The sequence below is a fragment of the Pseudomonas putida genome (assembly GCF_016406145.1).
Classification (GTDB): Bacteria; Pseudomonadota; Gammaproteobacteria; order Pseudomonadales; family Pseudomonadaceae; genus Aquipseudomonas; species Aquipseudomonas putida_E.
This window is the reverse complement of record NZ_CP066306.1, coordinates 2285109-2400451: the sequence shown is the minus strand read 5'-3', so window position 1 is coordinate 2400451 and position 115343 is coordinate 2285109. Positions and strand designations below refer to the sequence as shown.

103 protein-coding genes and 1 pseudogene (2 of these 104 cut by a window edge) are annotated in these 115343 nt (G+C 63.2%); 56 read left to right on the top strand and 48 right to left on the bottom strand.

Features of this window, described 5'->3' with window-relative positions:
• On the bottom strand, window positions 1-605 hold the 5' portion of the coding sequence (locus JET17_RS10980) for an IclR family transcriptional regulator domain-containing protein (protein WP_012314043.1). 166 nt of this gene lie to the left of the window's left edge; 605 of the gene's 771 nt are visible here — the first part of the coding sequence; its start codon is at window positions 603-605; its stop codon lies beyond the left edge, outside the window.
• A gap of 176 nt (window positions 606-781) precedes the next feature.
• Between JET17_RS10980 and JET17_RS10975 the strand changes: the two genes are divergently transcribed.
• The 4 genes from JET17_RS10975 to JET17_RS10960 are packed head-to-tail and all read left to right on the top strand — an operon-like array spanning window position 782 to window position 5347.
• Window positions 782-1591, top strand: coding sequence for a shikimate dehydrogenase family protein (locus JET17_RS10975; protein WP_012314042.1), 810 nt, complete (start codon window positions 782-784; stop codon window positions 1589-1591).
• 4 nt (window positions 1592-1595) lie between these two features.
• Window positions 1596-3329, top strand: coding sequence for an FAD-dependent oxidoreductase (locus JET17_RS10970; protein ID WP_012314041.1), 1734 nt, complete (start codon window positions 1596-1598; stop codon window positions 3327-3329).
• Window positions 3314-3634, top strand: a complete 321-nt coding sequence (locus tag JET17_RS10965) for an NIPSNAP family protein (RefSeq protein ID WP_042111369.1) — start codon at window positions 3314-3316, stop codon at window positions 3632-3634. The genes JET17_RS10970 and JET17_RS10965 overlap by 16 nt, the downstream gene beginning before the upstream one ends.
• Before the next feature lie 21 nt (window positions 3635-3655).
• A complete protein-coding gene (locus JET17_RS10960; RefSeq protein ID WP_012314039.1) occupies window positions 3656-5347 on the top strand; it encodes an FAD-dependent oxidoreductase in 1692 nt (563 codons plus the stop codon).
• Between the two features lie 93 nt (window positions 5348-5440).
• Here the strand turns inward: JET17_RS10960 and JET17_RS10955 are convergent, their stop codons facing one another.
• The 3 genes from JET17_RS10955 to JET17_RS10945 form a co-directional block, all read right to left on the bottom strand.
• Window positions 5441-6256 carry a sugar phosphate isomerase/epimerase family protein gene (locus tag JET17_RS10955; RefSeq protein WP_012314038.1) on the bottom strand — a complete coding sequence of 272 codons (816 nt, stop codon included), beginning with the start codon at window positions 6254-6256 and terminating at the stop codon, window positions 5441-5443.
• 51 nt (window positions 6257-6307) lie between these two features.
• The gene (locus tag JET17_RS10950; protein ID WP_012314037.1) at window positions 6308-7360 is read right to left on the bottom strand and encodes a Gfo/Idh/MocA family protein; all 1053 of its coding nucleotides are present in this window, start codon (window positions 7358-7360) and stop codon (window positions 6308-6310) included.
• Window positions 7361-7525: 165 nt separating this feature from the next.
• On the bottom strand, window positions 7526-8302 hold the full coding sequence (locus JET17_RS10945) for an IclR family transcriptional regulator (RefSeq protein ID WP_012314036.1): 777 nt from the start codon (window positions 8300-8302) through the stop codon (window positions 7526-7528).
• Window positions 8303-8487: 185 nt separating this feature from the next.
• Between JET17_RS10945 and JET17_RS10940 the strand changes: the two genes are divergently transcribed.
• Complete coding sequence (locus JET17_RS10940; RefSeq protein ID WP_012314035.1) at window positions 8488-10200, top strand: FAD-dependent oxidoreductase; 1713 nt, start codon at window positions 8488-8490, stop codon at window positions 10198-10200.
• A 12-nt stretch (window positions 10201-10212) separates the two neighbouring features.
• Here JET17_RS10940 and JET17_RS10935 read toward each other — a convergent pair whose 3' ends face one another.
• The 6 genes from JET17_RS10935 to JET17_RS10910 form a co-directional block, all read right to left on the bottom strand.
• Window positions 10213-11508 carry an OprD family porin gene (locus tag JET17_RS10935; RefSeq protein ID WP_012314034.1) on the bottom strand — a complete coding sequence of 432 codons (1296 nt, stop codon included), beginning with the start codon at window positions 11506-11508 and terminating at the stop codon, window positions 10213-10215.
• 137 nt (window positions 11509-11645) lie between these two features.
• Complete coding sequence (locus tag JET17_RS10930) at window positions 11646-12959, bottom strand: MFS transporter (RefSeq protein ID WP_012314033.1); 1314 nt, start codon at window positions 12957-12959, stop codon at window positions 11646-11648.
• A gap of 209 nt (window positions 12960-13168) precedes the next feature.
• A complete protein-coding gene (locus JET17_RS10925; RefSeq protein ID WP_012314032.1) occupies window positions 13169-13810 on the bottom strand; it encodes an N-carbamoylsarcosine amidohydrolase in 642 nt (213 codons plus the stop codon).
• Between the two features lie 14 nt (window positions 13811-13824).
• Complete coding sequence (locus tag JET17_RS10920) at window positions 13825-14577, bottom strand: Asp/Glu racemase (RefSeq protein WP_012314031.1); 753 nt, start codon at window positions 14575-14577, stop codon at window positions 13825-13827.
• A 13-nt stretch (window positions 14578-14590) separates the two neighbouring features.
• The gene (nicD, locus tag JET17_RS10915) at window positions 14591-15397 is read right to left on the bottom strand and encodes an N-formylmaleamate deformylase (RefSeq protein ID WP_012314030.1); all 807 of its coding nucleotides are present in this window, start codon (window positions 15395-15397) and stop codon (window positions 14591-14593) included.
• Window positions 15394-16542, bottom strand: a complete 1149-nt coding sequence (locus tag JET17_RS10910) for an FAD-dependent monooxygenase (protein WP_012314029.1) — start codon at window positions 16540-16542, stop codon at window positions 15394-15396. Before JET17_RS10910 ends, nicD begins: the two co-directional genes overlap by 4 nt.
• A 327-nt stretch (window positions 16543-16869) precedes the next feature.
• Between JET17_RS10910 and JET17_RS10905 the strand changes: the two genes are divergently transcribed.
• From JET17_RS10905 to JET17_RS10890, 4 genes are all read left to right on the top strand, one after another.
• Window positions 16870-17922, top strand: a complete 1053-nt coding sequence (locus tag JET17_RS10905) for a 2,5-dihydroxypyridine 5,6-dioxygenase (RefSeq protein ID WP_012314027.1) — start codon at window positions 16870-16872, stop codon at window positions 17920-17922.
• A gap of 68 nt (window positions 17923-17990) precedes the next feature.
• The gene (locus JET17_RS10900) at window positions 17991-18467 is read left to right on the top strand and encodes a MarR family winged helix-turn-helix transcriptional regulator (protein WP_012314026.1); all 477 of its coding nucleotides are present in this window, start codon (window positions 17991-17993) and stop codon (window positions 18465-18467) included.
• 168 nt (window positions 18468-18635) lie between these two features.
• Window positions 18636-19103, top strand: coding sequence for a (2Fe-2S)-binding protein (locus tag JET17_RS10895; RefSeq protein WP_012314025.1), 468 nt, complete (start codon window positions 18636-18638; stop codon window positions 19101-19103).
• A gap of 15 nt (window positions 19104-19118) precedes the next feature.
• Window positions 19119-22682, top strand: a complete 3564-nt coding sequence (locus JET17_RS10890; protein ID WP_012314024.1) for a molybdopterin cofactor-binding domain-containing protein — start codon at window positions 19119-19121, stop codon at window positions 22680-22682.
• A 16-nt stretch (window positions 22683-22698) separates the two neighbouring features.
• Here the strand turns inward: JET17_RS10890 and JET17_RS10885 are convergent, their stop codons facing one another.
• The gene (locus JET17_RS10885; protein WP_012314023.1) at window positions 22699-23337 is read right to left on the bottom strand and encodes a TetR family transcriptional regulator; all 639 of its coding nucleotides are present in this window, start codon (window positions 23335-23337) and stop codon (window positions 22699-22701) included.
• Window positions 23338-23544: 207 nt separating this feature from the next.
• Between JET17_RS10885 and JET17_RS10880 the strand changes: the two genes are divergently transcribed.
• The 3 genes from JET17_RS10880 to JET17_RS10870 all read left to right on the top strand — a co-directional run bounded on the left by JET17_RS10880 (window position 23545) and on the right by JET17_RS10870 (window position 33385).
• A complete protein-coding gene (locus JET17_RS10880) occupies window positions 23545-32190 on the top strand; it encodes a GH36-type glycosyl hydrolase domain-containing protein (protein WP_012314022.1) in 8646 nt (2881 codons plus the stop codon).
• A 55-nt stretch (window positions 32191-32245) separates the two neighbouring features.
• Window positions 32246-32977 (top strand): Crp/Fnr family transcriptional regulator, encoded by a 732-nt coding sequence (locus tag JET17_RS10875; RefSeq protein WP_042111365.1) that lies wholly within the window; start codon window positions 32246-32248, stop codon window positions 32975-32977.
• A 141-nt stretch (window positions 32978-33118) separates the two neighbouring features.
• Entirely contained in the window at window positions 33119-33385 is a 267-nt protein-coding gene (locus JET17_RS10870; RefSeq protein WP_012314020.1) for a hypothetical protein, read from the top strand.
• A gap of 109 nt (window positions 33386-33494) precedes the next feature.
• On the opposite strand, the gene JET17_RS10865 is transcribed toward JET17_RS10870, so the two are convergent.
• Entirely contained in the window at window positions 33495-33746 is a 252-nt protein-coding gene (locus tag JET17_RS10865; protein ID WP_012314019.1) for a hypothetical protein, read from the bottom strand.
• 329 nt (window positions 33747-34075) lie between these two features.
• Between JET17_RS10865 and JET17_RS10860 the strand changes: the two genes are divergently transcribed.
• Complete coding sequence (locus JET17_RS10860) at window positions 34076-35302, top strand: MFS transporter (RefSeq protein WP_012314018.1); 1227 nt, start codon at window positions 34076-34078, stop codon at window positions 35300-35302.
• A gap of 89 nt (window positions 35303-35391) precedes the next feature.
• On the top strand, window positions 35392-36309 hold the full coding sequence (locus JET17_RS10855; protein ID WP_012314017.1) for a pyridoxal-phosphate dependent enzyme: 918 nt from the start codon (window positions 35392-35394) through the stop codon (window positions 36307-36309).
• Window positions 36310-36360: 51 nt separating this feature from the next.
• Here the strand turns inward: JET17_RS10855 and JET17_RS10850 are convergent, their stop codons facing one another.
• Window positions 36361-36819 (bottom strand): metallophosphoesterase family protein, encoded by a 459-nt coding sequence (locus tag JET17_RS10850; RefSeq protein ID WP_012314016.1) that lies wholly within the window; start codon window positions 36817-36819, stop codon window positions 36361-36363.
• A gap of 236 nt (window positions 36820-37055) precedes the next feature.
• Here JET17_RS10850 and JET17_RS10845 point away from each other — a divergent pair, with 236 nt between their 5' ends.
• On the top strand, window positions 37056-38153 hold the full coding sequence (locus JET17_RS10845) for a carboxynorspermidine decarboxylase (protein ID WP_012314015.1): 1098 nt from the start codon (window positions 37056-37058) through the stop codon (window positions 38151-38153).
• Between the two features lie 32 nt (window positions 38154-38185).
• Window positions 38186-39430, top strand: a complete 1245-nt coding sequence (locus tag JET17_RS10840) for a saccharopine dehydrogenase family protein (RefSeq protein WP_039602482.1) — start codon at window positions 38186-38188, stop codon at window positions 39428-39430.
• A gap of 219 nt (window positions 39431-39649) precedes the next feature.
• Here the strand turns inward: JET17_RS10840 and JET17_RS10835 are convergent, their stop codons facing one another.
• Window positions 39650-40696: a class I SAM-dependent methyltransferase gene (locus JET17_RS10835; RefSeq protein ID WP_012314013.1), complete on the bottom strand. Its 1047-nt coding sequence runs from the start codon at window positions 40694-40696 to the stop codon at window positions 39650-39652.
• Between the two features lie 231 nt (window positions 40697-40927).
• Between JET17_RS10835 and JET17_RS10830 the strand changes: the two genes are divergently transcribed.
• From JET17_RS10830 to JET17_RS10820, 3 genes are all read left to right on the top strand, one after another.
• Window positions 40928-42148, top strand: a complete 1221-nt coding sequence (locus tag JET17_RS10830) for a putative DNA modification/repair radical SAM protein (protein ID WP_012314012.1) — start codon at window positions 40928-40930, stop codon at window positions 42146-42148.
• Window positions 42139-42981, top strand: coding sequence for a TIGR03915 family putative DNA repair protein (locus JET17_RS10825; RefSeq protein WP_042111363.1), 843 nt, complete (start codon window positions 42139-42141; stop codon window positions 42979-42981). Before JET17_RS10830 ends, JET17_RS10825 begins: the two co-directional genes overlap by 10 nt.
• A 165-nt stretch (window positions 42982-43146) precedes the next feature.
• Window positions 43147-45315, top strand: coding sequence for a TonB-dependent siderophore receptor (locus tag JET17_RS10820; protein ID WP_012314010.1), 2169 nt, complete (start codon window positions 43147-43149; stop codon window positions 45313-45315).
• A 74-nt stretch (window positions 45316-45389) separates the two neighbouring features.
• On the opposite strand, the gene JET17_RS10815 is transcribed toward JET17_RS10820, so the two are convergent.
• The 3 genes from JET17_RS10815 to JET17_RS10805 form a co-directional block, all read right to left on the bottom strand.
• Window positions 45390-46361 carry a biotin-dependent carboxyltransferase family protein gene (locus tag JET17_RS10815; protein WP_012314009.1) on the bottom strand — a complete coding sequence of 324 codons (972 nt, stop codon included), beginning with the start codon at window positions 46359-46361 and terminating at the stop codon, window positions 45390-45392.
• Window positions 46358-47245: a 5-oxoprolinase subunit B family protein gene (locus JET17_RS10810; RefSeq protein ID WP_012314008.1), complete on the bottom strand. Its 888-nt coding sequence runs from the start codon at window positions 47243-47245 to the stop codon at window positions 46358-46360. The genes JET17_RS10815 and JET17_RS10810 overlap by 4 nt, the downstream gene beginning before the upstream one ends.
• Before the next feature lie 91 nt (window positions 47246-47336).
• Window positions 47337-48095: a 5-oxoprolinase subunit PxpA gene (locus JET17_RS10805; RefSeq protein WP_012314007.1), complete on the bottom strand. Its 759-nt coding sequence runs from the start codon at window positions 48093-48095 to the stop codon at window positions 47337-47339.
• 119 nt (window positions 48096-48214) lie between these two features.
• Here JET17_RS10805 and JET17_RS10800 point away from each other — a divergent pair, with 119 nt between their 5' ends.
• From JET17_RS10800 to JET17_RS10790, 3 genes are all read left to right on the top strand, one after another.
• Window positions 48215-49132 carry a LysR family transcriptional regulator gene (locus JET17_RS10800; RefSeq protein ID WP_012314006.1) on the top strand — a complete coding sequence of 306 codons (918 nt, stop codon included), beginning with the start codon at window positions 48215-48217 and terminating at the stop codon, window positions 49130-49132.
• A gap of 88 nt (window positions 49133-49220) precedes the next feature.
• Window positions 49221-51287, top strand: a complete 2067-nt coding sequence (treS, locus tag JET17_RS10795) for a maltose alpha-D-glucosyltransferase (protein ID WP_012314005.1) — start codon at window positions 49221-49223, stop codon at window positions 51285-51287.
• A gap of 120 nt (window positions 51288-51407) precedes the next feature.
• Window positions 51408-52025, top strand: a complete 618-nt coding sequence (locus JET17_RS10790; RefSeq protein ID WP_012314004.1) for a riboflavin synthase — start codon at window positions 51408-51410, stop codon at window positions 52023-52025.
• On the opposite strand, the gene JET17_RS10785 is transcribed toward JET17_RS10790, so the two are convergent.
• The 9 genes from JET17_RS10785 to JET17_RS10745 form a co-directional block, all read right to left on the bottom strand.
• Window positions 52026-52730 carry an SDR family oxidoreductase gene (locus JET17_RS10785; RefSeq protein ID WP_012314003.1) on the bottom strand — a complete coding sequence of 235 codons (705 nt, stop codon included), beginning with the start codon at window positions 52728-52730 and terminating at the stop codon, window positions 52026-52028. It abuts the gene before it with no gap.
• A 114-nt stretch (window positions 52731-52844) separates the two neighbouring features.
• Entirely contained in the window at window positions 52845-53735 is an 891-nt protein-coding gene (locus JET17_RS10780) for a LysR substrate-binding domain-containing protein (RefSeq protein ID WP_012314002.1), read from the bottom strand.
• Between the two features lie 33 nt (window positions 53736-53768).
• Window positions 53769-55271 carry a glycine betaine/L-proline transporter ProP gene (proP, locus tag JET17_RS10775; protein WP_012314001.1) on the bottom strand — a complete coding sequence of 501 codons (1503 nt, stop codon included), beginning with the start codon at window positions 55269-55271 and terminating at the stop codon, window positions 53769-53771.
• Between the two features lie 91 nt (window positions 55272-55362).
• Window positions 55363-56337, bottom strand: a complete 975-nt coding sequence (gene hemB, locus JET17_RS10770) for a porphobilinogen synthase (RefSeq protein WP_012314000.1) — start codon at window positions 56335-56337, stop codon at window positions 55363-55365.
• Between the two features lie 126 nt (window positions 56338-56463).
• Complete coding sequence (locus JET17_RS10765; protein ID WP_012313999.1) at window positions 56464-56841, bottom strand: response regulator; 378 nt, start codon at window positions 56839-56841, stop codon at window positions 56464-56466.
• 47 nt (window positions 56842-56888) lie between these two features.
• Complete coding sequence (locus tag JET17_RS10760; RefSeq protein WP_012313998.1) at window positions 56889-58115, bottom strand: hybrid sensor histidine kinase/response regulator; 1227 nt, start codon at window positions 58113-58115, stop codon at window positions 56889-56891.
• Window positions 58109-58684 (bottom strand): chemotaxis protein CheB, encoded by a 576-nt coding sequence (locus JET17_RS10755; RefSeq protein WP_012313997.1) that lies wholly within the window; start codon window positions 58682-58684, stop codon window positions 58109-58111. Before JET17_RS10755 ends, JET17_RS10760 begins: the two co-directional genes overlap by 7 nt.
• Complete coding sequence (locus JET17_RS10750; RefSeq protein WP_012313996.1) at window positions 58681-59502, bottom strand: CheR family methyltransferase; 822 nt, start codon at window positions 59500-59502, stop codon at window positions 58681-58683. The genes JET17_RS10755 and JET17_RS10750 overlap by 4 nt, the downstream gene beginning before the upstream one ends.
• Entirely contained in the window at window positions 59499-62966 is a 3468-nt protein-coding gene (locus tag JET17_RS10745) for a response regulator (protein ID WP_012313995.1), read from the bottom strand. The genes JET17_RS10750 and JET17_RS10745 overlap by 4 nt, the downstream gene beginning before the upstream one ends.
• Before the next feature lie 249 nt (window positions 62967-63215).
• Here JET17_RS10745 and JET17_RS10740 point away from each other — a divergent pair, with 249 nt between their 5' ends.
• On the top strand, window positions 63216-63566 hold the full coding sequence (locus JET17_RS10740; RefSeq protein WP_012313994.1) for a response regulator: 351 nt from the start codon (window positions 63216-63218) through the stop codon (window positions 63564-63566).
• Between the two features lie 44 nt (window positions 63567-63610).
• On the opposite strand, the gene cobF is transcribed toward JET17_RS10740, so the two are convergent.
• Window positions 63611-64366 carry a precorrin-6A synthase (deacetylating) gene (gene cobF, locus JET17_RS10735; protein ID WP_012313993.1) on the bottom strand — a complete coding sequence of 252 codons (756 nt, stop codon included), beginning with the start codon at window positions 64364-64366 and terminating at the stop codon, window positions 63611-63613.
• A gap of 65 nt (window positions 64367-64431) precedes the next feature.
• Window positions 64432-65721 carry an OprD family porin gene (locus JET17_RS10730; RefSeq protein WP_042111357.1) on the bottom strand — a complete coding sequence of 430 codons (1290 nt, stop codon included), beginning with the start codon at window positions 65719-65721 and terminating at the stop codon, window positions 64432-64434.
• A 355-nt stretch (window positions 65722-66076) separates the two neighbouring features.
• On the opposite strand from JET17_RS10730, the gene JET17_RS10725 reads away from it, so the two are divergent.
• From JET17_RS10725 to JET17_RS10715, 3 genes are all read left to right on the top strand, one after another.
• The gene (locus JET17_RS10725) at window positions 66077-66436 is read left to right on the top strand and encodes a histone-like nucleoid-structuring protein, MvaT/MvaU family (protein WP_012313991.1); all 360 of its coding nucleotides are present in this window, start codon (window positions 66077-66079) and stop codon (window positions 66434-66436) included.
• A gap of 224 nt (window positions 66437-66660) precedes the next feature.
• On the top strand, window positions 66661-67188 hold the full coding sequence (gene gloA, locus JET17_RS10720; RefSeq protein WP_012313990.1) for a lactoylglutathione lyase: 528 nt from the start codon (window positions 66661-66663) through the stop codon (window positions 67186-67188).
• A 109-nt stretch (window positions 67189-67297) separates the two neighbouring features.
• Entirely contained in the window at window positions 67298-67540 is a 243-nt protein-coding gene (locus JET17_RS10715; protein ID WP_012313989.1) for a hypothetical protein, read from the top strand.
• 58 nt (window positions 67541-67598) lie between these two features.
• Here JET17_RS10715 and JET17_RS10710 read toward each other — a convergent pair whose 3' ends face one another.
• A complete protein-coding gene (locus JET17_RS10710; protein ID WP_012313988.1) occupies window positions 67599-68420 on the bottom strand; it encodes a shikimate 5-dehydrogenase in 822 nt (273 codons plus the stop codon).
• A 220-nt stretch (window positions 68421-68640) separates the two neighbouring features.
• Between JET17_RS10710 and JET17_RS10705 the strand changes: the two genes are divergently transcribed.
• Together JET17_RS10705 and pbpG are read left to right on the top strand one after the other, a co-directional pair.
• Complete coding sequence (locus JET17_RS10705) at window positions 68641-68823, top strand: hypothetical protein (RefSeq protein ID WP_012313987.1); 183 nt, start codon at window positions 68641-68643, stop codon at window positions 68821-68823.
• A gap of 243 nt (window positions 68824-69066) precedes the next feature.
• Window positions 69067-69993 (top strand): D-alanyl-D-alanine endopeptidase, encoded by a 927-nt coding sequence (pbpG, locus tag JET17_RS10700; RefSeq protein WP_042111355.1) that lies wholly within the window; start codon window positions 69067-69069, stop codon window positions 69991-69993.
• Between the two features lie 59 nt (window positions 69994-70052).
• On the opposite strand, the gene JET17_RS10695 is transcribed toward pbpG, so the two are convergent.
• Window positions 70053-70484 carry a hypothetical protein gene (locus JET17_RS10695; protein ID WP_012313985.1) on the bottom strand — a complete coding sequence of 144 codons (432 nt, stop codon included), beginning with the start codon at window positions 70482-70484 and terminating at the stop codon, window positions 70053-70055.
• A 200-nt stretch (window positions 70485-70684) separates the two neighbouring features.
• Between JET17_RS10695 and JET17_RS10690 the strand changes: the two genes are divergently transcribed.
• The 9 genes from JET17_RS10690 to JET17_RS10650 all read left to right on the top strand — a co-directional run bounded on the left by JET17_RS10690 (window position 70685) and on the right by JET17_RS10650 (window position 78244).
• The gene (locus tag JET17_RS10690; protein WP_012313984.1) at window positions 70685-72019 is read left to right on the top strand and encodes a lysine N(6)-hydroxylase/L-ornithine N(5)-oxygenase family protein; all 1335 of its coding nucleotides are present in this window, start codon (window positions 70685-70687) and stop codon (window positions 72017-72019) included.
• A 169-nt stretch (window positions 72020-72188) separates the two neighbouring features.
• Window positions 72189-73382 (top strand): PepSY-associated TM helix domain-containing protein, encoded by a 1194-nt coding sequence (locus JET17_RS10685; protein ID WP_012313983.1) that lies wholly within the window; start codon window positions 72189-72191, stop codon window positions 73380-73382.
• Window positions 73379-73918, top strand: coding sequence for a hypothetical protein (locus JET17_RS10680; RefSeq protein WP_012313982.1), 540 nt, complete (start codon window positions 73379-73381; stop codon window positions 73916-73918). The genes JET17_RS10685 and JET17_RS10680 overlap by 4 nt, the downstream gene beginning before the upstream one ends.
• Window positions 73915-74235, top strand: coding sequence for a hypothetical protein (locus JET17_RS10675; protein ID WP_012313981.1), 321 nt, complete (start codon window positions 73915-73917; stop codon window positions 74233-74235). Before JET17_RS10680 ends, JET17_RS10675 begins: the two co-directional genes overlap by 4 nt.
• A gap of 11 nt (window positions 74236-74246) precedes the next feature.
• Window positions 74247-74816, top strand: coding sequence for a DUF6162 family protein (locus JET17_RS10670; RefSeq protein WP_080516511.1), 570 nt, complete (start codon window positions 74247-74249; stop codon window positions 74814-74816).
• Window positions 74817-74833: 17 nt separating this feature from the next.
• Window positions 74834-75736, top strand: coding sequence for a metal ABC transporter substrate-binding protein (locus tag JET17_RS10665; protein ID WP_012313979.1), 903 nt, complete (start codon window positions 74834-74836; stop codon window positions 75734-75736).
• Window positions 75733-76479, top strand: a complete 747-nt coding sequence (locus JET17_RS10660; protein WP_012313978.1) for a metal ABC transporter ATP-binding protein — start codon at window positions 75733-75735, stop codon at window positions 76477-76479. The genes JET17_RS10665 and JET17_RS10660 overlap by 4 nt, the downstream gene beginning before the upstream one ends.
• Window positions 76479-77378 carry a metal ABC transporter permease gene (locus tag JET17_RS10655; protein WP_012313977.1) on the top strand — a complete coding sequence of 300 codons (900 nt, stop codon included), beginning with the start codon at window positions 76479-76481 and terminating at the stop codon, window positions 77376-77378. Before JET17_RS10660 ends, JET17_RS10655 begins: the two co-directional genes overlap by 1 nt.
• Window positions 77375-78244, top strand: a complete 870-nt coding sequence (locus JET17_RS10650; RefSeq protein ID WP_012313976.1) for a metal ABC transporter substrate-binding protein — start codon at window positions 77375-77377, stop codon at window positions 78242-78244. Before JET17_RS10655 ends, JET17_RS10650 begins: the two co-directional genes overlap by 4 nt.
• A 58-nt stretch (window positions 78245-78302) precedes the next feature.
• On the opposite strand, the gene JET17_RS10645 is transcribed toward JET17_RS10650, so the two are convergent.
• From JET17_RS10645 to JET17_RS10620, 6 genes are all read right to left on the bottom strand, one after another.
• Window positions 78303-79355 (bottom strand): DUF1615 domain-containing protein, encoded by a 1053-nt coding sequence (locus tag JET17_RS10645; RefSeq protein WP_012313975.1) that lies wholly within the window; start codon window positions 79353-79355, stop codon window positions 78303-78305.
• 26 nt (window positions 79356-79381) lie between these two features.
• A complete protein-coding gene (locus tag JET17_RS10640) occupies window positions 79382-79933 on the bottom strand; it encodes a hydrolase (RefSeq protein ID WP_012313974.1) in 552 nt (183 codons plus the stop codon).
• A gap of 57 nt (window positions 79934-79990) precedes the next feature.
• Window positions 79991-80710: a thioesterase II family protein gene (locus JET17_RS10635; protein WP_012313973.1), complete on the bottom strand. Its 720-nt coding sequence runs from the start codon at window positions 80708-80710 to the stop codon at window positions 79991-79993.
• The gene (locus tag JET17_RS10630; RefSeq protein ID WP_012313972.1) at window positions 80707-80928 is read right to left on the bottom strand and encodes an MbtH family protein; all 222 of its coding nucleotides are present in this window, start codon (window positions 80926-80928) and stop codon (window positions 80707-80709) included. Before JET17_RS10630 ends, JET17_RS10635 begins: the two co-directional genes overlap by 4 nt.
• A gap of 112 nt (window positions 80929-81040) precedes the next feature.
• Window positions 81041-81442, bottom strand: coding sequence for a hypothetical protein (locus tag JET17_RS10625; protein WP_012313971.1), 402 nt, complete (start codon window positions 81440-81442; stop codon window positions 81041-81043).
• A gap of 66 nt (window positions 81443-81508) precedes the next feature.
• Complete coding sequence (locus JET17_RS10620; RefSeq protein ID WP_012313970.1) at window positions 81509-82393, bottom strand: LysR family transcriptional regulator; 885 nt, start codon at window positions 82391-82393, stop codon at window positions 81509-81511.
• Between the two features lie 146 nt (window positions 82394-82539).
• On the opposite strand from JET17_RS10620, the gene JET17_RS10615 reads away from it, so the two are divergent.
• Window positions 82540-83559: an alpha/beta hydrolase gene (locus JET17_RS10615; protein ID WP_012313969.1), complete on the top strand. Its 1020-nt coding sequence runs from the start codon at window positions 82540-82542 to the stop codon at window positions 83557-83559.
• Window positions 83560-83654: 95 nt separating this feature from the next.
• On the opposite strand, the gene JET17_RS10610 is transcribed toward JET17_RS10615, so the two are convergent.
• From JET17_RS10610 to JET17_RS10600, 3 genes are read right to left on the bottom strand one after another with little or no spacing between them, the layout of a single operon-like run.
• Window positions 83655-85190 (bottom strand): DHA2 family efflux MFS transporter permease subunit, encoded by a 1536-nt coding sequence (locus JET17_RS10610; RefSeq protein WP_012313968.1) that lies wholly within the window; start codon window positions 85188-85190, stop codon window positions 83655-83657.
• Window positions 85187-86380 carry an HlyD family efflux transporter periplasmic adaptor subunit gene (locus JET17_RS10605; RefSeq protein WP_012313967.1) on the bottom strand — a complete coding sequence of 398 codons (1194 nt, stop codon included), beginning with the start codon at window positions 86378-86380 and terminating at the stop codon, window positions 85187-85189. The genes JET17_RS10610 and JET17_RS10605 overlap by 4 nt, the downstream gene beginning before the upstream one ends.
• A gap of 28 nt (window positions 86381-86408) precedes the next feature.
• Window positions 86409-86882: a MarR family winged helix-turn-helix transcriptional regulator gene (locus JET17_RS10600; protein WP_012313966.1), complete on the bottom strand. Its 474-nt coding sequence runs from the start codon at window positions 86880-86882 to the stop codon at window positions 86409-86411.
• 243 nt (window positions 86883-87125) lie between these two features.
• Here JET17_RS10600 and JET17_RS10595 point away from each other — a divergent pair, with 243 nt between their 5' ends.
• Complete coding sequence (locus JET17_RS10595) at window positions 87126-88136, top strand: FecR family protein (RefSeq protein WP_012313965.1); 1011 nt, start codon at window positions 87126-87128, stop codon at window positions 88134-88136.
• A gap of 4 nt (window positions 88137-88140) precedes the next feature.
• Here JET17_RS10595 and JET17_RS10590 read toward each other — a convergent pair whose 3' ends face one another.
• Window positions 88141-89460: a Na+/H+ antiporter family protein gene (locus JET17_RS10590; protein ID WP_012313964.1), complete on the bottom strand. Its 1320-nt coding sequence runs from the start codon at window positions 89458-89460 to the stop codon at window positions 88141-88143.
• A gap of 216 nt (window positions 89461-89676) precedes the next feature.
• On the opposite strand from JET17_RS10590, the pseudogene JET17_RS27760 reads away from it, so the two are divergent.
• The 5 genes and pseudogenes from JET17_RS27760 to JET17_RS10570 form a co-directional block, all read left to right on the top strand.
• Window positions 89677-90963 (top strand): annotated as a pseudogene (locus tag JET17_RS27760) (HAMP domain-containing protein); the annotation flags it as partial.
• Between the two features lie 102 nt (window positions 90964-91065).
• A complete protein-coding gene (locus JET17_RS27755; RefSeq protein WP_371316831.1) occupies window positions 91066-91821 on the top strand; it encodes a methyl-accepting chemotaxis protein in 756 nt (251 codons plus the stop codon).
• A 128-nt stretch (window positions 91822-91949) separates the two neighbouring features.
• Entirely contained in the window at window positions 91950-92117 is a 168-nt protein-coding gene (locus tag JET17_RS27750) for a hypothetical protein (RefSeq protein WP_012313962.1), read from the top strand.
• Between the two features lie 6 nt (window positions 92118-92123).
• Entirely contained in the window at window positions 92124-92519 is a 396-nt protein-coding gene (locus JET17_RS27745; RefSeq protein ID WP_052293011.1) for a hypothetical protein, read from the top strand.
• A 340-nt stretch (window positions 92520-92859) separates the two neighbouring features.
• Window positions 92860-93483 carry a glutathione S-transferase family protein gene (locus JET17_RS10570; protein WP_012313961.1) on the top strand — a complete coding sequence of 208 codons (624 nt, stop codon included), beginning with the start codon at window positions 92860-92862 and terminating at the stop codon, window positions 93481-93483.
• 9 nt (window positions 93484-93492) lie between these two features.
• Here the strand turns inward: JET17_RS10570 and JET17_RS10565 are convergent, their stop codons facing one another.
• Window positions 93493-94113, bottom strand: coding sequence for a TetR/AcrR family transcriptional regulator (locus JET17_RS10565; RefSeq protein WP_012313960.1), 621 nt, complete (start codon window positions 94111-94113; stop codon window positions 93493-93495).
• 132 nt (window positions 94114-94245) lie between these two features.
• Between JET17_RS10565 and JET17_RS10560 the strand changes: the two genes are divergently transcribed.
• The 4 genes from JET17_RS10560 to JET17_RS10545 all read left to right on the top strand — a co-directional run bounded on the left by JET17_RS10560 (window position 94246) and on the right by JET17_RS10545 (window position 98826).
• On the top strand, window positions 94246-95928 hold the full coding sequence (locus JET17_RS10560; RefSeq protein WP_012313959.1) for an amidohydrolase: 1683 nt from the start codon (window positions 94246-94248) through the stop codon (window positions 95926-95928).
• Between the two features lie 54 nt (window positions 95929-95982).
• The gene (locus tag JET17_RS10555) at window positions 95983-97134 is read left to right on the top strand and encodes an MFS transporter (RefSeq protein ID WP_012313958.1); all 1152 of its coding nucleotides are present in this window, start codon (window positions 95983-95985) and stop codon (window positions 97132-97134) included.
• Window positions 97135-97380: 246 nt separating this feature from the next.
• On the top strand, window positions 97381-98067 hold the full coding sequence (locus JET17_RS10550; RefSeq protein WP_012313957.1) for a type 1 glutamine amidotransferase domain-containing protein: 687 nt from the start codon (window positions 97381-97383) through the stop codon (window positions 98065-98067).
• 12 nt (window positions 98068-98079) lie between these two features.
• Window positions 98080-98826: an SDR family NAD(P)-dependent oxidoreductase gene (locus JET17_RS10545; protein ID WP_012313956.1), complete on the top strand. Its 747-nt coding sequence runs from the start codon at window positions 98080-98082 to the stop codon at window positions 98824-98826.
• Window positions 98827-98930: 104 nt separating this feature from the next.
• Here JET17_RS10545 and adhP read toward each other — a convergent pair whose 3' ends face one another.
• Window positions 98931-99941 carry an alcohol dehydrogenase AdhP gene (gene adhP, locus JET17_RS10540; protein ID WP_012313955.1) on the bottom strand — a complete coding sequence of 337 codons (1011 nt, stop codon included), beginning with the start codon at window positions 99939-99941 and terminating at the stop codon, window positions 98931-98933.
• Between the two features lie 173 nt (window positions 99942-100114).
• Here adhP and JET17_RS10535 point away from each other — a divergent pair, with 173 nt between their 5' ends.
• On the top strand, window positions 100115-101104 hold the full coding sequence (locus tag JET17_RS10535) for a 5'-nucleotidase (protein WP_012313954.1): 990 nt from the start codon (window positions 100115-100117) through the stop codon (window positions 101102-101104).
• Window positions 101105-101113: 9 nt separating this feature from the next.
• On the opposite strand, the gene JET17_RS10530 is transcribed toward JET17_RS10535, so the two are convergent.
• Window positions 101114-101371 carry a hypothetical protein gene (locus JET17_RS10530; RefSeq protein WP_012313953.1) on the bottom strand — a complete coding sequence of 86 codons (258 nt, stop codon included), beginning with the start codon at window positions 101369-101371 and terminating at the stop codon, window positions 101114-101116.
• 119 nt (window positions 101372-101490) lie between these two features.
• Between JET17_RS10530 and JET17_RS10525 the strand changes: the two genes are divergently transcribed.
• From JET17_RS10525 to JET17_RS10510, 3 genes are all read left to right on the top strand, one after another.
• Window positions 101491-102363, top strand: a complete 873-nt coding sequence (locus JET17_RS10525; protein ID WP_012313952.1) for a helix-turn-helix transcriptional regulator — start codon at window positions 101491-101493, stop codon at window positions 102361-102363.
• A gap of 29 nt (window positions 102364-102392) precedes the next feature.
• Window positions 102393-104210 carry a hypothetical protein gene (locus tag JET17_RS10520; protein WP_150105121.1) on the top strand — a complete coding sequence of 606 codons (1818 nt, stop codon included), beginning with the start codon at window positions 102393-102395 and terminating at the stop codon, window positions 104208-104210.
• A 304-nt stretch (window positions 104211-104514) separates the two neighbouring features.
• Entirely contained in the window at window positions 104515-105519 is a 1005-nt protein-coding gene (locus JET17_RS10510) for a hypothetical protein (protein ID WP_012313949.1), read from the top strand.
• A gap of 226 nt (window positions 105520-105745) precedes the next feature.
• Here JET17_RS10510 and JET17_RS10505 read toward each other — a convergent pair whose 3' ends face one another.
• Window positions 105746-106219 carry an anti-virulence regulator CigR family protein gene (locus JET17_RS10505; RefSeq protein WP_012313948.1) on the bottom strand — a complete coding sequence of 158 codons (474 nt, stop codon included), beginning with the start codon at window positions 106217-106219 and terminating at the stop codon, window positions 105746-105748.
• A 98-nt stretch (window positions 106220-106317) separates the two neighbouring features.
• Window positions 106318-107232: a LysR family transcriptional regulator gene (locus tag JET17_RS10500; RefSeq protein WP_012313947.1), complete on the bottom strand. Its 915-nt coding sequence runs from the start codon at window positions 107230-107232 to the stop codon at window positions 106318-106320.
• Between the two features lie 186 nt (window positions 107233-107418).
• On the opposite strand from JET17_RS10500, the gene JET17_RS10495 reads away from it, so the two are divergent.
• Both JET17_RS10495 and JET17_RS10490 read left to right on the top strand, forming a co-directional pair.
• Window positions 107419-108753, top strand: coding sequence for a nucleobase:cation symporter-2 family protein (locus tag JET17_RS10495; protein ID WP_012313946.1), 1335 nt, complete (start codon window positions 107419-107421; stop codon window positions 108751-108753).
• Window positions 108754-108787: 34 nt separating this feature from the next.
• Window positions 108788-109297: a nucleoside deaminase gene (locus JET17_RS10490; protein WP_012313945.1), complete on the top strand. Its 510-nt coding sequence runs from the start codon at window positions 108788-108790 to the stop codon at window positions 109295-109297.
• A gap of 80 nt (window positions 109298-109377) precedes the next feature.
• Here the strand turns inward: JET17_RS10490 and mhpT are convergent, their stop codons facing one another.
• Window positions 109378-110583 (bottom strand): 3-(3-hydroxy-phenyl)propionate transporter MhpT, encoded by a 1206-nt coding sequence (mhpT, locus tag JET17_RS10485; protein WP_012313944.1) that lies wholly within the window; start codon window positions 110581-110583, stop codon window positions 109378-109380.
• 36 nt (window positions 110584-110619) lie between these two features.
• Window positions 110620-112011 carry an alginate export family protein gene (locus JET17_RS10480; RefSeq protein ID WP_012313943.1) on the bottom strand — a complete coding sequence of 464 codons (1392 nt, stop codon included), beginning with the start codon at window positions 112009-112011 and terminating at the stop codon, window positions 110620-110622.
• Between the two features lie 248 nt (window positions 112012-112259).
• Between JET17_RS10480 and JET17_RS10475 the strand changes: the two genes are divergently transcribed.
• Window positions 112260-113930, top strand: a complete 1671-nt coding sequence (locus JET17_RS10475) for an arylsulfatase (protein WP_012313942.1) — start codon at window positions 112260-112262, stop codon at window positions 113928-113930.
• Window positions 113927-114937, top strand: a complete 1011-nt coding sequence (locus tag JET17_RS10470; protein ID WP_012313941.1) for a formylglycine-generating enzyme family protein — start codon at window positions 113927-113929, stop codon at window positions 114935-114937. Before JET17_RS10475 ends, JET17_RS10470 begins: the two co-directional genes overlap by 4 nt.
• Here JET17_RS10470 and JET17_RS10465 read toward each other — a convergent pair.
• Window positions 114918-115343 carry the final stretch of an acyl-CoA dehydrogenase gene (locus JET17_RS10465; protein WP_012313940.1) on the bottom strand. 1323 nt of this gene lie beyond the right edge of the window, so 426 of the gene's 1749 nt are visible here — the last part of the coding sequence; the start codon falls outside the window, past its right edge — the gene reads right to left on this strand; the stop codon is at window positions 114918-114920. The genes JET17_RS10470 and JET17_RS10465 overlap by 20 nt on opposite strands.

The following is a 115343-nucleotide window of genomic DNA, read 5'->3' as shown; positions in this document are numbered from 1 at the left end:
ACTTCGAACTCCTGATCGACGATGCAGTAGCCCTGCTCGCTCACCTGCTGCAACGTCGCGTCCAGCAGCGCCCTGTCGGTCTGGGTGTAGGGCGTCAGAGGGTGTAGCGGGTTGCGGGCGAAGTAGTCATCGCGCTGCGCTTGGTCCAGGGCCGCCAGCCAGACCCGCCCCCCGGCAGTGCAATACATCGGTACCCGCGAGCCGGGCCGTATCGACAGTGATGCGATGTGGCTGTAGCGGCTGCGCACCAAGTGGATGATTTCATCATCGTCGCGTGTGCCCACCGAGACATGCTCCTGGGTCTGGCGCGCCACTTGCTCGACGATCGGGCGCAGCATGCGTGGCAACTGCGCCGAGTCCACATAGGCCTGGCCGATACGCAGGGCCTTGGGGGTCAGCCAGTAGTGGCGGTTGTCGGTTTCGGCGAAGCCTTCATGCACCAGGGTCAGCAGAAATCGGCGCGCTGCGCTGGGCGTAAGGCCAGCTTGCCTGGCCGCCTGGGGCACTGTCAGGCGTGGCTGCTCGGCGTTGAACAGCTGCATGAGCGCCAGGCCTTTTTGTAAACCGGCAATCAGGTCGCGGGGGTGAGTCTGGGGTTTGTCCATTCGCTGCACTCGTGAGTGGGGAGAATCGTGCCGCTGAGCAGTGCTAAACAGCGCGTATGCTGCGAATATCGCTTCATCAATGCGATTATCGCATCAAACCGTTGGCAAGTGCATTGTGACAACGCCGCCGCCGCATCACCCTGACTTCCATAACAACACCCATAACGGAAGTCACCATGATCAAAGGTTCGACAGCGCTGGTCGCCATCGTCGGTTCGCCCATCGCCCAGGTGAAATCGCCTGAAAACTTCAACACCTGGTTCAGCAACAATGGCCTTGACCTGGCCATGCTGCCCATCGACTTGCAGCACGCCGCGCTGGACGCTTTTATCGACACCCTGCGCGGCTGGCGCAACCTGTGCGGTTGCGTGGTTACCGTGCCTTACAAGCAGGCATTTGCCAGCCGCCTGGACGGCCTGAGCGAACGTGCAGCAGCCCTGGGCTCGGTGAACGTGGTACGGCGCGAAAACGATGGCCGCCTGTATGGCGACAACGTAGACGGCGCAGGTTTTTTGGGCGCAGCACGCAAGCACGGCTTCGACCCTGCGGGCAAGCGAGTGCTGGTCATTGGTTGCGGCGGCGTCGGCAGTGCCATTGCCTACGCACTGGGTGAGGCCGGGGTCGCCCAGGTCACCCTCAGCGACCCCGAAACGTCGCGCGCTGCAGCACTTGCCGAGCTGCTGGGCAAGGCCTTCCCTGGCGTCGGCATCACCACTGCATACAGCGCGCTGGACGCCTTCGACCTGGTGGTCAACGCTTCGCCCGTGGGCATGGGCGGCACGGGCGAGCTGCCACTGCCCGCTGCCCTGCTGGGCACGCTCAACGCCGCCACGCTGGTGGCCGATGTTGTCACCTCACCGGAGATCACCCCACTGCTGGAGCAGGCGCGCGAACGCGGCTGCGCAGTCCAGACTGGCGCGCAAATGGCCTTTGCGCAGCTTGGCCACCTGGGCGCCTTCATGGGCGTCACGCCACTGGAGATCTGAGACCATGCCCCCTATCGAAAACGCGCAACCGGTGTACGACCTGGTCGTGCTCGGCAGCGGCGCCGGTGGCCTGGCTGCCGCCGCCACGGCATCACGCCTGGGCCTGAAGGTCCTGGTGGTGGAAAAGGCCGAACACTTTGGCGGTACCTCGGCGATCTCCGGCGGAGCAGCATGGTTGTATGGCTCCGATCAGGCGCGCGCCGCCGGTGCCCAGGATTCGCCCGAGGCCGTCAGGACCTACCTGAAAACCATCATCGGTACCGGCTACAACGCCGAACTGGTGGACGCCTTCATCGCGCGCGGGCACCAGGCGCTGCGCTGGCTGGAGCACAACACCGAACTGCGCTACGCACTGCGCCCGCACTCCCCGGACTATTACCCGGACGCACCCGGCGCCACGGCGTTCGGCCGGGCGCTGGAAATGGTCGAGTATGACGGCCGCCGCCTCGGCGCGCGCTTCAAGGACTTGAAGATGCCACCATCGGGCATGCTGTTGTTCGGCGCAATGATGGTCAACCGCGAGGACATTCAGCACTTCCTGAGCCTGCGCCGCTCACCCCGGTCACTGTGGCATTGCCTGAAACTGATGGCGCGCTACGCACTGGACCGTGTTCGCCACCACCGTGGCACGCGCCTGACCACGGGGAACGCGCTGGTCGCCCGCCTGGCCAGCACAGCCTTTGCCCACGGCGCGCACCTGTGGTTGCGCAGCGAAGCGCAGGCACTGATCGTCGAGCACGGCAAGGTCACCGGCGTGGAAGTACAGCATGAGGGCCGCCGCACCCAGGTCCATGCCCGCGGCGGTGTGGTCTGCGCCATGGGCGGGTTTGCTGCGGGTGCGCTGGCTGCGGCCTACCGGCCGGCCCCTGACGCGCCGCACCTCAGCATGTCCCCGCCCAGCAACGACGGTGCTGCGCTGCGCCTTGCCCAGGCGGTGGATGCAGCCCAGGGCGAGGGCCTGGCCGCCAACTTCTTCTGGGCGCCGGTTTCCGAGCGGCGCCATGCCAGTGGTGAGCGAGAACGCTTCCCGCACCTGGTCACCGACCGCGCCAAGCCTGGGGTCATTGCGCTCGACCCAGCCGGGCGGCGCTTCGTCAACGAATCCAACTCCTATCACCACTTCGTCCAGGCCATGTTCGCCAACGGCATCAGCACCTGCTGGCTGGTCTGTGATGCCGAGGCCATGAACCGTTACGGCCTGGGCCTGGCACGGCCCAGACCGGTGGACAACACGGCCCTGATCGAAGCCGGCTACCTGCACCGCGCCGGCTCAGTGCAAGGGCTGGCCCAGGCCATCGGCGTGCCCGCCCAAGTACTGCAGGAAACACTGCAGCGCTTCAACGCTGACGCCCGCAGCGGCATCGACCGGCAATTCGACAAGGGCGGCAACAGCTACAACCGCTACATGGGCGACCCGCAGCACAAGCCCAACCCGTGCCTGGCGCCACTGGCCAAGGCCCCGTTCTACGCCATCCGTATGCACACCGGCGACCTTGGCTCGGCGCGCGGCCTGGTCACCGATGCCAACGCCAACGTGCTCAACCGCGCCGGTGCGCCGGTCGTTGGCTTGTATGCCGCCGGCAACGACATGAACGCGTTGATGAATGGCACCTATCCAGGCCCAGGGATCACCCTCGGCCCTGCCCTCACCTTCGGCTGGATCGCTGCCAGCCATATCGCTGAACGCCTGCAAGCCCACAGCCCTGTAAAGGAGACGCTCCCATGTACTACGAAATGAGAACCTACACCCTCGACCCACTGAAAATGGCTGACTGGCTGGCCCTCTACCAAAGCCAAGCACTGGCGGTGCAGTGCGAACACCTGGGCAACCTGGTCGGCTTCTTCACCAGCGAATTCGGTGAGGTGAACCAGGTGGTGCACATCTGGGGTTATACCAGCCTGGACCAACGCAGCGAACGCCGTGCGGCGATGGCAGCGGACCCGCGCTGGGCGGAGTTTTCGCGGCGCAACCGTGAACTGGGCGCCGTACTACGGCTGCAATCACGCCTGCTGCGGCCTACAGGCTTCTCGCCGCTGCAGTGAAAACGGAACCGGAGTGCACCCATGCAACCCCTTGAGTGTGACGTACTTGTCATCGGCTCCGGTGCCAGCGGCCTGGCTGCGGCGGTTACCGCCGCGCACCACGGCCTGAAGGTGATCGTGGCGGAAAAAGCCCCCCGGCTAGGCGGCACCAGCGCCTGGTCGGGCGGTTGGTTGTGGATACCGCGCAACCCACTGGCCGTGGCCGAAGGCCTGGTCGAAACCGACGATGCACCAGAGCGCTACCTGCGTGCCCAGACCAGCGTCGCTGAACTGGACGCACGCCAACGTGCGTTCCTGCGCCATGGCCCGGCAATGGTGGCGTTCTTCCAGCAGCACACCCGCGTGAAGTTCCAGTGCGGTACGAAGCTCCCCGACATGCGTGAAGGCGACGGCAGCGCCCTAGGCGGGCGAGCACTGTGTGCACTGCCCTATGACGGCCGCCTGCTCGGGCCCTGGATACACAGGCTGCGGCCACCGCTGGACATCGTCAGCCTGGCCGGCATGGGCATCGCCGGTGGCACGGACATGGCAGCTTTCTTTAATGCTCGCCAATCGCCCAGGGCGGCTTGGCATGTGGCCAAACGCCTGTTGCGTCACGGGCGCGACCTGTTGCTGCACCGGCGCGGTCTGCAACTGGTCAACGGCAACGCGCTGGTGGCCCGCCTGCTGCGCAGTGCCCTGGACCTGGGCGTCACGCTACTGACCGACAAAGCGGCCATTGCCTTGCTGGGAGGGGCGCGCATCACCGGCGCGCAGTGTGCCGATGGCCAGCTGATCCAGGCGCGTCGTGGCGTGGTGCTGGCCTGTGGCGGCTTTGCCCATGACCGCCAGCGCATCGCGCAACTGATGCCGCACGCGCCCGATGGGGTTGGCCATTATTCTGCCGCACCGCCGGAAAACAGCGGCGATGGCCTGCGCCTGGGAGAGCAGGTTGGCGCCCAGGTCGCCACCACCCTGGCCCATGCCGGTGCCTGGGCGCCGATATCGCATGTGCCGCGCGGCGATGGCCGCGCTGGGCATTTCCCGCACCTGATCGACCGCGCCAAGCCTGGTTTCATTGCAGTGCGCAGTGACGGTCGACGCTTTGTCAACGAGGCCGACTGCTACCACGACTTCATGAATGCGCTGTTCGCCGCTACGCCAGAGGGCGAGCCATATGAGGCCTGGTTGATCTGCGACCACGCCGCGCAGCGTCGCTATGGCATCGGCTGGGCCAAACCGTTTCCCTTCCCTGCCCGCTTCTATGAACGGCGTGGCTACCTGTTGCGCGGCAACGACCTGGCGCAACTGGCCGCGCGTTGTGGCATAGATGGCCAGCAATTGCAGGGCACCGTGGCGCGTTTCAATCAGCATGCGGCGCAGGGCGTGGACCCTGACTTTGGGCGCGGCGCCTCGGCGTACAACCGGGCGCAGGGTGAGCCTGAACAGGCGCCGAACCCTTCGCTGCGGCCCCTGCTGCGCGGCCCTTTTTATGCAGTGAAGTTGCTGCCGGGCAGCCTCGGCACCTTTGCCGGGCTGGGCACAGATGCTTCGGCGAGGGTGCTCGATGGTGCAGGGCACGCCATACCGGGGCTATTTGCCGTGGGCAATGACATGCACAGCATCATGGGCGGGCACTACCCCAGTGGCGGTATAACGCTGGGGCCCGGGATGACCTTTGGGTACCTCGCGGGCCTGGCGCTGTGCGGGTTGCCGCCGCCCGAACAGGCCTGAGCAGCTCCTACCGGGACCGCGCAGTTCTTGAGGTCTGCGCTTTACCTGTGGAAGCCTGCTTGCCGGCGATGGGCCGCAAAGCGGCCCCTTGGCTCAAATCAATGCCAACACCGCCCGGGCCTTTTCCAGTGCCATACGTGCACGCTGTTCGCCACTGACGCCTTGCTCCAGCAGTTGCCGCGTGGGGATCTCCAGGCTTAACGGAACACTCGCTGGCAACCCGCGCAACAGGCCCGTCAGGTCGGCATCTCCCTCCCCCGGAAAACGCCGCTCGTTACGGGCCTGGCGCAAGATTTCATCCATGTCTGCCGGCACCGGCCCAGCCACGTCACACAACTGGGCGTAGCGCATACGCTGCGGGGCCAGGCGCTCCAGGTCGTCGAGCGACGACCTGGAGCGGTTGAAATGGAAGGCATCCACCAATACGCAAGCGTTCGGGCGGTCTGCCTTGGCAACGATGCGCATGGCCTGTTGCAGGTCACGGACGTCGGTCCAGGGCATGAACTCCAGATGCGGGTGAATACCGTAGCCGGCAGCCAGGTCGCACAATTGAGCGAAGCGCTCGGTGAGGCGCGCCTCGCTCGGGTCGTTGCCGGCAACCAGCAGTTCGCTGCCGCCCAGCTCGGCACCGACTGCCAGCATCGGCTCGAAATCGGCCACGCAGGTGTCGGGTTTGAGACGCAGGATTTCCAGGTCCAGGACTTTGATGCCGGTGTCGCGCAAGCGCGCCTGGGTCTGGCGGCGCAGTTCGGCGTCGGTAACCAGCGGGAAGTGCTGCTCTTCGCTGGTCGCTGGCAGCAAGCGCAGCCCAACGTGGCTGTAGCCGGCACGGGCGGCGGCTTCGACCATTGCCGGGGGTGACAGCTCCAGCACCGTCAGCGCGGCCAGGGAAAAGATTCGATCAGTCATGCGGGTTACCTGCAGGCAAATGGGTACGGGGCAAAAGAACGCTCACGCGGTTCACACGATGATCTCTGGCGCGCAAGCCCGGCCGCTGGCGGCCGCCTGGCGGATCGCCTCGATCAACGCCAAGGTGCGGCCACCGTCAGCGGCATCGGTCAATGGCGCTTCCTGCCCACGGGCAACACGGACAAAGTGCTGCAACTGCAGGGTCAATGCCGCCCCCGCCGGGATACCTGCCTCGCTCTGCAGCAACGGTGTATGCCAACCCGAGTTTGCCTCGGCGTACTGCCAGTGCTTGAGCTGCGGGATGCTCAGCGCTCCCCGGGTGCCGGCCAGCAGGTAGCAGGGTTGGTCCGCCTGGCGCGGATAGACAGGGCTTTCTCCCGAGCTCAGCTCCCAGCTCCACGGCGCTGCCACCGCGTCGGAGCCGGTCAGGCTGCCCAGCGCACCGTTGGCGAACTCCAGCAGCACTGCCGCGCTGTCCTCGTTGGCAAAACCGCGCACCTGGTTACGGGTGAACGCCTGCACCTGTACCACCTCGCCGCACAGGTAGCGCAGCAGGTCGAGGTCGTGGATCAGGTTGGTCAGCAGAAAACCGGCGCCGGGCTCGCGGCGCCATGGGGTGTCGAAATAGCTGTCGGGCTTTTGCAACTGCCACAGCGCGGTGACGTTGACCAACCGGCCCAAGGCCCCTTCGGCGATCACGCCCCGCGCGCTGGCAATCAGCGGGTTATGCCGCCGGTGGTGGCCGACCAGCACCGGCACGCGACAGCGGCGCGACGCCTCCACCAGCGCCCGCACTTCATCCAGGTGCACTCCTATTGGCTTTTCTACCAATACCGGCACACCGGCTTCGACACAATCGAGGGCGGTGGCCACGTGCAGGTTGTTCGGATTGGCCACGATCACGGCCTCGGGGCGCACAGTTTGCAGCATCTGCCGGTGATCGGCGAAATATGCCACCCCGCACTCGGCGGCGAAGGCTTCAGCCTGGGGGCCGGGGTCGGCCACCGCGCACAACTGCGCTTGCGGCACCTGGCTCAGATGCTGGTAATGCTGGCGGCCCATGATACCGGCGCCAATCAGGGCGATGCGAAGGGGGGCGTTCAACGGGCAGTCCTCTTTTCGTTGTTGTTTTGGCAAATTCTGAACACAGTTCCAAAATCGACTATCGATAATTTAGAACTACGGTCTGCTTTGCAAAAGGACGCCGTGCATAGAGTGTGCGGTAATCGACCGGAAAGCTTCAGAGGCAGGCCAATGCTGCGGTGCATATCAAGCAAACAACTCACTCGCCTGGCTGGCTGCCGACAACTCCTCCACAGCCGCCAACAATAAAGGCGCAAGCTCCGGCAGGCGTGCTTGCGAAAGGCGCGCACTGGGCCCGGCAATGCTTAGCACGCCAATGACCTCATTACCTTGCGGCCGGCGCACCACCGCAGCCAGGGCCGAGGTACCGACTGCCGAGGTTTGCTCGACCCAGGCATAACCCCGCTCACGGGCGCCCGCCAGGTAACTCAGCAGCTGTTCGGTGGAGCGCGGCGCGTTGGGGCCGAACTGCTCGGGGTCGGCAATGCCCTGGCGCAGGACCATTTGCAGCGCCTCGTCATCGCTCAGGCTGGCCAGCCAGGCATGCCCGGAGGCGGTATAGAACAGGGGCGCATCGCGGCCCATGTCCGGGTCGTAACGCAAACCGGACCGCGCGCCCTGGGATTTGGCGATCCAGGTCTGGCGGGCGCCGTCGATCACGCCCAGGCGCACCAGCTCGCCGCTTTCCTGGGCCAGGCGGTCGAGTATCGGCTGGATGATGTCGGCGCCGCTGCTGGACAGATAGCGAAAGCCCAGCGCCACCAGCTTGGCGGACAACTGATAGCGGCTGTTGTCACGGTTCTGGCGTACGTAGCCCAGACGCGCGAGTTCAGCGAGCATGCGATGGGCTGCGCTCTTGGGGATCTGAAGCTGGTCAGCGAGGGTTTGCAGGCCCAGGCCCTGGGGCTCGGCGGCAAGGCTTTCTACAAGACTGAAGGCGCGTTCGATCTGACTACCGGCCATGACAGGGTTTCCTGATAAAGAAGGCAAATTCTGGAAGATGATTCCATATCCTCATGGGCCACCGCAGCTGACCAGCTCTGAAGTGTCCGTTTATCGACCACTACTTACTGGCGTCACTTGCATCCCGGCGGGTCAACCAAGAAGAATATGGAACCTTGTTCCAATAATAATACCGGAGACCCGCAATGCCCACCGACACCTTGCAAGCCGAATGCGATGTACTGGTCATTGGCTCCGGCGCCGCCGGGCTGGCTGCTGCGGTCACGGCTGCCTGGCATGGGCAGCGGGTTACCCTTGTGGAAAAAGACCCGGTGTTCGGCGGCGCCACAGCCTGGTCCGGCGGCTGGGCCTGGGTGCCGCGCAACCCGCTGGCGCGCCGCGCCGGTATCGAAGAAGACATCGAGCAGCCACGCACTTACCTGCGCAACGAACTGGGCGCACATTACGATGCGCAGCGCATCGACGCCTTTCTCGAAGCCTGCCCGCACATGGTCGCCTTTTTCGAGAAACACACGGCCCTGCAGTTCGCCGATGGCAACGCCATCCCCGACATGCACGGCGACACTCCTGGCGCCGCCACCGGTGGGCACCAGGTCATCGCCGCCCCTTATGACGCCCGCGAACTCGGTGCGCTGTTGCCACGCTTGCGCAGGACACTGCGCGAAACCTCGTTCATGGGCATGCCGATCATGGCTGGCGCCGACCTTGCGGCCTTTCTCAACATGACCCGCTCGCCCCGCGCCTTCTGGCATGTGTGCAAGCGTTTCGGGCGCCACCTTTACCACCTCGCCCGCCATGGCCGGGCCATGCACCTGGTCAACGGCGTGGCACTGGTGGCGCGCCTGGCCAAGTCGGCCGAAGACCTGGGCGTGCGCCTGCTTGAGTCTGCGCCAGCCAAACGCCTGCTGATGGAGGACGGCCAGGTGCGTGGCGCGGTGATCGGCACGGCGCAGGGCGACCTCACGCTTCGCGCCAAAGCCGTGGTGCTGGCAGCCGGTGGTTTTCCTCATGACCCGGTGCGGCGCCGGCAATTGTTCCCGCGCGATGCCACTGGCCATGACAACCTCGCCCTGCCGCCGCCGTCGTGCTCCGGCGACGGCCTGCGCCTGGGCGAATCAGCCGGCGGCGTGGTAGCCACCGGCCTGAAGTCGGCAGTCGCCTGGGCCCCGGTGTCCAAGGTAGCGCACCGTGATGGCAGCGTCGGCCACTTCCCGCACATCATCGAACGCGGCAAACCGGGCATCATCGGTGTACTGGCCAACGGCAAGCGCTTCGTCAACGAGGCGCACGGCTACTACGACTATGTCGCCGCCATGCTCGACGCCGTACCGCAAGACGAGGAAGCTTGCTCGTGGCTGATCTGTGACCACCGTTTCCTGCGCCGTTACGGCCTTGGCCACGCCCGCCCCGCCCCGCTGCCGGTGGGGCCGCACCTGCGCAGTGGCTACCTCAAGCGCGGTGCCAGCCTGGAACTGCTGGCCCGCGCCTGCGGCATCGACCCTGCGGGCTTGAGCGCCACAGTCGCTGAATACAACCGCCACGCACGCCAAGGCCAGGACCCTGAGTTCGGGCGCGGTAGCACGCCGTTCAACCGCAAACAGGGCGATCCCCAACACAAGGGGCCCAACCCCTGCGTCGCGCCGATCGAGCAAGGCCCGTTCTACGCGGTCAAGGTGCAGCCCGGCTGCTTCGGCACCTTCGCCGGCCTGCGCACCGACGGCCACGCACGTGTGCTGGATGAACACGGCCAGCCCATCGGCGGCCTGTATGCAGCGGGCACCGACATGGCCAGCGTGTTCGGCGGCTGGTACCCGTCCGGGGGCATCAACCTGGGCCCGGCGCTGACGTTCGGTTATGTGGCCGGTCGGCATATCGCCGGGGCCCAGGCGCGGGAGTAAGCCAGCCCGGGGTCAGAACAGCTTTACCGTATAACTGAGGATCAACCGGTTCTCGTCAATGTCCGTGCGATAGTTCGAGCGGGCCATCACGTTGCGAATCCGTACCCCCAGCCCGGCCAGGGGGCCGCTCTGCACCACATAGGCAAGGTCCAGATCGCGCTCCCGGTCACGCCCCTCGAAGCCCAGGCCGGTCTCCACGTCGCGCCCCTTCACATAGCGCAGCGTCGAGGTCAGCCCGGGTATCCCCAGCGCAACGAAGTTGTAATCGTGACGAGCCTGCCACGAGCGCTCACCGGGCGCTGCGAACTCATAGGTGGGCAGGGTATTGCCCATCGGGTTGGTGTTGGCGCCAACCTGGATGAACCCGTCGTCCCCGCCGATCTGCTGGTACCCCACATAGAAGGTATGCCCACCCGTTTTGGCCGAGAACAGGCTGAACAGTGCATGGTTGTCGTAACGGCCTGCGATCTGCCGGCCATCCTCCTGGGCATCGAAGTAGCCGGCATTCACCCCCAGGGTCCAGTCACCCAAAGGTTCAGCGTGTTTGAGGCTGTAAAAACGCTGCTGGTAGATGTCTTCCAGCTGCGCTTGCCACACGCCGACCTGGGTACGGTTGTCGTTGAACGCATAGTCCGCGCCGACATAATTGAAACGATCACTGGTGAATCGCGCCAACCGTGAAGGGTTGATCGGGTCATTGACCAGGGCATACATCTTCTGGCTGTTGGAGGAGTCGCGCAGGCTGGTGGAGCGAAACTGCCCGGCGCTCAAGGTCAACCCGGCAAACTCGCGGGACTCGAGCATGGCGCCCTGGTAGGTCGGCGGTAGCAGGCGCAGGTCGCTGAAAAGCAGCACCGGCAGGTTGGGCATCAATTCGCCCACCTTCAGTTCGGTGCGCGACACCTTGAATTTCACCGCCGCACCCAGGCGGCTGTAGTCGTCTGCCGACTGGCCGCTGTCAAGGCTGGGCAACAGCCCTGACCTGGCATGCGCGGGGCTGCTGTCGAGCTTGAAACCCAGCAGGCCGGTGACATCGATACCAACGCCGATGGGGCCTTGGGTGTAGCCAGAGGTGGCATTGAGGATGAAACCCTGGGCCCACTCCTGGGTGCGCGACTGCGTGCTCGCCCCTTTGATATCGGCATAATCGCGGCTGAAGAAATAATTGCGCGCTTGCAGCGTAGCACTGGCGCCCTCGATGAAACCGGCCTCTACTTCGGCCGTTGCTTCAGCACAGAGGGCTGCGGCGATGCAGCCGCCAGCCAGGCGCGCGGTCGGGGAATGACGCTGTGACGTGTTGACGGGCATTTGAAACGACTCCTGGATTCGGGCAACAGCTCCCCGCCGCAGTGGCCTTGAGGCCACCCGCGCGGAGTGTTTTTGGAAGGGTCTTCAAGCGGGCTGGCTGGCCCGCTTGCACTGCCGTGGCGCGAAGGGTCAGGCCGTTATCGGTTGACCAGCTTTGCCGGCAAGGCGATGACCAGGAAGCAGCTGAGCAGCAAGCAGAGGGCGAACACCCACAGCGCGGCATGGGAGGTACCGGTCAGGTCGGTGACCATCCCCATCAACGAGTTGCTCACTAGCCCCGCGATGTTGGCCAGCGAACACGCCAGGGCGAAACCGGTCGCCGCAGCGGTGCCTTTGAGGAAGGTCGCCGGCAGGCTGAAGAACACCGGCACCGCTCCGATGATGGCTGCCGAGGCGATGGCGAACAGCAGCACGGTCATCACCAGGTTCTGGCTGAACAGGGTGCTGCTGGCCATGGCAATTGCACCGATGATGAAGGGCACGATGATGTGCCAGCGGCGCTCGCGATGACGGTCGGAACTGGCACCGATCATCAACATGCCAAGCAATGCCGCCAGGCTCGGGATCGCCGTGAGCAGGCCGATATGGAAGGTATCGCTGACACCCGCGTCGCGGATGAAGGTGGGCATCCAGAAGCCCATGGCGTAGGCGCTCAGCAGGATCGAGAAATCGATGCCACCGAGCATCCACACTTTCAGGTTGAAGAAACCGTCGCGGAAGCTGTGCTTGCTGCCCTTGCCTTCGGCATCGTCGGCGGCAAGGTCGGCGGCCAGTTGTGCCTTGTCGTCTGCGGACAGCCACTTGGCCTGCTGGAAGTTGTTCGGCAATGCCCAGAACGTCAGGATACCCAGCAGCACACTGGGGATCGCCTCCAGCAGGAACAGCCATTGCCAGCCCTGCAGGCCATGCACCTGGTCGAAGTGGCCCATGATCCAGCCCGAGATCGGCCCGCCGATCACACTCGACAGCGGCAGCCCGATCATGAACAGCGCGATGATGCGCCCGCGCCGATAGGTCGGGTACCACATGGTCAGGTAGAACAGCACGCCCGGCAGGAAGCCCGCCTCGGCCGCCCCGAGCAGAAAGCGCAGGACGTAGAACTGCGTAGTGGTGGTGACGAACATGGTGCAGGCCGAGAGCAGGCCCCAGGTGATCATGATGCGGGCGATCCACAGCTTGGCGCCGACGCGCTGCAGGACCAGGTTGCTTGGCACCTCGAAGATGATGTAGCCGACGAAGAACAGGCCCGCCCCCAAGCCATAGGCTGCGGTGCTGAACTGCAGGTCTTCGAGCATCTGCAGCTTGGCGAAGCCGACGTTGATGCGGTCCAGGTAGGCCGCAAGGTAGCAGAAGCACAGGAAAGGTATGAGCCTCCAGGTGATCCTGCGGTAAAGCGCTTGAGTCGATTGGTCGATGTCGCTGTGGACCGCTGTTGCATTCGCAATTGGCATTTCCTGTCTCCTGGCGGGTGACTTTGTGGTTTTGTTTTCAGGCCAGCAGTTTTCGACGCTCCGGGCGCGCCGCGCACTATACGCGGCGTTTCAGGACGGCGTCACAATACCCCGGGTGCTCCTGCGGGGTGGCCGCCCGCACAGCGGACGGTCATGCAACGGGCTTCCCGCGCCGTTACTTGATTGTTATGGGTGCAAGGTGTGCGGTTTCAGTTGGCCAGGCGCTGGAGTTGCGCCATGGCTTCCTGCAGGCTGACGACATCGCCGTACTTGCTGTCGATGTCGAACAGGTTTGCTTCGTGCGGCGCGGGGTGGCGATCACCGACGCACTCGCGCACCACGATGGTTCGCAAGCCGTGCTGCAGCGCATCCACCGCACTGGCGCGGATGCAGCCACTGGTGGAGCAGCCGGCCAGCACCACGGTATCGATCCCTTGTGCATGCAGCAGCGGTGCCAGGCTGGTGCCGAAGAACGCGCTGGCGTACTGCTTGGTGAGCACCGGCTCATCAGCCCATGGCACGACGGCCTCGCAGAATGCCGCCAGCGGGTTGCCTTCGACCATGTCCTTCATTACCGGCGCCTTGCGTACCCACACGCCGCCATCGGCAAAATGCGGGGCCTGGTAGCGGATATTGGTATGAACCACCAGCGTACCGCAGTCCCGGGCCAATGCCAGCAGCACGGCAGCCTGCTCGACCGCCGTCACCACGCCGGGGGCGTAGAGCGGCGCACCGGGGGTGGTGTAGCCCTGCATGAAGTCGATCATCAGCAGGGCTGCCTTGCGCCCGAAGCCGATACGCTGACCCCATACGCCCTGGTAGTTGTCGCTGGCGCTTTGTGCGTCGCTCATGTTCGTCTCCCGATTCAGTAGGCGCCCGACAGCAAGGCGCCAGCGCCCGGAACCACCGGTTCCAGGTCCAGCGCCTTGAGCATGGCGTAGGTGGTGGCGATGGCAGCGGTGACCACCGGTTTGCCGGTTTGCGCCTCGACCTTGGCGACTGCCGGCAGCGACTGCATCTGCACGCAGGCCGAAAGCACCACCACATCGACGCCCTCAAGGTTCATGCCGGCCACGATGCCCGGCAGGTTGGCCGGGTCGTGACGTGCCACGGCGAGGTTGTCGGGGATTTCCAGCGCGCGCCAGTCCTGCACCTCGAAGCCTTCCTCGCTGATGTAGTTGACCACCAGTTCGGTCAACGGCTTCATGTAGGGCGCGACGATGGCGATGCGCTTGGCCTTCATCACGTGCAGGGCCTCCACCAGCGCACCGGCACTGGTGATGACCGGCGCCAGTGCGTCGTTGTCGGCAGTGGCTTTTTGCAACCGCTTCTCTGACTGGCGGTGATACCCCAGCCCCATGGCCATGATCGCCACCAGGCAGGCATAGCCGAGCACGTCCACCTTGGCGTCTGACAGTTCCACTGCGCAGCGGTCGGACTCGCCGTCCATCGCCGCCAGTTCTTCCTTCTTCACCTGCTTCATGCGCATGCGGCTGGAGTGGAAGGTGAAGCGCTCCGGGCGGATCGCCTGGCGGGCCAGGAGCATCGCCGGGATCTCGGTTTCCATGGTGGTGTTCGAACTCGGCACGATCTGGCCGATACGGTAGGGCTTGGTCATGTCGCGTGCTCCTTCAGACAAGGGGGTGGCCCAGGAAATCACCAAAGGCGGCAAAGAAGCCTTCGAGGTCATCCCAGGGAATCATGTGGCCGGCGTTGTCGACGTGAGCGACCTGGATGTCCGGCTTGAGCTCACGGATCTCGGCGATGTCCTGGGGCTGGATCACCCCGCCTCGCCCCGCCACCATCAGCAATGCCGGTTGGCGCACATGGGGCAAGTCTTGGTGGATGTCCACCTGGTGGAAATCGTTGAAGGCACGCACGATCGCAGGCTCGTGGCAGGTGTGCAGCCACTCGGCGCGCAGCGCCAACTGCTCGTCGGTCCAGGTTGCACAGAAGGCGCGCATGTCGTCACCGCTCATGCCACTGCAGGCCTGCCGGATAGAGTCGACGTACCACGGCAGCTTGCTCGGGTATTCGCGCCGACCAGGCCCGGATACCGGCGGGTCGACCAGCACCAGGCGCTGCAGCCCGGGCGCCCCTTGCGCGGCGGCGCGGATGGCGAAACGCGCCCCCATCGAATGGCCGACCAGGTGGTAGCTGCCCAGGCCCAGCGCCGCCGCAAAGGCCGGAATGTCCGCAGCGCAGGCATCGGTGCCATAGTCCAGTTCAGGCCCGCTCGCGGACAGGCCGCGGCCGCGTACATCCAGCACATAGGTGTCGAACTGCTGCCCAAGGCGCTCGGCGACAAAGCCCCAGGTGATCGCCGGGCTGGTGATGCCCGGCACCAGGATCAGCGCAGGGCCTTTGCCGCCGTAACGCAGGTAATGCTGACGGATGCCGTTGGCGTTGACGTTGCCGCCGGCGACGAAGGTGCTCATGCTGCCTCCCCGCTCTTCAGTGCCTGGCCGTAGAGGTCGTAACCATAGACCCATGCCGGGTCTTCCTGGGTGTAGAGAAAGGTGTTGGCGTTGGAGACCGCCTGCACCCGCGAAGCGCGTTCCTTGCGGTTAGCCTCGTACAGAGCGAAGGCGGTGCGGTGGTCGGACAGCCCGGTCTCTTCCAGGCAACGGGTGAGCATCGCAGCGTCCTCGATGGCCATGCACGCGCCTTGCGCCATGTGCGGCTTCATCGGGTGGCAGGCATCCCCCAGCAGCACCAGGCGGCCACGGCTCCACAGCGGCAGCGGGTTGCGGTTGCGCAACGGCCACTTGGTGATCGATTCGGTGGCGTCGATCAGCTTTTGCACCGTGGGGTGGTAACCCTGGAAAGCAGCACGCATTTCTTCCTGGCTGCTGTCCACGAACGGGCCCTGGAAGTCCCACGCTTCGTGCGGTACGCCGGTGACGAAGTAGTACTCGTCGCGCTTGCCGGTGGTGTAGTAGACCATCATGTGGCGGTCTTCGGTCCACCATTTCACGCAGTCCTCGAACACGTCGGCATGTTGCGCCAGATGCTCGCCGCGGATCAGTGCGCGGTGAGCCACCCAGCCGCTGTAGATCGGTGCCTCGACACCCAGCAGCGCTTCGCGGATGCGCGAATGGATGCCGTCGGCACCGATGACGATGTCGGCCACGGTGTGGGTGCCGTCGGCAAAGTCCAGGCGTACCTGATCGCCGTCGTCGAGGATCTTCTCCAGGCGCTTGCCGAAGTGCACGGTGCCCGGCTTGATCGCATCGATCTGCAGGGCGTGCAGGTCGCCACGGTGAATGGTGATGTACGAGGCGCCGTATTCACGGCGGGCGTAATCACCCAGCGGGATGCGCGCCAGGTAGTCACCCGTATTGCCGTCGCGGCTGAACCAGAAATCCGGGTGCGACCCCATCAGCTCCAGCTTCTGCTCCAGCCCCATGCGGCGGAATATCTTCATCACGTTAGGGCCGATGTGAATACCCGCGCCAAGGCGGGTGAACTCCGGTGCCTGCTCGTACACGTCGACTTCAAAGCCGGCCTGCTGCAACAAAGTGGCGGCGGCTGCACCGCCCAATCCTGCACCGACGATTGCGATTTTCTGCCTGCCCCGCATAGGTATGTCCCCTCTTGTTCTGTGATGTAGCCAGCCGAACCGCCTGACGATTTAGAGTGTATACGCTGTATTTTTTTAATGTGAAGGAGAATATTAAAAAAATTCAAACGGCTGATCGAAATTGGCTTTCCGGACAAATGCAACCGTATTATCTGGGCTATGTGTGGAATAGTAACATTCAAACGCACCACTTGCGCTTGTAGGCCGGATACGCTTTCATCAAGGCATATAGGGTGTACACACTATTAATTTGCACCGAGATAAAGCGCTCCGCACCACTGCGGTGCAGCATTTTCGGTTTCATCGAGGCCTGCCAGGAGAAAGCTGATGCCGGTTAGCAACGCAGAACTGACCCAGATGTTCGAACACGTACTCAAACTGTCCCGGGTGGACGAAACGCAGAGCGTCGCCGTGCTCAAGAGCCACTACTCCGACCCGCGTACGGTCAGCGCCGCGATGGAAGCGGCGCAGCGGCTCAAGGCGAAGGTCTACGCGGTGGAATTGCCCTCGTTCAACCACCCCACCGCCATGGGCAACGACATGACCGCCTACTGCGGCGACACCGCCCTGACCGGCAACCTGGCCGCCCAGCGGGCGCTGGAAGCGGCCGACCTGATCGTCGACACCATGATGCTGCTGCACTCACCGGAGCAGGAGCAGATCCTTAAGACCGGAACGCGCATACTGCTGGCGGTCGAACCCCCGGAAGTCCTGGCGCGCATGCTGCCGTGCGAAGACGACAAGCGGCGCGTGCTGGCCGCCGAAACGCAGCTCAAGCAAGCCCGCACGATGCAGGTGCGCTCCAGGGCCGGCAGTGATTTCCACGCCCCACTGGGCCAATACCCGGCTGTTACCGAATACGGCTATGCCGACGAGCCCGGCCGCTGGGACCACTGGCCAAGCGGCTTCCTGTTCACCTGGCCGAACGAGGACAGCGCTGAAGGCACGCTGGTACTGGATGTGGGCGACATCATCCTGCCGTTCAAGAACTACTGCCGCGAGCGCATCACCCTGGAGATCGAGAAAGGCTTCATTACCGGCATCCATGGCGGCTTCGAGGCCGAGTACCTGCGCGACTACATGAAGTACTTCAACGACCCCGAGGTCTACGGCATCTCCCATATCGGCTGGGGCCTGCAGCCGCGTGCCCAGTGGACCGCCATGGGGCTGCACGACCGCAACGACGGCATGTGCATGGATGCCCGCGCGTTCTATGGCAACTTCCTGTTCTCCACCGGCCCCAACACCGAGGTCGGGGGCAAGCGCAAGACCCCTTGCCATCTGGATATTCCGCTGCGCAACTGCGATATCTACCTGGATGACCAGGCCGTGGTGCTGGCCGGTGATGTGGTCGCGCCTGAGGAGTCCAAGGCGCGATAGTGGTTATACTGGCCCGGCGCCCCGCTCCGGGGGGCCGGCCAGCCAACCCACACAGCCCAAGCCAACCCATGTCGAATAAAAACACCCCCGCTCCCGCTGCACCCGACACTGCCCCCTACGACGTGACCGAACAGGTCGGCCACCTTTTACGCAAGGCCTACCAACGGCACACCGCGATTTTTCAGCAACAGGCGTGCGACCCGCAGTTGACCTCGATCCAGTTCGTCACCCTGTGCGCCCTGCGCGACCACGGCCCCAGCTCCCAAGCCGAACTGATCAAGGCCACCGCCGTCGATCAGGCGACCATCCGCGGCATTGTCGAACGCCTGAAGGCGCGCGGGCTGATCGAGCTGTCACCAGACCCGGATGACCGGCGCAAGGTCATTGTCGGGCTCACCGACAGTGGCGCAGCCTTGCTCGATGCGATGATCCCCTGCGCCCGGCAAATCAGTGAACTGAGCATGGGCTGCCTGAACGCCGCAGAGCGGGTGGCGATCCTGTTTCTTCTGCGCAAGATGATCGACGGGGACGATCAGGCAGGCTGATCACGCCCAATACCTCGAACAACCTCTTGCGCAATCATCGCTGGCCTGCTTCTTGCCTGATCATTTCATGTAGTGAGTACTTACCTAAACAAGCGCACCACTTGAGTGGTTTGGTAGCGCAGGTACTCGCTTTTGAACGGCATGCAAACTTCCAGAGATGAGCCAACCATGCAAATCACCCTCCCCCTGCGGGTCAACGGCCAGGCTGTCGAAGTCAGCGCCATGGCCGACACGCCCTTGCTCCTGATCCTGCGCAACGACCTGCGCCTGAACGGCCCCAAGTACGGCTGCGGCCTGGGCGAGTGCGGGGCGTGCACGGTGATCATCGACGGCGTGGCCGCACGCGCCTGCGTGATCCCGCTGTCCGGCGCCGCCAACCGCGACATCACCACTCTCGAAGGCCTGGGCAGCAAGGCCGCGCCACACCCGGTGCAACAGGCGTTCATCGATGAGCAGGCCGCCCAGTGCGGCTACTGCATGAACGGCATGATCATGACCGCCAAGGCCCTGCTCGACCGCATCCCCGACGCCAGTGACGAACAGATCCGCAACGAACTGTCAGGCAACCTGTGCCGCTGTGGCACCCATGTCGAAATCCTGCGCGCGGTGCGCCGCGCTGCCGGCCGCCAGGCCTGAGACCCGGAGCAGAGCATGAACCACTCCCAACACGTTCCCACCCGCGACCAGTTAATGGGCAAAACCGGCGTACTGCTGATCGTCGACCAGATCACGCCGCCCTCGGGCCCTGTGGCCAAGGGTGTGACACCCACAGTCAAGGCGCGTGAGCTGGCGCTGTTTCTTGCCGTAAGCGATGACGGCATGGTCTACGCCTTCAATGGCCACGTTGACCTGGGCACCGGCATCCGCACGTCGCTGGCTCAGATCGTTGCCGAAGAACTCGACCTGCGCATGGACCAGGTGCACATGGTGCTGGGTGACACCGAGCGGGCGCCGAACCAGGGCGCCACCATCGCCAGCGCGACCCTGCAGATTTCCGCCGTGCCGCTGCGCAAGGCCGCAGCGACGGCGCGGCGCTTCTTGCTGGAACAGGCCAGCCTGCGCCTGGGCTGCCCGGTGCAGGCGTTGCGCATGGAGGCCGGCATGCTGATTACCGAGGACGGCCGCACCCTGAGCTTTGCCGACCTGGTCGGCGGGCAGCGCCATCAACTGCACATTGCCGACGATGCGCCGCTCAAGGCCATCGAGGATTACCGCCTGGTGGGTCGCAGCGCGGCACGGGTGGACATCCCTGGCAAGGCGACCGGCGAGCTGACCTACGTCCACGACATGCGCCTGCCCGACATGCTGCATGGCCGGGTGATCCGCCCGCCCTATGCAGGCCATGACAGCGGCGAATTCGTCGGCAACAGCCTGCTGGCAGTGGACGAATCCTCTATTGCCCATGTGCCGGGGGTGATCGCGGTGGTGGTCATCCGTGACTTCGTCGGTGTGGTTGCCGAGCGCGAGGAACAGGCGATCCGCGCTGCCCACGATTTGAAGCTCAGCTGGAAACCGCTCACCGGCAAATTGCCCGACCTCAGCGATGTCGCCCAGGCAATCCGCGACAACCCCCGCGTGCAGCGCACCGTGCTGGACCAGGGCGATGTCGACGCAGGCATCGCCAACGCCAGCCAGCGCCTGAGCCGCAGCTATCTCTGGCCCTACCAGTTGCATGGCTCGATTGGCCCCTCCTGCGCGCTGGCCGACTACACCGACGGGCAGATCCGCGTCTGGTCGGGCACCCAGAACCCGCACCTGCTGCGTGCAGACCTGGCCTGGCTGCTGGACTGTGCCGAACAACGCATCGAGATCATCCGCATGGAAGCGGCCGGCTGCTATGGCCGAAACTGCGCGGACGACGTCTGCGCCGATGCAGTACTGCTGTCGCGTGCAGTCGGCCGCCCGGTGCGGGTGCAACTGACCCGCGAGCAGGAGCATGCCTGGGAACCCAAGGGTACGGCGCAGCTGATGGAAATCGATGGCGGCCTGAATGCCGACGGCACGGTCGCCGCCTACGACTTCCAGACCAGCTACCCCTCCAACGGTGCACCCACGCTCGCCCTGCTGCTCACAGGCGCGGTGGAGCCGGTACCGGCACTGTTTGAAATGGGCGACCGCACCTCCATTCCACCCTATGACTACGAACACATGCGCGTCACCATCAATGACATGACGCCCCTGGTACGCGCCTCGTGGATGCGCGGTGTGTCGGCCATGCCCAACAGCTTCGCCCATGAGTCCTACATCGACGAACTGGCCTTTGCAGCCGGCGTCGACCCGGTCGAGTACCGCCTCAAGCATCTCAGCGATCCGCGCGCCATCGACCTGGTCAGAGCCACGGCCGAGCGCGCCGGCTGGCAGCCGCGCACCGAGCCCATGCAGACACCCGCCGAAGGTGATGTGTTGCGCGGACGCGGTTTCGCCTATGCACGCTACATCCACAGCAAGTTCCCGGGCTTCGGGGCCGCGTGGGCGGCCTGGGTCGCCGATGTTGCAGTGGACCGACGCACCGGCGAGGTCGCCGTGACGCGTGTAGTCATCGGCCATGACGCCGGCATGATGGTCAACCCCGACGGGGTGCGGCACCAGATACACGGCAATGTGATCCAGTCCACCAGCCGTGTGCTCAAGGAGCAGGTGAGCTTCGAAGAATCGACGGTGGCCAGCAAGGAATGGGGCGGATACCCGATCCTGACCTTCCCCGAAGTGCCGGCCATCGATGTAATGATGCTCCCGCGCCAACACGAGCCTCCGATGGGCAGCGGTGAATCAGCCTCGGTACCCAGTGCAGCAGCCATCGCCAACGCCGTGTTCGATGCCACCGGCATTCGCTTCCGCGAGCTGCCGATCACAGCTGAGCGGGTGCGCGAGGCACTGAGCGGCGATGGTCAGGGCTGCAGCGGGCCGGCGTCAGCGCAGCCCGCGCCGAAGCGCTCGAAATGGTGGTTCGGCTCAATCGCCGGAGTGTTCGGTGCCGCGTTGGGCATGGCCGCTACCGCCCTGCCCTGGCGCGCTGAAATCGCCCCTGTGACACCACCTGCTGCCGGCAGCTGGTCAGCCTCGATGCTCGAGCGCGGGCGCCAAGTGGCTGCTGCCGGGGACTGTGCTGTCTGCCATACGGTACAAGGCGGTAAGGTCAATGTCGGCGGCCTGGCGATGGAGACTCCGTTCGGTACGCTCTACAGCACCAATATCACTCCCGATCCGGATACCGGCATCGGCCGGTGGTCGTTCGCCGCCTTCGAACGGGCGATGCGCCAAGGCATCAGCCGCGACGGCCGGCACCTGTACCCGGCCTTTCCCTACACGTCATTTCGCAACATCACTGACGCCGACATGCAGGCCCTGTACGCCTACCTGATGTCGCAAACGCCTGTATACCAGGCGCCCTCGGCCAATCAGATGCGCTTCCCGTTCAACCAGCGCCCACTGATGGCCGGCTGGAACGCGCTGTTTCTCAAGCGCGGCGAATACCAGCCCGACCCGCAGCGCAGCGAGCAATGGAACCGTGGCGCCTACCTGGTCGACGGCCTCGGCCACTGCGCGGCGTGCCACTCGCCACGCAACCTGATGGGCGCGGAGAAAAGCGGTAACAGCTACCTTGCCGGCGGCATGGTCGATGGCTGGGAAGCGCCCGCGCTCAACGCCCTGGGCAAATCATCGACACCCTGGAGCGAGAATGAGCTGTTCACCTACCTGAGCACCGGTTTTTCCGACAAGCATGGCGTGGCTGCTGGCCCTATGGGGCCAGTGGTCAGCGAACTGGCAACTTTGCCGCAAAGCGATGTACGCGCTATTGCCCATTACCTGGCCTCACTGGACGGCATACCGCAGGCGGTCGCAGCCAAAGCGCCAGCGCAAGTCGACACCCAGGTGTCATTGAGTAATGGCGAACGAGTGTTCAAAGGCGCGTGCATGGCCTGCCACAGCGACGGGCTGGGGCCGAAGCTGTTCGGGGTCAGCCCGTCCATGGCTGTGAACAGCAATGTTCACAGCGACCTGCCGGACAACCTGCTGCGCGTGATACTGCACGGCATACCGGCGCCGGCAACACGTGAGCTGGGCTACATGCCGGGGTTCAAGGACAGTTTGTCGAACCGCCAGGTGGCGGACCTTGCCGCTTACCTGCGCCAGCGCTTTGCGGCCCAAAAGCCGGCCTGGGAGGGGCTGGTGGCCAAGAGCGCCCAGGTGCGCGCCAACCCCGGCAGCCATTGACTCGTGCGTTTGCCCCTCAGCAGCGCAGCCCGCGCAAGGCCAGGTCGCTGATGAACGCCAGCCAGTCGGACTTGGCCTGTTTATCGGCCAGGTCCACGGCAAGAAACGAACTGAGCGTGTAGCGGTTGGAGTTATAGAAATAGCACAGCGAGGCAATCATCAGGTAGGTGTGCCTGATGTCGATATCCTTGCGGAACACGCCCTTGGCCTGGCCCGCCTCGACGATCGGCCGCAGTACGCCGACAGCCTCGCCGGACAGCGCTTTCAGGTTTTGCGACTGCCTGACGTGCTTGCCCTGATGGAGGTTCTCTGTGGCCAGGAGGGTGACGAATTCGGGATGGCGCACGTAGTAGTCCCAGATGAACGCCACCAGCTTACGCAGTGCCGCCTCGGGGTCGGTGAGGTCCAGTCGAAGCTTGGCTTCGGCTTGATTGAAACTTGCGTAGATGTGCTCCAGCACGCTGATGAACAGCTTTTCCTTGTTGCCGAAGTAGTAGTAGATCATCCGGTCATTGGAGTTTGCCAGCGAGGATATCTGCTCGATGCGCCCGCCAGTGAAGCCTTCCTTGCTGAAGACCTTCACCGCCGCCTGAAGAATGTTGTGCCTGGTGCGGTCTGCCTGCTGGGCGCGAACACCGGTTTTGCGAGTTTGCATGTGGAACCACTGTAGGGCTGGCCTGAAGGCTAACACTGCCACAGCCGTTCGGTCTTTGCGCGGCTTTTTGGCACTGCACGATGTGCGCGCTCGATGCCTGACAGGGTCTCCCCTCGCGGCCCGGTCTGTTCGCTACCGTACAGACCTGCCGTGTGCCAGCCAGCCAGACTGAGGGCCTGACCGGCCAGCTCACGGCAACTCGCGACCATGGACAACCCTTGGCTCCACCCGCTCGCCTTCCTTCGTCGCCTGGCCCGTCACGCCCGGCGCTGGGGGTCGCCACGGCACAGGTTCACCTATGAAAGCCTGCTGCGCTCGGAGCTCTACAGCGCCCAGCAGTTGGCAGACCATGGGGGCTGGCTCGCCAGCCAGCATCGGCTGAGCCTGCTGCCCGCCGACGATGCGCTGCTCGACCGCCTGGCCGACAACGAACACATGCTCTACACCAGCTGTTCGGCCCTGGCCGCCAGCCTGCCCGGCTCACGCCCGGCGTTGCCGGCCGCGCAATGGTTGCTCGACAACTTCTACCTGGTCGAAACCCATATCCGCATTGCCAAACGCCACCTGCCGACCGACTACAGCCTGCAGTTGCCAAGGCTGGACAACGGCCCTTCGAGTGGCCTGCCACGGGTGTATGACCTGGCACTGGAGACCATTTGCCATGGTGACGGCCGGGTCGACGCCGAAAGCCTCAGTGGCTTCATCGAGGCCTACCAGCAGCGCAACACGCTGAGCCTGGGCGAACTCTGGGCGATTCCGATCATGCTGCGCCTGGCGCTGATCGAAAACCTGCGCCGGGTAGCCGCCCGGGTCATGGCCAACCTAGCGGACCGTGATCTGGCCAATGGCTGGGCTGACACGCTGTGCGAAACCGCCGAGCGCGATGCCAAGAGCGTGATCCTGGTGGTCGCCGACATGGCCCGCTCAGCACCACCGCTGACCGCCGCCTTCGTCGCCGAACTGGCAAGGCGGCTACAGGGCCACAGCAGCACACTCACCCAGCCGCTGACCTGGATCGAACAGATGCTCAGCGAATCGGCGCTGAGCATCGAACGCAATGTGCAACTCGATGCGCAACAGCAGGCCATCGACCAGCTGTCCATCAGCAACAGCATCGGTAGCCTGCGGCTGCTGTCGACCATCGACTGGCGGCTGTTCGTCGAGCGCCTGAGCCATGTCGAGCAGGTGCTGTGCCAGGACCCGGCCGCGGTCTACACGACCATGGATTTCACCAGCCGCGACCACTACCGACACATCGTCGAGCGGCTGGCGCGGCACAGTGCATTCACCGAAGACCAGGTGGCGCGCACGGCCATCGAGCTTGCGCGGGCCGCAGGGGTCGGGGTGGATGAGCCGGCCGGGCACGTCGGTTTTTACCTGGCAGGCGACGGCTTGCCGTTGCTTGAACGTAAGCTCGCTGCACGGGTTGGCCTTGCCGAGCGCTGGCAGCGTTTGTTGCATCGGGCACCGCTGACGTTCTACCTGGTACCGACGGTGTTGCTGTCGTGCATGCTGGGCTGGGGCTTGATCGGCACAATCGTGGCCGAGGGCTGGCCGTTTTGGGTGACAACGCTCATGGCCCTACCGATACTGCTGGCCACCAGCCGCCTGGCCATCGGCCTGGTGAACTGGCTGGTCACCCTGACCGTGAAACCGTCGTTCCTGCCACGCCTGGACTACACCGCAGGCATTCCCGCCGATGCCCGCACGCTCGTGGTGGTACCCAGCCTGCTAAGTAGTGCCAGCGATGTGGAGGCGCTCGTCGAAGGCCTTGAAGTGCGCTTTCTGGCCAACCGCGATGAACACCTGCATTTCGCCCTGTTGAGTGATTTCGTCGATGCGCGGCAACAGACTTGCCCAGAGGACCTGGGCCTGCTCGACCTTGCCAGCGAGGGTGTCGAGGCCCTGAACCACAAATACCCCACCCTGGGCTGTGAGCGGTTCTTTCTGCTGCATCGGCCCCGGGTATGGAACGCTACCGAGCACTGCTGGATGGGCCGTGAGCGCAAGCGCGGCAAGCTCGCCGAGCTCAATGCCCTGCTGCGTGGGCATGGGGCCGAGTGTTTCATGCGCATCGTCGGCGATGTGCTGAAGCTCGGCAGCGTGCGTTATGTCATCACACTGGACACCGACACTCTGCTGCCACGCGATGTGGCGCAGCAGTTTGTCGGTGCCATGCAGCACCCGCTGAACCACCCGCGGTTCGATGCCCGAACCGGTCGTATCATTTCCGGCTACGCCATCTTGCAACCGCGGGTTGGCATCAGCCTGCCGGCAGTATCACGTTCGGCCTACGCCCGCCTGTTCGCCACCGATGCCGGTATCGACCCCTATACACAGGCCGTCTCGGACGTTTACCAGGACCTGTTCCTGAGCGGTTCGTTCATCGGCAAGGGCATTTACGCCGTGGATGCCTTCGAGCAGGCGCTGGACGGGCGCTTTGCCGACAACCGCGTGCTTAGCCATGACCTGATAGAGGGCTGCTATGCCCACTCCGGCCTGCTCAGCGACGTGCAGCTGTTCGAGGGCTACCCGGCGCGCTACAGCGCCGATGCCAAGCGGCGCCACCGCTGGATCCGCGGCGACTGGCAACTGCTGCCGTGGCTTTTATCACGCAGGCGCAATGGCACCAAGGGCAATGCGCAAAGCCCGCTGAGCGCGCTGTCGCGGTGGAAAATCTTCGACAACCTGCGCCGCAGCCTGGAGCCGGCAGCCCTGCTGACAGTACTGATGTGGGGCTGGCTCGCCAGCGCCTCGCCACTGTGGTGGACACTCACAGTGCTGGGGTTGCTGCTGGTGCGACCGCTGCTGGATACGTTGCTTGAACTGCTGCACAAAACTGCCGAGGTAGCGTTTACCGAACACCTTGTCGCAGCCCTGAGAACGTCGGGCACCTACTTCGTGCGCGCCTTGCTATCGTTGGCATGGCTACCTTTCGAGGCCGGCTACAGCCTGGATGCCATCGCCCGCACCGTGTGGCGCCTTGCGGTGAGCAAGCGCCGCTTGCTGCAATGGAACCCCTCGCAAGCAGAGGAACGCAGCAGCGCCGATACCCTGCAGGCGGTCTATCGCGAGCAATGGCTGCAACCGGCCTTGGCGCTGACGCTGGCGGGTTTGTTGGCGTTGCAGCCCGCGACCCTGCTGTTGGCCTCACCAGTTCTCGCACTTTGGCTGCTCGGCCCGGCGCTGGCCTGGTGGCTCAGCCGCGCGCAGGTTCGCAGCGTGTTCACACCATCGGCCGGGGACCTGTGTTTTCTGCACCGCCTGGCCCGGCGCAACTGGGCGTTCTTCGAGCAGCACGTAAGCCCTGCCGACAACTGGCTGCCACCCGACAACCTGCAGGAACCGCCCTATGCCAGTGTGGCGCACCGCACCTCCCCCACCAACATGGGCATGGCATTACTGTCGCACCTGGCGGCACACGACTTCGGCTATCTGTCTGCCGGCCGTCTGTTCGAGCGCCTGACGTGCATGTTCGACAGCATGGATGGCCTGGAGCGCTACAAGGGGCATTTCTACAACTGGTACGACACCCAAGCCCTCAAACCGCTGCCGCCGTTGTATGTGTCATCGGTGGACAGCGGCAACCTGGCTGCGCTGCTGCTGACGCTCAGGCCCGGCCTGTTGGCGATGGCAGAGGCCCCGGCGCCGGGCCGCCAGGTCACCCGCGGGCTGCTCGATACTCTCGATATCCTGCACGAAGCATTCACCCAAGCCGGCCGTGACACTGCCGAAATACAGGCGCTGCGCCAGGAAGCATGGCAAGCCCTGGAGCGAGAACAAGCGCCGACGGCTGCGCTGATGGCGCTGCTTTGCGGGCAATTGCAGGGCCTGATCGGTAAATACGCAGCACCGCAGGCTGAAGAGGGGGCGACCGATGAGTGCGCGTTCTGGCTGCAAGCGCTGTTGCGCCAGTGCCTGGACCTGGCCGATGAGCTAGAGGCTCTGCAACTGCCTGCTGGCGATGAGCAGGCTCCGGAGCACAGCTTGAACTGGCGGCAAATGACGGAGCTGGACCCCGCCACGTGGCCGGCAGCTGACCGCCCCGCAGTGGTCAAGGTCCGCACCCTCGCCCGCCAGCGCATCGACCAGGCGCAACACTTGGCATTGCGCATCACCCGGCTGGTCAACATGGACTTCAGTTTCCTCTACGACAGCCAGCGCGACCTGTTCGCCATCGGCTACAACGCCGATGAGCACCGCCTCGATACGGCGTTCTACGACCTGCTGGCATCAGAGATGCGCCTGACCAATTTCGTGCTCATTGCCCAAGGCCAGGCGCCTCAGGACAGTTGGTTCGCGCTGGGGCGGTTGCTGACCAGCAATGCCGGTGTGCCTGTACTGCTGTCCTGGTCCGGCTCCATGTTCGAGTACCTGATGCCGCTATTGGTCATGCCCAACTATGAAGGGACTTTGCTCGACCAGACCTGCCAGGCAGCAGTCAAACGACAAATCGAACATGGCCACCTGCTGGGCATCCCGTGGGGTGTTTCAGAATCTGCCTACAATGCGCTGGACGCTCAATTCAACTACCAGTACCGGGCGTTCGGCGTACCGGGCCTGGGCCTCAAGCGCGGCCTGGGCGAGGAGCGCGTGATTGCACCCTACGCCAGCGCGCTGGCGCTGATGGTAGCGCCAGCCGCGGCCTGCAAAAACCTGCAGCGGCTGTGCGCATTGGGCGTCGCAGGCCGGTTTGGACTGTACGAAGCGGTAGACTACAGCGAGGCGCGTCTGCCCCCCGGGCAGGACGCTGTGGTCATCCGCTCGTTCATGGCGCACCACCAGGGCATGAGTTTCCTTGCCCTGACTGCAGTACTGCTGAACCTGCCCATGCAACGTCGCTTCGCCTGCGACCCACAGTTTCAAGCGAGCATGCTGCTGCTTCAGGAGCGCGTGCCGAAAACCGCTGCGCCGTATTTGCATACCCTCCAGGCACCGGCGCAAGACAGCGCAGACCCAAGCTGCGAAACCCGGCTGCGGGTATTCAGTGAACCGAACCGCCGGCACCCGGCAGTGCAGTTGCTCTCCAACGGCCACTACCACGTCATGATCAACCATGTCGGCAGTGGTTACAGTCACCATGACAACCTGGCTGTCACCCGTTGGCGCGAAGACGCCACCGGCGATGCCCTGGGCAGCTTCTGCTACCTGCGCGATGTCGCCAGCGGCGCATATTGGTCCACGACTTATCAACCGACACAGCGCCGCACCTATAACCAGGAAGCGATATTCAGCGATGGCCGGGCGGAGTTTCGCGTGCGCGAACGCGATTTCGACTGCCACACTGAAATTGCCGTATCCCCTGAAGACGACATCGAACTGCGCCGGCTGCACCTGACCAACCACGGCGAAGCGCCCCGCACCCTGGAGCTGACCAGCTACGCCGAGGTGGTACTGGCGCCAGCCCTGAGCGATGCGCTGCATCCGGCCTTCAGCAAGCTGTTCGTGCAGACCGAGCTGGTCCGCCCGCTGCAGGCCATTCTCTGCACCCGACGACCGCGCGCGATGCTGGAGGCCGCGCCCTGGATGTGCCATGTGCTGGCGGTGCATGGGGTTGATATCGACGCCATTTCCTATGAGACCGACCGCGCCCGTTTCATCGGCCGGGGCCGCAGCCTGAGGGCTCCGGCGGCACTGGACCGGCAAGCCGAAGCGCTGTCTGGCAGTGCCGGTCCGGTGCTTGACCCGATCATCGCGATCCGCTGCCGCATCACCCTGGCGCCAGGCCAGACAGCAACGGTCGACCTGGCCACCGGTGTGGCCGACAGCCGTGATGCGTGCCTGCAGCAGATTGCCAAGTACCGCGACCGCCATTTGGCCGACCGGGTGTTCGAACTGGCCTGGCCACACAGCCAGGTGCTGTTGCGCCAGCTTAACGGCTCGCTGGCAGATGCACGGCTGTTCGAGCACATGGCCGCATCGGTCATCTACCCCAATGCAATGCTGCGCGCCGGCAGCGCCCTGCTGGCGAGCAACCGCCGCAGCCAGTCCGGGCTGTGGGGCCAGGGGCTGTCGGGGGACCTGCCGATCGTGCTGGTGCAGATCGGCGATCTGGCCAACATCCAGTTGGTCAGGCAAATGGTCCTTGCCCATGCCTACTGGCGGCAGAAAGGCCTGGTACTGGACCTGGTGATCTGGAACGAAGACCAGGCCGGCTACCGCCAGCAGTTGCAGGAACTGATCATCGGCATCGTCACCTCCGGCAGCGAAGCCGCGCTGCTCGACCGCCCGGGCGGCATCTTCGTGCGGCCTGCGCAACAGTTGTCCGAGGAAGATCGGGTACTGACACTGTCGGTGGCCAGGCTGGTGCTCAGCGACAGCCGTGGCACCCTGGCCGAACAACTGCATCACCGGCGCCATGCGCCTGCGCCTGCCGCCTTCGAGCCGGTGCTCGCCGCCCTCCGGCCCAAGGCCAGCAGTGATGCGCTGGCAGACGCCCCCGCCCTGCTGCTTGCCAATCCCTATGGCGGCTTCAGTGCCGACGGCCGCGAGTATGTCATTACGCACATCGCCGGCCGACCTACGCCCGCACCATGGGTCAATGTCCTGGCCAACCCGCGGTTCGGCAGCGTGGTGTCAGAAGCGGGCAGTGCCTACACCTGGAGCGAAAACGCCCACGAATACCGGCTGACACCCTGGTACAACGACCCGGTCGCCGACCCGAGCGGCGAAGCCTTCTACCTGCGTGACGAAGACAGCGGCCACTACTGGTCGCCCACCCCGCAACCCTGCCCCGGCCCTGGCCGCTACCGTACCCGCCACGGCTTTGGCTACAGCGTATTCGAGTACGCCGATGACCAGCTGGACAGTGAGTTGTGGATGCATGTCGCGCAAGAGGCACCGGTCAAGTTCTGCAGGCTCAAACTGCACAACCGCTCGGAGCGGGAGCGGAGGTTGACCGTGACCTGCTTCGTGGAGTGGGTTCTGGGTGACCTACGCAGTAAATCGGCGATGCACGTGGTCAGCGAGATCGACCCGGTCAGCGGCGCCTTGTTTGCCCGCAACGCCTATAACATCGAGTTCTGCGGGCACGTGGCGTTTCTCGATTGCGACCTGCCAGCGCACGGCGTCACCTGTGACCGCAGCGAATTCCTCGGCCGCAACGGCGACAGCCAGCACCCGGCGGGCCTGCGTCAGGCAAGGCTGTCGGGGCGCACCGGTGGTGGGCTGGACCCGTGCGCAGCACTGCAGGCCAGCCTGCTGCTGGCGGCGGGCGAAAGCCGTGAAGTGGTGTTTCGCCTGGGCGCCGAACACGATGCCAAGGCCGCCAGCCGCTGTGTACAGCAATATCGGGGTTTGCGTGCGGCCATGAACGAGTTCGACAAAGTGCAGGCTTATTGGCGCGAGACCTTGGGCACCGTGCAGCTCGAAACCCCGGAACCTGCGCTGGATGTCCTGGCCAATGGCTGGTTGATGTACCAAGTGATTGCCTGCCGCTTCTGGGCGCGCAGCGGCTTCTACCAGTCAGGGGGGGCGTTCGGTTTTCGCGACCAGTTGCAGGACAGTATGGCCATGCTCCACGCGGCGCCAGCGGCGGCACGCCTACACCTGCTTGCCTGCGCCGCTCACCAGTATGTAGAAGGCGATGTGCAGCACTGGTGGCATCCGCCCCTGCAGCGTGGGGTGCGCACCCGCTGTTCGGACGACCTGCTGTGGCTACCGCTTGCGACCTGCCGCTACGTCACGGTGACCGGTGACCACACGGTGCTGGACGAACCGGTCGGCTACCTGGAGGGGCGTGCGCTCAATGCCGGTGAAGAGTCGTATTACGACCTGCCAACCCACTCGAGCCTGGTCGAGAACCTGTACCAACACTGCCAGCGCGCCCTTGGGCACGCTCTGCAGTGCGGGGTTCACGGCCTGCCGCTGATGGGCAGTGGCGACTGGAACGACGGCATGAATCGCGTCGGCGAACAGGGGCGGGGCGAAAGCGTGTGGCTGGGCTTCTTCGGGCATAAAGTGCTGCGCGCGTTCGCCAGCGTTGCCTTGCACCAAGGCGATAGCGCCTTTGCGATGCGCTGCACACACCAGGCCGCCGCCCTGGCCGAAAACCTTGAGCAGCATGCCTGGGACGGCCAATGGTACCGCCGGGCATGGTTCGACGATGGCCAGGTACTGGGGTCAGCGAGCAACCAGGAATGCCGTATCGACTCCCTCACGCAGAGCTGGGCTGTGCTTAGCGGGGTCGCCGCCCCCGAGCGCGCCAGCGCTGCCATGACCGCCCTTGGGCAGCATTTGGTGCGCCGCGACCTGGGCATCGTCAAACTGCTCGACCCGCCGTTCGACCGCGGCAGCCTGGACCCTGGCTACATCAAGGGTTACCTGCCAGGGGTGCGTGAGAATGGCGGACAGTACACCCACGCGGCAATATGGGCGGGCATGGCGTATGCCCAGATGGGCAATGCCGGCAAGGCCTGGGAGCTGCTGCGCCTGATCAACCCGGTGCGCCAGGGCAGTGAGGGGCTGATCGACACTTACAAGGTCGAACCCTATGTCATGGCCGCAGATGTCTACGCCCTGGCGCCCCACGTAGGGCGTGGCGGCTGGAGCTGGTACACCGGGTCGGCCGGCTGGATGTACCGGTTGATCGTCGAGAGCCTGCTGGGCCTCAAGCGCTGCGGCGATACCTTGCGCATACAACCACTGCTGCCGGCGGACTGGCCCGGCTACACCTTGCATTACCGTTTCGGCAGCACGCACTACCGCATTGAAGTGCGCAATGCTGGCGGCGCGGACCTGACCCTCAGCCTGGACGGCCAGGTGCAGGAACAGGCCAGCCTGGCCTTGAGCGATGACGGCATGCTTCACCACGTCATCGCCCAGTACCAACCGTCGCCCTTGCCCATCGCCTGATCCGCCTGCTGGGCTACGCTTGTTGCGACAACCGCTGCCCTGGATGGTCCCGCGCATGCAATCGGTGCCAGATCCGCAACACAATTACCTGCTGGCCGCCCTCTCCGAGCAGGTCCTGGGCCGCCTGGAGCCACACCTGGAACGGGTGGACCTGGCGTTGGGCCAAGCGCTCTACGAATCCGGTGATACCTTGCGTCATGTCTACTTTCCTGTCGATGCGATCGTTTCACTGTTGTACGTCATGGAAAACGGCGCCTCTGCCGAGATCTCGGTGGTGGGCAATGAAGGGCTGGTCGGCATCGCCGTGTTCATGGGTGGTGAAAGCACTCCCAGCCGTGCGATCGTGCAAAGCGCAGGGCATGGCTATCGCCTGCCAGGCCAGCAGCTCAAGGACGAATTCAATCGCCATGGCGAGCTGATGATGCTGATGCTGCGCTACACCCAGGCCCTGATTACCCAGATGGCGCAGACGGCGGTCTGCAACCGCCATCACTCCATCGACCAGCAACTTTGCCGCTGGCTGCTGCTGTCGCTGGACCGCCTGCCGGGCGACCAGCTGCGCATGACCCAGGAGCTGATCGCCAACATGCTGGGCGTGCGTCGCGAGGGGGTGACCGATGCCGCTGGCAAGCTGCAGCGGCTAGGTGTGATCGAGTACAACCGCGGCCATATCCGGGTACTGGACAGGGTACGCCTGGAGCAGCTGAGCTGCGAATGCTACGCCGTGGTGAAGAAGGAGACCGAACGGCTGCTGCCCTACCTGCCTCTGGCGCCCACCGCCGTTTAGCGCCCGGAGCAGGCGCCCCCGGGAAAACAGGCTAAGCTCGGGTCTGCGAGCCACACCAGTGCTCGGCACAGCTTTGCATGTCCATCGTCGCTCGGGCGATCCACACCGACGGGCCGTTAAACGCTCAAAGAGGGTGCAGCAATGGCGACAATCGAGACAACAGCGCTCGCTCAGGGGCTGCAGCAGGTGGAAAACAGCTGGCAGGCCTATCTCGCCTCACAAAAGCGCGCACAGGGACTGACGGGCAAGCAACTCAGCTCAGCACTGAAGGCCTGTACCCGCAATTACATCAGGTTCCAGAACCAGAGCCAGCAGTTCTACGCGGAAGTACGCAAGCGCGTGGGTGATGCGGAAAAGCTGGAGCTGGATCGGGTGCTTTACCCTCACCACTTCACCGACAAACACTGAGACACCTGCAGACCGGGCGCCTGGTTGTGGGAACCTGCGCAGCAGGCGCCGGTGTGAAGCAGTCAGCCAGCCAGAAACCCGGGGGCGCCTTGCCCCCTGGGCGGCGTAATCACGGCTTCATCTTTTGCCATGGCTGATAGCTGTACCGTTCAGCTTCAGAGGCCCTGGACGGGTCCGGGCGACCCGAACCTCTTTCGCTCTCCTTGCGCACCTGCTCATCCACAGAGTCATCGCGGTCTTGTGCTTTGGAGCGCTCGTCCTGCTCACTGTCCTCGTCGTCTTCCCCGGTTGGCCAGTCTGCGTCCTCATGGGGTTTGGCACCTGGGGCATCGTTATCCGTGAAGCGCTTGCCAGTGGTCATACGCACCTCTCAACGCCCAGAAGTCCTGGGCTGTTTCGAGTGTGCGCCTTCCTGTCCGGGAACAGGGTTATATCGGACCGATTGCGCTTGGGGGCAACGTCAATCGGCGCACCGCAGCCCCGTAAGGGCAAATGCGTCCGACATGCGCAGTGTAAGCTGCATTGCGTCACAGGCCGCTGCCCAGCCAGGGTCCGACATCAATCGCACTGATGATCACTATCGAAAGACCCGCCTGTCGGCGTGGCAGACAGGCCCCGTATACTCCTCCCCGAATTCTCCCCGCTCCACGCGCCTGCTCAAGGCGACATTCCCCTCTGGAACCCCGCACCATGTCAAATAGCAGCCCGGCCCCTGGCGGCCTCCCCGAACACAGTCAGCAAAGCGTCAAACAGCAGTGGCTGGCGATACTCTCGGTTGCCGTGGGTGCCTTCGCTTTGGTGACCAGCGAGTTTCTGCCGGTAGGCGTATTGAACGATGTCGCCAGTGACCTGGGCATCAGTGCAGGCCACGCCGGCCTGATGGTCACCCTGCCCGGTATCATGGCCGCCCTCGCCGCGCCCTTGCTGTCGGTGGGCATCGGTGCCCTGGACCGGCGCTACCTGCTGATCGGCCTGACGCTGATCATGATCATTGCCAATGCGGTGGTGGCCTACGCCAGCGACTTCAACTTGCTGCTGTTCGGCCGCGTGCTGCTGGGCATCAGCATCGGCGGGTTCTGGGCTACCGCCATTGCCCTCAGCGGCCGCCTGGCACCCAAGGGGGTGGGCGTTGCCCAGGCCACCTCGATCATCATGGTCGGTGTGACCCTGGCAACCGTGCTGGGTGTGCCGGTAGGCACCTGGCTCAGTGGCCTGCTGGGCTGGCGCATGACTTTTCTGGTCACCGCCCTGGTAGGCGTACCGGTGCTGCTGGCGCAGATCCTGCTGCTGCCGCGGCTCAACCCGGACAAGGCCATCCGCATCAGTGACCTGCCGGCGCTGTTCATCAACCCACAAGCGCGGGTGGGCCTGATTGCGGTATTGCTGATTGGCCTGGCGCATTTTGCCGCGTACACCTACGTCGCGCCCTTCTTCAAACAGAATTCCGGTTTCGATGGGCCGACCATCGGTTCGCTGTTGCTGCTTTATGGCGTGGCCGGGGTGATGGGCAATATCTTTGCCGGTTTCGCCGCCAACCAAAGCGTGCGTCACACCCTGTTGCTGGTCGCGTTGATGATCGGCATCAGCACCGCCCTGTTCCCCCATTTCGCCACCGGCATGACTGGCGCGGCGATGCTGATCGCACTCTGGGGCTTCGCCTTCGGCGCCTTCCCGGCCTGTGCCAGTATCTGGATGTTTGTGGTAGCGCCCAAGGATGTCGAACGAGGCATGCCACTGTTCGTCGCCATGTTCCAGGTGATCATCGCGCTGGGCTCGTTCTTCGGCGGGCAGATCGTCGACCAGATGGGCAGCTCGGTGCTGCTGAGTCTGGCCACGGCACTGGTGGGCTGCGGGTTCGTCACGGTGCTGGTGCTGGGGCGCAGCGTCAGCAATAGCGCTGTGGCTGAGGCTTGCTGACAGGCAGGGTGCAATCACCACAAATTCAACGACATACAACTGGCATCCCGCGTTACCATTGACCCCTACCCGAAGCATGGAGCTACGCGATGACCCTGCATATCCACACCCCTCTGATCGAATCCCGCCCGCTGTCGCTGGCCGCTGGCCGCTCGATCTGGCTCAAGCTCGACGCGCTTCAGCCCTGTGGCTCGTTCAAGCTGCGTGGGGTGGGCCATGCCTGCGAAGTGCACCATGCCCGGGGCGCCCGCCACTTCGTGTCCTCGTCCGGTGGCAATGCCGGCTTGGCGGTAGCCTACGCCGGGCGCCAGCTGGGTGTGCCGGTCACGGTGGTAGTGCCTGAAACCACCACCGATCGCGCCAAGGAACTGTTGCACCAGGAGGGTGCCAAGGTGGTGGTGCATGGCAGCTCGTGGCAGGAGGCCAACGCGTTGGCGCAAACACTGGTCGGGCCGGACGATGCCTTCATTCACCCCTTCGATGACCCACTGCTGTGGGCCGGGCACGCCAGCCTGGTGGATGAAGTTGCGGCAACCGGGTACAAGCCCGATGCGGTGGTGCTGTCGGTGGGCGGCGGCGGCCTGCTCAGTGGCGTGGTCGAAGGGCTCAGGCGCAACGACTGGAACGATGTCCCTGTGCTGGCGGTGGAAACCGACGGGGCGGCCTCGCTGCACGCGGCGGTGCAGGCTGGTCACCCGGTAGAGCTGGAGCGCCTCACATCGGTGGCGACCTCGCTGGGCGCCAAGCGCGTTGCCGACCAGGCCCTGGCGTGCGTGCAGGAGCATCCGGTGCACAGTGTTCTGGTCAGTGATCGCGCGGCGCTTGAAGCATGCGAGCGGTTTCTGGCAGACCACCGAGTGCTGGTGGAGCCTGCCTGCGGGGCGGCGTTGGCGTTGGCTTATGAGGCCGGGAGGCTGGACGGTTACCAGAATGTGCTGGTGGTCGTTTGTGGGGGGGCTACGGCCACGCTGAAACAGATTCAGGACTGGTTGAAGCAGGTCGCCTGAGGTTGCCTTCACGGCCCTGACCGCCGGCAGGCCAGCGATCAGGGCGTAGCATCACTCAAGCAATTGAATGATGCGCGGTGCCAGGTGCTCGCCCTCGATTTCAATGACCGCCACCGTCACCGGCAACTTGAACCGCCGCGGCCCGGCACTCCCGGGGTTCAGGTACAAGCGCCCTTCCCGCCAGTCAACCAATGGCTTGTGCGAATGCCCAGTGATCACCACACGCACCGCCTCATCCAGTTCGGCCGGCACATCGGCAATGTCGTGCACCAGCAGTGTCTGCCACCCCTCCATGTCGAAGCGTCGTTGATCGGCCAATCGAGCTGCCCAGGGCAGCTTCAGGTCGTTGTTGCCGCGCACCATCTGCACGGGTGCCAACGCCTGGAGTAGCTCAATGATTTCAGGCTTGCCGATATCACCGGCATGCACGATCAGTTCGCAACCGGCCAGCGCATCAAGCGCCTCGGGCCGCAGCAAGCCGTGGGTGTCGGAGATAACGCCAGTTTTCATTCATGGCTCCTGTGCCGGTCTGTTCTGTTACAGCTACTCATCGGATTCTCCTTCAGATGCGCAGCCGGTGATTAGGATGGTCATACAGGCATGTTCCAATGAGCTCGCCGCAATCGGAAAAATTCCGGCCTATCGGCAACGACCTCGACGAAATGCATATCTCGCCCTTTCGGTATGCAGCAAGTGAAGGCACAATGCGTGTCCTTTTTTTGGCCGGCCTGGCCGGGGGCCTTTAAATGATCAAGACGCCGTATTACCTCATCGATAAAACCAAGCTGTTGAGCAACATGGAGAAGATCGCCTACGTGCGCGAACACTCCGGTGCCAAGGCACTGCTTGCCCTCAAGTGCTTCGCCACCTGGTCGGTCTTCGACCTGATGCAGCAGTACATGGACGGCACCACGTCCTCGTCGCTGTACGAGCTCAAGCTCGGCCGCCAGAAGTTCGCCGGCGAGACCCACGCCTACAGCGTGGCCTGGGCCGACGACGAGGTCGAGGAAATGCTCGAGAACTGCGACAAGATCATCTTCAACTCGATCGGCCAGCTGCAGCGCTTCGCCGAGAAGTCCGAAGGCAAGGTCCGCGGCCTGCGCGTCAACCCGCAGGTGAGCAGCTCCGACTACCTGCTGGCCGACCCGGCCCGCCCGTTCAGCCGCCTCGGTGAATGGGACCCGGAGAAGATCGAGAAGGTCATTTCGCAGATTTCCGGCTTCATGTTCCACAACAACTGCGAGAACGGTGACTTCGGCCTGTTCGACAAGATGCTGACGCACATCGAAGAGCGCTTCGGCCACCTGCTGCACAAGGTCGAGTGGGTCAGCCTGGGTGGCGGCATTCACTTCACCGGTGAAGACTATGCAGTCGATGCGTTCTGCGCGCGCCTGAAAGCCTTCTCGCAGACGTATGGCGTGCAGGTCTACCTGGAGCCGGGCGAAGCGGCCATCACCAACAGCGCCTCGCTGGAAGTCACCGTGCTCGACACCCTGTACAACGGCAAGAACCTGGCCGTGGTCGACAGCTCGATCGAAGCACACCTGCTCGACCTGCTGATCTACCGGCTGAACGCCAAGATGGCCCCCAACGATGGCGAGCACACCTACATGGTCTGCGGCAAATCGTGCCTGGCCGGCGACATCTTCGGCGAGTACCAATTCGATCGTCCGCTGGCCATCGGCGATCGCCTGTCGTTCATCGACACGGCGGGTTACACCATGGTCAAGAAAAACTGGTTCAACGGTTTGAAGATGCCATCCATCGCGGTCAAGCAGCTCGACGGCAGCGTCGAAGTGGTGCGCGAGTTCGGTTTCGAAGACTACGTTTCCAGCCTGTCGTAAGGCCGGCTATCAAGTAAGGAGCAAGGGATAAATTGAAGAAGAACGTTCTTATCATTGGTGCAGGAGGTGTCGCCAAGGTGGTGGCCCACAAGTGCGCGCAGCATAACGACGAACTCGGTCGTATTGCCATTGCGTCGCGGAACATCTCCAAATGCCAGGCCATCATCGACAGCGTCAAGGCCAAGGGTAGCCTCAAGGTACCCGCCGACATCCAGGCCTTCTCGCTCAACGCCCTCGATGTCGAGGCAACCAAGGCACTGATCCGCGAGACTGAATCGCAGATCGTGATCAACGTGGGCTCCGCCTTCCTCAACATGTCGGTGCTGCGTGCCTGCATCGATACCGGTGTCGCCTACCTGGACACCGCGATCCACGAAGAACCGGGCAAGATTTGCGAGACGCCGCCCTGGTATGGCAACTACGAGTGGAAACACCTCGAAGAATGCCAAGAGAAGAACATCACCGCCATTCTCGGCGTCGGTTTCGACCCGGGTGTGGTGAACAGCTACGCAAAACTGGCGCAGCAACAGTATTTCGACAGCATTGACTCGATCGATATTCTCGACGTCAATGCTGGATCCCACGGCAAGTACTTCGCCACCAACTTCGACCCGGAAATCAACTTCCGCGAGTTCACCGGGCAAGTATGGAGCTGGCAGAACAGCCAGTGGACCAGCAACACCATGTTCGAGGTCAAGCGTACCGACGACCTGCCGGTCGTGGGTTCGCAGAACCTGTACCTGACCGGTCACGACGAGGTCCACTCGATCTCGAAGAACCTGAACGTGCCGAACGTGCGCTTCTGGATGAGCTTCGGCGAGCACTACATCAATGTGTTCACCGTGCTGAAGAACCTTGGCCTGCTTTCCGAGCAACCGGTCAAGACCGCTGAAGGCCTGGAAGTGGTGCCGCTGAAAGTGGTCAAGGCCGTGCTGCCTGACCCGGCTTCGCTTGCCCCGGGCTACACCGGCAAGACCTGCATCGGTGACCTGGTAAAGGGCACCAAGGATGGTCAGCCGCGTGAAGTGTTCATCTACAACGTGGCCGACCACGAAGAGGCCTACGCTGAGACCGACAGCCAGGGTATCTCCTACACCGCCGGTGTACCGCCGGTGGCTGCGGCCCTGCTAGTTGCCCGCGGCGAGTGGGATGCCAAGCGCATGGTCAACGTCGAGGAGCTGCCAGCCGAGCCGTTCCTCAAGGCGCTGGATGTCATGGGCCTGCCGACCCGCGTGAAAGATGAAAAAGGCGATCGTCCTTGGGACGCTGAAGCCTAAGCAGCAAGAGAAGGGGCGCCAACAGGGCGCCCCTTCTTTTTGTCTGCACCGGCCTCATCGCCGGCAAGCCGGCTCCCACAGGCTAACCACTGCTCTGAAGGGCAGTGGTGTGTCTGCCACCTCACTCAAGCCCGGTGGTGTGCCTGCCACTGCTCTCAAGGCCAGTGGTGTTCCTGTGGGAGCCGGCTTGCCGGCGATGAGGCCAGCATTGATCTACGCCTACTTCCTGGCTTCCAGTATCAGGTTGAACGGTGTCTGTGTCGCCCGCCGGAACTGCGTGAACCCCGCCTCCTCGAACACCGCCCGCAAGCGCGCCTCCCCGGCCTGTGCGCCGAGCCCCAGCCCAACCTCCTGAGACAGCGAATTCGGTGTACAGATAAACGTCGACGCGGCATAGAACAGGCGACCGACCGGCGTCAGGTTGCCGTCCAGCGTGTCCTCGGCATAGGGCTCAACCAGCATCACCGTGCCACCGGGCTTCAACGCCTGGTAGGCATGCCGTGCAGCGCCAACGGGGTCGCCCATGTCGTGCAGGCAATCGAAGAAGCACACCAGATCATGATCGCTGCCCGGATAATCCTTGGCCGAAGCCTGCTGGAAACTCACCTGCGGGGTCAAACCGGCCTCACTGGCGCGTTCGCGGGCCGTGCTGATGGACGGCGTATGGTAGTCATAGCCGATGAAGGTCGATGCTGGAAACGCCTGGGCCATGACCAGCGTCGAAGCGCCATGCCCGCAACCGACATCCGCGACCTTGGCGCCGGCCTGCAGCTTGGCCACCACTCCGTCAAGCGCCGGCAGCCAGTCGGCCACCAGGAAGGTGCGATAGCCGGGCCGGAAGAAACGCTCGGTACCGCTGAACATGCAGGGGTGATGGTCGCCCCAGGCCAGCCCGCCATCACCGCGCATGGCAGCCACCAGCTTGTCCTTGTCGTGGAACAGCGCGGCCACCACCGCCGCGCCACCCGCCATATAGGCCGGTGAGTCCTCCAGGGCCAGTGCCATGGCCTGCTCCTCGGGCAGCACGAACCTGCCCTGCTCATGGACCACATAGCCGGACGCGGCCTGAGCGTTGAGCCATTCGCGCACCAGCCGTGGGTGGCAGCCGGTCCGGGCCGCCAGCACTTCGGGGGTGACCGGCTGACTATCAGCCATGGCCCGGTACAACCCCAGTTCGTCGCCAAGTATCACATTGGCCAGGGTCGCCGCAGCGCCCATGTCTCCCACCAGCTTGCCCATGAAATCATGAAGCCTTGCCTCGTCCATGACCTGCCCTCCTCTGCAAGAAGGCCACCGTCAGCGAGGGATGTCCGGTCCGGGGTCGCGGTGGTCGGATTAAGGTGTGAGGGCTCGCCGTGATGGCAACCGCGGCGGGCTGTTTGTAAGTTTAGATGTCCTGACTGAGCGGGTCGTAACGTTTGACAGGGCTGCTGCGCCACTTGCATTCAGTCCATTCTCAAAATACTGTATGAATATTCAGTATCACGAGACACCCTCATGCAGCTCATTGCCAAGCTTGGCATCCTCGCCGATGCCGCCAAGTACGACGCGTCCTGTGCCAGCAGTGGCGCGCCCAAACGCAGCTCGCGCGGCAGCAACGGCCTGGGCGCCACCAATGGCATGGGCATCTGCCACAGCTATACACCGGACGGGCGCTGCGTTTCGCTGCTCAAGGTGCTGTTGACCAACTTCTGCCTGTACGACTGCCAATATTGCGTCAATCGCCGCTCCAGCAACGTGCCGCGGGCACGTTTCACGCCCGAGGAAGTGGTGCGCCTGACCCTGGATTTCTACCGGCGCAACTGCATCAGTGGCCTGTTCCTGAGCTCCGGCATCATCCGCTCGGCCGACTACACCATGGAACAGTTGATCCGCGTGGCGCGCCTGCTGCGTGAGGAGCACAACTTCCGGGGTTACATCCACCTCAAGACCATCCCCGACGCCGACCCACTGCTGATCGAGGAAGCCGGGCGCCTGGCCGACCGCCTCAGCGTCAATATCGAACTGCCCACCGATGCCAGCCTCAAGCGCCTGGCCCCGGAAAAACACGCCCATACCATTCGCCAGGCCATGGGCGTCATCCACCAGGGGCAGCAAGCCGTGGCGGGCGAACCGAAAGCACCGCGCTTCACCCCGGCCGGGCAAAGCACCCAGGTCATCGTCGGCGCCGACGCCACTGACGACAGCACACTGCTGCGCAACGCCGAGTCGCTGTACCAGGGTTACGGCCTCAAGCGCGTGTATTACTCAGCTTTCAGCCCGATACCCGACAGCCCCGGCAGCGTGCCGCTGGCAGCTCCACCGCTGCTGCGCGAGCACCGCTTGTACCAGGCAGACTTCCTGTTGCGCGGCTATGGCTACAAAGCGGGTGAGTTGCTTGGCCAGGAGGCTAACCTGGCGCTTGACATCGACCCCAAGCTTGCCTGGGCGCTGGCCAACCGTGAGGTGTTCCCACTGGATGTGAACCGTGCCGAGCCCGCGCTGCTGGCACGTATCCCCGGCATCGGCCTGCGCAGTGTGCAGCGGCTGGTGGCGCTGCGCCGGGAACGGCGCGTGCGCTACGACGACCTGATCCAGCTGCGCTGCGTGCTCGACAAGGCCCGGCCATTCATCATCACCAGCGACTACCGCCCAGGCCAGGCGGAGCTGCGCAGCGGCCTGCTGCGCGAGCGCCTGCGTGAACCACAGGCGCCGGTGCAGATGGGGTTGTGGGGGTGATCGCGCTCGACTGTGACGAGCGCTTCAGCACCTGGCGCGACCAGGCCCGCACGCTGCTCGGGCACGGCATCGACCCGGCGCAAGTGACCTGGTCGCAAGGCCCGATCGACGATCTCCTGGCGGTGCCTGCCCCCCTGCCAGACGGGCCCGGCCCGTTTCGCGCCACGGTACCGGCGGCGCTGTTGAGCCTCTTGGAACAGGCATCGCGCTACCGGGGCGAGCAACGCTGGAACCTGCTGTACGAAGTGCTCTGGCGCGTGGCCCACGGTGACCGCACGGCAATGCTTGCGGGCGACCGCCTGGGCAGTGAACTGCACCGGCGTATCAAGCAGGTCAGCCGTGAAGCACATCACTTGCACGCGTTCGTGCGTTTCGTACCCTTGCCACCAGCACTTGCCGAGCAACTGCAACTGGACCTGGTGGCCTATCACGAGCCGGCCCATGACATTCTGCCCAGTGCCAGCGCGCACTTCGCCGACCGCCTGGGGCGCCAGCGCTGGTTGATCGCCACACCGCAGGACGGTATTCGCTTCGACGGCCAGGGTTTCGATTACCAGCGGCACTGCCCGGACGCCTGGCGGCAGTGGGCGCGCAATGCCGATGACCCGGGTGCCGAGCTGTGGCGGACCTACTACCGCCATACCTTCAACCCCGCCCGCCTCAACCCGGATGCCTTGCGCCTGCACATGCCGGGGCGTTTCTGGCGACATTTGCCCGAAGGCATGCTGATCCCGCAACTGGAAGGGTTGGCGCGCCAAGGCAAGCAACGTGATGGCCAGGCTGCGGAAGTGGCTGTGCAGCAGGGCAAGACGATAAACCGCACTGAACCCTGATCCCCTCTGCACGAAGCCGCCCGGCCACCGCCACAAATGTGAAAAAAAGGTAAAAATTCCTGCATCCCAATCTTTCAAGGGCAGGCAAATCCTGACAAACTTATTGTTAATCGTTCTCATACACACTTTCAATAACGTTTAACAATGTACAGGAACCCACCCCCAATGCCGTCGCCACTCGCGCCCTCGCGCCATCTCCCTGCCCGCAACCTGCTCGCCATGGCCGTGTGCATGGCCATCGTCACACCGGCCTTGGCCGAAGACGACCAGCCCACCACGCTGGTGTTGGGCGCCACCGAGATCAGCTCCGATCGGCTGGGCAGCACCACCGAGGGTTCGCAGTCCTACACCACAGGTTCCATGGCCACCGCCACCAAGCTGCCATTGAGCCTGCGTGAAACACCGCAGGCGGTGACCGTGATTACCCGTCAGCGCATGGACGACCAGGCGATGACCAGCATCAACGACGTGGTCAAGGCTACGCCAGGGCTGTTCCTTGACTATTCCGGCGGTCCAGGTCGGCAAAACTACATCTCGCGTGGCTTTGACATCGACAACCTGATGTACGACGGCATTCCGAGCGGTTACAAGCCGTATACCGTAGGTGCCCAGCCTAACCTGGCCATGTTCGACCGCGTCGAGATCGTCCGCGGTGCGACCGGCCTGATCACCGGCTCCGGCAACCCTTCGGCGGCCATCAACCTGGTACGCAAGCGTCCGCTGGCCGAACAGAAGGTCACCCTGACCGGCGCCGCTGGCAGCTGGGACGACTACCGCGGCGAAATCGATGCCTCCAGCCCGCTCAACGACAGTGGCACACTGCGCGGCCGCGTGGTGACGTCATACCGGGGGGCCAACAGCTACATCGATGACGTCGAACAAGACCACGGCCTGTTCTATGCAATCACCGAGGCGGACCTGTCCGAAGACACCACACTGACCCTCGGCTTCTCTCACCAGAAAGACCAGACCAACAACTTCTGGGGCGCCATGCCAACCGCCCTGAACGGCCACCACATGGACTTCTCGCGTTCCTACAACCCAGGCAGTGACTGGGAAAACAAGGATCAGGAGATCAACACCGTATTCGCCGAAGTGCAGCAGCGCCTGGCCAATGACTGGAAACTTCAGGTCAACGCCAACTATTCCCAGCAAGACGGCACCTTCACCGGCTCCTACCAGTCGCGCTGGGCCGGGCTCAATAAGCCGTTGTCCCGCACCGCTTACCAGTCCAAGCACCAGGAAAACCAGGCCGGCCTTGACGGCTTCGTCAGCGGCCCGTTCGAAGCGTTTGGCCGCACCCACGAGCTGGTGGTGGGCGCCAGCAAGCGCATCTACGACATGGACACACGCAACTACAGCCCATACGACACCAACTGGCCGATCGATGGCGGCAAGCCGAACTTCGTGCACACCAACAACGTACGCGAAGTCACCACCCAGGAAGGCGTGTACATGACCACCCGGCTGAGCCTGGCCGATCCGCTGAAGCTGATCCTGGGCGGCCGCCTGGACTGGTATGACTATGACAACAAGGAAAGTGCCAGCGCCGATTACAAAGTCACGCGCAACGTCACTCGCTACGCGGGCCTGATCTACGACCTGGACGATCATCACTCGGTGTATGTCAGCTACAGCGACATCTTCAACCCGCAGGAGTACAAGGACGCTTCCGGCAGCCCGCTCAAGCCGGTCGAGGGCAAGAACTATGAAATCGGCGTCAAGGGCGAGTACTTCGATGGCGCCCTCAATGCCAGCGTGGCGCTGTTCCGTATCGACCAGGAAAACCGTGGCGTTTCGCAGACCGACCTGGCCGGCTGCAGCGACCCGACCAACTGCTACGTCGCCTCTGGCGAGGTACGCAGCCAAGGTATCGACATGGAGCTGCAAGGTGCGCTGACCCGCAACTGGCAGGTCGGTGCCGGCTACACTTATGCCCGCGTCCACACCCTCAAGGACGCCGCCAACCCAGGCAACGTCAACCAGCGCTTCGACACCGATACCCCCGAGCACCTGTTCAAGCTGACCACCACCTACCGCTTCGAGGGCCCGCTTGAGAAGCTGCGCATCGGTGGCAACATCTCCTGGCAGAGCCGCATCTACAACGACTTCACCGTTGCCGATGGCAGCGAGTACCGCCTGGTCCAGGGGTCGTACGCGGTCACCGACCTGATGGCCGGCTACCAGGTCAACAAGCACCTCGACCTGCAACTCAACGCCAACAACGTGTTCGATCGCAAGTACTACTCGGCTGTGGCCAACTCGGTCAACTATGCCGGCGACACCTGGGGCGCGCCGCGCAACATGATGCTGACGGCCAAGTACAGCTTCTGACCTGACGGGTTGCCAGCCTGTACCGGACGCTTCGCAGCACAACCCGCGAAGACGCCGGTACAGGCCCCCACCAATCAGCCGAACAATTTGCTCAGATACCCCAGCCTCTTCTTATACGACCGCCGCGCCTCAAGCGCATCCTCCATGCTCACCGGCAAGAACCGCGCCTGCTGGTTCGGCTGCATCTGCCCGATCAGGTCCAGGTCGGCACTGATCACCGTGCCGATCATGGCGTACCCACCACCGGACACTGCATCGCGGTGCAGAATGATCGGTTCCAGCCCGGCTGGCACTTGTATCGAGCCGATCGGGTAGCAGCTGTCGACGATATTGGACGGGTCCGAACCTGCGCCGAATGGCTGCTCTCGCGGCTGGAAACCCAGTGCGTTGCCGCCCTTGTAACGGTAGCCGATGCGGTCGGCCTCGGAGCCCACCGTCCAGGCATCGGTGAAAAAGCTTTTCGCCGCAGCATCAGTCAGGCGGTGGAAGTACAGCCCCGGCACCACGCGCAACACCACTTCCCCACCCAGTGCCTGGCGCAGCGCCATTGGCAAACTGGCTCCGGCACGGGCTTTGGCGCTGGGCACACCGACCGGCAATACATCGCCTGCCAGCAGCTTGCGACCGTGAAAACCGCCCAGCGCGCCCAAGGCGTAAGTGGACCGGCTGCCCAGCACTTCTGGCACATCGATGCCGCCCGCGACTGCCAGGTAGGCACGTGCCCCGGCTGTGGGGAAGGCGAAGCGCAGCACCTGGCCTGCCCTGACTGCAAACGAAGTGTCAGGGCGCTGTTCGCGGCCATCGAGCAGCACCGGCATCTGTGCACCACACACCGCCACCAGCGCATCCTGCAGAAACTCCAGCTCCGGCCCCACCAGCGCGCATTCAAGGCCAGCAGTACCCGCCGGATTGCCGACCAGCTGATTGGCGGCGCGCAGCGCATATTGATCAAGCGCACCGGAGGGCGGGATACCCAGGTGGTAATAGCCTTCACGGCCCAGGTCCTGCACCGAAGTTGCCAGGCCAGGCTTGAGTACCTTGATCATGCCAACACCTCCTGCAAGGACTTGGGATAGCCGACCGGGTCGGCCAGGAAAGCATCGAGGGAAAACTCTACCGGGCGAATGCGCAGGTCGAAACGGCCGTCCTCGACATCCGCCACCGCTTGGTCGTAGGCCTGACGGTCGATGGGTTTGAACTGCACGATGTCCCCTGGGCGGAAGAACACCATGTGCTCCTTCAGGTAGTTCAGGCCTTGCTGCGGGTCGTAGATCGGCGCCGGGGTAACGCCGAACATCTGGTAGCCCCCTGCCCCGCGCACCGAATAGATGCAGCCGAAACAACCGCCGTGGCCCAGGGTCAGCTTCGGCGTGTCGGTGCGTGGGCGCAGGTACTTGGGCACCTGCAACTGACGCTCGCGCTCGACCATCTGGAACATGAACGGCAGGCCGGCGACAAAGCCGACCATCGACACGAACCAAGGCGCGCCACTGTGCGCGGCGATGAAGGCATCGACATCGGCCAGGCCATTGATGCGCGCCGCGTATTCGAGGTCGGTACTGTTCGGGTCCTGGTGGCGGTCGCGAAAGCGCATGAGGGTTTCATGGGTCCAGGGGTCGTTGTACAGCACCGGGATCTCGATGATCCGGGTGTGCAACGCGCGTTCGGCGACCGCCTCGGCCTCTGCACCGCGCACCGCTGCAAGCAGCACGTCGGGGGCGATGCGGTCGGGGTCGAAGCGGATCTGGAACGAGGCGTTGGCCAGGCAAATGTCCAGCACGCCCTCCAGCGCCAGGCGCTCCACCGCCCGGGTGACGGCCATGCCCTTGAAGAACGCCTCGAGCGACATACTGTCGCTGACCTCGGCAAACAGGTGCTCGTCGGCACCAAAGCTGTAGCGGATCGGGGTACTGGCAAGCGGCTCGGCCATGTCTGCTCCTTTTTTGGAATCTTTATCGTAAGGCAGGCAAAAACAATGCAGTGCAGCGGCACCGGTGTCTGAGCACCGGGTGCCTTGAACCTCAACGGGGCGTGCGCACCTCAATCCCGGCGGCGTCCAGCGCCGCGCGTGTGGCTTCGACCAGGTCGAGCGCGCCGGGGGTATCACTGTGCAGGCAGATCGAGTCGAATTCGATGGCCAGGTCCTGGCCCTCGACCGTACGGACCACGCCCTCGCGGCAAGCCCGCAGCACGCGCTCGGCGACCGCCTGCGGCTGATGGCCACGCACATTGCGGGTAAACACGATGGAACCGCTCTGGTCGTACTCACGGTCAGCATAGAACTCACGCACCACCGGCTGGCCGAGTGCCTGCGCAACCCGGCAGATCACCGAGCCAGGCATGCAGTACAGCAACAGCTGCGGCTCGATCACCTGCAGGTTCTGCACCAGCAACCGGGCGGCTTCCTCATCACGGGCCAGGTGCATGTACAGGGCACCATGGGGCTTGATGTGTTGCAGTTTCACGCCCTGCGCACGGGCAATTTCACGCAGCGCACCCAACTGGTACAGCATGTCGTCGACCAGCTCCTGAGCCGGTGCGTTGATGTGCCGGCGGCCAAACCCGACCAGGTCACGAAAACCCGGGTGAGCGCCTACCGCCACGCCCAGCGCCTTGGCCCGTTCGACGGTGCGACGCATGGTGCCAGGGTCGCCGGCATGAAAGCCGGTGGCGATGTTGGCCGAACTGATGAAGGCCATCAGTTCGTTGTCGACGCCGTCGCCGATGGTCCACGGGCCGAAGCCCTCGCCCATGTCAGAATTGAAGTCTACTGCCTGCATGCCTACGCTCCCGGTGCTTGTGACGGTGTGAAGGTCACGTTAGATTCTCCACAACCCCCTTGGGAAGATCTATAAACAGATAGGGTGTCTTCTGAAAAACAGATACCCAGGAGTCTCCCGTGTCACTGACCTTGCGCCAGGTTCGCTACTTCGTCGCCACCGCCGAGATCGGCCAGATTTCCCAGGCCGCCATCCACCTCAACATTTCCCAATCGGCGGTCACCACCGCGATCAAGGAACTGGAGGCAATGCTCGGGGTGTTGTTGTTCCAGCGCTCGGCGCAAGGCATGAGCCTGACCGATGCGGGCCGGCATTTTCTCAACCGCGCCTATGTGATCCTGCGCAGTGTCGATGACGCACTCAACAGCCCGCTGCCGGACGTGCGCGCCAGCGGCCTGCTGCGCCTGGCGGCGAGTTACACGGTGATCGGCTATTTCCTGCCGCACCACTTGCAACGCCTGGAACACTGGCACCCGGACGTAAACCTCCAGGTACACGAGCAGGAGCGCAGCGCCATCGAGCAAGGGCTGCTGGAAGGCCGCTTCGACATGGCGGTGGTGCTCACCGCCAACCTCACCCACCCGGATATCGTGTCCGAAACCCTGTTCAACTCCGAGCGCCGGCTGTGGCTGCCCAGCCACCATCCGCTGTGCGAGCGCTCTACGGTGAGCCTGGCCGATGTTGCGCGTGAGCCGTTCATCCTGCTGACTGTGGACGAAGCCGAGCAGAGCGCCATGCGTTACTGGGAGCTGGCCGGCCAGCGGCCGAGCGTGCGGGTGCGCACCAGTTCGGTCGAGGCGGTGCGCAGTATGGTAGCCAATGGCAGCGGCGTGGCGATCCTGTCGGACCTGGTGCACCGGCCCTGGTCGCTCGAAGGCAAGCGCATCGAGACCGTAACCATCAGCGACCCGGTAACGCCCATGAGCGTGGGCCTGGCCTGGCACCGCGAGCGGGCATTCAGCCCGGCGATGCTGGCGCTGCGCAACTACTTTCATGACGCCTTCCTGGCGCCACAGCAGTTGTCGGCTCGGCGCTGAATGGCCAGGGCCTTGATACCTCAGCCGAACGTTCAGGCGCCGTCGTCGTCATAACTTGGCCGGTGCAGCCACGCAGAGAGGACGCGAAATGACTCAACCAGACCCGTCATACGTCAAATGGCTCGAAGAACGCTCCATGCTCAAGGCCTCGCAGGAGCGAGCCCGGCTGTATTCAGGGCAATCGCGCCTGTGGATGAACCCCTACGCCGAAACGCAGCCACGCCGCGCCACCGACATTGCGTCGGTATGGCTCACCGTCTATCCCGACGCGATCATCGCGCCTGAAGGCTGCTCGGTGCTCGGCGCGCTGGGCCACGAAGCCTTGTGGAAGCGCCTGTCGGAAATTGGCGTGCAGGGCATTCACACAGGCCCCATCAAACAGTCCGGCGGTGTCAGCGGGCGCGACTTCACCCCCAGCGTGGACGGCAATTTCGACCGCATCAGCTTCGACATCGACCCGCTCTACGGCAGTGAACAGGAGCTGGTGCAGATGAGCCGCATGGCGGCGGCGCACAATGCCGTGACCATCGACGACCTGATCCCCTCGCACACCGGCAAGGGCGCCGATTTCCGCCTGGCCGAGCTGGCCCACGGCGCCTATCCAGGGCTGTACCACATGGTCGAGATCCGTGAGGAAGACTGGCCGCTGCTGCCGGACGTGCCCCCTGGCCGTGATTCGGTCAACCTGCTGCCCGCACAGTGCGACGAACTCAAGGCACACCACTACATCGTCGGCCAGCTGCAACGGGTGATCTTCTTCGAGCCTGGCGTGAAGGAGACCGACTGGAGCGCAACGCCACCGATCACTGGTGTCGATGGCAAGACGCGGCGCTGGGTCTACCTGCACTACTTCAAGGATGGCCAGCCGTCGCTGAACTGGCTGGACCCAAGCTTTGCCGCCCAGCAAATGATCATCGGCGACGCCCTGCATGCGCTGGACTGCCTGGGCGCGCGCGGCCTGCGCCTGGATGCCAACGGTTTTCTCGGGGTCGAGACCTGCGCCAGTGGTACCGCCTGGTCAGAAAGCCACCCGCTGTCGATCGTGGGTAACCAGCTGATCGGTGGCATGATCCGCAAGGCCGGCGGGTTCAGCTTCCAGGAGCTGAACCTGACCCTGGACGACATCGCGCAGATGTCCAAGGGCGGCGCCGACCTGTCCTATGACTTCATCACCCGCCCGGCTTACCAGCATGCGCTGCTGACCGGCGATACCGAGTTCCTGCGCCTGATGCTCAAGGAAATGCACGGTTTCGGCATCGACCCGGCGTCGTTGATTCACGCCCTGCAGAACCACGACGAACTCACCGTCGAGCTGGTGCACTTCTGGACCCTGCACGCCCATGACATGTACCTGTACCGGGGCCAGACCCTGCCCGGCAACATCCTGCGCGAACATATCCGCGAGGAAATCTACGAACGTCTCTCGGGCGAACACGCCCCTTACAACTTGCGCTTTGTCACCAACGGCATCTCCTGCACCACCGCCAGCCTGATCACGGCGGCCTTGGGCATCCGTGACCTGGACCAGATTGGCCCGGCGGAGATCGAGCTGATCCAGAAGGTGCACCTGTTGCTGGTGATGTACAACGCCATGCAGCCCGGTGTAGTCGCACTGTCCGGTTGGGACCTGGTCGGCGCCCTGCCGCTGCCGGCCGAGGCGGTGGCGCAAAAGATGGCCGATGGCGATACCCGCTGGATCCACCGTGGCGCATACGACCTGGCCGGGCTCGATGCGCAGGCCGAGGCATCGGTGCGTGGCATGCCGCGCGCACGCTCACTGTACGGCAGCCTCGACCAGCAGCTGGAAAGCAGCGATTCGTTTGCCAGCAAAGTTAAAAAACTGCTCGCCGTGCGCCAGGCCTACGGTATTGCCAGCAGCCGCCAGGTACTGGTGCCCGAGGTCAGCAGCCCGGGGTTGCTGGTGATGGTGCATGAGCTACCGGCCGGGCGTGGCATCCAGATCAGCGCGCTGAACTTCGGGCAGGAGGTGATCGCTGAAGAGCTGCTGCTGACCGGCTTCACGCCCGGGACGGTGGTGGACATGATCAACGAGACGGTCGAAGGCGACCTGACCGAGGATGGGCGGTTGATGATCAACCTGGATCCGTATGAAGCCTTGTGCCTGAGAATCGTCAACAGCAGTGGGCACGTCTGAGGCGCTATTAGCTACACCTGTGGGCGCCGGTTTGCCGGCGCTCACGGCCCGGCCGGCTTGCTTTTACGGCTCCAGGAGCATAGTTTCCGGGCATCATTTACCGAGCCCAGGAGCAACTACATGTACACCGGCATCGTCCAGGCCGTCCGCCCCCTGCTTGCTGTGACCACCTACCCGGGCCACAACCAGTTCACCATCGACCTTACTCCCGAACTGCTCGACGACCTGAAGATCGGCGCCAGCGTCAGTGTCGAGGGCACCTGTCTGTCGGTCACCGAAATTGACGGCACCCAAGTGAAGTTCGACGCCATGACAGCCACCCTGGAGCGCACCAACCTGCGCTGCTTCAAAGCAGGCCAAGGCGTCAACATTGAGCGCTCGGCGAAAATGAACGCCGAAGTCGGCGGCCACCTCATGGCTGGCCATGTCGCCACCACCGCCGAGATCGTCGAGCTGTCGATCAAGGAAACCGGCGCCTTCATCACCTTCCGCATGCCGCCGGAGTGGGCCAAATACGTGTTCCCACGCGGTTATCTCGGGGTCAACGGCTGCAGCCTGACCGTCGCCGACGTGGACGACACCTTGGTCACCATCAACCTGATCCCGGAAACGCTGCGCCAGACGACTTTCGCCAACTACCAGGCCGGTGAACTGATCAACATCGAAGTGGACCACCAGACCATGGTCCTGGTCGATGTGGTGGAGCGCACACTCAAAGCCACGCTGGCCCGCGCCTGATCAAATGCTGCGGGTAATACCGCCATCGACCCTGATGTTCTGCCCGGTGATGTACGCCGCGCCATCGCTGGCCAGGAAGGCTACGGTGGCGGCGATTTCCTCGCTGCTGCCATAGCGCTTGAGCGGCACGCTGTCACGGCGTTGGTCAGTGGCCGGCAGGCTGTCGATCCAGCCCGGCAGTACGTTGTTGATGCGGATATTGTCCGCAGCATAGGTGTCGGCGAAGATCTTGCTGAACGCCGCCAGGCCCGCGCGGAATACGGCCGAGGTGGGGAACATTTCACTCGGCTCGAAGGCCCAGGCGGTGGAAATGTTGATCACTACCCCACCCTGCTGGCGCTGCATGATGGGCGTGACCAGCCGCGTCGGGCGGATGACATTGAGCAGGTAGGTCTCCATGCCCTGGTGCCAGTCTGCATCGCTGATTTCAAGGATCGGCGCGCGCGGACCGTGGCCTGCACTGTTGACCAGCACATCGATACGGCCCCATTTGGCGACTACGGCATCGACCAGGCGCTTGATGTCGTCGTTGCACTGGTTGCTGCCGGTCACGCCAATCCCGCCCAGCGTCTCGGCCAACGCCTCGCCTTTGCCAGACGACGACAGGATACCGATATTGAAGCCGTCGGCAGCCAGGCGCCTGGCTGCCGCGGCGCCCATACCACTGCCGCCGGCGATCACGATTGCTACTTTTTCGTTGGACATGAAACCTCCGGGTCAACCCTGCGGTGTGCATGGGTAATGGGCCCAGACTAGCACCTGGCCTACGTTGCCAGAGAGCCAGATAAGCTTCGACTAAACGATAGATTTTCTACTGCATTAAAGCATCGCCTGCTCCAGCAGCCATGCCCGCACCGTTGCCAGTGCCGGCGGTTGGTGGGCATTACGCGGCCACACCAGGTAAAACGCCTGTTGCAAGTCCAGCACTTGGTCAAAGGCAAGGGCCAGGCGCCCGGCGCGCAGGTCGCTGTGGACGAAAAACTCGCTGGCCAGGGCAAGGCCCTGCCCGGCAATCGCTGCATCGATGGCCAGTGACGTCTGGTTGAACCGCACATTCTTCGCACCCGGCGGCAAATGCCGGTGGAATACCTCGGTGATGAAGCCCGGCCAGAAGTTGTGGGCATCATGCAGCAACGGGTAACGCTGTAACTGCTCCAGATCCTCGGGCTTGCCCAGTTGCTCGAGCAGCGCCGGGCTGGCGACGGCTACCACGCGCTGGGCAAGAAACGGCTCGGTATGCAGTCCCGGCCCGAACGGTGGCACGCCGTAACGTACGGCAATATCCACGCCCTCTGGACGGAACTGGCAAAGCCGGTCGGTGGCCAGCACCTGCAGATCGATGTCCGGGTGCTGCTGCGCAAACGACGACAACCTGGGGATCAGCCACTTTGCCGCGAAGGTCGGTGTGACACTCACCGTCAGGTGCGACGCATCCGGGCGCAACGCCTGGGTGGCGCTGCCGATCAAGGCAAAGGCGCTGCGGATATCGACACTGTAACGCTGGCCGGCGCCTGTCAGGCTCAGGCCCCTGGGCAAGCGCTCGAACAGCTTGATCCCCAAGTTCGCTTCAAGCCCGCGGATCTGCTGCGCCACGGCGGCCTGGGTTACCCCAAGTTCGTCGGCTGCCAGGCGGAAATTGAGGTGGCGCGCCACCACCTCGAAAACACGTAGCCCATTGAGCGGCGGCAGCGCGGAAAAGCCTTCGGACATACAGTTTATCTACTGAGTGAACAGGCCTGTACCCTACTCGATGCGCGGGTGTTGCTGCACCAGCAACTTGCGCTTGGCCTCAAGCTCGGCAATCTGTTCGTCGATGTCTTCGATCTTCTGTTCGATGTTGTCGTGGTGCTCCTGCAGCAACTCACGCGCCTCATCGATATCCGAGGCCGCTGGGGCAGCGCCACGCAGTGGCTTATTGGCGGTTTCTTTCATGGTCAGGCCGGTAATGAGGCCGATGGCGGCAATCACCATCAGGTAGTACGCCGGCATGTACAGGTCACCAGTGCTCTCTACCAGCCAGGCAGCCAGGGTCGGGGTCAGGCCGGCGATCAGCACCGAAATGTTGAAGGCGCTGGCCAGGGCGCTGTAGCGAATGTGGGTGGGGAACATCGCCGGCAGGGTCGACGCCATCACGCCGATGAAGAAGTTGAGCAACACGGCGATGATCAGCAAGCCGGCGAAGATCACCCCAAGCACACCGCTGTTGATCAGCATGAAGGCCGGGATGGCCAGGGCGAACAGCCCGACACTGCCGACGATGATGAACGGGCGGCGGCCCCACTTGTCGCTGAGCAGGCCGATGATCGGCTGCACGAACAGCATGCCGACCATGATCGCGATGATGATCAGCACACCGTGGTCTTCGCTATAGTGCAGGTTGTGCGACAGGTAGCTGGGCATGTAGGTAAGCAGCATGTAGTACGTGACGTTGGTGGCGATCACCACGCCAATGCACGTCACCAGGCTGCGCCAATGTTTAGTGGCGACTTCCTTGAACGACACCTTGGGCCCCGAGGCCAGGCCTTCGCGGTCGCCCTGTTCAAGTTTTTCGACATGCTGCTGGAACGCCGGGGTCTCTTCCAGCGCATGGCGCAGGTAGAGGCCGATGATGCCCAGCGGCAAGGCCAGGAAGAACGGCAGACGCCAGCCCCATTCAAGGAATTTTTCCTCGCCCAAGAAGGTGGAAATCAGCACTACCACGCCGGCACCGAGGACGAAGCCGGCAATCGAGCCAAAGTCCAGCCAGCTGCCGAGGAAGCCGCGCTTGCGGTCGGGTGCGTATTCGGCGACGAAGATCGAGGCGCCGGTGTATTCACCACCCACCGAGAAGCCTTGGGCCATTTTCGCCAGCAGCAGCAGGATCGGCGCCCAGATGCCAATGGAATCATAGGACGGTATCAAGCCGATGGCGAAGGTACTGAGCGACATGATCACAATGGTCGCGGCGAGGATCTTCTGGCGGCCGAACTTGTCGCCCAGGGCGCCGAAGAACAGCCCGCCCAACGGGCGAATCAGGAACGGAACCGAGAAAGTGGCCAAGGCCGCGATCATCTGCACGCTGGGGTCGGCGTTGGGGAAGAACACCTTGCCCAGGGCATAGGCGACGAAGCCGTATACGCCGAAGTCGAACCACTCCATGGCATTGCCCAGCGCGGCGGCGGTGATCGCCTTGCGCATCTTGGCGTCGTCGACGATGGTGATGTCTTTCAAGCCGATCGGCTTGACGGTTTTCTTGCGTGATTTCATCCCTGTGTCCCTGTTAATGAGGCTCTTTGGCATCAGATACACAGGGACACAAAATAATTCCACGCTCAGCGATTTCTCGCGTGTATTGGCCTCAGATGCCTTCGCGGGCCAGGTCCATGGCGAAGTAGGTCAGGATCAGATCGGCGCCGGCACGCTTGATCGCGCCAATGCTCTCACGCACCACTCGCCCCTCGTCGATGGCGCCGGCCAGGCCGCCGAACTTGATCATCGCGTACTCACCGCTGACCTGGTAAGCCGCCAGCGGCAAACGTGACGCGGCGCGAATGTCGGCGATCACGTCCAGGTAGGCACCCGCCGGTTTGACCATCAGCACATCGGCGCCTTCCTGCTCGTCGAGCAGCGACTCGCGCACCGCTTCGCGGCGGTTCATCGGGTTCATCTGGTAGCTCTTGCGGTCACCCTTGAGCGTGGTGCCACCGGCTTCACGGAACGGGCCATAGAGCGACGAGGCGAACTTGGTGGAGTAGGCCATGATCGCGGTGTCGTGAAAGCCCGCGGCATCCAGTGCACCACGGATTGCCTGAACCTGACCGTCCATCGCCGCCGACGGCGCGATGAAGTCGGCACCGGCTGCCGCAGCAACCACCGCCTGCCTGCCCAGGTTGGCCAGGGTGGCGTCGTTGTCCACACCATGGTCGTGCAGTACGCCGCAATGGCCGTGGCTGGTGTACTCACAGAAACAGGTGTCGGACATCACCACCATTTCCGGCACGCTGTCCTTGCAGATGCGAGCCATGCGCGCCACCAGGCCGTTTTCGTTCCAGGTATCGCTACCGGTGGCATCGAGGTTGTGCGAAACGCCGAAGGTCATCACCGACTTGATGCCGGCGCGAGCGTAGCGTTCGATTTCCTGGGCCAGCAGTTTCTCAGGGATACGGTTGACCCCCGGCATGCTGCTGATCGGCACGAAGTCGTCGATGCCTTCCTCGACGAAGATTGGCAGGATCAGGTCTTCGAGGCGGAATTCCGTCTCCTGGAAGATCGTGCGCAGCGACTCGTTCTGGCGCAGGCGGCGGGGGCGAACGGAAGGGAAATGATTGGACATGACAGCTCCAGGGAATATGGACGGCGTACACCATATGCCTGTTGAGCTTCAGTGAAAAGGCTCAATGACGAGATTGTGCCTTGCATCCGGGGCAATAGCCGGGGCAGTCAGCCCCGGTACACGGCCTCAGCGCAACAGGTCCTGGATCTGCTTGTGCAAGGTATCCAGGTCAAACGGTTTGGCCAGGATCGGCGCCTTGCGGGCGATGGGGCTGCCCGACTCGAGAATCTCCGCCGGGTAGCCGCTGATGAAGATGACCTTCAGATCCGGTCGCAGCTTCACCGCAGGCTCGGCGATCTCGACGCCGGAAATGCCGCCAGGCAAGCGAAAGTCGGTGACCATCAGGTCCAGGTGCGGCTTGCTCGCCAGGATGGCGAACGCCTGTTCACCATCCTCGGCCACCAGTACGTGATAGCCCTCACCTGCCAGGTAATCACGCAGGATCATCCGGATTGCCGGTTCATCCTCGACCACCAAAACCACATCTTGTGCATCTTCACTCATGACAACAACGCCTTGAAATTCTTACAGTTGGCCATCTGACCCCAGGCTCAGGCAGAGGTTGCCCGCTCCTGGTCGTTTTGTTCTGTCAGCCGCGTCAGCGGCAATTGCAGGCTAAAGGTGGCGCCCTTGCCTTCTTCGCTCTGCACCTGGATCTGCCCGCCATGGGCCTGGACGATCTGCTCCGAGATATACAGCCCCAACCCCAGCCCGGCGCTGGCCTGCTGAGTGGCCACGCGCTCGAACTGCTGGAAGATCCTTTGTTGGTTCACGCCACTGATGCCGATGCCGTGATCCTGCACTTGCACCCAGGCCATGCCCGCCTGCTCGAATACCCGCACCTCGACCGGCTGGCGTTCGCCATAACGCAAGGCGTTGGACAACAGGTTGGCCAATACTTGTTCAATGCGGAATTCGTCCCACTCACCCTGCAGGCCATCGCAGCGCTGCAGATCGATATGCGTGCCCAGTGCGGTGGCCTGGGCGGTGAAGTTTTCCACCAGGCCACGCACCAGCTGGCCGAGGTCGAATAGTTTAGGCCGTAGCGACAGCTTGCCGGTGCGGATGCGCGACACATCGAGCATGTCTTCGATCAGGCGGATCAGGCTATTGATCTGCCGTTCGTCGCGCTCGACCATGGCCTGCAGCTTGTCGGCGCTGAACGCCTCGAGGCTGCCGCGGGCCAAGTGCATCTTGCGCAGCTGGGTCTCGAGGATAAGGCCATTGAGCGGCGTGCGCACCTCGTGCGCTACGATCGACATGAAGTCGTCGCGCATGCGTACCGCATGCTCCAGCTCACTGCGCGCCACCTGCAACTGCGTCAGCAGCAGCTCCTGCTCCTGGCGGCTGCGCTCAAGGGCTTGCAACTGCCTGTCGAGCACCTTGCGCTGGCGGTACAGGTCGACGAACACCGTAACCTTGTTCTTCACCGCCAGGGTATCGAGCGGCTTGTAAAGGAAATCCACCGCGCCGCTTTCGTAGCCCTTGAAGGCGTAGTTCATCTCGCGCCCGGCAGCGGTAACGAAGACGATCGGGATATTGCGTGTCTTTTCCGTGCCGCGCATCAGTTCGGCCAGTTCAAAGCCGTTCATGCCCGGCATCTGCACGTCGAGAATGGCCAGGGCAAATTCGTGCTCCAGCAACAACGACAATGCGGCTTCCGCAGACTGGGCCTGGTGCACCTCACGGTCTTGGCCCTGAATCAGGGCGTCGAGGGCCAGGAGGTTTTCCGGCAGATCGTCGACGATCAGCAGTTTGGCGGTGATGTGCCTTAGCATGCGCTGGATTCCAGGTTGGCGAGCAATTGCCCGATACCGCTCAAAGAAAGAATAAGGTCGGGCTGGTGGAGCGCCAATGCGGCCTCCGGCATCAGCGCCACCTGGGCGTCGCAGGGGTCCTGGACCACGGTCCGGCCGCCGCTGCTCTTGATGTAGGCAAGGCCTTTGGCACCGTCCTCGTTGGCGCCTGTGAGCAATACACCCAACAGGCCCGCGCCATAGGCATCGGCAGCCGAGATGAACAGGAAGTCAATGGCCGGGCGCGAGAAATGCACCGGTTCCTCCTGGCTCAGCGACAGGCTCAAATCCTGCTCGACCGACAGGTGATAACCAGGGGTCGCCACGTAGATCTGGCCAGGGGCGATGGCCTCTTTGTCCCGAGCCTCGCTTACCGGCCTGTGCAGGCGCCGCTGCAGCACTTCGGCCAGATGGCTGTGACGGTCATCGGGCAGGTGCAGCACGCACAGCACAGGCGTCACGAATGCCGGCGGCAGGCCGCCGAGCACCTGAAACAGCGCCTGCACGCCGCCCGCCGAGGCACCGATCACCACCGCGTTTACGCCCTTCATGATTTCCGGAAGATCCGTTCGGGCTTGACCAGCGGCTCGAAGCGGTCGCTGTAAGCGGAGAAATCCACCGATTCCTTGCTGCCCAGCACCAGAAAGCCACGGTGACACAAGGACTCATGGAACAGCCCCAGGGCGCGGTCCTGCAGCTCCTTGTTGAAGTAGATCAGCACATTGCGGCAGGACACCAGCTGGGTTTCGGAGAACACACTGTCTGTGGCCAGGCTGTGGTCGGCGAAGGTCACGTTGTCGCGCAGGCTGCTGTCCATGATGGCGTTACCGTAGGCGCTGGTGTAGTACTCGGCAAAATCGCGGCGCCCGCCGGCCAGGCGGTAGTTTTCTTCGTACTCGCGCATGCTCTGCATCGAGTAGATGCCCTGCTTGGCCCGGTCCAGTGAACGCGGGTTGATATCGGTGGCATACAGGATGGTGCGCTCGAGCAGCCCTTCCTCGCGCAGCAGGATGGCCATCGAGTACACCTCCTCGCCGGTGCTGCAGCCAGCGATCCAGATCTTGATCGACGGCCAGGTGCGCAACAGCGGCACCACTTCGTTGCGCAGGGCAAGGAAGTGGCTCGGGTCGCGGAACATCTCGCTGACCGGGATCGTCAGGAACTGCAGCAACTGCATGAACATGCCCGGGTCGTGCAGCACCCGCTCCTGCAGGGCCGACACCGTCAGGCAATCGAACTGGCGCAGGGCATGGAGGATCCGGCGCTTGATAGACGCGCCGGAGTAGTTGCGAAAATCGTAGCTGTACTTGAGGTAGATCGCCTCGATCAGCAGCCTGATCTCGATGTCGGTGTTGCGCTCGCTAATCAAATTCGCTCCAGTTGCGGCAGCCACACACGGATCAACGAGAACAGGCGGTCCAGGTCGATCGGTTTGGCCAGGTAATCATTGGCGCCAGCCTGCAAGCAGCGCTGCTGGTCATCCTTCATCGCCTTGGCGGTCACGGCGATGATCGGCAACTTGCGCCAGCGCGGCTGCTGGCGGATCAGGCGGGTAGCCTCGAAGCCGTCCATTTCCGGCATCATCACATCCATCAGCACCAGGTCGATATCGTCATGCTGCTCCAGGCGTTCGATGGCCTCACGCCCGTTGCGGCCGATCTCGACGATGGCACCCTTGTGCTCCAGGGCACTGGTGAGGGCGAAAATGTTACGCACATCGTCGTCCACCAGCAGCACCTTGCGGCCTTCGAACACCTTGTCACGGCTGCGCGCGGTCTTGAGCATGCGCTGGCGTTCATGGGACAGCTGCGATTCGACTTTGTGCAGGAACAACGTCACTTCGTCGAGCAGGCGCTCCGGCGAGCGGGCACCCTTGATGATGATCGAACGTGAATACTTGAGCAGCTCGGCTTCTTCCTCACGGGTGAGGTTGCGCCCGGTATAGACGATCACCGGTGGGAAGGAGCGGATATCTTCTGCCGTCATGCGCTTGAGCAGCTCGTTACCGAGCATGTCGGGCAGCTTGAGGTCGATGATCATACAGTCGTAGATGTTCTCGCGCAGCAATGCCAGGGCGTCCTGGGCCAGGGCCACAGCGGTGATCTCGACATCATCGTCGCCGATCAGGCGGGCGATGCTCTCGCGCTGAAGGTCGTCATCCTCCACCAGCAGGATGTGCTTGAGCTTCTGGGTGAGCTTGGCTTCCAGGCGAGCGAACACTTCCTTGAGTTCTTCGCGGCTGGTCGGTTTGACCGCGTAACCCACCGCGCCCATGTGCATGGCCGCCTCGACGCGGTCTTCCACCGATATGATGTGCACCGGGATATGCCGGGTGGCAGCCAGCTCCTTCAGGCGCTGCAACACGGTGAGGCCGGAGTGGTCGGGCAGGCGCATGTCCAGCAGGATCGCATCGGGAATGTACTGGGCGGCCAGCGCGAAGCCCTCGTCGGCGCCCTGGGCCACCAGGCAGCTGTAGCCCAGTTCGTGAGCCAGGTCGAAGAGGATACGGGCGAAGTTCGGCTCGTCCTCGATCACCAGGATGCAGCGGTTGCCGAACGGGGCGTGCTCGCGGTCATCGGCGAAGGTCGGTGCAGGCAGTTTCGGCGATGCTGCCGTGGCGACCTTGGGCGCCGGCGGCAAGGTGTCGACTGCCGGGCGCAGGCTGTGGGCCTCGACCTCCTCGACCTCGGCTTCGTAGCGCTCCGGCATGGTCAGGCTGAACACACTGCCCTGGCCAGGGTTGCTGTCGACGCTGATCTGTCCACCCAGCAAATGCGCCAGGTCGCGGGAAATCGACAGGCCCAGCCCGGTGCCGCCGTATCGGCGGTTGCTGCTGCCATCGACTTGGTGGAAGGCACCGAAGATCGCCTGCTGCTGGTCGGCGGCGATACCGATGCCGGAATCGCGCACGGCGAAGACAATGCCGGTGCCTGCCTGGTGGCTGATGGTCAGGCTGACCTGGCCGTGGTCGGTGAACTTGATCGCATTGGACAGCAGGTTCTTGAGTATCTGCTCCAGGCGCTGGCGGTCGGTGAACAGTGTCACCGGTACATGGGGCTCGACGTTGACCTCGAACGCCAGGCCCTTGTGCTCGGCCAGCGGCAGGAACATGCCGCGCAGGCCTTCGACCAGGCGCTCCAGCTGAGTGGTCTCGGGGCGCACTTCAAGCTTGCCGGCCTCGACTTTGGCGATGTCGAGAATGTCGTTGATCAGGTTGAGCAAGTCATTGCCGGCCGAATAGATGGACTCGGCGAACTTGACCTGTTCGGCGCTGAGGTTGCCCTCGCCGTTCTCCGCCAGCAGCTTGGCCAGGATCAGCGAGCTGTTGAGCGGTGTGCGCAACTCGTGGGACATGTTGGCGAGGAACTCGGACTTGTACTTGCTCGAACGCTGCAGCTCATCGGCGCGGGCCTGCAACTCTTGCTGGGCCTGCATCAGCTCGTCGTTCTTGCGGTCCAGGGCATCGGTACGCTCGGACAGTTGCTCGTTGGTCTGCTCAAGCTCGGCTTGCTGGGTCTCCAGGTGGGCCTGGGACTCCTTGAGCACGCGGGACTGCTCTTCAAGCTCCTCGTTAGCAGTCTTGAGTTCTTCCTGCTGCACCTGCAGCTCTTCGTTGAGCTGCTGAGTCTCGGCCAGCACTTCCTGGAGGCGCTGGCGGTATCGGGCGCTTTCGATTGACATGCCGAGGTTGCCACCAACCCGCTCCATCAGCTCATCGTCGCGCTCCTGCAGTGGGCGCAGGAAGCCCAGCTCGATCACGCCATTGATCTGGCCATCATCGATGGCCGGCATCAGCAAGGCACTGCGCGGCAAGCCGCTCCCCAGGCCGGAACTGAGGCGGTAGTAGTCCTCGGGCAGGTCATCCAGGCGCAGCAGGCGGCCTTCGCGCACTGCCTGAGACAGCAGGCCATCGTGGGCGGCCAGCACCTGTTCGCGGCCCTGCTCCTCGGCGTCCAGGCCATAGCTGGCGACGCGCACCAGGCGGCCATGGCCGTCGCGCACGTACAGCGCACCGACCACGCTGCCCAGATAGCTGGCGAAGAAGCGCAGGATGTTTTCGCCAAGCATCGGCAGGGTCAGCTGCCCCAGCACCTGCTCGGCCAGCTGGGTCTGGCCGTTGCGCAGCCAGGCCTGGTGTTCCAGGCGCTCGGCCGAGCGCTGCTGAGCCTTGAGGTTGTCATCGTAGCTGGTAGACAGCGCCATCAGGTCGCGACGGCCCAGGTAAGCCAACAAAGCGCTCAGGCCAACGATCAATAGCGAAAACGCTGAGATGGCGGTCACCGTGACGCTGCTGACCTTCTCGTTGCGGGCCATGCGCAGCTGCTGTTCAGTGCCGATCAGGTCGTCGAATTCCTTGCGGATCTCGTCGGTGATGCGTTTGCCGCGACCGTTGATGACCGACTGTCGGTAATCCCCGCCATCGCGGCGCTGGTTGATCATCTCGCCGCCAAACTCATTCCAGGCATGCTGCAGGGCGATCAAGCGGTCGATGCGGTCGACCTGCTGAGGGTTGTCCTCGACCATGCCGCGCAGGCTGTTGAGGCTACCCTGAATCTTCGGTTTGGCGACCTCGTAAGGGTCCAGGAAGCGCTCGTCACCGGTGATCAGAAACCCGCGCATGCCGGTTTCCATGTCGATCGACAGCTTGACCGCTTCGTTGGCATTGCCGATCACCCGATCGGTGTGCTCGACCCACTGCATGGCCGACAACAGGTAGTTGATCACCGCGACGAAAGCCACGGCACCGAGCAGGCCCACCCCCAGGGGCAAGCCAATGTTGCGGCTCAACAGCTTGCGGAAGCTTTGCTGGTCCATCGAGGCTGCTTGAATCATTTGAAAACGCCCGAGCGAAAAAGTCCATTGAACGGTGTGGCGGATAAAGCCTGTTCTTGTATGCCGCCGCGCTCACCGGTTAACAGCGAGTCTAACCAGCTTTGCTGGCCGCGACAGGGCATTTAGCCAGTATTTGAAGGTTACCTTCAGCAATCGTTCCATCCAATCGCAACGATCGGTATCCTCACGGAACTTCTGACGCTGGCCGGCGCACAGAATAAAGACATTCTTCTGGTACAGGATCACAAAATGCACCTCTTGGTAGTCGAAGATGACGACATCGTCCGTATGTTGATGGTCGATGTGCTCGACGAACTGGGCTATGAGACCCTGGAGGCGGACTGCGCCAGTGCCGCGCTAAAGATCCTTCAAGACCCAGGCAAGGCGCTGGCCCTGCTGATGACCGATGTAGGCCTGCCGGACATGCGCGGCGAAGAACTGGCGAAACAGGCCCGTGCCATCCGGCCAGCGCTGCCAGTGCTGTTTGCCAGCGGCTACGCCGAAAGCCTCGATGTGCCCGAAGGGATGCACATGATTGGCAAGCCGTTCAGCATCGAGCAGTTGCGCGATAAAGTGGTGGGGATTTTGGGTACGCCGTGACATCGGTGGCGCCTCTTCGCGGTTTTACCCGTGAAGAGGCCGGCTCAAGTCCATGACTCGCGCCGCAGCAGGTAAGTATCCATGATCCACCCCTTGCGCCTCCTCGCCTCTTCGCGCACCTGTAGAATCCGCCCCTTCACCGCCTGCAAAGGCCCGGCGATCAGCACTTCGTCCTCCGTTCCCAGGTAAGCCCCCCAATAGATCACCAACCCAGGGTCGTCGATCCGGGCAAATGCGCATTGCCCGTCGAGCATCACCACCACATTGTCGATCTGCCCTTGTTGCGCCAGGCGCCGCCCCGGTAAAACCACCAATGGCTCGCCTATACGGTTCAGCGGCACCTGATGCCGCGCCGCCAGCGCCTGCACACTGCTGATGCCTGGGATGACCTGCAGGCGCAGTGGCACACCACGCTCACGAACCAACTGCAGAATGCGCAGGGTACTGTCATACAAGCCAGGCTCGCCCCACAGCAAAAAGGCGCCGATGTCATCACTGCTCATTTCGTCGGCTATCAGCCGGGCATACAGCGCCGCGCGCTGGCGGTGCCAGTCCTGGACCGCAGTCACATAGTCGGCCGCTTCAGCGTCGCGTCGCGGATCGGCAACCTGTACCAAGCGGTAGCCGCCCTGCGGCCTGTAGCGTTCAACAATGGCCTTGCGCAGACTAATCAGCTCGTCTTTGTCCGAGCCTTTGTCAATTACGAAGAAGACGGTAGCGCGACGCAGAGCATCGACGGCCTCGTAGGTCACCTGGCGCGGGTCGCCTGGGCCGATACCGATCAACAACAGGTCTCTCATGGCTTCGCCCTGAACAAAAACCGGCAGCCATTGTCGGCCGACCGCCGGTGTTTGGCAAAGCGCACTCAGAAGATCGAGAAGGTGTAGCTGACGATGACGCGAGTTTCGTCCATGTCGCGCGCCCACTTTTCGTAGTTGCTGCGGTAGGTAGAATTGCGCAGTCGCACGCTGACATCTTTGAAGGTACCGCTCTGTACCTGGTATTTGAGCTCGGTGTCGCGTTCCCATTCCTTGCCTTGGACGTTACTGCCCGGGACCTTGATGTGGTCGCCATTGATGTAGCGGGTAAAGAACGTCAGGCCCGGCACGCCCAGGGCCTTGAAGTCGTAGTCGTAACGCAACTGCCATGAGCGCTCCTGCGCGGCGGCAAAGTCATTGACTTGCGCATAGTTGACCAGGTACGGGTTGCTGCCATCGAGGTACGGCATGGCGTTTTCGCCATACATGCGCTGCCAGCCTGCACTGACCTTGTGGCCGCCCAGGCTATAACCGAGCATGCCACTGAAGGCGCGATGGTCGATTTGGCCTGCTCGGGCGTTACCGATGTCATCGCTCTTGATCAGCCGCAGGTCGGCCGACAGGCTGCCGACTGCAAGCGGCTGGCTGGCGGCCAGGCCCAGAAAGTGCTGACGGTAGATGTTTTCCAGCTTGGCCATTTGGTATTGAGCACTGAACCGATCATTGAACCGGTAATCCAGCCCTGCCAGGTCGAAGTGGTCGGCTTGGGTATCACAGGCATAGCGCTTGTTCTTGCAATGCACGCGAATGTCCTGGCGGTCGGTGGAATCGCGGGCGGTGTATTTGTTCAGGCGGGCCAGCGTGAACTTCAGGTCGCGCACTTCTTCTGAAGTGAGCATGGCGCCGTGAAACATCGTCGGCAACAGGCGCCCATCGTTGTATTTCAACAACGGAACATCCGGCATCATCGAGCCGTATTTGAACACGGTATTGGACACCTTGACCTTGGCGGCCAGGCCCATCTTCGCGTATTGGTCAGCAGCGTGCCTGGGGTCATGACCAGAAGAAGGCAACAAACCGCTGTTACTGTCCGCCGGGCTGGAGTCCAGCTTGACACCGAACATGCCCAATGCATCCACACCGAGGCCTACCGGGCCTTGGGTATAACCCGACTGCACGTTGAGAATGAAGCCTTGTGCCCACTCTTCCCGCTTGGACGCACCTTGGCTGGAAGTGCTGTGGCCGTCACGAAAATCCCGGTTGAAATAAACTGTGCGTGCTTCGACCTTGGCACGGCTGTCTTCAAGAAAACCGGCGGCCTGGGCGTGCACACCGGCACACATCAGCAACAGGCCGGCAACTCGGCGCCCAGGGGCGAGAGGAAAAGGGGCAAACATGCGAGGGAACATCCGGAGAAAGGCAGAAAACAATGCACGGCGAACGCACGCGGCGCAGACAAGACCCGGCCGAACAATCTCCGACCATCATTGAAAATGATTGCGCAAAGGCGCTAGCCCGCACCATTGGACCATGGTCTAAAAACGCCGCACTGACTACCTGTCACGCATCGAAATTACCGCCCGAAACACTTGTAAAGTTCCCTTCTTAATTGGAAAAGTTTGCGGTTTACCCAATTGCCACAAGTGTCTACACTCGATACCAGCGAACAGTTTAACCCCCCCGCGTGGCCGGCGTTATTTCTCTTCAATGTTCGTCACGCCCCGCCACAGATGACGTACAGGAGTGATTACAGTGTCCAGACTTGCAGAGTTTCGTGCTGCCGAAAAAGCGCTCCAGGAACAGATGGCTCAACTGGAGGCGCTAAAAAAGGATGCCGGCCTAAAACGTGAAATCGAATTCGAGCAGAAACTAGTCGGCCTGATGAAAAGCTATGACAAAAGTCTGCGCGACATCATCGCCATCCTCGACCCCAAGGCCGTCACTCGGGGCGCGACCAGTGCGCCAAAGCAACAACGTCGTCCGCGCGTGGTGAAAGTGTATGAAAACCCGCACACCGGCGAGCTGATCGAGACCAAAGGTGGTAACCACCGCGGGCTGAAGGCGTGGAAAGAACAGTACGGGGCCGGCACGGTGGAAAGTTGGCTGCGCTGATGAAACGTCAACGCTTGCTTCACACTTTTTTCACAAGGGCTGGCTCAATATCGAGACAGCTAAAGGACTAGCGACCCCATCACGCGCCCGCACACGCGGGCCTCTATTTCCAGCGCCCTGCACTCGTGCAGGGCGCTTTCATTTGCGCAATCGGTTCACTGCCGTATCATGGCCCTCCTGTCTGTTCCGCTGGCCCCGGTGCCAGCCTCGTCTCTGGAGTACCCATGAGCCTGCACGATCTGCAAAACCTGCCTGGCGTCACCGCACAGCCCGACGCCGCCACTGCTCAATTCGTTTTCAACCACACCATGCTGCGGGTCAAGGACATCGAGAAGTCGCTGGACTTCTACACCCGTGTCTTGGGCTTTCGAGTGGTCGACAAGCGCGACTTCCCGGAAGCGGAATTCAGCCTGTACTTCCTGGCCTTGGTCGACCCGGCGCAGATTCCGGCCGACGACGCCGAGCGCCATCAGTGGATGAAATCGATCCCCGGCGTGCTTGAGCTGACCCACAACCACGGTACTGAAAACGACCCGGCGTTCGCCTATCACAACGGCAACACCGACCCACGTGGTTTCGGCCACATCTGCATTTCGGTACCGGACGTGCGTGTTGCCTGCGCCCGCTTCGAAGAGCTGAACGTGCCGTTCCAGAAACGCCTGGCAGACGGCCGCATGAACCATCTGGCCTTCGTCAAAGACCCGGACGGTTACTGGGTCGAAGTGATTCAGCCCTCTGAGCTCAAGGGCTGATCCGAAAGTGTGAGCCTCGTCGGCTTGCGCTCGTCAGGCCGGGAACTCCCGGCCCCTCGCTGTGGTATATGGAAGTAACAGCTTCACTAGCCACAGCGAGGTAAGGACGATGCAATCTCTTCACTGTGAATACCGCGACCACACCATCACCGCCAGTGTGATGCCTCACCCCGACTCCCCTCTGCCCTATTCTGCGGGGTGCCTGATCACCGATCCGCAAGGCCATACCAGCAAGCGTTTATCCATGCCGATGAAGTTCTTCTCTAACCTTGAGAATGCTCAGCATGTGTCGCTGGCCCATGGCCGGGCCTTGGTGGACGAGCAGTTGGACAAGGGGCACAAGGCGTTCTGACCTTGGGCATCGACGGCCTCCTCGCCGGGTTGCCCGCGAGGAGGCCGCAGAAGAAGAGCTAGACGTCCCGGGCGTATGCCACTGCAGCCTCGACCTGCTCCCGGGTAGGTCGCACGCCGGTGTACAGTACGAACTGCTCCAGTGCTTGCAACGCGATCACCTCCAAACCGGTAATCACCGGCTTGCCGAGCGCCTGCGCCCGGCGGATCAAGGGCGTCTGCGCCGGCATAGCCACCACATCGAAGACCCGCTGCGCCGCAGCAATGGCGTTCTCGCTGAACGCCAGCTCGTGGGCCTCTTGCCCGCCCGCCATGCCGATCGGCGTCACATTCACCAGCATCGGCGGGCACCGGTCACCCAGCTCAGCGACCCAGCGATAGCCACAAACGTCGGCCAACTGCCGCCCCGCCTGCTCGTTGCGGGCGACGATGATGCCCTCCTTGAACCCGGCATCGCGCAGAGCACTGGCAACCGCCTTGGCCATGCCACCACTGCCGCGCAGGGCAAAGGCTGTAGACGGGTCGACACGATGCTGCTCGAGCAGCTGCCGCACTGCCAGGTAGTCGGTGTTGTAGGCTTTCAGATGACCTGCCGTGTTGACCACGGTGTTGACCGACTCGATGGCTGCCGCTGACGGGTCAACCTCATCGACCAAGGCCATGCAGGCCTCCTTGTAGGGCATGGAAACACCACAGCCGCGGATGCCCAGCGCGCGGATACCCGCCACAGCGGCCGGCAAGTCATCGGTGCTCATCGCCTTGTAGTAGTAGTCCAGGCCCAACTGCCGGTACAGGTGGTTATGAAAGCGAACGCCAAAGTGACCTGGCCGGCCGGCCAGGGAAATGCACAGCACGGTGTCCCTGCTGGGAGTTGCCGTCATAACCTGCTCCTTGTTCGTAACTGAAACGTTTGTTCAGCGTAACAGACCCACCCGTTCATCGCCCCTTACACAACCTTTACCGTTTCCCTGCACTCAGCTGACAGTGGCTAGAGCCATAGTAGTGAACAGTTGATAAAGCTGATGAGCACTATTGAGCGAGTCGATTTCAAACCGAGCTGGCCACTGCGTAAGGTAGGGGCATGTTTTACAGGAGGTCCACATGGCCACTATCCAGATCATGTCCGTCGTCGGCAGCGCCGTTCCCTCTACCCTGCGTGAGCAAGGCCTGCTGGCATGCTGGTACCTGGTGCGTAACGGTGAAGCGGTGAGCGGACCGTTGGCCACCCGTGCATCAGCCCAGGCCCTTGCCGACCGACTGAAGGACGATTGTCTGCTCGCTTGAAAACGAACGTGTTGTGCGTTGCTCTTTGCCCTGTTCTGGCCCGCCTTTTGGCGGGTCTTTTTGTGCCAGCGCGAAACCGACGAACGGAGGGAGAATAACCGTTACAGCATGAAGGTTTTTTCATTTCGACCGGGTAGCTCCACGAGCATTCGACAGCCGCTGAGCCATACTCCAGAATGCGAGCGGTTTTTGGGGGAAACCCTTGCACAGCCAACGACATACCAACTTTTAGTGAGCCTGAACGTGAAAACATCCCTGTCCATCCTCAGCCTGCTGCTGTTGCTCACAGGTACCGCGACCCTACCGTCGACCGCTGCTGCACAACCCCCAGCCCAGATTCAACGCGACCCTTCAAAGCTGCATCTGGCTTCCGGCAGCGCCCTGCTGATCGACCTCAATACCAACAAGGAGCTGTATTCGAGCCACGCCGACCGCGTGGTGCCGATTGCCTCGGTGACCAAACTGATGACCGCGATGGTGGTGCTGGACGCCAAGCTGCCCATGGATGAGATGCTCACCATGACCATCGCCAACAACCCGGACATGAAAGGGGTGTACTCGCGCGTGCGCCTGGGCAGCCAACTCAACCGCCGCGAAACCCTGCTCATTACCCTGATGTCGTCAGAAAACCGCGCCGCCACCTCCCTGGCCAACCACTATCCAGGGGGCTACCCGGCTTTCATCAAGGCAATGAACGCCAAAGCCCGCAGCCTGGGCATGGCGCACACCCGCTATGTCGAGCCGACCGGCCTGTCGACGCAGAACGTCTCCAGCGCACGCGACCTGGCCAAGCTGCTGATGGCGTCGCGCAAATACCCGATGCTCAGCGAGCTGTCGACCACCCGCGAAAAAACCGTGGCCTTCCGCAAACCCAACTACACACTGGGCTTTCGCAATACCGACCACCTGGTCAACAAGAGCAACTGGGACATCAAGCTGACCAAGACCGGCTTCACCAATGAGGCCGGGCATTGCCTGGTGCTGCTGACGCGCATGGACAACCGCCCGGTGGCCATGGTGATCCTCGATGCGTTCGGCAAGTACACCCACTTTGCCGATGCAAGCCGCATGCGCCAGTGGCTGGAGACCGGCACAGCCAAGCCGGCACCGGCAGTGGCGATGCAGTACAAGTCGGACCGGCAGAACAAGAGCCGCCTGGCCGCAGAGTAACGCCTCAAAGGGCTGGCCCGTTTGCGGCGTTATCCGCAGGCGGGCCGGTTCACATAGGCTCAGGCCTGAGTGCTGACGACCGTACCGGCAGTGCTGCCACCCGTCTCCTGCAACGCTTCGAGCAGCTGCGACGTAGCGGTCATGATCTGGCCATTGAGCGTGGTAATGCTCGCCTGCCTGGCACTCACGGCAGCGGTCTTGGCTGTCTCTTCCATTTTCTGCGCCATCAGGTTGGCCAGTTGCTTCTGCTCTTCGGCCAACTGCTTTTGCAGCTGCTTGATCATCTCGCGCAATTGCTTGATGTGCGCAGGCTCCGAGCTCTCATCGCTTTGCTGCGCACCTTGCGCACCGCCGCCACCCTGAGCCTTCGCCGTTTCTGACGACGCGGCTGACGCTTCACTCTTCTGAGCGTCTTCGCTTTTTACCGTTTCAGCACTGCCGGCGGCCTGCGCCGAAACGTTGTTGATGGTGATTGCTGCGATACCTGCCATGTTCCGGTCCCTGCCTTGAAATAGGTCCTTGCGTTGACCTGCCTATCGGCCACGCGGCGCAGTTCTTTAGCCCGGCAGCACAAGCTGTGCGCAATGACTCAGGTAAATTCCCGGGTACATGGCTCGTTCCAACCAATGTACTCACGCAGGCGCCGGAGCACCGGCGGGCGCACACATTCGACCATTATGGGATCGCAGCCATGAGCCAGTCTTCAAACCCGGAAACCATCAAGGATCTGATCGGCGTGGGCTTTGGCCCTTCCAACCTGGCCTTGGCCATCGCCCTGGAGGAACTCGCCCAGAGCCAGGGCCGCGCCCTCGACGCGCTGTTCATCGACAAGCAGAAGCAATACCGCTGGCATGGTGAAACGCTGGCGACCCAGAGCGAGCTGCAGATATCCTTCCTCAAGGATCTGGTCTCGCTGCGCAACCCCACCAGCCCCTACAGTTTCGTCAACTACTTGCACCAGAAGCAGCGCCTGGCCGATTTCATCAACCTGGGCACCTTCTACCCCTGCCGCCTGGAGTACAACGACTACCTGCGGTGGGCCGCCGAACATTTCGCCACTCAAGCCGTCTATGGCGAGCAAGTGCTGCGCATCGAGCCAGAAGTGAAGGCTGGCCGTGTCGAGCATTTGCGCCTGGTTTCTGAAGATGCGCAGGGCCGTGAATACACCCGGCGTACCCGTTCGGTCGTGGTCGGCACGGGCGGTACGCCGAAAATCCCGGAAAAATTCGGCGCCTTCAAGGACGACCCGCGCGTCTTCCACCACTCCCAGTACCTGAGCAGCCTGCAAAAGTTGCCATGCGCCGAAGGCAAACCGATGCGCATCGCGGTAATCGGCTCTGGCCAGAGCGCAGCAGAAGCATTCATCGACCTCAATGACAGCTACCCGTCGGTCAAAGTCGACATGATACTGCGCGGTTCGGCACTCAAGCCTGCGGACGACAGCCCGTTCGTCAACGAGATCTTCTCGCCGGACTACACCGACCTGGTCTACAACGAGCCGGCCGAGCAGCGCGCCAAGCTGCTGGGTGAATACCACAACACCAACTACTCAGTGGTCGATCTGGACCTGATCGAGCGCATCTACGGCATCCTCTACCGCCAAAAGGTTTCGCATCAGCTGCGCCACAACGTGCTGTGCCGTCGCCAGGTGGAAGCGGTTGTGGCCACCCGCGACGGCATCGAACTCACCCTGCGCGACCTGGCCACCGACCAGCATCAGACCCACCGTTACGATGCGGTCATTTTGGCCACCGGCTACGAGCGCCGCTCGCATCGCGACCTGCTGGCGCCGTTGGCCGGTTACCTTGAGGATTTCAACGTCGATCGCAACTACCGGGTATTGTCCAGCCCGAATCTTGAAGCTTCGGTTTACCTGCAAGGTTTCTGCGAGGGCAGCCATGGCCTGAGCGACACTCTGCTGTCGGTACTGCCGTCGCGTGCCGCCGAAATCGGCCGGGCGCTATACCAAGACCTCGCGCGCCAACATGACAAAGCGCAACCGTCGGTCGCCCTCACCAGCGCCTGACCCGTCGCTGCCTTCAAGCCGACACGGCGCCCCGCGCCCTGTCGGCTTTTGCTTTTCTGAAATATTTAGTTGCATTTAAATAGGCAGGATTTCCATTCTCATTCGTCTTTATAGATGCAGCCCCTGTGGTTGGGCATATGCTCGACCCTCATTTTCAGAAGACCGACCCATGGCCAAATCAACCAAAAAATCCAAGTCCAAGCTGTGGTTCCTGGTCCACAGCTGGCTCGCCCTGCCGATCTGGTTCTTCGTGCTGATCGTCTGCTTCACCGGCATGCTTGCCGTGGTCAGCCAGGAAATCGTCTGGCTGGCCAACGCTGATGTGCGCGCCAGCAAGCCCGACGACAGCGCCGAACGCCTGACCTTTCAGCAGGTGCTAGACGCCCTGCACAAGGCCGAACCCGATATGGTGGTGCGCACACTGAGGCAGCCGGATGGTTCGCACTTTGCCCTCAACGCCGGGGTTACCCTGCCGGACGGCAGCAGCCCGACGCTGTACGTCAACCCCTACACCGGGGCCATCCAGGGCAAGGTCCCGGACTTCAACTTCGAAGCGTTCACCCGTGCCCTGCATGGCTGGTGGCTGGTGCCCTTCACCAACGGTTTCAGTTGGGGCTGGTACCTGGTCTCGCTGCTGGGCCTGCCGATGCTCGCTTCGCTGGTGACCGGGCTGGTGGTGTACAAGAAATTCTGGAAAGGCTTCTTCAAGCCCATCCGCACCGGCCATGGCTCGCGCATTTTCTGGGGCGATCTGCATCGCCTGGCCGGGGTCTGGTCGATCTGGTTCATCGCGGTCATCGCCATCACCGGTACCTGGTTCCTGATCCAGGCGATCCTGTTCGATAACCACATCACGATCTCCAGCCAACCGATCACACCTGTGATCGCCCGGGAAGATGTACCGCAAACCGCCGATGGCAGCCCTGCCCCGCGCATCGACCTGGACGAAGCGGCGCGTATCGCCGGCCTGGCCATCCCGGGCCTTGAAATCAACGCCATCTCGCTGCCCGCCACGGCCTACAGCCATATCACCCTCAATGGCCCGGGCTGGTACCCGCTGATGTTCCAGAGTGCCAACATCAACCCCTACACGCGTAACGTCGACAGCCAGTTCCTGATCAGCGACCGCTCCGCCCTGGAGTTCGTCACCGAATCCATGCGCCCACTGCACACCGGCGACTTTGGCGGCCTGCCGGTCAAACTGATCTGGTTCTTCTTCGGCCTGGTGCTGACGCTGATGGTGTTCAGCGGCCTGTTGATCTGGACCAAGCGGACCGCCCAGGCGACTGCCGCCGCCCTCAAGCGCAGCGAGCGTGCGCCCCGCGCCACCGCCAGCGACACCCCCGTGGAGATCCGCACATGAGCCAGGCCCAGGCCCTGCCCACCCGCCCATTCAAGCAATGGTGGCTGAAGTGGCGCTTTCACTTGAACATTCTGTTGATCCTCATCCCGCTGGGCTTCATGCCCAAGTATTTCGCCGACGCCAAGCTGTTTCGCGGCGATGCCGGGCTGGGCGTGAACCAGATCAGCGATATCCAGGTTGGCCCTTACAGCCTGAACCTGGCCGAGCTGCGCAGTGAAGCCCCCCGCGCCGACGGCCCGGCGGGCTACTTCAAGCCCTTCAACGCCGCGCTTTGCAAAGCCTGCATCAACGACGTCAAAGCGGTGTACCTGCGCATCGGCAAACCCCGCAGCCTGCGCGCCGCCGGCACCATCTTCTTCGGCGCGCCGTACCGCATGGTGACCAACCTGCCGATCCCTGCGCGCACCAAGCCCGACGCGCAGATCTGGATCACCCTCGAAGGCTGGGACGGCAGCATGCACCAGGCATCGGTACCGCTGAGCAAGGCTTCGCCAGCCACCGTGGCCTGGCTCGAAAAACAAGGAGGCAAGAAATGAAGCACATGATGCGCAGGCTCGCCCTGCCCCTGCTGGTGCTGGCCGCAGGCCCGGCCCTGGCCCACAACCCGATGTGCGAGTGCGAAGAGCTCGATGGCGGCCAGGTCAAGTGCACCGGTGGCTTCTCGGACGGCAGCGGCGCCCCGGGCGTGACCCTGGACGTGATCGGCTACGACGAGCAAGTACTGGTCGGCGGCAAGCTCGGCGATGACTCGACGCTTACCTTCAAGCGCCCCGATGGCGAGTTCTACGTGCTGTTCGATGCCGGCCCCGGCCACGTGGTGGAAGTCGACTACGCCGACATCGCGCAACCATGAGCGGCCCTACCCTGAGCCGCACCCAGGTGGTGCGCCCCGCCGGCGCCGGGCACGAAACCCTCTACGTGCTGCTGGTCAGCCTGCTGATCGTCATCGTCGCGGCCTGCGTGGTGCTGCTGCGCGGTGAACGCGAAGACGAGCAGGCCATCGCCAGCCACCAGATCGACGCCCGCCGCGACCTGACGCCCGCCGAACAAGGCGTCTATACCGACCTTCGCGTCGCATTCGACGAGATCCAGCTGCTGCGCGAAGAAACCGCCGCCGTACCCAGTGTGGTGTCGTTGGCCGAGGAAGGCTTGCCACCGTTCGTGGTAGATGCCGGCAGCCAGAGCCGTGGCAGCCACCAATGGCAGTGGCTGGAGGCTGGCGCCTATCTGGGTCGCAGCCAGGCCCCGCAGGTCGCCGGCAGCTTTTTGCTGATCGTGCCGCACGAGCGCAGCGGCCAGCCTGACGTCTGGCTGCGCCGCGACAGCGCCGCCGTGGTACCGCAAGACCTTGGCCAGGCAACCCTGATCGCCGCTGGCTGGCAGCAAGTGGTCAGCCATTACGACGCTGGGGTCACCCGCGAACACCGTCACTGAACCCAAGGAATTCCCCCATGTTGCGCTCCGCCCTCACCCTGCTCCTGGCCCTCGCGTTACCGGCCCTGGCCCTGGCCGACACCGGCAAGCCCTTGCGCATCGGCATTACCCTGCATCCGTACTACAGCTATGTGAGCAATATCGTCGGCGACAAGGCCGAAGTGGTGCCGCTGATTCCCGCAGGCTTCAACCCGCACGCCTACGAGCCACGCGCCGAGGACATCAAGCGTATCGGCAGCCTGGACGTGGTGGTGCTCAACGGCGTCGGCCATGACGATTTCGCCGACCGCATGATCGCCGCCAGTGAGAAGCCCGACATCAAGACCATCGAAGCCAACCAGAACGTGCCGCTGCTGGCGGCCACCGGCATCGCCGCCCGCGGTGCCGGCAAAGTGGTCAACCCGCACACCTTCCTGTCCATCAGCACCACCATTGCCCAGGTCAACAACATCGCCCGTGAACTGGGCAAGCTCGACCCGGACAACGCCAGGTTCTACACCCAGAATGCCCGCGCCTATGCCAAGCGCCTGCGCGGCTTGCGCGCCGAGGCGCTGGCCAAGGTCACCGAAGCGCCCGGCGCCAACTTCCGTGTGGCCACCATTCATGCAGCCTACGACTACCTGGTGCGTGATTTCGGCCTGGAGGTCACGGCAGTGGTGGAGCCGGCCCACGGCATCGAACCGAGCCCGGCACAGCTGAAGAAAACCATCGACCAGCTCAAGGCGCTGGACGTCAAGGTGATCTTCTCGGAAATGGACTTCCCGTCGGCCTATGTCGAGACCATCCAGCGTGAGTCCGGTGTGCGCCTGTATCCGCTGACGCACATTTCCTACGGTGAATACACCAAGGACAAATACGAAGTAGAGATGAAGCGCAACCTCGACACCGTGGTCCGCGCCATTCAGGAGAACCGCGCATGACCGCGGCCGCCAACCTCGTTGTGCGCGGCGGGCCCGGCATCGAATTCGCAGGCATCGACCTGACGCTCGGCCGCACGCGCATCCTCGAGCAGGTCCGGTTCAACGTCGCCGCCGGCAGCGTGCATGCCATCGTCGGGCCCAACGGCGGCGGTAAAAGCTCGCTGATCAAGACCCTGCTCGGGCAGATGCCACACCAGGGCCAACTGACCCTGCACTGGCCGGGCGAGCACCAGGTGATCGGTTACGTGCCCCAGGCGCTGGAGTTCGACCGCGGCCTGCCGATGACCGTGGACGACTTCATGGCCGCAATGTGCCAACGCCGCCCGGCCTTTCTCGGCCTTTCGCGTCGCGTGCAACCGGCAATCGACGCAGCGCTGGCGCAGGTAGGCATGCTCGACAAACGCAAGCGGCGCATGGGCGCGTTATCGGGTGGCGAACGCCAGCGCGTGCTGCTGGCCCAGGGTTTGATCCCCGAGCCGCAGTTGCTGGTGCTCGACGAACCCATGTCGGCGCTCGATGAAGCCGGCATCCAGGTGTTCGAGCACTTGCTGCACGGCTGGCGCCAGGCCGGCACCACCGTGCTGTGGATCGAACACGACCTGCAAGCAGTGTTGCGCTTGGCCGACCGGGTCACCGGGCTGAGCCGCCAGGTACTGTTCGACGCCCCACCTGCTCAAGCCCTCACCCCGGAACGCCTGCTGAGCCTGTTCTCCGTACACCCGCGCAGCGAGGGTCGCACCTGATGAGCTATGAAGCATTCCGCCAACTGGTCCAGGAATGGGCCGGCGCTGGCTACCTGCCCGAGGCACTGGCCTACGGTTTCGTGATCAACGCACTGCTCGCCGGCCTGATGATCGGCCCGGTACTGGGCGGCCTGGGCACCCTGGTGGTGGTCAAGCGCTTTGCCTTCTTCTCCGAAGCGGTCGGGCATGCCGCCCTGACCGGGGTGGCCATCGGCATCCTGCTCGGTGAACCCTACACCGGGCCTTACGGCAGCCTGTTCGGCTACTGCCTGCTGTTCGGCATCCTGCTCAACTTCCTGCGCAACCGCACCGGGCTGTCGCCGGACACGCTGATCGGGGTGTTCCTTTCGGTGTCGCTGGCACTCGGGGCAAGCCTGCTGCTGATGCTGGCCGGCAAGATCAACGTGCACATCCTCGAAAACGTGCTGTTCGGCTCGGTACTGACGGTCAGCGCGCAGGACCTGGTGGTGCTGGGCATCGTCGCTGCCCTGGTGCTGGCGCTGGCCCTGCCGCTGTACAACCGCATCATCCTGGCCAGCTTCAACCCACAGCTGGCCGCCGTACGCGGGGTAGCAGTGAAGACCCTGGACTACCTGTTCGTGGTGCTGGTGACGCTGGTAACGGTGGCGTCGGTGAAGGTGATCGGGGCAATCCTGGTCGGTGCGCTGCTGGTGATTCCGGCCGCTGCCGCGCGCCTGGTCAGCCAGTCGCTCAAAGGGTTTTTCTTCATCTCGGTACTGATCGCCACCCTGAGCACGCTGCTGGGCATCCTGATGCCAATCGTCTTCGACCTGCCGATACCGTCGGGTGCCGCGATCATCCTGGTTGCCGGCCTCTGCTTCGCCCTCGCGGCCCTGGCCCGCGCCCTCGTCCCACGCCTGCAAGGAAACCCGGCATGAACCTGAAACAGCTCACCCTGGCGCTGGCCCTCACCGGCCTGCCTTCGCTCGCCCTCGCCACTGAAGTGCTGACCACCCTGCCGGTGACCCACAGCCTGGCCGCTGCCTTGCTCGACGGTACCGCCGTGCAGCTCAAGCGCGCCGCGCCGGCCAACCTGCCAGCCAGCCGCCAGCCTTCTTACTTCAGCAGCCGTGGCGGAGCGAGCCTTGCCAAAGCGGCGCAGCAGGCCGATGCGGTGATCGGCCTGCGCTCAATCTGGCGTGACGACCCGCTGTACCCCATGGCCCGGCGCAGCAATATCCGCATCGTCGAAATCGATGCAGCGCGGCCGGTGGACGGTGCCCTGCCGGGCATCGCGGTCAGTGGCGACGACGCCTACAGCGCCTACCCCTGGCTGAACCCGACCAACCTTGGGCGCATGGCCGACGTGCTGGCCAACGACCTGGAACGCCTGGCGCCCGCCGACAAAGCGAAGATCCAGGGCAACCTGGCGGGGCTCAAGCGCCAGTTGCTGGAATTGACCGCCAGCAGCCAGACGAAGCTTGCCGAGGTCGATAACCTCAGCGTGGTCAGCCTGTCCGAGCGCCTGGGCTACCTGGCCAGCGGCTTGAACCTGGATGTGGTGGAACAGGCACTGCCGGCCGAGGGCAAGTGGGACGAAGCCGCGCTCAAGGCACTGGGCGAAAACCTCAAGAGCCAGGATGTGGCGCTGGTGCTGGACCATCGGCAGCCGGATGCGGCAGTGGCCGAGGTGATCAAGGCCTCGGGGGCCACGTTGCTCGTGGTGGAAAGTGACCCGCAAGACGCCTTGGCCGGGCTCAAGGCCAGTGTCGATCAGGTGGTCGGGGCGCTGAGCAAAGGGTGATGCAGCCTGTACCTGCCCGATCGCCGGCTTGCCGGCGATCGGGCCAGGGCAGACAGCCCTAGCGTTTCATGCACCGCTGATACCGCTCATCCACCCTCCCCGCAAACCACGCCGTGGTCAGCTTGCGGGTGATCTTCGGGCTTTTCAGTTCGATCCCCGGCAACCGGGCGCGCGGCACCGGCTTGCCTGCGGCTGCGTCAGCCAGGGCGAACACCCCGCTGTACAGTTTGCTGTCCTCGAACGCCAGGCTGTCACCCAGTTCCAGCTGGCTGCGGATCTGCGGGTTACGCAGCCCCAGCTTCACACCCAGCTTGCGCGCCGCCTGCTCGGTACTGCCAGGCATGATCGCGCCGGGGGCGATCAGGTCACCATCCAGGGCCAAGGGCACGCCCGTCACTTTGCTCAGGGCAGCCTGAAACGCGGCATTACGGCTGGCGTACCAGCCCGCGTTGAAGTCGGCGAAGCGATAGAGCTGGCGCTCATAGTGCGCGGGGTAACCCAGCAAATGGCCAATACCGAAATACATGCCGCCTCGACGGCTGAAGACCTCCTGACGAATGGTGCCGTCGTACGTGTAGGGGTAGTCCTTGGCATGCTGCTCGGCAAACTCGACGCTGACCTGCATCGGCCCACCGGTGTGCACCGGGTTCAGCCCGCCCAGCAAGGTCCGGCCCAACGGCAGGCCGGTGATGAACTCGTCGTACAGCGCACTCAGCTGCTTCTCACTGCGCACCGCAAGCAGCCGCTGCTGATACGTCTGGCCATTGCCCGAAGCCGTATTCAGTGCACCGTCCACCAGCAACCGCGGGATATGCAGGCTCGCCGCGCGGCGGTCGACCTCGGCACGGGCAATGCGCCCAAGGTTAGGGACCTGCGGGTCGGCATTGAAGGTCGATTCCTGCTCGGTCACCGCCAGCACCGCACACAGGTTGCTCTTGCTCGGGGCGATACGCTGGGCTTCGAACGCCACCTGGATATCCTTGGCCCAGCCCTCGCGGTCCCTGGCCTGGGCAGGCAACAAGCGCACCAGTTGGGCACGCACCTTGGCGGGGTCGGCCTCGGGCTCTTCCTCGCGACGCCCGGCGCAACCCTGCAGCAGCGCCAGGGCCATCAACCCGGCAGCCAGCAGCCGGCCGTTCAGGGTTGGTCCCCGACCAGGTAGGTCTTGCTGATATGGCGAAATTGCGGGTGGCTGGCGTTGCCCATGAGCTCGAACAGCACCATTTCGCGGGTGACTACCTGCGCCCCGGCCTGCCGCATCCGCTCAAGCCCAGCAGCCTTGTTGGCCAAGGTACGGCTGTCGCAGGCATCCTCGACCAGGAACACCTGCTTGCCCAGGCCCAGCAGGCCGAGCACGGTCTGCAGCACGCAGACGTGGGTTTCCATGCCACACACGATTACTTGCTCTCGCGCCAGAAGGCTGGTTGGCATGCACTGGGCCGCAACGCAAGAAAAGTGGGTTTTTTCCACGACTTCAGCTGCAGGGGCGGCGGCGAGAAGTTCGGGCAGGGTATGACCCAGGCCTTTTGGGTATTGTTCGGAGATGACGATCGGCAGCGCCAGATCGGTGCATGCGGCCAGCAGCCAGCGCGCCCGGGCGCGGGTGCCCTCGGCGTCGCTCATCGCGCCAATGAGCTTTTCCTGGATGTCGACGACCAGCAGCGTGGCCTTGTGAGGATCGATCAGCATTGTCTGCCTCTTGCCTGGGAAAATACCTAGCATCCCCAAGGCAAGCGGCAACGTCAATCAGGCGCAAAGCCGATGGGGCTCCAATGCTGCAGCCAGCGCCGTGAGTACACGGTCCTCTTGCTCATGGATGAAGAAGTGGCTGCCCGGAAACATCTGCAAGGTGAATGCACCCTGGGTTTCCTGGCCCCAGGCCCGCAGTTGCTCTTCACTGGCGCGGTCGTCTTGCCCACCCAGCACATGCAGCGGGCACGCCAAGGCAGGCCTTGGGCGGTAACTGTACCGGCCACAGAGCAGGAAATCCGCCCGCAGAATCGGCAACGTCAGGCTCATCAGCTCGGCGTTGGCCAGCACCTCCTCCGGCGTGCCATTGAGCTCGCGCAGCTCATTGCGCAGCTCGTCATCGGTCTTGGGGTCGCGCCAGTTCTTGCCGTCGTAGTCCTCACGCCGGGTGGGCGCCGCAGTACCGCAGGCTAACAGCGCCACCGGTGGCGGGCACCCCAGCGCCTGCAGCTCGTGGGCCAGCTCGAAGGCCAGCAGCGCCCCCAGGCTATGGCCGAGCAGCGCATACGGCGTGGCGGCGGCCTGGCGCTGTTCGGCTGCCAGCTGCCGCGCCAAGGCCTGCATGTCGGTGTGCAGCGGCTCGCCCATGCGCGCACCGCGCCCAGGCAATTCGACCGGGCATACCTGCAGCCAGGCTGGCAGCTTGCGCCGCCAACGGCTGTAGACCATGGCACTGGCCCCGGAATAAGGCAGGCACAGCAGGTTGAGCGCGGTCACTGTGCGGCAGCGTCCGCCATCTTCTGGCGCAGGCTCAGCGGGCGCATGTCGGTCCAGACTTCATCGATATAGGCCAGGCAGTCCTTCTTCAGCCCGCTCTTGCCCACAGCGCGCCAGCCGTTGGGGATCGCCTTGTAGTCGGGCCAGATGGAATATTGCTCTTCGTGGTTGACCACTACCTGGAATTGGATATCGTCGCGGTCGAAAACGGAAGTCATTGCCTGTCTCCTTGAGTGATGGATGCCGGTACGCGCGTGGCGTAGAGCGGCTCTCTGGTAGACGTAGGAAACTTCCGGAAAATTAGCAATTGGGCACGTCAACATCTGGGCCTCAAGCATCCCTCAGCAAGTCATAGGTATCCAGCAAGCGATAAGCCACCTGCGGATTGCGCTCCAACCCTCGCCGGATAGCCGCTGGAATCGACTGGCGGGTCTTGCGGCATAGGCCAGGCTGGTCATCGAGTTCGATGACAATCCCGCGCATGGTACGCACCTCGTTGTAACCAGGAGCGATGTGCACCCGGATGCCCAGGTTCTCGTACATTCTGGCCTGCAAGCGCTGCAGGTCTTCAAGGTCCTTGAGGTTTTCCAGCCGTTCGATCAGGCGCTTCTCCTCCTGGCGGGTAAGCAAGAGGATGCGCTGCGCAGCTGGCGCGTGCGCAGCCAGGTGCTCGCGGCCGCAGTCACAGGCGCCAGGTGGGCAAGGTTGGCGTAAGGCAGGTGCTGTGCTCATGGGCCAAGCATAGCGCGTCGCGGCGAGAGTAAGAGCAGCAAAAAAGTCATCGGTTTCCCGCCATCGCTAAAGGTGCACCAACCGCTCCCGCAAGAACTCGACAAACCCCTGCACCGGTCTGGCCACCTGCCGATGCTGCGGATAAACCGCCGACAGTTGCAACGCCGGCGGCGTCCAGTCTTGCAGCACGCTCACCAAGCGCCCGTCCGCCAACGCCTGCCCTACAATGAAGGTCGGCAGATAAGTTACCCCCATCGCGGCAATCGCCGCATCCCTGAGCAACTCGCCATTATTGGCCCGCATGCGGCCAGCCACTGCGATTGCCTGGGACCTGCCCCCTTGTGTGAACTGCCATTGCACCTGCCGCGAATGGCCATAGGGCAGGCAGTCATGCTCGGCCAGCATGTCTGGCCGCTGCGGTACGCCCCGCGCTTGAAGATAAGCAGGGCTGGCGCAATACACCCGCTCGACACCCGCAATGCGCCGCGCGATCAGGCTGGAATCCTCCAATGCACCGATGCGCAAGGCCAGGTCATAGCCCTCGCCGATCAGGTCCACGGGCCGGTCACTCAGGTCCACCTCCACATCCACCTGTGGGTGCAAGCGCAGGAACTCGGTCAGCAGGCACCCCAGGTGCGCCATGGCGAACGACAATGGCGCACTCAAGCGCAGGGTGCCGCGCAAGGCCTGGGCCTGGCCGCTGATGTCGTGCTCCACCTGCTGCACCTCACCCAGCAAGCGCAAGGCCGACTGGTAGTAGTGCTGGCCAAGTGGGGTGGCATCCAGGCGCCGGGTGGAGCGGTTGAGCAGGCGTACGCCCAGGCGCCCTTCGAGCTGCATCAGGCGCCGGCTGACCGACTGCTTGGACATGCCCAGGCGGTCGGCGGCGGCGGTAAAACTGCCAGCCTCCATCACTTGGGCAAAAATGCGCATGTCTTCGTACGGGTTCATTGTCTCGCTCTTGGTGACAGTCAAACGCTTTATAGCGGCTTTTTCCCATCATTGCATCTGCCTACTCTACGCACAGGTCGCAGCGATGGCCGCGAAGGCCAGGCAATACGCCCACCACAAACACTTGCCCAGAAAAGGATTCGCCCATGAACATTGTCCACAAGACCCTCACCGTCAGCCTACTGGCCGTGTCCGCAACCAGTGCTTTCGCCGCAGGTAGCCCAGGCGTCGAGCAGCACACCCAGGCCTTCCTCGAAGCCTTGGAAAAAGGCGGCGGCAAGCCGCTCGAACAACTCAGCCCGAAAGATGCCCGCGCCGTGCAGACCGGTGCCCAGGCTTCGGTCAAGGTGGACCTGTCTGGCATTGAAGTGAGAGCGCATACCATCAAGGTCAACGGTGAGGCGATCAAGCTGCAGATCGTACGCCCGGCCAACGTCGAAGGTGAGTTGCCAGTGTTCATGTTCTTCCATGGCGGCGGCTGGGTGCTCGGCGACTTCCAGACCCACCAGCGCCTGATTCGCGATCTGGTGGTCGGCTCCGGCGCAGTGGCCGTTTATGTGGATTACACCCCCTCACCAGAGGCGCACTACCCCACTGCAATCAACCAGGCCTACGCCGCGACCCGCTGGGTGGCCGAGCATGGCAAGGAACTGGGTGTGGACGGCAAGCGCCTGGCCGTGGCCGGCAACAGTGTCGGTGGCAACATGGCGGCGGTGGTCGCGCTCAAGGCCAAAGAGGCCGGTACGCCCCAGTTGCGCTTCCAGTTGCTGCTGTGGCCGGTGACCGATGCCAGCTTCGAGACCGCTTCGTACAAGCAGTTTGCCGAGGGCCACTTCCTCACCACAGGGATGATGAAGTGGTTCTGGGACAACTACACCACCGACGCCAAGGCCCGCGAGCAGATCTACGCCTCGCCGCTACGGGCCAGCAGCGAGCAGCTCAAAGGGTTGCCGCCAGCACTGGTGCAGACGGCGCAGTTCGATGTGCTGCGTGATGAAGGTGAGGCGTATGCACGCAAACTGGATGCGGCTGGGGTGACGGTGACATCGGTGCGCTACAACGGGATGATTCATGACTATGGCTTGCTGAACCCGCTGAGCCAAGTGTCTGAAGTGAAGGCGGCGATGCGCCAGGCGGCGGGGGAATTGAAGGTGCACTTGCAGTAATCAGAGGGTATGCGCTGATCATTCCGACACCAGCCGGGCGCGTTTGGCGCGCAACGCTTTATTCGCGCCACGCGCCAAGGCCCGCTGCCCGCCCCTCAATGCCCCGCTGAAGCCGGCCCCGCCTTGGCAGCAAACGGCGGCTTGGCAAACCACACCAGCAGAATCAACCCGGCAAACACCCAGCCCATCAAGGTGAAGTAGTCCACCGTCGACATCATGTAGGCCTGCCCGTTGAGTATCTGCTCCAGCTGCGCATAGCTTTGCGGGTTTGCCCCGCCCAGTTGCTCCAGCGTATGCCGCGTCGCCGGGTCGAACTGGCTGATGTTCTCGCTCAGGTAGGCATGATGCTGGTCCGCCCGGCGGATCCAGATCCACGTGGTCAACGACGCCGCAAAGCTGCCGCCCAAGGTCCGCAGGAACGTCGCCAGGCCAGACCCGTCGGCGATCTGGTGCGGCGGCAGGTCCGACAGCAGAATGCTTAAGGTCGGCATGAAGAACAGCGCTACACCAATCCCCATGAACAGCTGCACCAGGGCAATGTGCTGGAAGTCCACCTCGTTGGTGAACCCCGCGCGCATGAAACAGCTGGCACCGATGGCCAGGAACGCCAACCCCGCCAGCACCCGCAAGTCGAAACGCTGCGCGTACTTGCCCACGAACGGCGACATGATCACCGGCAGCAGGCCGATCGGTGCCACCGCCAGGCCTGCCCAGGTGGCGGTGTAGCCCATCTGCGTCTGCAGCCACTGGGGCAGGATCAGGTTGATGCCGAAAAAGCCTGCGTAGCCTCCCACCAGCACAATGGTACCGATGCGGAAATTACGGTGCGCGAAAAGCCGCAGGTTGACCACCGGGTGGCGGTCAGTCAGCTCCCAGATGATGAATATCGCCAGGAACACGACCGAGATCAGGCTGCCGATAATGATGAACGACGACTCGAACCAGTCCAGGTCATTGCCCTTGTCGAGCACCACTTGCAATGCGCCCACACCGACAATCAAGGTCAGCAGGCCGATGTAGTCCATGGGCTGGCGGCTGGTCACCACTGGCCGTGCGCGCATCTGCTGGCGCACCACTGCGGCAGCGAACAGGCCGATCGGCACGTTGATGAAGAAGATCCAAGGCCAGCTGTAACTGTCGGTGATCCACCCGCCCAGGATCGGCCCGGCAATCGGCGCCACCACCGTGACCATCGCCAGCAACGCCAGCGCCATCCCCCGTTTGGCCGGCGGGTAGACAGCAATCAGCAAGGTCTGAGTCATCGGGTATAGCGGCCCGGCCACCACCCCCTGCAGCACACGAAAGCCCACCAGCTCCGGCATCGACTGCGAGATACCGCACAGAAAAGACGCCAGTACGAACAGCAGCGTGGCCCAGATGAACAGTTTGACCTCACCGAAGCGCCGGCTGAGCCAACCGGTCAACGGCAACGCGATGGCATTGCTCACCGCGAACGAGGTGATCACCCAGGTGCCCTGCTCGGAACTCACCCCCAGGTTGCCGGAAATGGTCGGCAAGGCGACGTTGGCGATGGTGGTGTCGAGCACCTGCATGAACGTCGCCAGCGACAGGCCTATGGTGGTCAGCAGCAGGCTCGGCGGGGTGAACTGCGCCGCAGCGTTGTTGCTCATCGTTGCGCCGTCTTGCCGGGGGCGCTGTTGTCGTGGATCAGCCGAGCGATCAGATGGTCAGCTTCGACCAACTGACGGTCGTACACCTGGGTGGTGTAGCTGGCCTGCTGCGGCGGCTGTTGGGCCAGGGCCGGGCCGCTCTGGTCGTGCAGGTCGACCTCGACCACGGTGGACAGGCCGATGCGCAGCGGGTGGTCCTTGAGCTGGTCCGGGCTGAGGTGGATGCGCACCGGTACGCGCTGGACGATCTTGATCCAGTTGCCGGTGGCGTTCTGTGCCGGCAGCAAGGCGAACGCGCTGCCGGTGCCGGCGCCCAGGCTATCGACCGTGCCGCTGTACTTGACGTCGCTACCGTACAGGTCGGCGCTGATTTCCACTGGTTGGCCGATACGCATGTCGCGCAGCTGGGTTTCCTTGAAGTTGGCGTCGATCCACACCTCGTCCAGCGGGATGACTGCCATGGTCGCGGTGCCCGGCTGCAAACGCTGGCCGAGCTGCACGGTACGTTTGGCAACGTAACCGGTGACTGGCGCCACCAGCGTGGTGCGTGCGTGGTCCAGGTAAGCCTGGCGCAGGTCGGCGGCGGCGGCCATGACCTCAGGGTGCGAAGACACTACCGTGTCGTCCACTAGCGCCGTGCTGGTATTGAGCTGCTGGCGCGCGCTGTTGACGGCGGCCTGGGCCACGGTCAGGTCATCGCGAGCATGGGAGATTTCTTCCGCGGCAATCGCGCCGCTGTCGGCCAGCACCTTGCGCCGGTTGTAGTTCTGCCGGGCCTTCTGCAGCTCGGCCTGGCGTGTCTGCAACTGGGCCTTGAGTGAATCAACGTTGCTGTACAGGCCACGGACCTGTCGCACCGTCCGGGCCAGCTTGGCTTGCGCGGCCTGCAGGGCCACCTCGCTGTCGGCCGGGTCGAACTGCAGCAGCACCTGGCCGGCGTGTACCAGGTCGCCATCATCGGCGCCGATGCTGATGACGGTGCCGGTGACCAGCGGGGTGATCTCCACCACATTGCCATTGACGTAGGCGTCGTCGGTGCTTTCATGCCAGCGCCCGATCAGGCTGTACCAGGCCCAGGCGCCAGCGCCGGCAAGCAGCACCACCAGCAACAGGCCAAGCAGCCAGACTTTGCGCTTGCGCGACGGTTCGGGTGCGGCGGAGGGAGTCGAGGTGTCTGCGTTATTGGCCATGACAATACCTTGGAATATGAAACAGGAATCAACGATCGCCGAAGCGGCGGATCGTCAGAGGGTCGCCGGCACCGAGCAGGACTTTGGCCAGCAGGCCTTCAAGGGTCTTGAGCTCGTCAGGCTGCAGCACGCCGACCAGCTCGTTCATCGCCGCCGCGCCGATCTCGGGCAAGCGGTCGGCGAGGCGTTGGCCTTCGGCGGTCAGGGCCAGGCGTACCTGGCGACGGTCGTTGGCGCAGCGGTTGCGCAAGATCAGGCCCTTGTGCTCGAGGCGGTCGAGCATGCGGGTCATCGAGCCGCTGTCCAGGCCCAGGTAGCGGCACAGTTCTGCCGGCGTATCCACCTGGTATTGGGTGACGATGATCAACACTTTGAACTGAGCCGCGGTCACGCCTTCTGATTCGAGGTGCCAGTCGAGAATACGGTCCTTGAGAATGGCCGCACGGCCGAGCAGCATGCCGATGGCGCAGGACTGGAAGTTTTGCGGGGTGAAATGAGACATCGGCAGCAGCCCGGGCAATTGTGTAAAAATATTACTGCCTAAGCAGCAAATGTCAAAGCTTTCATTAGGGGGCTATGGAAATAGCCTTGGGAAACACGCTAGATGGGTAGCGGGAAAGGTTCTCAAACGCTGGAAAACACTTGCGAACCCGATGAAAAACACACACAACTGATAGTCATTCGCCATTACCTCGGTTCTCGGGAGCCCCTCGCAGGAGTAGAATGCGCAAAACCCGGAGCCGCAATGAACCAAGACCGCCTCAATCCCAGCCCTGACGATGCCATCGCCGACGCCGCCGCGCAGTGGTGCATGCGCCTGCACGCCGACGATTGCACACAGGCCGAGCGCGACGCATTCGCCCGCTGGTTGGCAGCGGACCCGCGCCACGCCGACGAATACCAGGCGATGCTGGAGATCTGGTTCACCGCCGACCTGCTGCCGCGCAACGCCACGGTCGTCGACTTCAACCCACCGGTGCGCCAGGTGGCGCGGCGACGCCAACACTGGAGGCCAATGGCCTCGGCGGCAGCCGTCGCCCTGCTGGTATTGCCTCTGGCGGGCTGGATTGGCTGGATCCAAGGCTGGCTGCCAAACCACTACCAGCACGTTGAAGCAGGCGGTCAGGCAAGGACCGTACAGCTGAGCGACGGCAGTACGGTGGAGCTCAACCTCAACACCGAACTGACCTACCTCAACTATAAGGACCAGCGCCAGGTCACGCTCAAGCGAGGCGAGGCGTTCTTCAAGGTGCAGCATGACAGCACCCACCCTTTCATCGTCCGTGCCGGCCACGGCCAGACCCGGGTCACTGGCACCCAATTCAACGTGTGGAAGTATCAGGACCAGGTCAAGGTCACCCTGGTGCAGGGTTCGGTACTGGTCAGCAGCGACGGCAGCACCGGCGGCTACCGCCTTGGCCCCGGCATGCAGGCCAGTTATCGCACCGGCGACTTCGAGCCGCAACTGGCCCAGAGCGAAGACCATGGCAGCAGCCTGGCCTGGCGCAACGGCAAGCTGGTGCTCGACAATCTCAGCCTCGAACAGGCCCTGCCAGTGATCAACCGCTACCTCGATGCGCCCCTGCTGCTGGCCGATGCCAGCACCGGCCGCATCCGCATCAGCGGCATTTACAACACCCGTGAAGTCAAGCGCCTGGTGGACAACCTGCCCAAGGTGCTGCCGGTGTACCTGACCCGCAGCAAGGACGGCAGCACCGTCCTCAACAGCATCTCCCCACCGCCCGACAAGGGCTGATGCCCTAGAGCGTCATCGCCGCCAGCCAGCCAAACGCCAGCAGTGGCAGGTTGTAGTGGATGAAGGTCGGTACAACGGTGTCCCAGATATGGTGATGCTGGCCATCGACGTTGAGCCCCGAGGTTGGCCCCAGGGTCGAGTCCGATGCCGGCGAGCCTGCATCACCCAGGGCACCGGCGGTGCCGACGATGCACACGGTGGCCAGGGGGTCGAAGCCCAGCTGCACGCACAGCGGCACGAAGATCGCCGCCAGAATCGGCACCGTCGAGAACGACGAACCGATGCCCATGGTCACCAGCAACCCCACCAACAGCATCAGCAAGGCACCGACGCCCTTGCTGTGGTCGATCCATTGCGCCGAAGTTTCTACCAGGCCCTTGACCTCGCCAGTGGCTTTGAGCACCTCGGCGAAACCCGAAGCTGCGATCATGATGAACCCGATCATGGCCATCATCTTCATGCCTTCGGTGAACAGGCTGTCGGTGTCTTTCCAGCGCACGATGCCCGACAGCGAGAAGATCAGGAAACCGACCATGGCGCCGATGATCATCGAGTCCAGCCACAACTGAACGATGAACGCCGCAGCGATAGCAAGCCCCGCCACCAGCAGGGTCAGCGGGTTGTACTGCACGCTGACCTGCTCGACCTGCTCAATGCGCGCCAGGTCATAGTCGCGCTTCTTGCGGTAGCTGAAGAACACCGCCAGCAGCAAGCCGGCCAGCATGCCCGCCGCGGGAATGGCCATGGCATGGGTGACGTTGACACCGCTCACGTCGACGCCTGCGCGGGCAACGTTGGCCAACAGAATCTCGTTGAGGAAGATGTTGCCAAACCCCACCGGCAGAAACATGTAAGGTGTGATCAGGCCAAAGGTGATCACGCAGGCGATCAGCCGGCGGTCGATGCGCAGGCGGGTCAACACGTACAGCAGCGGCGGCACCAGCAGCGGGATGAAGGCGATGTGGATCGGCAGGATGTTCTGCGATGACACCGCCACCACCAGCATCAGGCCGATCAGCAGCCACTTGACCTTGCCGCCATTGGCATGGCCTTGGCGGTCGATCATCGCCAGCGCACGGTCTGCCAGGGCGTGGGCCAGGCCGGACTTGGCGATCGCAACGGCGAAGGCGCCGAGCAAGGCATAGGACAACGCCACCGTGGCGCCACCGCCCAGGCCGCCGTTGAAGGCCTTGAGTGTGCCCTCGATGCCCAGGCCGCCGACCAGGCCACCGGCCAGGGCGCCGATGATCAGCGCGATGACCACGTGCACGCGCGACAGGCTGAGTATGAGCATGATGCCTACCGCGGCAATCACTGCATTCATGGTTTGGCTTTCCTCGTAGCTGCAGACAAAAAGCGCGCACTCTGCAGCAGTGGGGCACAGATGTCAAAAGCGCCGGGCTGCGGCGTATTACGCGGGCCGGTAAATTTAAATTGAATGTTTGAATAAAGAAAAAAACCGGGGAGCCGATATAGCAGAGGGGTTAAGCCCCACCCAAGATCCAAAGCCAAACCCTTACCCTCAAAAAAGGGACGCCCCATGCCTTTGCGACAACTTTCCATCCAGTGGAAGATCACCCTGCTTGCCGGCCTGTGCCTGGCCAGCATCGTCACACTGCTCGTCGGCCTTTCGCTGTACCGCATGGACCACAGCTCGGACCTGGTCAAAGCCAGCAGCGAGAAGATGCTCAGTGAGGCAGCGCAGGCGCGTATCGAGTCGCAAGGCGAGGTCCAGGCCCTGAACATCAGCCGCCAGTTCATGGATGCCTACCAGTACGGTGCCGGGTTCGCCCGCCAGGTGCTGTTCCTGCGTGAGCAGGCGGAAAAGCGCTTTCTGGATGCCTACGACCTGCGTGAAGACATGACCCGCCAGGTTCGTGCAGCCCTGCAGGCCAACCCCGAACTGCTGGGCCTGTCACTGGTGTTCGAACCCAATGCCCTGGACGGCAAGGACAGCCTCTTCACCGCCCAACCCGAGCTTGGCAGCAACGAGACCGGCCGCTTCGCCCTGTACTGGTCGCAGCCGCGCGTCGGTCAGTTGACCGCCATGGCCCTGCCCGAACACGACATGGCCAACACCGAGATCGGCCCCAGCGGCCAGCCCGCCAACACCTGGTGGGTGTGCCCGCGCAGCAGCGGCAAGGTCTGCGTGGTGGAGCCGTACTTCTACGACATCGACGGCCAGCGCGTGCTGATGACCAGCATCGTGTTCCCGCTGGCGGTCAACGGCAAGGTGATCGCCACCTTGTCCATCGACATCAACCTCAACAGCCTGCAGGCCCTGAGCCAGGAAGCCAGCCGCAGCCTGTACGAAGGCCGCACCACCGTAGGCATCCTGAGCCCAGTGGGCCTGCTGGCCGGCTACAGTGCCGACGCCAGCAAGCTGGCCCAGCGTTTTGACCAGGTCGACACCAGCAAAGGCGCCGAATTGGTACGCAAGCTGGCCGAAGGTAAATTGAGCGTCCACCACGACCAGCAACGCCTGAAGGTACTCGCGGCGTTCCAGCCAATCCCTGGCGCCCAGCCATGGGGTGTGCTGCTGGATGTGCCGGAAAACGCCCTGACCGGCCCGGCCGAGGCGCTGAAACAAGAGCTCGATGCCCTGAACACCAGCGGCACCCTGCTGGAGCTGGGCCTTGGCCTGGGCGCTGCGATTGCCGGCCTGCTGCTGGTGTGGCTGATGGCCCGTGGCGTGACCCGGCCGATCCTCGGGGTGGCGGCCATGCTCAAAGACATCGCCAGCGGTGAAGGCGACCTCACCCGCCGCCTGACCTACGACAAACGCGACGAGCTCGGGGAACTGGCCGGCTGGTTCAACCGCTTCCTGGACAAACTGCAGCCGACCATCGCCGAGGTCAAACGCTCGGTGCAGGCGGCACGCAGCACCGCCGACCAGTCCTCGGCGATTGCCACGCAAACCAGCGCCGGCATGGAACAGCAATACCGTCAGGTCGACCAGGCGGCCACCGCCTCGCACGAAATGAGCGCCACGGCTCAGGACGTCGCTCGCAGCGCCGCCCAGGCGGCACAGGCCGCTCGTGAAGCAGACCAGGCAACCCGCGAAGGCTTGGCAGTGATCGACCGCACCACCCGCAGCATCGACACACTGGCAGCAGACATGAGCCATGCGATGGCCGAGGTCGAAGGGCTGGCACATAACAGCGAGAAGATCGGCTCGGTGCTGGAGGTGATCCGCTCGATTGCCGAGCAGACCAACTTGCTGGCACTCAATGCCGCGATCGAAGCTGCCCGTGCCGGTGAGGCCGGCCGTGGCTTCGCCGTGGTCGCCGACGAAGTGCGCAACCTGGCCCAACGCACCCAGGAGTCTGTGGAAGAAACCCGTCAGGTCATCGAAGCCCTGCAGGCCGGCACCCGCGAGGTGGTCGGCGCCATGGATAATAGCCATCGCCAGGCCCAGGGCGGTGTGGAGCAGGTCGGCCAGGCCGTCACCGCGCTGCAGCGCATCGGCCAGGCCGTGACCGTGATCACCGACATGAACCTGCAGATCGCCTCCGCCGCCGAAGAACAGAGCGCCGTGGCCGAAGAGATCAACAGCAATGTCGCGACCATCCGCGATGTCACCGAGTCGTTGTCCGGGCAGGCCAATGAATCTGCACGGGTCAGCCAGTCGCTCAACAGCCTGGCCAACCAGCAACAGGGATTGATGGACCAGTTCCGCGTCTGACTGGTGCCTCTCATCGCTGGCATGGCTGCGCAAACATTCCAGCGATGAGGCCTGCAACAGCTGACATGCAGCGGGGTGCCTGTGGCCGGGTTGCCGGCAACAGGCACCCCGCTGCATGAGGTGAGTGAATGTCAGGTCCGATCACCTCCATGATCATCCCCGACATCATGATTGACCCCATCATCAGCACCATGCCCTACGCCGTGGGCCTCACCCACACCATGACTGGCTTCGTGATTCGCTTCATGGTTGGCTCCATCATCCGCCCCGTTGCGGCCACTTTCACCGCGACCTGAGCTAGCATGACCGCCCCCATCACCGCTGTGGCCGCTACCGCCGTGGCCTGCGCCACTGCCACCGCTGCCGCCTCCATGCCCCCCACCACCTCCACCGCCGTGACCGCCGCCGCCTCCGTGACCTCCCCCACCGCCGTGGCCACCACCACCGCTACCCCCACCGTGGCCGCCACCACCGCCACCATGACCACCGCCACCATGACCACCACCACCACCACCACCACCACCACCACCACCACCACCACCATCCTTCGCATACGCATTCGAAGTAATGCCGATAGTGTCAGGCACCAATACCGCCGAAGCCGACAACACAGCCCCGATGGCCAAAGCCAACAAGCATTTCCCGAGCATGATGACCCTCCGCTTGGAGTTGCACAGATTGCTTGCGGCAACCTGTGATTTGCGGCCTCCCCCATGGGGCGACCTGCCAACCAGCGCGGCCATCCATCAGCAGCGGTGAACATGATCCTTCAGGGCCTGCTGGCCTAATGTTGCAGAATGTTTCTCAAGTAGTGAGCGTAGCCGGCTGCCGGGCTTCTTGCCCGCGACCCATACGAATACGAAACTCCCCAATTGCCGGAACACCAAGGCTGACAAGGCCTCGGTGGCGGCCTCTTGCCGGGGGACCGAATCGGTGCCTAGGTGGGGATTTAGGCCCGCTACTGACCACTGCGCTTTTACGCTTGACCGAAGAAGTGCCGTGGTTGACGATCGGCTCTTCCCGGAAAAGGACTACAGCATGCTACGGATATTGGGCAGGGATTCTTCCATCAACGTGCGCAAGGTCCTCTGGGCCTGCATTGAGTTCGATATTCCCTTCGATCGCGAAGACTGGGGCGCAGGCTTCCAGCCCACCGACACGCCTGCGTTCCTGGCCCTGAACCCCAACGCCATGGTCCCGGTGATTCAGGACGGCGACTTCACGCTGTGGGAGTCCAACACCATCATCCGCTACCTGGCCACGCGTTATGGCGATGCGCCGGTGTACCCCACCGAGGTCACGGCTCGGGCCAGGGTGGATCAATGGATCGACTGGCAAGCCTCGGACCTGAACCGCTCGTGGAGCTATGCGTTCATGTCGCTGGTACGCCACTCACCCGCGCACCAGGATGCCCAGGCGCTGGCCGCCGGGTGCGCAGACTGGTCGCGCCATATGCGCATCCTCGAGCAGCAGTTGGTTACGACCGGTGCTTATGTGGCCGGTCACAGCTTTACGCTGGCCGATATCCCCATCGGGCTTTCGGTCAATCGCTGGTTCGAAACGCCCTTCGAGCACCCTCACCTGCCGGCTGTGCGGGATTACTACCAACGGCTGAGCGAGCGTGCGGGCTTCCTGGCCCATGGCCGTAACGGGATGGCGTAGGGGGAACCGTCAACCGCGCATGCCGGCCAGCAAGATGGCCATGAACATGCGCACTTGCGTGCGATGCGCAGGCATGTCCAGCGTCTCGCTGTTGCACAGGCGCAGCAGTTGCAAGTGCCCATAGTCGTTGATCAGGAACGCCGCATAGCCGACATCGAGATCGGCCCGCAGCTTGCCGCTGTCACACAGGTCCTGCAGCAGGTGCTTGAGCTCCTCGACCAACGCGTCGTTGACACGCTTGTAGGCGGCGGGCAACGCCTGCTGGTCACCGCCCAGCAGCGGCAGCAAGGGCGGCAGGATCTCGCGCCACAGTGGCGCGGGCAGCACCGCGAAGGCGTAATCGGTGAGGTGCTCCTCGTAACAGCACAAGGCATCCAGCGCATCCTCGAATTCGGGCAGGCGGCGGCGCGCCTGGGTGACGGCGCGGTGGTCCGCCTCGCGCAGCTTCTCCAGCAGGATCTCCTGTTTGCTGCCGAAATAGGCGAATACCGTGGGCACAGACACCGCCGCCAGGCGCGCGATCTGCTCCATGGTGGTGGTCTGGTAGCCCTGCGCCTCGAACAGGCCCAGCGCCGTACGGCTGATCGTCTCCCGGCGCATGGCCTTCTGCTGTTCGCGTAATCCGCTCACGTCACTACCTTTGTCGAACCCGATTGGTCGGGAGGGCCAGCATACAACATCGCTGAACCGGGAAAATATTTTATTGACTAAAACTTTTTATCGACGCAAAACTAGCGCGGCATTTTGACCCAGGGAGTCGCCATGACCGCCGCTGCAGAGCTCATCATCCATAACGCCCGCATCTACACCGTCGACCCGCACCAGCCCTGGGCCGATGCCGTGGCCATCCAGGGCGAACGCATCCTGCGCGTGGGCGACAAGGCCAGTGTCATGGCCCATGCCGGCCCATCCACCCGTTTGTTGGATGCCGACGGCAAGCTGGTGCTGCCTGGCTTCGTCGAATCGCACTGGCACTTTTCCAGCACCGCGTTCGCCTTCCAGGCCCTGGTCAACCATGAAGACCCACACCAGGTGCTGGCCCTGCTCAAGCAGTACGTCCAGGCCAACCCCGCCGAGAAGGCCATCACCGGCATGGGCTGGATACAGCCGCTGATGCCGGCCGACATGCTGCGCCGTGAAGTGCTGGACGCCATCTGCCCGGACAAGCCGGTGTGCCTGTTGTCCACCGACTACCACACCATGTGGGTCAACAGCTTTGCCCTGCAAGCGGCGGGCATCGACCGCGACACCCCCGCGGTGGAAGAAGGCGCCAGCTGGTTCGAAAAAGACCCGGTCACCGGCGAACCCACCGGCATCATCATTGACTGCGCGGCTTACTCGCTGCTGATGCAACGCCTGAGCGAGGCCGGCTACCTGCCGACGGGGATCGACCTGTACCTGCGCTCGATCCCGTTCTGGCAAGAGAAGCTGGTGGCTGCCGGCATCACGACGGTGTTCGACGCAGGCTTCCTCGACCCCAGCGGCGACCAGGCGCTGCTGTATGAAACCCTGCAGCAACTGGAACGCGAAGCACGCCTGAAACTGCGTGTGGTGGGCAGCTACATCAACATGGGCACCGAGCCCGACCCGGTCATCCAGCTGCAGGCCCTGCGCCAGCGCTACAACTCGCCGCTGGTGAAGGCGCAGACCCTCAAGCTGATGCTCGACGGCACCGAGCTGAACCACACCGCATTCCTGCTCGAGCCCTACTGCGACAAACCCCACAGCTGTGGCTCGACGACCATGCCGGAGGCGGTGTTCGAAGAGCATGTACGCAACGCCGACGCCAACGGTATCGACGTGATGGTGCATGCGGTGGGTGATGCAGCGGTGCGCATGGCCCTGGACGTGTTCGAGCGCACCTTCGCCAGCAACCCGCCGCGCGACCGACGGCATGTGATCACACACGCCTTCCTCACCCACCCCGACGACATCCCGCGTTTTCGCCGCATTGGCGTCATGGCCAACACCCAGTTGCAATGGGGTGTGGTCGATGCCTATGCCGAGGCGATCCAGCAGTCGTACGGGTTCAAGCGTTGGGCCTCGATGTACAAATTCCGTACCTTCATCGACCAGGGTGTGACCGTGTCCATCGGCATGGACGGGCTGGTGTGCCAGTGCCGCTGCCAACACAAACCGGTGGAGCACATCGAGTCGGGCCACACCCGCCAGCTCAGCGGCGAGCCCGATGCACCGGTGATGCCTGATGCCAACGAGCGCCTGAGCATTCCCCAACTGATCGCCGCTTACACCCTCAACGGCGCCTACCAGCTGGGCCTGGAAAAAGAGATTGGTTCGATTACCGAGGGCAAACGGGCAGACATCATCATCATGGAACAGGACCTGTTCGAGCTGGACCGCTACCAGATCGGTAAAACGGACGTGGCCATGACCTTGATGAACGGCCGTATTACCCACGATGCAGGCACCCTCCCCCACGCCTGACCTGAGCGCCGCGGCCTGCGGGCCGCGCTACCTGCTTCACCCGGGAAACCCTCGATGCACAACAATAAAAATACCCTGCTTCTGCGTGCCGCCCTGATCTACATCGCCGCCACGGCGCTGATCATCATTGGCGTGCAACCGATCTTCATTGGCCTGGTCGGCGAACGGCTGCACCTGGACCTCAGCCAGCAAGGCTGGGTGCTGTCGGTTGAAATGATCGGGACTTTGCTCGGCAGCCTGCTGCTGCCGGCATTGGGGCGGCGCTTTGGTGGCCGTGGCTTCTACGTGGCCTGCGCGCTAGTGGCAATGGCATTGAACCTGCTCAGTGGCGCGTTGGACTCACTGCCGACGCTGATCACCTGCCGCCTGGCCTGTGGCGTGGCCACGGGCCTGTTGTATGCCGGGGCGATCAGTGGACTGGGGCGCCTGCCTGGGCAGGACCGCTCGTATGGGCTGTCGCTGCTGATTCAGACTGCCGTGTTTGCCCTGTACGCCACCTGCATGCCGCAATTGGCTGAGGTATTTGGCAACCGTTGGGCGATCGCGTCGATCGGCTTCTGGTTCGTATTGATCGCCCTGGCAGCGCTTGCCATCCCCACCCGGATGCACCGCGAGGCACCCCGGCAACTGGCGCAGGGCGGTTGCGGCTCGGCCATGCTCGGGCGCTATGCCTTGCTGGGTATGCTGTGCTTGCAGCTTGCCATCTATTGCATCTGGGGCTTCGTCGACCCGCTGTCGCGTGAGCGTGGGATCGCGCCGGTGGACGTGGGCTGGGCGTTCGGCCTGGGGATACTCGGCGGCCTGCCCGGCGGGGCGCTGCCAAGCGTGCTCGGCGGGCGAGTGCCGCGTGGGCCGATGATCGGTTTCGGTTCGCTGCTGGTGTTGCTGTCGATCATGCTGCTGGCGCGCTACAGCCACGATGCACAACAGCTTTGCGGGGCATTGCTGCTGATGAACTTTGGCTGGGTACTGGCGCTGACCTACTACATGGGCGCAATCGCCACCAATGACCCGAAGGGCACGCTGACCCCGTGGGTGAGCACTCTGCAAGTGGCGGCGGCGGCCGCGGCGCCAGCGTTTGTCGCCGTGCAGCAGCAGAGTGCGGGGCGGGAGATGATTTTCGTGAGTGCCGGGGCGGCGATCGTGCTGGGCTTTGCGCTCAAGTGTGCGGCGGGAGTGGTTCATCGCAGGACCAGGCCGGCGTAATGGCTGAAGCTCGACAGGCACCGCAGCGCCTGCATCACTAGTAAGGACGATGCTGCATTCTGCCGCAGGATATCGCACATACTTACCTTGCCAGGCGGTGGCATGGCCGAGCGCCAAGGGCCAGACTGCACAGAGCTGAGAACAACAGGATGATGGTGCGCAGGGAACGTCTGCCCTGCTGCGCCCTCCCACAGTAACGCAGGGCGAACGGCGCGCTGCCCATTCACGCTTGGAGAACTGGCACAGATGAAAAAGATCCTGATGGTGCTGACATCCCACGATCAGCTGGGCGACACCGGCAAGAAAACCGGCTTCTGGCTGGAGGAGTTTGCCGCACCTTACTACGTGTTCATCGACGCCAACGCCGACGTCACCCTCGCATCGCCCAAAGGCGGGCAGCCGCCGCTGGACCCCAAGAGCGACGAGGACGATGCGCAAACCGATGCGACCCGGCGTTTTCGCAGTGACACCGAGGGGCAGATGGCATTGGCCGACACAGTACCGCTGAGCGAAATCGACCCTTACGACTTCGACGCCGTGTTTTATCCCGGTGGCCATGGGCCGCTGTGGGACCTGGCCGAGGACAAGGACTCCAAGACGCTGCTCGAAGCCTTCTATGCGTCCAACAAACCGATTGCCGCCGTGTGCCATGCGCCGGGTGTGTTCAAGAACGTCAACGCGCCAGACGGCCATCCTGTGGTCAAGGGCAAGAAAGTGACCGGGTTCGCCAACAGTGAGGAAGACGCGGTCGGGCTGACCGATGTAGTGCCATTTCTGGTCGAGGACATGCTCAAACGCAATGGCGGTGAGTATTCCAAGGGCCCGGACTGGGCGAGCCATGTTGTCGAGGACGGGCACCTGATCACCGGGCAGAACCCGGCATCGTCCGAGGCGGTGGCCACGGCGCTGCTCAAGCGCCTGGCAAGCGAATAGGGCTGCTGCACCATGACGCTGAACGCACTCATCTGCGGCGCCAGCCAGGGCATCGGCTTGGCGCTTTGTGAACAGCTGCTGGCACGCGATGACGTGGCGCAGGTGTGGGCGGTGTCGCGCCAGGCCAGGGGCAGCGAAGCCCTGGCCGCGCTCGCCGCTGCACATGGCGAACGCCTGGTGCGCATCGATTGCGACGCCCGCAGCGAACAGTCCCTTGAAGCACTGGCCCGTGAGGTCAGCCGCACCTGCACGCACCTTGATCTGGTCATAAGCACCTTGGGCATTCTGCAGCGCGACGGTGCCAAGGCGGAAAAGGCCCTGGCCCAACTTGACCTGGCTGGCCTGCAGGCCAGCTTCGCGACCAACGCGTTCGCGCCGGTGCTGCTGCTCAAGCACCTGCTGGCGCTGCTGCGCAAGCAGCCCTGCACCTTTGCCGCGCTGTCGGCCAGGGTCGGGTCCATCGGCGACAATCGACTGGGCGGCTGGTACAGCTACCGCGCCAGCAAGGCCGCGCTGAACCAGTTGCTGCATACGGCAAGCATCGAACTCAAACGCATCAACCCGGCTTCCACGGTGCTGGTGCTGCACCCCGGCACTACCGATACGCAGCTTTCCCAACCGTTTCAGGCGAATGTGCCCGCCGAGCAATTGTTTGAACCTGCGTTCGCTGCGCAGTGCATCCTTGAGCAGATTGGCCGGCTTGGGCCGGCGGACAGTGGCAGCTTCTGGGCGTGGGATGGTCAGCCGATTACCTGGTGATGTTGCCAAGGTTGAAGACAAGGACGGGTGCATGGCTTGAGTGTTCTGACGCTCGCTTTATACAGCGCTGAATAACCCGCCCCATGCACCTGGCAGCGCACTGCTCAATCCGCGAAGTTGATCACCATCCGACCCTTGATCTTACCTTCCAGCATCTCTTCGAAAATGTCGTTGATGTCTTCGATCGGACGCAGGGTCACCTTCGGCACAACCTTGCCTTGCGCAGCAAACTCGAAGGCTTCAGCCAAGTCCTGGCGGGTACCGACCAGTGAACCGACCACTTCGATGCCATCGAGCACCAGGCGCGGAATGTCCAGGCTCATGGCCTCTGGCGGCAGCCCGACAGCCACCAGTCGGCCGCCGGCACGCAGCGCATCGACCGCAGAGTTGAACGCGCTTTTCGACACCGCCGTCACCACGGCCGCATGCGCGCCACCGGTTTGCGCCTGGATGACTTTGGCTACATCCTCACTGCGCGCATTGACCACCAGGTCGGCGCCCATTTCACGGGCGAACGCCAGTTGCTCATCATTCACATCGATCGCGATGACCCGGGCGTTGAAGACATTCTTCGCATACTGCAGGGCCAGGTTGCCCAGCCCGCCGAGGCCGTAAACTGCAATCCACTGCCCGGGGCGGATGTTGGACGATTTCACCGCTTTGTAGGTGGTCACACCGGCGCAGGTGATGCTACTGGCGGCAGCCGAGTCGAGCCCGTCGGGCACCTTTACCGCGTAGTCGGCCACCACGATGCACGCCTCGGCCATGCCGCCGTCGACGGTATAGCCAGAGTTCTTCACCTCACGGCACAGCGTTTCGTTACCGCTGTTGCAGTACTCGCAGTGCCCACAGCCCTGGAAGAACCACGCCACGCTGGCCCGGTCGCCCGGCTTGAGCGAAGTGACGCCCGGCCCTACCTCCACCACCACACCAATACCCTCGTGGCCGAGGATCACGCCGGTCTTGTCACCGAAATCGCCATTTTTGACGTGCAGGTCGGTATGGCACACGCCACAGCACTGCATCTTCAGCAACGCTTCACCGTGCGCAAGCGGGCGCAGGTTTTTTTCCACCACCTCCACGCGGCGCCCTTTTGCAACAACTGCAGCTTTCATGAATGCCTCCTTGATTACTTGAATGAGCTTGAGTTGAAGGGTTCAGCATAGTGGTGGTTTGGCCACAGGACTTGCTGCAGGTCAGGGTCTGTGACGGTAGGTGCCCGGGTTTGCTAGGATTCGAGCCTAGCCTGCTGACAAGGCGCCCCTGCTCCATCACCAGGAAGCCCGCCATGCCCTACCCCATCGAACAGAAACTCGTCGTCGGCGTCGCCTCCAGTGCACTGTTCGACCTGACCGTCTCGGACGACATCTACCAGGCAGATGGCGTAGAAGCCTACCGCTTGCACCAAGAGGCCAACCTCGATGTGCCCTTCCCCAAAGGTGTGGCATTCCCTTTCATCCGCCGCTTCCTGAGCATCAACAAGGCCTTCCCCGAGCAGTTGCCGGTAGAAGTGGTGCTGCTGTCACGCAACTCACCCGAAACCGGCCTGCGGGTGTTCCGCTCGATCGATCACTACGGCCTGGACATCACCCGCGCGGCGTTCATGTCCGGCCGCTCGCCCTACGAATACATCCCCGCCTTCAACGCCTCGCTGTTTCTCAGCGCCCACGAAGGCGACGTACAGCGTGCCATCGACGCCGATTACCCCGCTGGCCTGGTGCTGCCGAGCAAGATCTATGATGACGAGATCGACACCGAATTGCGGGTGGCTTTCGACTTCGATGGGGTGATTGCCGATGACGAAGCGGAAAGCGTGTACAAGCAGCGCCAGGACCTGACCGAGTTTCAGGCCCATGAGCATGCCCACAAGACCATCCCGCATCAGCCGGGGCCGTTGGCAGACCTGTATCGCAAGCTTTCGCTGATTCGCCAGCTTGAAGACCGCAAGTTGTCGCTCGACCCTGAATACAAGCGCATTCTGCGTATTGCCATTGTCACGGCGCGCAATGCACCGTCCCATGAGCGCGTGGTGACGACGCTTAAGAACTGGGGTGTTTCACCGGATGAATCGTTCTTCCTGGGCGGAATGGCAAAAGACCGCGTGCTGTCGATTCTCAAGCCGCACATGTTCTTCGATGATCAGCGCACTCACCTGACTTCGGCTGCGGGGAATCTGCCGATGGTGCATGTGCCGTTCGGGGTAGCAAACAGGGCGTTGGGTGCCAGGGTTGTCGAGCACCCAGTGAGCCTTGCCGAACTCGACAACACGGCAGAGTAAAGGCCAGATCTACTTGCCTTCAGGGACCAGCGCTTGCAGCAGGGTCACCTTGCGCTGCAACTGGTCGACATGCGCCTTGTGCGCACGCAGTGCCGAGCGCAGCTCATTGTTTTCCGATTGTTGAATCCGCGCCCAACGCAGGGTGGTGCGGCAATTGACGAGGGTTTCCCACACTTCCTGCAGTTTCAGGTATTGGGCCAACAACAGCACCGCAATCACCAGCATCATCAGAAGCGCCGCTGCCCAAATCATATCCGTCGTAGCCATTGTTCAATCCTTTTGCCAGGTCAGTTTGTTTCGAGGACAGCCAAAGGATATGTAGTGATTTTTTACATGTATAGATTGTAGACTTATACAGGTAAACAATTCGCACACATGGACGGGCCATGAAACGTACTCAGCAAATAGACCAGGTCCGCTGGGACCTGGCACTTCGCTATCGCCTGATCGAAACCGTGGCCTGGTGGGAGGGCCGCCTGACCACGGGCCACTTGATGCAGAGCTTTGGCATCAGCCGCCAACAGGCCTCCAAGGACATCAATACCTACATCAGCGAGCATGCGCCTAAAAACCTTACATATGACAAGCAACTGAAGGGTTATGTACCCGGCAAGCAGTTCAAGCCGCTGTTCATCGATGACAGTGCCAATGCCTATCTGCAATTGCTGAATCAGACCCACTCGCGGGCGCCCCACGTGGAGGGGTTGGCGTTGGCGTATGCCCATACCAAGGTGCTGGAAGTTCCCGACAGGACAATTCGCCCGGACGTGTTGCGCCCTCTGCTCAAGGCCTGCCGTAACAGTGAAGTGCTCTCCATCGAATACGTGTCGCTGGCCAACCCGGTGCCGGAAACACGGCTGATTTCGCCCCACACCCTGGTCTACACCGGCATGCGCTGGCACGTGCGCGCGTATTGCGAGAAGAATCGCAAGTACCGGGATTTTGTGCTGAGCAGGTTCAGGGGCGTACCAGAGTTCGAGCGCATGAGCGAGAACCTGATCGATGACGATGAGGAATGGAACACGATGATCGATGTGGTCATCGAGCCAGACTCGCGCCTCAAACCCGCACAGAAGGCGATCATCGAAATTGACCTGGGTATGCAAGCCGGTGAGCTGGTGATCCCGACACGCTGCGCACTGGTGGGCTATGTGCTGCAGCGCTATCAGATCGACCCGAAAAAGCTTGAGCCCAAGGCATCGGCACAGCAGATCGTGGTGAAAAACCTGGAGGCGTTGAAGCCTTGGCTGTACGAATGAATGAACAACGGGCTCGGTAGCCCGTTCTCTTGACCGGGGCAAGGCGGTGCCAGCGGGGTAACCACCGCCTGAGGTCACGTTCCTTCGGCCATGCTATCAAAGTACTGGCGCCGCGCCTTGAAGCAAAGATGGCACTTCGCTATATTCCGTTCCGGTTCAGGTATATCTGCCAATCGCCGCAAGACGCCCTACCCGTGCAAGGAGCATGTTCGATGACCCAACTCGCCCTGGACCCTTTGGCCCAAGCCGTCCACCAAGCCCCCCCCGATGTCGGCGCAACGCTTGTGCACCAGTATGAGCAAGTCGTCATCAAGAGCCTGCTCACTTCATTTGGTCTGGACTTCCTGTTGGCCAACGATCGGCGTGGTGGCCATGTAGATACCCTGCATACCGTGCGCGACGAGTCCGTTGGATATGCATCTGCAGCGAACGAGGCTGCTTATGCGGCGCGCGGCGACTATGACAGCGCGGCTTACCACTCCACCGACACTTACATACAAGTAGGCCGAGAGTACAAAGCTGGCAAGCAATCCGGCACGCTGCAGGATGCCTATACGGGCAAGACGTTCGCGCCGAACGCCGATGTACATCGCGACCACACCATCTCGGCGAAAAAGATCCACGACGACCCTGCCCGGGTTCTGGCGAACCGTGATGGTGTAGAACTGGCCAACCAGCGCAGCAACCTCAACGCCACCGATGGGTCTGTCAATACATCGAAAAAGGACAAGAGCGCTGACGAGTTCATTCGCTATCTCGACCAGAATGAAGCGCAACGCAAGGCTGAAATCAGCGACCTTCAGTCGAAACAGCGTAGTGTCGGCCTCACCGATAAAGAACGCAAAACGTTAAACAAGCTGGAAAAACTCGACGCCGTCGACCCGGGCAAACTGCGTGAAAAAGACCGGATCGCCCGTGAAGCCTACGAACGCGAACTGGCCAACAGTTATTACACCAGCACTGCATTCCTGGCCGACACTGCCAGTGCCAGCCTCAACCAAGGGGTTCGTATGGGCGCCCGGGAAACGCTCGGCCTGGTCCTGCTTGAGGCGTGGAATGCGCTACGCCAGGAACTGCCGCACATTCTGCAGAGCATGAAAGGCAACTTCGACCTCGGCCTCTTCCTGCAGCACCTGGGTAATGCCTGCAAGGCCGCGTTTGAAGGGGTACAGGCCCGGCGCGGTGAACTGCTGACACGCTTCAAGGACGGCCTGCTGGCCGGCGTGCTGTCGTCAGTGATGACCACCTTGATCAATATCTTCTTCACCACGGCCAAAAACGTTGCCAAGATCCTGCGTGAATCCTGGGCAGCCATCCTTGAAGCGGTGCGCACGCTGGTATTCAACCCTCAGCGGCTGCCATTCGGTGAGTTGCTGCGCGCGGTCTCGAAGATAGTTGCAACCGGCGTATCGGTGTGTACCGGGGTGCTGGTGCAAGAAGCCATCGCCAAAGTGCCTGGCATGCAGGTGCCAGTGCTGGGAGAAATACTTTCCACCTTCGTCGGTGCGCTGGCCAGCGGCTTGCTGAACATCTCCTTGCTGTACTTCATCGACCACTCGCCGCTGGTGACCGAATTGTCGAGTTTGCCAACGGCCTCAAGTCGACACTGGACCACACGCTGGACTACTACAAGCTGGTCAACCAGCGCCTGGAAGCCTACACCGCCGAACTCGCGGGTATTGATTTCAAGCAGTTGCAAGCCGAGCTGGACACGTTGCAGAAGGTCAATGCCAGCCTGGTGCTGGCGCAAACCCATGCTGACCTCAATGACGCACTGTTCAGTGCAATGGCCACTTGCGAAATCGACATGCCCTACCAAGATCGCAAAGGCCTGGACGACTTCATGAACGACAAAGACGCTGTGCTGGTGTTTTAAACGCCAATGTCGCGGTTCAACTGCGATGCCTGTGGGCTGTGCTGCCAGAACCTGGCAGGGCAGCCGCTGTACAGCGACCTGGACGACGGGACAGGGGTTTGCCGCCACTACGACAAAACCAGCAGCCGCTGCGGCATTTATGAGCAACGACCGCTCAAGTGCCGGATCGACGACAGCTACGACCATATTTACGCAAGCCACATGAGCCGAGCGCACTTCCATGAGCTCAATCAGGCTGCCTGTGAAACTCTCAAAAGCAAAAGGACACGTTAGAGATGCCATTACCGTTTCTGTTGATCGGTGCAGCTGTAGTCGCGGGCGGAGCCGGGATCGCCGGCGGCGTGAAAGGCGCCAAGAAAATTTCCGAAGCCAAGGGCATCGTGGCCGACGCCCAGGAACGCTATGACCGCGCCCGCGAACAACTTGATGGTGACCAGAAGAACACCGAGCAATCACTTGAGGCTCTGGGTGCACTCAAGCTCGACATCAGCCGTAGCTTTGGACGTTTTGCATCCGCCTACGAGAAAATCAAGAACAAGCCGCAATTCAAAGAATTTCACGGCGAGGACATCCGCTTCGACAAGCACGATCTGGATCAGATCAAGGAAATCTCCATTTCGGCAATCGACCTTCTCGGCAGCTCGGCACTGACTGCAAGCGCTGGCGCACTCGCAGGCTTTGCAGCCTACGGTGGCACCATGGCACTGGGTGTGGCGTCGACCGGCACGGCGATCAGCTCGCTGTCTGGTGTGGCAGCCTACAACGCTACGCTCGCGGCCCTGGGCGGCGGCGCGCTTTCTGCGGGTGGCGGCGGCATGGCGCTGGGCTCGATGGTACTGGGCGGCGCAGTAGCGGGGCCGGTGATTGCCGTGGGTGGTTTGCTGCTCAATGCCAAGGGCAACTCGAGCCTCGAAAAGGCTGAAGAGATCCGCCAGGAAGTGAACAAGACTGTCGACCTGATCAAGGAATCGACTGTTTATCTGAAGAAGCTCAAGCTCATCAGCGACAAAGTCATTGGCGAACTGACCATTACATTCAGCCTGTACGTGAAACACGTCACCAGCCTGGAGCAGTTGGTCCAGCGCACCACAGACTACAACGCATTCAGCCAGGATGAAAAAGACCTGCTGTCCAACAATATCATGCTGGTCAAACTGCTGAGCCAACTGGTGCAGAGCGCACTGGCCGGCAAGAAAAACGGTAAGGACGTGGTCCTGCAGGACAGCGTCCACAAAGAGCTGGAGCATGCCCAGGAAGTTCGCGGCAAGCTTGCCGCTTGATCCCCCACAGATGCGGGCATTGATCAGGCGGCTTATCAGCGCCTGGTCAGCATTTGACACCAACGTCCCTCCCGCCAGCCCAGTGCTCCAAGCTGGCGGGAAAATCTTCGGCAGCATTGCCCTGCGGCGCCAAGCCGTAGAAATGGGCTGCCCCCGTGGCGTGTTTCGATCACATGAGCGCAGCGGTATTACCGCGGGCCACCACGGCTCCAGACACGCAACGGGCTCAATCGAACGCCCCGTTCACCACCTCGTAGATGATACCCGTGGCGACAGCCACCAGGATCAGGTCGACGCCGGCCTGCATCCACTCGTAACCGTCGTAATGCGGCAACTGCCCAAGCAGCCGGCCATCGAGCTTCTTGGCGATACCGGGCGGCAGTGGCTTGCCCCGCGCCAGGTTCTTCTGGATGCCCGGCGGCAATGCGGGGCCCGGGCTCCAATAGCTGCGGTGGCCACCCAGAATACCCAGCACATCACCCCGGTCGATCGACGGCCCGCCATGCCAGTCATTGCCACCCGAGCCACCCTTTTTGCCGCCAGCGTTGCCTTGGCCTTGGGCATGCGGAGCCTGCCCCTTGCCTTGCCCATGCCCTTTATCGTTGCCTTTACCGTTACCCGGGTCGGCGAGCGCAGCGCCCGACGCCGCGAGCAATGCCAATGACGTTACAGCGGCAATCAGAGCTTTCAACTTGGCCATGAGAGCATCCTTTGCGGTGAAGTGGTTTGTTGAAATGTAGACGACATTGCAATCATCTACAGCAGGCCAGCGCGCCTGGGAAGCTCAGCACATGACGCCTACAACGTGGTAGGCATGCCGCGCCGGTCCAGCTCGAACACCTTGGTGCGCTGCAGGCAATCGCGCAACCACAGGGCAGCCCTGCCCGGCCGGCGCTGCTGATGCCACAGCAGGTCCACGCCGACCAGCCAGTCGGTGTGCGGATAGGCCTGCAGCTGCAGTTCGATCAGCTCACCGGCGTCCAGCTCCCGCTGAACCAGCTGCCGTGGCAGGGTCGCCCAACCCAGGCCACCGCGCACCATCTCTACCAGCGCCAGATAGCTCTCGGCCTGCCAGAGCTGGGCGGTACGCAAGTATTCGCTGCTGGGCAGCTTTTGCGCGTGGGCGAAGAAGGCCAGGCGGCGGTGGGCGTGCAGGTCGGCGAAGGTGCAGGTTTGCAGTTGCGCCAGCGGGTGTGTGGCGTGGCAGACATGAGCCATGATCAGTTTGCCCAACTGCTGGAAGGCCAATGCAGGCGGGTAGCCCGGCTGGGAAAAAGCGATGCCCAGGTCTGCCTCACCTTTATGCACCATTTCACTGACATCACCGTGCACCGGGTGGCGAATCAGCAAATCGACGAACGGGAACGCCTGGTCGAACGTTTTGAACACCGGGATCAGTGACCCATACGGCACCTCGATGGCGAGCGTGAGCGCAGGTTCGGCCTGCTGCGCCAGGTTGTCGGCGCTGCCCTCCAGGGCATAGCAACGCTCAAGGATGCCCTCGGCCCGTAGCAGCAGTTTATGCCCGGCGGCGGTCAATGCCGGTATGCGGCTGCTGCGGTCGAACAACTCCACGCCCAGGTCGGTTTCCAAGTTGCTGATTGCAGCGCTGACGGTGGACTGGGTACGCCCCAGGCGCCGCGCCGCTGCCGAAAACGAGCCCGCTTGTACCGCGGCGACGAACACCTGCAATTGCTCCAGCGAAAAGCGCATCCCCACCCCCTGCCCTGCCACATGAACCATCGATGCTAACGATGGTTACTCATTTGTTCCATCGTTTGTTTCGCCGGATCATCGGCCTCGACCACGCTTGCAGCTGCCCTGTTCACACCCTGCGCTGCGTGTCACTCCAGGCGCCGAAAACAACGAAAAGAGCCGCACCTTCAGGAGATTCACGCCATGAGCCCAAGCAAGGTCCACGCTGTAGACGAAGTATTACCGCTGCGGCAACTGTTCACCTTTGGCCTGCAGCACGTGCTGGTGATGTATGCCGGCGCGGTCGCGGTGCCTCTCATCCTCGGCAGCGCACTGGGCCTGACCCAGGCGCAGGTCGTGACGCTGATCAACGCCAACCTGTTCACCTCGGGCATCGCCACACTGATCCAGACCCTGGGCTTCTGGCGCTTCGGGGCGCGCCTGCCGTTGATCCAAGGCTGCTCGTTCATCGCGCTGGCACCGATGATCATGATCGGCAAGCAGTTCGGCCTGCAGGAGGTGTTTGGCGCCGTGATTGCCGCCGGCGCCATCACCATCGGCCTCGCGCCGCTTTTCAGCCGGCTGCTGCGCTTCTTCCCGCCGGTGGTGATCGGCAGCCTGATCACCATCATCGGTATCTCGCTGATGCCCGCGGCGGCCATCTGGCTGGGTGGCGGCGACCCGGGGGCGCCGGACTTCGGCAACCCCGCCAACCTGCTGCTGGGCATGGCGACGGTGGCCATCACGCTGCTGGTGTATGCGCGCTTTTCGGGCTTTATCGGCAACCTCAGCGTGCTGATCGGCCTGCTGTGCGGCAGCCTGCTGGCCGCAGCCTTTGGCATGACCCACTTCGGCAAGGTCAGCGAAGCCGCCTGGTTCGAGCTGAGCCCACCCATGGCCTTCGGTGCGCCGCAGTTCTCCACCACGCCAATCCTCATCATGGTGCTGGCGATGCTGGTGATCATGGCCGAGACCACGGGTAACTGCCTGGCCATCGGCAAACTGGTCGGCAAGCCCACAGACACCAGCACACTAGGCAACGCTTTCCGGGCAGACGGCCTATCGACGATGCTTGGCGGGTTGTTCAACAGTTTCCCGTACAACGCTTTCACCCAGAACACCGGGCTGATCGCGCTTTCCAACGTCAAGAGCCGCTTTGTGGTCGCCGCCGCCGGCGCAATCATGATGCTGATGGGGCTGTTCCCGAAACTGGGCGCACTGATCGCTGCCGTGCCCACGCCAGTGCTGGGCGGGTGCGCCATCGTCATGTTCGGCATGACCACAGTGGCCGGCATCCAGGCGCTCTCTCGCGTACCTTTCGAAGGTACCCGCAACGGCATCATCGTCGCCGTTTCGATCAGCATCGGCGTGCTGCCAATGTCCTTCCCGGCGCTTTTCCATCACCTGAGCGGCCCGCTCAAGCTGGTGCTGGAGAGCGGCATTTTCCTCGGCGCGATCACGGCGATCACGCTCAACCTGCTGCTCAACAACGACAAGACCACAGACCCCGACCACGCCGATGCCAGCGTGGCCAAGTGAGCCCTTTTACCCCTGCCTATCCCCAGGAGCATCCATGACCACTCCCTACACGCCAGCTGCCACCGACCTGTCCGCCCTCGACCTGGACCTGCTACGCCAGTCGATGCGCCTGGCAGAGCAGTCCAAAGCACGCGGTCGTCACCCCTTTGCAGCCATTGTCGCCGATGCCGAAGGCCGGGTGATCGCCAGCGCCGGCAACAACTCAATGCCGCCCGAAGGCGACCCCACCCAACACGCCGAACTGGTCGCCGCGGCCCTGGCTGCCAAGGCCCTGCCACCCGAAGCACTGGCCAACTGCACGCTCTACACCAGCGCAGAACCCTGCTGCATGTGCGCCGGTGCCGTGTACTGGACCGGCATTGGCCGAGTGGTGTATGCGCTGTCGGAACATACCCTGCTCGGGCTGACCGGTGACCACCCGGAAAACCCGACGTTTTCCTTGCCATGCCGTGAGGTGTTCGCCCGGGGCCAACGTGATGTGATCGTGCACGGCCCACTGTTGGAGGACGAAGCAGCGGCTGCGCACAAGGGGTTCTGGAAATGAACGCAGGCACACACTGAGCTCAAGAATCGCCAGGCAGGTTCACCGAACTGCCTGGCACCTTGAATCGCCTGCGGGCCGGCTTACTGCGGTTGCCGGTTACGTTTGGCCAGCAATGCCCGTGCCGCCACAGCAGCCACCACCAAGCCTGGTGAAGCCGCCAGCAGCACCCCACCCACCCCCGTCCCGGCTGCCAGGATCTGCCCCGCCGCCAACGGCCCGGCCATCGAACCCAAGCGCCCGATGGCAACCGAAGCCCCCACCCCAGTGGCCCGTACCTGAGTCGAATACAGGGTCGGTGCCAGTGCGTACAGCACCAGTTGGCCGCCGATGGCGCAGTAGCCGGCAATGAACCCGGCCACGAGCATGAAGGCAAAGCTGGTCGACAGGCCAAGCCCCGCCAGCGCCGCCAGCATGCCGATATACGCGATGAACACTGCGCGGCGGGCGTGGCCCTTGTCCATCATGCGCCCGGTCAGGAACGAGCCGGCCGCACCGCCGAGGTTGAACAGGATCTGTACCGTGCCTGCCTGCGGGCGGCTGAAACCTTGCCCGATCAGCAACGAAGGCAACCAGTTGAGCAGCATGTACAACACGGTCAGGGTAAAGAAGCACGCCACCCACAGCAGCAGGGTGCGGCTTGCATGCCCCGGCCCGAACAACTGGGCCAGCATGCCTTCGCCGGCAACCTTCTCACCGGTTTGAGCACGAAACGCCTGGGACTCTTTCAGCCATACCACCAGCACCAGGGCGATGACGATCGGTGCGATACCACCCACGTAGAACACCACACGCCAGTCTTCGCCCAACGGCGCCATGCCGATGATCGAAGCGATGGCGCCGCCCAGGGGCACGCCACAATACGTGATGCTCACGGCGGTGCTGCGCAGCCGCTCGGGCGCCGCTTCACTGGCCAGGGCGATCAGGATGGGCAACGCGGCACCCAGCCCCAAGCCGGTCATCAGCCGTGCAACCAGCAGCGAGGCGTAGCTGTCGGCCAGGGCGGTACCGAGCGAGAAGCCGCCGAACAACAGCACCGCCACGATCAGAATATTCTTGCGGCCCAGCCGGTCGGCAAGCCAACCGCCGATGAATGCGCCGGGCAGCAACCCCAGCAGCCCTGCACTGAACACCCAGCCAAGCATCGCCGGTGTCAGTGCAAACGCCTTGGCCATGTGCGGTGCGGCGATGCCGGTAGCCTGAAGGTCGAGGCCTTCGAGCAGTGCCACGAGAAAACACAGGCCGATGGTGAGCACCGGCTTGCTTGACGACGAGGATGAATCACGCATGGGTAGGCCCTTTTGTTGTTATGCGTTGGGTTGGGATCAAAGCCTGAAGGTGGCACGTAACGAGATGAACGAAGAATCTTCCCCACCGGCGTCCTTGATGGCGGAGCTGACGTCGTAGTATTTCAAGTCGACATCCAAGGTCAGGTTGGGGGTTGCCAGCCAACGGGTGTTGGCGCGGTAGATGGTGCCCACATGGCGCCCGGTGCCACGGGTATTGGCCAACAGACTCATGCCGGGCATGTACACACCGTCTTCTGCACGCTGCTTCCACACTTCGAAGACGCCCGGTTCGAAGCGCAAGGTACGCCAAGGTGAAAAGCCGAACGTCGGCCCCACCACGATGATGTTGCTCAAAGTGGTCAGGCTGGCCTCGCCATAAACGCCGTTGCGCGGGAACAGCGGGTCGAAGGTGTTGACCTTGCCATCGCCCAGTTCGCGGTCACCGCTGGCGGCGTCGATGCGCATGCCCAGCCGGGGCTGCCAGGCATGCGCGAAGGTGTAGCCGGTATCGCTGGACAGTGCCCAGGCACGAATCGAGGCATTGCCCAGGTGCCCGGTCTGCCCGGCCAGGTTCCAGCTCCAGTCCAGCGCCTGCTGGCGGCCAAACACCCGCGTGCCGAAGGTATAGCGTTGCTCATCGCCCGCTTCACCGGCCAGGCTGCGGTCATCGGTTTCAAGGCCGAAGGCGAACAGGTCGATGTTCCAGGCTGCCGTCAGCGGCAAGGTGCCATACAGGCCATAGAATTTCACTGCGTTGTTGCTGCCATCGTCCCAGCTGTCCTCACCGGTCTTGAGCGGCCTGAACGCGAAGGCGTCGAGCTTGCGGCCGTTCTTGAGGTTGAGGCTGGCGCGCACGCCGTCGAAGCTCAGGCGGATGTTGGGCGAGTCCCGGTAGGTGACCCAAGCCTGGTCGCCAAGCCCCATCTCCTGGCGGCCGATGCGGGTGGTGTAACGCCCTTGGGCAAAATCATGGTTGAAATCGACGAAGGCCTGGCGCACTTCATTGCGGCTTTCATCATTTGGGGAGTACAGGTCCTTGCCGAAAGCCCGGGTGTTCTCCACCTGGACGAATGTGCGCACAGCATCATCGAACAGATGCAGGTCGGCGTGCGCCTGCAAGCGCTGCATCAAATAGGAGTCGTCGTTCAAACCGCGCAAGCCGAAAAAAGGCTTGTTGAATACATCGGCCCGGTAACGGGCTTCGGCCCCCAACTGCAGCCAGGCCGACTCGGACAAGCGATGGTAGCGCACCCCATCGAATGGGTCGCTGGCCTTGGCCGGGGCATCCAGGAACCGATAGTCCTCGACCCAGCGAGGCGCACCGGGCCGGCCTGGCCGGCTCTGTTCAAGTGGACTGGCCGCCTGCACGCATTGGCCTATCGAAAGCAGTACAACGGGCACCCACCACCGGTTCAACGGCCTGGTCATCAGAATTTCCCTTTACTTGTTTTTATGAAATTGGATAACTCTGTTAACGATTATTTTTGTTAACCATCTTGCCGTCAATAGGCGGATTGAAACTACCTGATATCAGGCAGATCCAGCGTTCGTTTATCGAACGTTTTTTTCGCAGGTGCCTGCGCAGCCACAGAAATGGCCGTTACCATGAACGTTGCGGGCTCTCTACCTTGCGGGAACGCCGCCACGACTCTAATCAAAACAAAAAGAGCATCCTCATGAACTGCCTCAAACCTCTTGCCGCTCTCGGCTTGCTCATGCTCGGCGCAAGCCAGGCCCTGGCCTCGCCAACCGTTAAACAACCAAACATTCTGCTGATCGTCGCCGATGACCTCGGCTTCTCGGACCTGTCGGTCCTGGGCAGCGAAATCCAGACACCCAACCTGGACAAACTGCTGACCGACGGCCGCCTGATGCTGGACTTCCATGCCGCGCCAAGCTGCTCCCCTACACGCGCCATGCTGATGTCTGGCAACGACCCGCACCTGGCCGGGCTGGGCATGATGGCCGAAGCACGCAAGCGCTTGCCGGCCGGCGCTCAGGTGCGCGCCGGTTACGAAGGGGTACTGGGCAGCAATGTCGCCACCCTGGCAGAACTGCTGCACGATGCTGGCTACCGCACCTACATTTCCGGCAAATGGCACCTGGGCATGCAGCCCGCGCAGCAGCCCCAGAACCGTGGTTTCGACCAGGCCTACGTGCTGCTGGAAGGGGGCGCCGCACATTTCAAACAGGCCAACATGGCGCTGCAGCCGAACTACAGTTCGACCTTCCGCCACAATGGCGAGCCCATCGAACTGCCCGATGATTTCTACTCCACGACCTGGTTCACCGACCGTCTCATCGACGCCATCGACGACGGCAAGGCCAGCAACAAACCCTTCTTTGCCTTTGCCGCCTACACCGCGCCGCACTGGCCCTTGCAGGCGCCGGATGAATACCTGGCGCAATACCGCGGCCGCTACGACCAAGGCTATGAGGTGATTGCCCGCGAACGCCTGGCGCGCCAGCGCAAGGCCGGGCTGGTGCCGGCGGACTTCCCCCTCGAGCCGCAACTGGAGGGCGTACCAGGCTGGGCATCGCTGACAGAACAGCAGCAACAGCAATCGGCGCGCACCATGGAGGTCTACGCGGCTATGGTGGCGGCCCTGGACGCCGAGGTCGGGCGCCTGGTCGACCACCTGCGCAAAACCGGTGAACTGGACAACACACTGGTGCTGTTCATGTCCGACAACGGGCCGGAAAATGCCACCCGCGTCGACCCCAACTGGATCAAGGAAAACTTCGATACCCGCCTGGCCAACTACGGCCGACGTGATTCGTTCCTGATGATCGGCTCGGCCTGGGCCCAGGTCAGCGCCCTGCCCAGCCGCCGCTACAAGATGACCACCTACCAGGGCGGCATCCGCGTGCCCGCCTTCGTTTACCACCCGGCCACCATCAAGGCCGGGCGCAGCGATGAACTGGCCAGCGTCAGGGACATCATGCCGACGCTGCTGCAACTGGCAGGCGCGCCGATGCCCGGCATCACCTACCGCGACCGCGCCATCGTTCCGCCGCAGGGCACCTCGGCACTGGACTACCTGCAAGGCAAGGACACCCGGATCCACGCCCATGACGAGGCCCTGGGCTGGGAAATCAATGGCAGCGCCTCGTTGCGCAAAGGGCCGATGAAACTGCTGTGGGATGCAACCGATGGCACCCCGGCCTGGCACCTGTACGACCTGAGCAACGACCCTGGCGAGCACCATGACATCGCAGCCGCACACCCCCGGCAAGTGAGCGACCTGCTGCGCGACTGGAAGGCCTATGCCCAACGCAGCAATATCGCCATCGACGCTGACGGGCGCCCCGCAAGCCCCGCCATGCCCCTGGCCAGCAAGCCATGATTGCCCGGGTTGCCGGCTGCGCGCTGGTCGCCGCCGGCGTACTCGCCGCGGCCTACGGCGCCTGGCCACAAACCCCGGCGCCGGTGCTGCTGTGCGAGGGCTACAGCGGCTTGCCCGCCAGGCACGATGGCATGGTGCGCTTGCCGGGTGGCGTGTTCACCTTCGGTTCAGACCGTTTCTATGATGAAGAAGGCCCGCCACACGCGGCAAAGGTGTCGGGCTTCTGGGTCGACCGGCACCCGGTCACCAACGCCCAGTTCGCCCGGTTCGTGGCAGTTACCGGTTACCTTACCCAGGCCGAACGGGGCATCAGCAGCGAGGCCGACCCCACCCTGCCCGACACGCTGCGCGTACCGGGCGCGATGGTGTTCCAGCAAGGGCCGAGCGTGCTCGACCCCGGCTGGCAGTTTGTGCCGGGGGCCAGCTGGCGACACCCGCAGGGCCCTGGCAGTGACCTGGCAGGGCTTGAAAACCACCCGGTTGTGCAAGTGACACTGGAAGATGCCCAGGCCTACGCGCGTTGGGCTGGCCGTGCCCTGCCCAGCGAAGCGCAACTGGAATACGCCATGCGTGGCGGGCTGGACGATGCCGACTTCAGTTGGGGCACCACTGAACTGCCCAAGGGCAAGCTGATGGCCAACACCTGGCAAGGCCAGTTCCCCTATAACAACATGGCCGCTGACGGCTTCACCGGTACCTCACCGGTGGGCTGCTTCCCGGCCAACCGGTTCGGTGTATTCGATGCAGGGGGCAATGTCTGGGAGCTGACCCGCACGGGTTATCGCCCGGGCCACGATGCGCAACGCGACGCGGCCTTGGACCCGTCCGGCCCCGCCTTGAGCGCAAGCTACGACCCGGCCGAACCCGGCATACCGGTCGCTGTGATCAAAGGCGGCTCGCACCTGTGCTCAGCGGACCGGTGTATGCGCTACCGGCCCTCGGCACGCCAGCCGCAGCCGGTCTTTATCGCGACTTCGCACGTAGGGTTCAGAACGGTTCGCCAATGAACGGCAATGGGCAGGCGGCCGCCTCGATGGCTGCCACCTGCCGGTCGAAGTCTGGCAGCAGATAGTTGAAAAAGAAGGTGGCGCTTTCGTGCTTCTCGCGCCGTAGTGGTGCATCGGCCTGCAACGCCTCGAGGCAGCGAACGGTGCGGGCCCAGGCAAAGGCCTGCAGCGCCGTGGCGCACAACTGCAGGAAGGCCCCGGCCGCGCGGTAGGGGTATTGCGGGCCGTGCGCAGCACTGCGCTCGACCTCGGCAACGACCCCTTGCAACCGGTCGCAGACCGTACCGAGCGCCTCGGCAGCGGCACCCTGGCCGGCCCCGGCCTCGGCACGCAGTTCGCCCAGCAGCAGCGCAAAGCCTTCACCGCCATCGCCCAGCACTTTGCGCAACAACAGGTCGTTGGCCTG

Coding starts and splice junctions, on each gene's coding strand:
- JET17_RS10945 (WP_012314036.1), bottom strand. CDS start 8,302: ATGGCCGGTAGTCAGATCGAACGCGCCTTCAGTCTTGTAGAAAGCCTT.
- JET17_RS10790 (WP_012314004.1), top strand. CDS start 51,408: ATGTACACCGGCATCGTCCAGGCCGTCCGCCCCCTGCTTGCTGTGACC.
- JET17_RS10570 (WP_012313961.1), top strand. CDS start 92,860: ATGCTACGGATATTGGGCAGGGATTCTTCCATCAACGTGCGCAAGGTC.
- JET17_RS10525 (WP_012313952.1), top strand. CDS start 101,491: ATGAAACGTACTCAGCAAATAGACCAGGTCCGCTGGGACCTGGCACTT.
- JET17_RS10925 (WP_012314032.1), bottom strand. CDS start 13,810: ATGAGCGACGCACAAAGCGCCAGCGACAACTACCAGGGCGTATGGGGT.
- JET17_RS10615 (WP_012313969.1), top strand. CDS start 82,540: ATGAACATTGTCCACAAGACCCTCACCGTCAGCCTACTGGCCGTGTCC.
- JET17_RS10755 (WP_012313997.1), bottom strand. CDS start 58,684: ATGAAGGGCGTAAACGCGGTGGTGATCGGTGCCTCGGCGGGCGGCGTG.
- JET17_RS10935 (WP_012314034.1), bottom strand. CDS start 11,508: ATGCCCGTCAACACGTCACAGCGTCATTCCCCGACCGCGCGCCTGGCT.
- mhpT (WP_012313944.1), bottom strand. CDS start 110,583: ATGCGTGATTCATCCTCGTCGTCAAGCAAGCCGGTGCTCACCATCGGC.
- JET17_RS10850 (WP_012314016.1), bottom strand. CDS start 36,819: ATGAAAACTGGCGTTATCTCCGACACCCACGGCTTGCTGCGGCCCGAG.
- JET17_RS10495 (WP_012313946.1), top strand. CDS start 107,419: ATGAGCCCAAGCAAGGTCCACGCTGTAGACGAAGTATTACCGCTGCGG.
- JET17_RS10645 (WP_012313975.1), bottom strand. CDS start 79,355: ATGGCCCTGGCGCTGCTGCAGGGTTGCGCCGGGCGTCGCGAGGAAGAG.
- JET17_RS10715 (WP_012313989.1), top strand. CDS start 67,298: ATGCAATCTCTTCACTGTGAATACCGCGACCACACCATCACCGCCAGT.
- JET17_RS10955 (WP_012314038.1), bottom strand. CDS start 6,256: ATGACTGATCGAATCTTTTCCCTGGCCGCGCTGACGGTGCTGGAGCTG.
- JET17_RS10765 (WP_012313999.1), bottom strand. CDS start 56,841: ATGAGTGAAGATGCACAAGATGTGGTTTTGGTGGTCGAGGATGAACCG.
- hemB (WP_012314000.1), bottom strand. CDS start 56,337: ATGTCCAATCATTTCCCTTCCGTTCGCCCCCGCCGCCTGCGCCAGAAC.
- JET17_RS10745 (WP_012313995.1), bottom strand. CDS start 62,966: ATGATTCAAGCAGCCTCGATGGACCAGCAAAGCTTCCGCAAGCTGTTG.
- treS (WP_012314005.1), top strand. CDS start 49,221: ATGACTCAACCAGACCCGTCATACGTCAAATGGCTCGAAGAACGCTCC.
- JET17_RS10610 (WP_012313968.1), bottom strand. CDS start 85,190: ATGAGCAACAACGCTGCGGCGCAGTTCACCCCGCCGAGCCTGCTGCTG.
- JET17_RS10560 (WP_012313959.1), top strand. CDS start 94,246: ATGACCGCCGCTGCAGAGCTCATCATCCATAACGCCCGCATCTACACC.
- JET17_RS10640 (WP_012313974.1), bottom strand. CDS start 79,933: ATGCTGATCGATCCTCACAAGGCCACGCTGCTGGTCGTCGACATCCAG.
- JET17_RS10810 (WP_012314008.1), bottom strand. CDS start 47,245: ATGGCCGAGCCGCTTGCCAGTACCCCGATCCGCTACAGCTTTGGTGCC.
- JET17_RS10595 (WP_012313965.1), top strand. CDS start 87,126: ATGAACCAAGACCGCCTCAATCCCAGCCCTGACGATGCCATCGCCGAC.
- JET17_RS10760 (WP_012313998.1), bottom strand. CDS start 58,115: ATGCTAAGGCACATCACCGCCAAACTGCTGATCGTCGACGATCTGCCG.
- JET17_RS27750 (WP_012313962.1), top strand. CDS start 91,950: ATGTCAGGTCCGATCACCTCCATGATCATCCCCGACATCATGATTGAC.
- nicD (WP_012314030.1), bottom strand. CDS start 15,397: ATGAGCACCTTCGTCGCCGGCGGCAACGTCAACGCCAACGGCATCCGT.
- proP (WP_012314001.1), bottom strand. CDS start 55,271: ATGAAATCACGCAAGAAAACCGTCAAGCCGATCGGCTTGAAAGACATC.
- JET17_RS10650 (WP_012313976.1), top strand. CDS start 77,375: ATGAACCTGAAACAGCTCACCCTGGCGCTGGCCCTCACCGGCCTGCCT.
- JET17_RS10695 (WP_012313985.1), bottom strand. CDS start 70,484: ATGGCAGGTATCGCAGCAATCACCATCAACAACGTTTCGGCGCAGGCC.
- JET17_RS10860 (WP_012314018.1), top strand. CDS start 34,076: ATGTCAAATAGCAGCCCGGCCCCTGGCGGCCTCCCCGAACACAGTCAG.
- adhP (WP_012313955.1), bottom strand. CDS start 99,941: ATGAAAGCTGCAGTTGTTGCAAAAGGGCGCCGCGTGGAGGTGGTGGAA.
- cobF (WP_012313993.1), bottom strand. CDS start 64,366: ATGAGAGACCTGTTGTTGATCGGTATCGGCCCAGGCGACCCGCGCCAG.
- JET17_RS10545 (WP_012313956.1), top strand. CDS start 98,080: ATGACGCTGAACGCACTCATCTGCGGCGCCAGCCAGGGCATCGGCTTG.
- JET17_RS10880 (WP_012314022.1), top strand. CDS start 23,545: ATGGACAACCCTTGGCTCCACCCGCTCGCCTTCCTTCGTCGCCTGGCC.
- JET17_RS10710 (WP_012313988.1), bottom strand. CDS start 68,420: ATGACGGCAACTCCCAGCAGGGACACCGTGCTGTGCATTTCCCTGGCC.
- JET17_RS10655 (WP_012313977.1), top strand. CDS start 76,479: ATGAGCTATGAAGCATTCCGCCAACTGGTCCAGGAATGGGCCGGCGCT.
- JET17_RS27745 (WP_052293011.1), top strand. CDS start 92,124: ATGACCGCCCCCATCACCGCTGTGGCCGCTACCGCCGTGGCCTGCGCC.
- JET17_RS10490 (WP_012313945.1), top strand. CDS start 108,788: ATGACCACTCCCTACACGCCAGCTGCCACCGACCTGTCCGCCCTCGAC.
- JET17_RS10960 (WP_012314039.1), top strand. CDS start 3,656: ATGCAACCCCTTGAGTGTGACGTACTTGTCATCGGCTCCGGTGCCAGC.
- JET17_RS10895 (WP_012314025.1), top strand. CDS start 18,636: ATGCAAATCACCCTCCCCCTGCGGGTCAACGGCCAGGCTGTCGAAGTC.
- JET17_RS10675 (WP_012313981.1), top strand. CDS start 73,915: ATGAAGCACATGATGCGCAGGCTCGCCCTGCCCCTGCTGGTGCTGGCC.
- JET17_RS10660 (WP_012313978.1), top strand. CDS start 75,733: ATGACCGCGGCCGCCAACCTCGTTGTGCGCGGCGGGCCCGGCATCGAA.
- JET17_RS10865 (WP_012314019.1), bottom strand. CDS start 33,746: ATGACCACTGGCAAGCGCTTCACGGATAACGATGCCCCAGGTGCCAAA.
- JET17_RS10620 (WP_012313970.1), bottom strand. CDS start 82,393: ATGAACCCGTACGAAGACATGCGCATTTTTGCCCAAGTGATGGAGGCT.
- JET17_RS10890 (WP_012314024.1), top strand. CDS start 19,119: ATGAACCACTCCCAACACGTTCCCACCCGCGACCAGTTAATGGGCAAA.
- JET17_RS10855 (WP_012314017.1), top strand. CDS start 35,392: ATGACCCTGCATATCCACACCCCTCTGATCGAATCCCGCCCGCTGTCG.
- JET17_RS10900 (WP_012314026.1), top strand. CDS start 17,991: ATGTCGAATAAAAACACCCCCGCTCCCGCTGCACCCGACACTGCCCCC.
- JET17_RS10920 (WP_012314031.1), bottom strand. CDS start 14,577: ATGACCAAGCCCTACCGTATCGGCCAGATCGTGCCGAGTTCGAACACC.
- JET17_RS10605 (WP_012313967.1), bottom strand. CDS start 86,380: ATGGCCAATAACGCAGACACCTCGACTCCCTCCGCCGCACCCGAACCG.
- JET17_RS10625 (WP_012313971.1), bottom strand. CDS start 81,442: ATGAGCACAGCACCTGCCTTACGCCAACCTTGCCCACCTGGCGCCTGT.
- JET17_RS10555 (WP_012313958.1), top strand. CDS start 95,983: ATGCACAACAATAAAAATACCCTGCTTCTGCGTGCCGCCCTGATCTAC.
- JET17_RS10805 (WP_012314007.1), bottom strand. CDS start 48,095: ATGCAGGCAGTAGACTTCAATTCTGACATGGGCGAGGGCTTCGGCCCG.
- JET17_RS10500 (WP_012313947.1), bottom strand. CDS start 107,232: ATGCGCTTTTCGCTGGAGCAATTGCAGGTGTTCGTCGCCGCGGTACAA.
- JET17_RS10875 (WP_042111365.1), top strand. CDS start 32,246: ATGCAATCGGTGCCAGATCCGCAACACAATTACCTGCTGGCCGCCCTC.
- JET17_RS10965 (WP_042111369.1), top strand. CDS start 3,314: ATGTACTACGAAATGAGAACCTACACCCTCGACCCACTGAAAATGGCT.
- JET17_RS10885 (WP_012314023.1), bottom strand. CDS start 23,337: ATGCAAACTCGCAAAACCGGTGTTCGCGCCCAGCAGGCAGACCGCACC.
- JET17_RS10530 (WP_012313953.1), bottom strand. CDS start 101,371: ATGGCTACGACGGATATGATTTGGGCAGCGGCGCTTCTGATGATGCTG.
- JET17_RS10680 (WP_012313982.1), top strand. CDS start 73,379: ATGAGCCAGGCCCAGGCCCTGCCCACCCGCCCATTCAAGCAATGGTGG.
- JET17_RS10510 (WP_012313949.1), top strand. CDS start 104,515: ATGCCATTACCGTTTCTGTTGATCGGTGCAGCTGTAGTCGCGGGCGGA.
- JET17_RS10730 (WP_042111357.1), bottom strand. CDS start 65,721: ATGTTTGCCCCTTTTCCTCTCGCCCCTGGGCGCCGAGTTGCCGGCCTG.
- JET17_RS10740 (WP_012313994.1), top strand. CDS start 63,216: ATGCACCTCTTGGTAGTCGAAGATGACGACATCGTCCGTATGTTGATG.
- JET17_RS10905 (WP_012314027.1), top strand. CDS start 16,870: ATGCCGGTTAGCAACGCAGAACTGACCCAGATGTTCGAACACGTACTC.
- JET17_RS10780 (WP_012314002.1), bottom strand. CDS start 53,735: ATGTCCGAAGGCTTTTCCGCGCTGCCGCCGCTCAATGGGCTACGTGTT.
- JET17_RS10910 (WP_012314029.1), bottom strand. CDS start 16,542: ATGCGGGGCAGGCAGAAAATCGCAATCGTCGGTGCAGGATTGGGCGGT.
- JET17_RS10975 (WP_012314042.1), top strand. CDS start 782: ATGATCAAAGGTTCGACAGCGCTGGTCGCCATCGTCGGTTCGCCCATC.
- JET17_RS10665 (WP_012313979.1), top strand. CDS start 74,834: ATGTTGCGCTCCGCCCTCACCCTGCTCCTGGCCCTCGCGTTACCGGCC.
- JET17_RS10505 (WP_012313948.1), bottom strand. CDS start 106,219: ATGGCCAAGTTGAAAGCTCTGATTGCCGCTGTAACGTCATTGGCATTG.
- JET17_RS10930 (WP_012314033.1), bottom strand. CDS start 12,959: ATGCCAATTGCGAATGCAACAGCGGTCCACAGCGACATCGACCAATCG.
- JET17_RS10600 (WP_012313966.1), bottom strand. CDS start 86,882: ATGTCTCATTTCACCCCGCAAAACTTCCAGTCCTGCGCCATCGGCATG.
- JET17_RS10820 (WP_012314010.1), top strand. CDS start 43,147: ATGCCGTCGCCACTCGCGCCCTCGCGCCATCTCCCTGCCCGCAACCTG.
- JET17_RS10470 (WP_012313941.1), top strand. CDS start 113,927: ATGATTGCCCGGGTTGCCGGCTGCGCGCTGGTCGCCGCCGGCGTACTC.
- JET17_RS10690 (WP_012313984.1), top strand. CDS start 70,685: ATGAGCCAGTCTTCAAACCCGGAAACCATCAAGGATCTGATCGGCGTG.
- JET17_RS10830 (WP_012314012.1), top strand. CDS start 40,928: ATGCAGCTCATTGCCAAGCTTGGCATCCTCGCCGATGCCGCCAAGTAC.
- gloA (WP_012313990.1), top strand. CDS start 66,661: ATGAGCCTGCACGATCTGCAAAACCTGCCTGGCGTCACCGCACAGCCC.
- JET17_RS10870 (WP_012314020.1), top strand. CDS start 33,119: ATGGCGACAATCGAGACAACAGCGCTCGCTCAGGGGCTGCAGCAGGTG.
- JET17_RS10475 (WP_012313942.1), top strand. CDS start 112,260: ATGAACTGCCTCAAACCTCTTGCCGCTCTCGGCTTGCTCATGCTCGGC.
- JET17_RS10970 (WP_012314041.1), top strand. CDS start 1,596: ATGCCCCCTATCGAAAACGCGCAACCGGTGTACGACCTGGTCGTGCTC.
- JET17_RS10630 (WP_012313972.1), bottom strand. CDS start 80,928: ATGACTTCCGTTTTCGACCGCGACGATATCCAATTCCAGGTAGTGGTC.
- JET17_RS27755 (WP_371316831.1), top strand. CDS start 91,066: ATGGAACAGCAATACCGTCAGGTCGACCAGGCGGCCACCGCCTCGCAC.
- JET17_RS10940 (WP_012314035.1), top strand. CDS start 8,488: ATGCCCACCGACACCTTGCAAGCCGAATGCGATGTACTGGTCATTGGC.
- JET17_RS10835 (WP_012314013.1), bottom strand. CDS start 40,696: ATGGACGAGGCAAGGCTTCATGATTTCATGGGCAAGCTGGTGGGAGAC.
- JET17_RS10550 (WP_012313957.1), top strand. CDS start 97,381: ATGAAAAAGATCCTGATGGTGCTGACATCCCACGATCAGCTGGGCGAC.
- JET17_RS10815 (WP_012314009.1), bottom strand. CDS start 46,361: ATGATCAAGGTACTCAAGCCTGGCCTGGCAACTTCGGTGCAGGACCTG.
- JET17_RS10590 (WP_012313964.1), bottom strand. CDS start 89,460: ATGAATGCAGTGATTGCCGCGGTAGGCATCATGCTCATACTCAGCCTG.
- JET17_RS10705 (WP_012313987.1), top strand. CDS start 68,641: ATGGCCACTATCCAGATCATGTCCGTCGTCGGCAGCGCCGTTCCCTCT.
- JET17_RS10480 (WP_012313943.1), bottom strand. CDS start 112,011: ATGACCAGGCCGTTGAACCGGTGGTGGGTGCCCGTTGTACTGCTTTCG.
- JET17_RS10685 (WP_012313983.1), top strand. CDS start 72,189: ATGGCCAAATCAACCAAAAAATCCAAGTCCAAGCTGTGGTTCCTGGTC.
- JET17_RS10845 (WP_012314015.1), top strand. CDS start 37,056: ATGATCAAGACGCCGTATTACCTCATCGATAAAACCAAGCTGTTGAGC.
- JET17_RS10535 (WP_012313954.1), top strand. CDS start 100,115: ATGCCCTACCCCATCGAACAGAAACTCGTCGTCGGCGTCGCCTCCAGT.
- JET17_RS10785 (WP_012314003.1), bottom strand. CDS start 52,730: ATGTCCAACGAAAAAGTAGCAATCGTGATCGCCGGCGGCAGTGGTATG.